Here is a 110721-nt window from a genome sequence, read left to right as displayed (position 1 = left end):
GCCCGCGACGCCGAGGATGCCGATCGCGTTGCCGCAGATGTTGATGGGGACGTTCAGGTCCGCCACGAGCTGATTGCCTCCGAGGATGCTCCCGTTACCCGAGGTGGCGATGTTGTCGTCGGCCATGGCCGGAGCGCCGGTGAACAGGACGCTGGCGGCAGCGGCGGTGATGGCGCTGGCGGCGAGAGCCTTCTTCAGCATGGTTTCTCCCACTTGACTGGCTGGCTGGGGGCGCCAACCGGGCCAAATCATTGACGATGTGTATGACTGTGAACACTCCCCGTGTTCGTAGACCATTTAGCCATACTCAACCGCCTCGCACGACCGAAACGACGAGGCGTGGCGTGACCCTCACCTGGAAATATCACACCGGGTGAGCAGACATGTCGGACATGCAGCCCACAACTCGGACCACATCCACCGTCCCGTGTGACACATCACACACTCACGTCTCGGGAGTGTCACCGGATCGCTCAGACGGGCCCTCCGTCGACCTCGTCGCCCACCGCTCGGTGCCCGCCTCCCGTACCAGCGCGCGGCGGGCGGACTCCACCAGGGCGTCCAGGAGGGCGCGGCCCTCGGCCGCCGCCCTGCCGGCGGCCCGACCGTCCGCGGGACCCGGCGGCGTGTCCACGTCCAGCGCCACCCGGCCCGTGAGGCGCGCCAGGGGCCCCGCCGTCAGCCTCAGGGTCTGCATCCGCTCCACGGGCACGATGTCCGTCACCCGGCCGAACAGGCCGCGCACGGTGACGAACAGGTGCTCGTTCGCGCCCATCAGCCCCGGCGCCCACCGTCCGCTCTGGACCAGCGGCACGAAGGCCGGATCCGAACCGACGAACACCTCGTTCACCAGTGAGAACGCCAGGCGTCGCGGCGCCACCGGCAGCAGCGTCGCCGAGTCCCCCTGGCGGGCGCCCGCGTACCCGGCCACGTTGGCCTCGACCCGCGCCACACCGAGGACCCGCCACAGCAGCGGCTCCACGACGCGCACGGCCTGAACCCGCCCGGGGGGCACCGTCTGCATCCGGCGCTGGAACATGCCGTACCGCAGCCGCAGGCCGTCCGAGGACAGCGACGCGTAGTAGTCCGTGTAGCGCGCCAGCGGTCCCCAGAAGTAGCGGATCAGGCCGAGGACCAGCGGGATGAGCGCGCCCGCGACCCCGGCCTCGGCGAACAGCAGTCCGATCATCGTCAGCAGGAGCACCGCGACGAACGAGAGCAGGATCGGGACCCGGAAGGTCAGCGCCCCGAGCAGCAGCGGGAACGGCAGCCGGTAGAACGGCCACTCGGGCGCCTCGGGCGACCTGCCCGGCAGCCCGGCCGCGTGCGCGAGCACGGCCACCCTGAGGCGTTCGGCCAGCGGCTTGGCCAGACACCGCAGACGGATCGCGGTGCGGTCCCCGCCCGCCAACTCGATGCGCAGCTCCGCCAGTCCGAACACCTGCATCAGCAGCGGTTGGACCACGTCCACCGCCTGGAGGCGGCTCAGCGGGATCTCCCGCGATCCGCGCAGCACCAGGCCGCTGTGCACCACCAGGTGGTCCTCACGCAGGCCGAAGGTGCCGTACCACCACGCGGGGAGCGCGTAGGCGAGCGATCCGAAGACGACCGCGAGCGCGAGCAGGAACACCCAGGCGACGCCGAAGGTGAACAGGATCGGCCCCACGAGCGCCACGAACACCAGCGTGACGGCCATGACCCGCATCGGGATGATCGACCAGTGCGACCGGAACACCCCGCTGGTGACGTCGTCCTCCGGCCGGGGACGCCACAGCGGCGGAGGCCGGTACCCCACGGTGGGCGGCATCAGGGCGACCCCCGGCGGCACGGGGCCGGGATGCGGAACCGGACCCCACCAGGGCCGTCCCGACGGCCCTGGAGGCACGTGCGGCCCAGGGGGTCCGGGGGGCGCCGGTGGCAGCGGTCTTCCGGGGGACCCCTGGGGGTGTCCGAGTGGCGGCTGTCCGGGCCGCGGGTACTGGGTCGATCCGTCCACTACAGCCCCGTCGAGAAGCTCTCGCTGCGCGCCGCGAGCCGGTCGCGCATCCCCACCGCCTCGCCCAGCGGAAGCCCGACCACCCGGGTGTCGGCCGTGCTCGCCGCGGTGCGCAGCCGCACGGTCGCGATGCCCAGGGCCTGTTCCAGGAGGTCCGCGGTCACGTCGACGACCTGCATCCGGCCGTAGGGGACCACAACGAGCTGGCGCAGGAACACGCCGTAGGTCAGGTAGAGCTCCCCGGGGCCCTCCACGTAGCCCCACGACCGCTGGAACCGTCCGGCGAGGAACCACCCGGCGGTGAGGGCGAGGAGGGTCAGGGCCCCCACGGCGGCGGCCCACACGGGTCCGAACCACACGTACGACAGGGTCGCGGCGGCCGTGCCTCCGACCAGGCACAGCGAGCCGACCACCAGCCTGCGGTACAGGGCCAGGGCGGGCGACACGCGCAGCCAGGACGTCCCCTCGGGCGGGGCGAACGCCGCCGCGAGCGGGTCGTCGGACGGAGGCGGGCCGGGCGGAGGCGGCGTCGGTGCCGGGTCACTGGTGTCCACGACGCCAGTCAACCATCAGCGGGCAAACGGCGGCCGTCACGCCTCGGCGTCGAGTAGCCACGTCTCTGAGAGGACACGGTGGTCCCGTGGGAGTGTGCGGTGTTCGCCGGACAGCGTCCCCATACGTCCACCCGTCTCGCGTTCGGGGACGCCGGACTCACCTCAACCGAGATGCGGCGGCCCGTTCCTGAGTGCGTGTTCCACCCGCAGCCGCTGAGTGTGGTGCATGTCCAGCCCGCCCAACTCCTCCGCCGCGAACCAACGCACCTCGTGGGACTCGCGACTCACCTGAAGCCCGCCGCCCACCACCACGGCCCGGAAACAGACATTGAACTGACGGCGCACCTCGCCATCGGTGTAGGCGATGATGTGCCGGGCATCGGTGTACGTGCCCACCAGCCCGGTGACACGGACGTCGTACCCCGTCTCCTCCTTCACCTCCCGCACGGCCGCCTCCGGCAGGCTCTCGGTCATCTCCATGCCGCCACCGGGCATCGCCCACAGCCCGTTGTCAGTCCGCCGCTGCAACAACAGGCGACCGGAGCCGTCGAACACCGCGGCGCTGGCCGCCACCACCAGGCTGTTCGGCTCCGGAGCCTCCGGGTCGTCGTAGAACTCGGTTCGGGCCATCGGCATCACTCCTGGAGGGGACGGGCAGTACGCCACACGGCATCGACGCTCTCGGCGTAGGCGTCGAACAGACCGCTGTCGGTCTTCCTGTACAGGTGGAACAGCGGGTTACCGTAGGCGTTCACACCGTAGATGTGGGTGTTGACGTACATCTCGTCGTCGGCACGGTAAACCGAGTTGTACAGCGTGGTCGTGTGCTGGGCGATGTCCACCCCCTGCATACCGAGAAGCGGCCGGTAGTGCAGGTGCGCGAGCCGACATCGAGACTCGATTCCATGCCCGAAGACTTCCTCCTCGCCACGTGTGCGAACAGCGTCGCAAGCAGGATCCCCGATCAGAATGCGGACGCGCACCCCTGCCCGCGCACGGGACCGAAGCAGGTCGTTCCAGTCCGAAATCTGCTCATGCAGGAACAGTGCGGCATAGACCATGACATCGATGGACTCCGCCGCGTGGGCGAACATGGTCCGCCACTTTTCCGTCGGAACGTCGGAACGCTGCCGGTGGACCGACACGAGATCTGAACCGATGCGTTCCGACGACGTCTTCCGGGTGTTCAGCGTCGGCCACAGGTGGTACACCTCCACACCAAGCGCCCGTGCCGCCGCGTGGGCGTTGCGCAGGCGAGGTGCCCGTCCCTTGTTGACCCACCGTTCAACGGTCTTGGGGTCTGTGCCCAGCTGTTCGGCGAGGGAGGCCGCTGTGTGTCCTGAACGCGTGAGGGCGATACGCAGTCGCTCATTGGACATGAGGACGTTTCTACCGCAGAGGGACGTCCCTCAGGACATTCTTTACGTGGTAGCAGCGTCCTCACTGGTGAGCCAATCTGGGGCTCCCCGAGAGAAACGGAGCCTGAGACGATGGTGAATCACCACTCCACAGCCGACGAAGACAGCATGGACCTCGATGGTGACCTGATCGAGGTCGGTAACGCCGCGGACCTGACCGAGGGAACCAGCACGAGGAGCGGCAGCGAGGACAAGCGGTACAAGTACCAGTAATTCGCCGCGTGGGGTGGTGTGGCACGACCGCACCACCCCGATCTGTCCGGCAGGAGAACACATGCGCTATTTCGGAGGATCGTTCGCGCCCGGCGGTGGTCCGCTTCCTCTACCCTCGAATGCCCGCTGGAAGCTGGGACGCTCCTCGGGAAATGTATGGACGACCAGTGGGACTCTTCAAGTCCAGGTCGCGGAGGTGCCTCCCCAACACCGGTGGGCGGCGGTCATCGGCACACATGATGTGACGAAGCCGGAGTTGGAGCGCTGGCTGGGAACGAGGAGCGGCACCCCCACCGCGCCTCCCGCATGGCCCGGTTCCTACACGGTCGTCGTTGGCGACGAGCTGAGTGTGTCCGTGTTCGCCGACCCGGCGCACGCGGCACCGATCTACTACACCGAGGTGAACGGGGTGATCGTTTGGGCTTCGTCCAGCTACGCGCTGTCGGGGCTGGTGAGAGTCGATATCGACGTGGACTGGATGACCTGTCTCGTCCTCGATCCAGCCGGATTCGACCCAGCGGACCGGTCGGCGTTCAAGGGCATCGCGATGGTGCCGCCCGGACACCGTCTGGATCTGGGTGTGTCGTGTCCCGCGACCGTCCGCCGCTGGTGGAGTACTCCTCGCCCAGTGCATCCGAATCGCGCCGCAGCGGCGTTGCGGCGGGCACTTGAAGATGCCGTGAACCTGCGCCTGCGTGAGAGTCGTACGGTCTCCTTCGACCTCAGTGGCGGACTCGACTCGACGTCGCTCTGCCTCCTGGCGGCAGAGCGGGCCATGCCGGGGCAGCGGCTGATCGCGTGCACGGTCAGGCCGGAGAACGTCGGTCACGGAGGCGACCTCGATCACGCGCGCGCGGCACTGACAGAGCACGGGAACATCCAGCACCTGGTCATTCCGTTGGGGGGCGACTCGGCACCGTACGCCGAGTTCATGGATGCTCTGGCAACGGACGAACCCGCGCCCTCAACCATCACCAAGGCCCGCCACCAGCGCGGCTACGAACTGGTCGTGGCGCACGGAAGCACGGTTCACGTCAGCGGTGACGGAGGCGACGGGCTGTTGATGCAGAGCCCCGAACACACGCTGCGTCTGGCGAGGCGAGGACGGCTCCTGCGGGCGCTGCGCGATCTGCATGGTTGGGCCAAACTCAACCGCGTCAGCCCAGCTCGGCTGGCGGGGGACATGGCCTACTCCCGCCGGAGGCCCTCTCTTCCTCAGCCCTGGCTCACGCCCCGAGCCCTGGAACGCTGTGTGCGGCACCCCCTTCGTAGCCCAGGTTCGGGCACTGAGCTCGCCGGGCTGGTCGGTGTCGGGCGCACGGCTCGCGCCGACGTCCAAGTCGCCGATGAATCGGGGGTTCGGCTGGAAAACCCCTTTCTGGACAGGACAGTGATCGAGGCGGCGTTGAAGTTTCCCATCACCCACAGAGGATCGCCGTGGGAGTACAAGCCACAAATCACAACGGCGATGGCCGACGTGCTGCCACCCGCGGTACTCCACCGCCGCACCAAGGGCGGAACGGACGCCGACCACCACCGAGGGCTGCGCGCCAACCTCGATTCGGTTCTGGATCTCGCGGACGGATGGCTGGCCAGTCATGGAATCATCGACCCGTGCGCGCTGCGGACGGAGCTGAGGAGGGCGGCGTCTGGCCGCGCGACCGCGTGGGGGCTGCTCGAACCGGTCATAGCGTCGGAGGTTTGGGCCCGGTCCGTCGAGTCGGCTTCGTCTCCTGACTGGGGCGAGGACGCGGAGCGAAGTGAGGCACTGACATGAGCCTTCCCCGAACCCTGGCCCCCGCCCCTCGGATGAGGTTCGTGAGTTTTCCGTCCGTGGTCGTCGGGCTGGACGTCAGCGACGGATCCCTCTACCTGTTCACCGGGGCGGTGGCGACGGTCATGGACGAGTTGGCTTCGGCCGAGGGGGTGACGGATGTGGCGCGAAATGACGGTCGCAACGCCAGTGCCGTTCGGTGGTTGATCGATCATGGCTGGCTTTGCGAAGCTCCCGCAGCGTCCGCCTGGAGGAGCATGCGACGAGGCGCACCGCAACCACCGAGCTGGGGCACCCGGGAGTCCGCTGCGGCACTGGCACCCGTCGGGTTGGCTCCGTTGCGGTGGTACCCGCTCAGCGCGGCGGCGCTCGCCACCGTCTTGGCCATACGTGGCCTGGGGTCCGCACGGACACGTTTCGCCCGCATCAGAAAGCTTGTACTCCGGCCACCACAGCGAGGCATGTCCGATGCTTCCGGATCTGGGAACGCCATCCTCGCGGTTCGTGGGCTCGGCCGTCTTCTGCCGCTGAGGGTGGCCTGCCTCGAAGAGTCCGCCGCTTCCGCTCTCGCCCTGCGCTGGGCGGGGTACCGCGTCGCGTGGCGACACGGAGTGGCCACCGACCCTGTCCGACTTCATGCCTGGATCGAAGTCGACGGACAGCCGGTCGGAGAATCCGACGACATCACCGACTACACAGCATTCGAGGAACCGCATGAGTGAAGGCGAAGCCCCCGTTCTGTGGGGCGAGACCGACGCGGTGGCTCTCGGGCCGCTGCGCGCGGATCTGGCCCGCGAGTACTGGCGATGGGAGAGCGACCCGGGCGCGGTACTCGGGTACGGCCGCCAGGTCCCCGAGAGCCCGGAGTCCCGGGCCGAAGGACTGGAGCACCAGCTACGCGGCGCGCCCGACCAGGCCCGGTTCACCGTCTACGACCTGCGCTACGACGAGCCGCGGCCGGTGGGGCTGGCGAGCCTGCTCATCGACCACCAGGTGCGCACCGCCGAGTTCATCCTCGTCATCGCTCCCGAAGCCCGAGGCAAGGGGGTGGGAATGGCCGCCACTCAGCTGACCCTGGACTACGCCTTCCACGTCACCGGGCTGGACATGGTGTGGCTGAAGGTTCTGGAGCCCAATCAGGCTGGGCGGCGAGCTTACGCCAAGGCCGGGTTTCACGAGGTTGGTGTCATGCGCAGCGCGGGGATCTGGAAAGGCCGCCGGTGCGGCGAGGTGGTCATGGACGCCCTTCCGGAGGACTTCACGGGGAGGTCGGTGTTCGAGGTGCAGGGCTGACGCCCTGAGGCGTTGCCTACGTCTGGGCCCCATCTCGCATCCTGTCCCGGCTGCCTCGGCTCAGGGACCTTCTCCTGTTCGCCTTGATCGCGGCGCACACACCGTGAGCGTTGATCATCCGCAAATCGTCTCTGCCGGAGCCGCGGATCGCGGAAGAGCTGGTGCCGGTCGTGGCGTCGCCCGAGTCCGTGACCGCCAACCACTTCGCGGAGTTGTCTGAGATGCTGGCTGGAATGGTCGGCGGTGCGGAGACCGCCACGAGGCTGGTGGGGGACCTCGATGGGTGGACAACACGGGACCCCGGGCAACGACGTTGCCCGGGGTCCCGCTCCGCTCTGGGGGCTCCTACCGCGTGACGGACGCCAGCAGCGCCGCCCACTCGCGGGCGTCGAACGGCAGGTGCCCCAGCTCCCGATGCTGGGTGTCCCGGACGTACGCGCCCTGCTCGTGCTCGTAGACCTCCACGCAGTCATGCCCTTGGGTAGGGCTGTAACTCGACTTGTGCCACTCGTTCACTGCCACATTCCTTCCATGAGGGTTCTCGACCGGATCGCGGGCAGTGCCGCCCCCAGCATCCTCTTGGCCTGAGCCGTGAGGCGTTCGACGTCGCCCGGGTCGTCGTAGGTCTCCATCCCCCGCACGTGTTCGCCAGCGGCGACCGTGCCCCCGTCTCGCTGATGGAACAGGACTACGGGGGCGACGAGGGAAACGGGGGTGTCCTCGGGGATGAGGTGCACCCGCACACGTTCTCTGTTGGTCAGGGAGAGTAGCCGCATCACCTGGTCGTGACGTACCTGGTCGGGCAGGCACGTCAACGCGTACACGGGGAAGATCGCCACGATCCACGGGTTGTGGGTCGCCCGGAGTCGGTCGTACTGCGAGGCTTGACGTTCAGCAACCTGTTGGATCTCCTCATCCGTTCCAGGATGCATCGCCTCTTCCAGCATCATCCGGGCATAGGAGACGGCCTGTAGTAGGTCGGGGACCGCGTTCGGAACGACGGTCTCGATCGTGTGGGACGCCCGGCGGAGCTGGTCCAAGGGGCGTCTCCAGTGGGGGATGATCGACCCCGTGGCCTCGTATTGCCACGACCGGAGGAGTCGGCCGTTGCATCCCAGTTCACGATCAAGGGACTCGGCCATATCCCGCTCGGGGAGGTTCTCGCCGTTCTCCCAACGGCTGACGGTGCCGCCGACCACGCCGACGATCCGGCCCAGGGCATCCTGGGTCACTCCCGAGTTCCTGCGGGCTTGCCTCAATAGCTTGCAGAATTCCTGCGCGCTCATGCGGCGACTCTAGGCCGCACAAGCGGACTGGTCATCCGCTCGCGACACACCGTTACCCAGGTGTGAGCTGGGCCTCATGAAAGACCACACGAAGCCGCTGGCCGCCCTTCGCAGACTCCACCCCGCATGGACGATCTCCCGTGACGCTGGCGGGTACGTCGCAGTCCGCACCAACCCGACCACCGGCCGCGCCGACGACGTCATCCGGGCTGACCGCGCGGAACTCCTGGGCGTGCGCCTGCACGCCACCGAGCACCCCCGCGAGGCCATGTGATGACCGCGAACTGGCGGGACCGCCCCGCCCACCAGCTGCGCCGTAACGACATCGTGTTGATGCACGCCGGACACCTGCGGGTGGTCACCGACACCCGCCCGCCCGACGGCGGACAGGTCCAGGTCCGGCTGGGCACCACCTGGTACACGTTGCCCGCCGGGCAGATGATGGCCGTGGACCGGAAAGGGTCCGGTGGTGGTTTCCGGTAACCCAGCAGCCGCCTATCTGGGGCGGTCGGAGTGGCTGGTCAACGGCAAACGCGGCGGGTGGGCGGAGTCCTACCACCGGCTGATCCGCGAACACGGACTGCGACACTCCGTCGCAGTCCTGACGCTGGCCGAGGCGGTCCGGTTGGACCCGCCCGTGACCGCTTGCGGGCAGGCCACGAGATCGCATCCGCACGCGGGGTAGACACCAAACTCCCCGCCGTCCTGAGAGAGGAACGACCCATGGCCAAGTGCGCGGCATGTAACGGTGAAGGAACGATCGTCGCCGGTGGGGACGGATCGGGCCCCTGGTCCGACAAGGAGATCATCACCTGCGGGGACTGCAACGGAACGGGGGAGAAGTGACGGACCTGGACGACCTGCACGCCCGGCTCGTCGAACGCCTGGACACCACCGACACCATTCGCGCCGCGTTCGCCGACCACCCGCGCCACCACTACATCCCCGATCTCATATGGCCGGACATCCAGGGGCTTCCGCTCCTGCGCAGGCAGAATCCGCGGCGCTGGGCGGAGTGCGTCTACTCGGACGGCTTCGTCGTCACCCAGGCCAACGACGGAGGCAGCGGCCTGGTCAACACCCCCTCCTCCTCGTCCTCGGCCCCCCAGGTGATGGCGGACATGATCGAGGCGGCGAACATCGCCCCCGGGGCGCGGGTGCTGGAGATCGGCACGGGAACCGGATGGAACGCCGCCATCCTGGATTCCCTGGTCGGCCCGACTGGTTCGGTGACGTCGCTGGAGATCGACCCGGACGTGGCCTTTCGTGCCCGCGCACTGCTCGCCGGAACCCGGGTGGACGTCGTCCACGGCACACAGCCGCCACCCGGCACGGTCTTCGACGCGGTCATCGCCACGTGCGCCGTCCGACGCCTCCCCATCACGTGGTTGGACTGCCTCGATAGGGGTTCGACGCTCGTCGTGCCCTGGGCCCCCTACACCGAAGGCGGACCGACCCCGATCGCGGCCCTGCGCAAGACGGGCCATGCCAGTGCCGCGGGTCCCGTGGTGCGTGACGCGGCGTTCATGCGGGACCGCACCCAGCGCCAGGGCGGGCCGTCCTTCCCCGGAGTCGGTCAGGCTCCCGACACCGCAGCTCGGTTCCCACTGGGATCGGACGATCTGATCGGCCGTGACCTGCTGACCCGGCTCGTGCTGGCCTGCCCTGGCATCCACGTCGCCGTGGGCGGACGGCCGTGGAAGGGCGGGCGGGCGAGATTGGTCGCCGTGGGGGACGCCCAGAGCTGGGCGTGGATCTGGCCGGACGCCTCGGTCACCGGCAGCGATAAGACCACGGCGCTGGAGACCTTCACGGCAGCCTATGCGGCGCTGGACGAGGCGGCCTGGCCCCCTCTGGACGCGTTCACGCTGGATGTCGATGCGCAGCGCGGTGTGTGCGTCGTCAGGTCCAAGGTTGGCTCCTGGGAGCACGAGGTCTGACAGACCACACACCTCCTCACCGCCCTGAATCCGGTGCGCTGGGTGCTCACCGGATGTCGGGACGGACCCCGAGCAACGGAACTCTTGGAGGTCTTCCCCTCCAGGCTGATCGCGCCCCGTCTGGCGTCGGCCCGTCAGGAGTTGAGCCGACCCAAAGCCGCCCGCAACCGTGCCAGCGTGCGCTCACGCCCCAACAGCTCCAGCGACTCGAACAGCGGCAACCCGACCGTACGGCCGGTCACCGCCACGCGTACCGGTGCCTGAGCTTTGCCGAGCTTGAGCCCATGGGCGGCCCCGGCCCGCTCAAGGGCTCCCTTCAGAGATTCGGCGTCCCAGACCAGGGCCTGGTCGGAGTAGGCGGCGATCGCAGCGGTGAGCATCTCCTCCCCGATCCCGGGCTTCATGGCCTTGGCCCAGCTCTTCTCGTCGAAGACCGGGACGTCCAGGAACAAAAAGTCCACATTCGGCACGATCTCGCTCAGCACCGCCACCCGGCTCTGCGCCAGCGGCGCGATCCGGGCGAAGACGTCCGCGTCAAAATCATCGCTCCGCCACGGCACCCCCTCACCCTCCAGGTAGGGGGCGCACCGCTTGACGAACTCAGCCGTGTCCAGGGCGCGGATGTAGTCGCCGTTGAAGGCGCGCAGCTTCTTCTCGTCGAAGAACGCGGGCGAGGAGTTGACGTCGACCAGGTGGAAGAGCGGGATCATCTCCTCGATCGGCATGATCTCCCGGTCCTCCCCCGGTGCCCAGCCCAGCAGCATCAGGTAGTTGACCATCGCCTCAGGCAGGTAGCCCTCGGCCTGGTAGGACTCCATCGCGACCTTGTCGCGGCGCTTGGACAGCTTCTGGCGCTTGTCGTTCACCAGCACCGGGGCGTGCGCCCACACCGGCGGGGTGTGCCCCAACGCCTCCCACAACAGCTGCTGCTTGGGGGTGTTGGACAGGTGCTCCTCACCCCGGATGACATGGGTGATGCCCATCTCGACGTCATCGACCACGTTGGCCAGCACGAACAGCGCGGTGCCGTCGCCCCTGGCGATGACGAAGTCCTCCAGGGCCTCGTGCGGGAACTCCACCCGGCCCCGGATCTGGTCCTCCACCACGGTCGGACCGCCCTCGGGAACACGGAAGCGCAGCGCCCGCCCCGGTCCGGCGTCCAGGCCGCGATCGCGGCAGAACCCGTCGTAGCCCAGATTGGGGTTGTCACGCCGGGCCTGGACCTGGTCGCGGGTGCAGTCGCAGTAGTAGGCCAGCCCCTCCTTGCGCAGACGCTGGGCGGCCTCGGTGTGCTTGTCGGCGTACTCGGTCTGGGAGAAGGGGCCCTCGTACTGGGTGGAGTCCACCCCCAACCAGGCCATGGCCGCGAGGATCCCCTCGGTCCATTCGGGGCGGGAACGGGCGGCGTCGGTGTCCTCGATCCGCAGCACCATGGTGCCGCCGGATTGTCGCGCGACCACCCAGTTCAGCAGCAGGGACCGGGCATTACCCACGTGGAACATACCGGTCGGGGACGGTGCGAACCTGGTGCGAATCGAGGTGTCAGTCACCCCACAGAGCCTAGCGGGATCCGCTGCTGCACCGGGGCGGGGTGAAAGATCCGGTGGATGGACCCATGTTGTGGCCGGACATGCCCCCAAAGTGCCCGGCATGCACGAGTCTCCATCACACCCGGGAGATTCCGATGGACCCCTCAAGCTCCACGGCTCACACCCACGCACCCAGGGGCGCTACTCCCCAAGGGGTGCCGTCCCTTCACTGGACCCAAGGGGACATGCAAATGCCTTCAATTCGGACTTAGAGGATAGTTCTGGCGAGGCAGGGAAATGAGTCCAACCCTTTCGACATAAGCCATGAACTGCGACGACACCGAGGGCGTGAAGTTTTTCCCGACGAGTTCGCAGAAAAGTTCGCCTCCACTCCACGCGTGCTCTACTCTTCTTGCCGAACCCACAACTCCATACGACGAAGACCCCGCGACGGTAGCTAACCGCCCGGGGTCGTGGTCAGCAATTACGTACCTTCAAGAACAGGATTGCCGACATGGCTCAGTTTAGCCGTGCGGTCCTCAGGTCTGCCCTGGCGACCCTCCAGAACCTCCTCGCCCCCGCGTGCGGCCGTCACTCGGCCCGACGTCGCCGCTCCACGCGCGTCCGCCGCTACGCCCCGCTTCCTGTTCCTGAGCAGGTCAGCGCCCCGCCCGCGGAGTCGGAACCGCCCGTTCCCGCACCTCGCCCCGCACCCCGGCTCTCCCGGCCCACCGAGCGCGTGCGCGCCGACGAAACCGTGTTCGTTCGCCCCTACTACGTGGCCTTCGAACGGGAACTCGCCTACGCCCAGGCCCACCCCGCCCGCCGTCTGCGCGCCCGCACCACCCGGCCGACCAGCGCCGCCGCACCCACCACCACACGCGCGAACCCCTACACACCCAGGCACGCCGCCCCACGGATCCCCGCTCCGCGCCCGACCCCGGACAGCGACCCGCTCGCGGCCCCGGTGACACGCGTGCCCGGTGAGTTCGACGAACTCGCGAGCCTCGTGCGCACCTGGCACGCCCAGCGCGGCGGCCAGCAGCGGGAGGTGGTCGCATGACCACGAGCGTGGTGCGGGAACCCCGCCCCTCAGGCGCGTCCGGACGGGCCGTCCTCGCCCTCGCCGTCCTCCGGAACCCGGCACGCGGACTCCAACCACAGCGCGGCCCCCAGCAGCAGGCCGCTGGCCCCCGCCGTCCCCAGCGCGGTCACGAACACCTCGCGGTGGCTGGGCAGCACCAGGGTGTCGACCACCGCCAGCGCCATCCCGAGGAAGAAACCCGCCGCCAGCGCCGCGAACAGGGCGCTGGCCTTGGCCAACGCCACCAGCCGCGCGGCGCTGAGCGGCTGGATCGGCTCGGTGCCCGGGGCCCGGCGGATCCTCCGCCGTGTCCTCCTGGCCGTGAACGCCTCGGCGAACGCCAGCAGGAGCAGCGTCGGGATCGCCGACCACGGCAGCGGCGGCAGCACGTCGATCGAACCCGTGATCAGCCAGCCCAGCAGCGCGCCGACCACCATCAGCAGAACGGGGACCCGCCAACCCGTCGGGCGGATCCTCCCCTCGCGTTCCTCGGTCACCGGTTCCCCGACCCCTCGGGCAGCCGCAGCCGCAGGTCGTCACGGCGGCGCAACTCCTGCTCCCCCGCCGTGTCGCCCGCGACCACCGCCGCCAGCGCGTCCGCCACCGGGCCCTGTCCGGGCAGGTCGGCCCCGGGATCGGCGTCGAGCCACGGCCGCAGCACGAACGCCCGCAGGTGCGCGCGCGGGTGCGGCAGGGTCAGCTCGGCGTCGTCATCGCGGACGTCCCCGAAGGCGATGACGTCCACGTCGAGCGTGCGCGGACCCCAGCGGACCTCGCGGACCCGGTCGAAGGCCCGCTCGGCGGCCTGGGCCCGGCGCAACAGGTCGATCGGCTCACCGTCGACCTCCACGACCAGCACCGCGTTCAGGTACGCGCCCTGCTCGGGGCCGCCCACCGGCGCGGTCTCGTACACGGGCGACACGGCCACCGGGCCCGGCGCGCCCGCACCGGTCAGGAGGTGGTCCACCGCGCCCTGGAGGGTCGCCATCCGGTCACCCATGTTCGACCCCAGCGCCAGCACCGCGCGCGTCACGACCCCGTCCCCCTTCCCCGCGTGACGGTGACCGCCACGTCCGCGAACTCGTGCGGAATGGGGGCGGACGGCTTGTGCACCGTCAGCTCCACCCGCTCGACCAGCGACTCGGCCAGGCACTCGGCGGCCAGCCGCTCGGCGAGGGTCTCGATCAGGTTGACCGGCTCCCCCTCGACGATCTCCACCAGCCGCTCCGCGAGCAGCCCGTAGTGCACGGTGTCGTCGACGTCGTCGCTGGCCGCGGCCGGTGCGGCGTCCAGGTGCAGCACGGCGTCGACCACGAAGTCCTGGCCCTCGCGGCGCTCGAAGTCGAACACGCCGTGGTACCCGCGCGCCCGGAGCCCGCGCAGCGCGATGCGGTCCGCCATCAGGCCTCGTCCTCCCCGTCGTCGTCCATCAGCACGGGCGAGGCGTGGTGCGACCACAGCCGCCACCCCAGCTCGGTGTCGACGAAGAGGTTGGTCGTCACCACCTTGCCCCCGGCCACGAACCCGGGGCTGTCGTCCTCGGCGGTCAGCACGTTCTCCTCGCAGGTGACCATCGCGACGTCCCCGCCGACCCCGATGTGCGTCTCGGTCAGCACGTACTGGATGTAGGTGACGTTCGCCATGATCAGCGACCACGCCCGCATGATCTCCTCGCGGCCGCGCAGCAGCGGCCAGCCCGGGTTCACGCAGACGAGGTCGGGGGCCTCGTGCTCCTCGGCCCACACACTGCGCATCAGGTCGATGTCGCCGTTCTCGATGGCGCTGTAGAACTGCGCGTTGGCCTCGGCCACGCGCTCCATGACCTCCTGGCGGGATCTCACAGGCCGCCCCGGTCCAGCGCCGCCGCGCGTCCCTCGTCCAACCGGGCGCCCCCGTCGGACCAGGCCGCGGCCACGCGCACGGCGTCGGCGTTGGGACGCACGTCGTGTACGCGCACGGCCCAGGCCCCCCGGTCGGCCGCCAGCGTGGTGACGGCGGCGGTCGCGGCGTCGCAGTCGACGAACGGGCGGTCCCCGCCCTCGCCGTCGCCGAGCAGCCGACTCAGGAAACGCTTGCGGGATCCCGCCACGAGCACCGGGCGGCCCAGTGCGTGGAACCGATCCAGATGCTGGAGGAGCGCCCAGTTGTGGGCGCGCTCGGGGCGTTTGGAGAATCCCAGCCCCGGGTCCAGGACGATCTGGCCCGGGTCGACACCTGCACTGATCATGGCCTCCATACGGTCGCGGAGCTCATCGAGGACCTCCTGGACGACATCCGTGTACACGGCACGGCTCTGCATGTCATGACTATGCCCACGCCAGTGCATCAACACGTACGCGACTCCGGAAGAGGCCACGAGTCGCGCCATCGCCGGGTCGGCGAGCCCTCCGCTGACGTCGTTGACCAGGACCGCCCCCGCCTCGACGGCGCGTTCGGCGACCTCGGCCCGCATGGTGTCCACGCTGACGGCGACGCCGCGCGCGGCCAGCTCCCGGACGACCGGTTCGACCCGGCGCAGCTCCTCGGCGGCGACGACGCGCTGCGCCCCCGGCCGGGTGGACTCACCGCCGACGTCGACGATGTCCGCGCCGTCCTCGACCAGGCGCAGACCGTGCTCGATCGCCCGTTCGGGGTCGAACCACTCGCCACCGTCGGAGAAGGAGTCGGGCGTGACGTTCACGACCCCCATCACCAGGCACCGCCCGAGGTCGGGCAGGCCCGGAACTGTCTGTTTCGGCCCCATACGGATCAGCCTACGCTCAGGCCACCCTCGCCGGACACAGGCCCTGCCGCGCGACGACGCCCCGGTCCGGGCCTGGCGGCCGGTACCGGGGCGTCGGGGTCGGGCGGTCGCGGGTCAGCGGCGGTCCAGGATGAGGCTCATCGCCTCGGACCGCGTGCGGTCGCTGCTCCGGAAGATCCCGCGCACGGCGGAGGTGACCGTCTTGGCGCCGGGCTTGCGCACCCCGCGCATGGTCATGCACAGGTGCTCGGCCTCGACGACCACGATCACGCCGCGCGGCTGGAGGTGGTCCATGATGGCGTCGGAGACCTGCCCGGTGAGCCGCTCCTGGACCTGCGGGCGGCGCGCGTACACGTCCACCAGGCGGGCGAGCTTGCTCAGGCCGGTGATCCGGCCGTCCGCGCCCGGGATGTAGCCCACGTGCGCGACCCCGTAGAACGGCACCAGGTGGTGCTCGCACGTGGAGTACAGCTCGATGTCCTTGACCAGGACCAGCTCCTCGTGGTCGGCCTCGAACACCGTGGTGAGCACGTCACCGGGCTTCTGCCCCAGGCCGGAGAACTGCTCCTCGTAGGCGCGGGCGACCCGCTCGGGTGTCTTGACCAGGCCGTCGCGGTCGGGGTCCTCGCCGATCGCGATGAGGATCTCGCGCACGGCGCGCTCGATGCGCAGCCGGTCGACGGTTCTGGGCGGACGCTCCTCCTCGAAGATGTCGCTCACGCCTCATCCCCCTCGATCGTGCCGGCGGCGCTGGGCAGCTGGCCGTTGGTCGAGGAGCCGTGCACCTCGGCGCCGTTGAGTTCGGCCAGCTCCTTCTTGGACAGGACCGGCGGCTGCTGGGAGGGCTGGCGCTTGCCGTAACCGGTGTAGGAGCCGCGCGAGGGGCGCTTGCGCACCGGCGCGAAGATCTCCAGCACCTGGTCCTTGGTGAGCGTCTCCTTCTCCAGCAGGGCGACGACGAGGTCGTCCAGGACGTCCCGGTACTCGACGAGGACCTCGTAGGCCTCGTCGTGCGCGGACTCGATGAGGCGGCGCACCTCCTCGTCGATGATGGAGGCGATCTCCTCGGAGTACTCGCGGGCGTGCGCCATCTCGCGGCCCAGGAAGGGCTCGGTGCTGGCGGAGCCGAACTTGCGGGCGCCCAGGCGCTCGCTCATGCCGTACTCGGTGACCATGTTGCGGGCGAGGGTGGTCGCCTTGTCGATGTCGTTCCCGGCGCCGGTCGTGGGCTCGTGGAAGACGAGCTCCTCCGCGGCGCGCCCGCCGAGCATCATGGCGAGCTGGTCCATCATCTGGGAGCGCGACGTGAGGAACTTGTCCTCGGTCGGCACCGACATGGTGTAGCCGAGCGCCCTGCCGCGCGGCAGGATCGTGATCTTGTGCACCGGGTCGGCGTTGGGCAGCGCGTGACCGACCAGGGCGTGACCGCCCTCGTGGTAGGCGATGACCTTCTTCTCCTCGTCGGACATGACCCGGGTCTTGCGCTCGGGACCGGCCATCACCCGCTCGATCGCCTCCTCCAGGGTGGCGTGGGTGATGACGCTGCGGTCCGCGCGGGCGGAGAGCAGGGCGCCCTCGTTGACGACGTTGGCCAGGTCAGCGCCGGTCATCCCGGCGGTCTGGCGGGCGATGACGTTGAAGTCGACGTCGTCCGCCATCGGCTTGCCCTTGGAGTGGACCTTGAGGATGTCGCGGCGGCCCTCCATGTCGGGGCGGTCCACGACGATCTGGCGGTCGAAGCGGCCGGGGCGCAGCAGCGCCGGGTCGAGGATGTCCGGGCGGTTGGTGGCGGCGATGAGGATGACGCCGCCCTTGACGTCGAAGCCGTCCATCTCGACCAGCATCTGGTTGAGGGTCTGCTCGCGCTCGTCGTGGCCGCCTCCCATACCGGCGCCGCGGTGGCGGCCGACGGCGTCGATCTCGTCGATGAAGATGATCGCGGGCGCGTTCGCCTTGGCCTGCTCGAACAGGTCGCGCACGCGGGAGGCGCCGACACCGACGAACATCTCGACGAAGTCCGAACCGGAGATGGAGTAGAACGGCACCCCGGCCTCACCCGCGACGGCGCGGGCCAGCAGGGTCTTACCGGTCCCGGGCGGGCCGAAGAGCAGCACGCCCTTGGGGATCTTGGCGCCCATGGACTGGAACTTGGCCGGGTTCTGGAGGAACTCCTTGATCTCGTGGAGTTCCTCGATGGCCTCGTCCGCGCCGGCGACGTCGGCGAAGGTGTTCTTCGGGGTGTCCTTGGTGATGAGCTTGGCCTTGGACTTGCCGAAGTTCATCACGCGCGACCCGCCGCCCTGCATCTGGCTGAAGATGAACCAGAAGATGGCGATGATGATGACCAGCGGGAGCAGGCTGAAGAGGGCGGTGGTCCAGATCGGGGTCGTGGCGACCGAGACCTGGTACGACTCGAGGTTGCCGTCCTCGGCGTCGGCGTTGGCCTGGAGCATGTCGGCGAGCTGGGAGCCCTGGCCCTCGACCCAGTAGGCCTCGAGGATCTCGTCGTCCGTGGTGGTCAGCAGGATGCGCTGGTCCCGGTCGACGATCTCGGCGCTCTCGACCTCGTCCCGCTCGATGAGCTGGTGGACGCGGGAGATGTCGGCCTGCTCGGGTTGGGGACCGCCCCCGATGTCGAACACGCGGAAGCCGATGACGAGCATGACGGCGACGGCCAGGATCCATATCCACGGGCCGCGGAAAAAACGCTTCAGATTCATGTGAGCGGAACCCTGTCGGGTCCGTCCCTCCTGACCAGGCCGCCCCGCCCCAGTTGACTTCCGAAGCAGGACCAATCGGACATGTGCTCCCTGCGCGAGACGCCGGGATCTTCGACGGTACACCTCGCCCTGTCGAGCGGGCGCACCCTTGCGGGCGCCCGGAGCGGGGCCGTCACCGAAGCAACGACGAAGCCCCGTGCGGTTGTTCCCGTGACCGGCGTCACCGTCGCCCCGGGGGGAAGCGCCCCGGCGGCCCCGGGCGCGCTACTTCTCGTAGACGTGCGGGGCGAGGGTGCCGATGAAGGGCAGGTTGCGGTACTTCTCCGCGTAGTCGAGGCCGTAGCCGACGATGAACTCGTTCGGCAGGTCGAAGCCGATGTAGCGGACGTCCAGGTCCACCTCGAAGGCCAGCGGCTTGCGCACCATCGTGCAGACCTCGACCGAGCGGGGCCCGCGCGACTTGAGGTTGCCGATCAGCCAGGACAGGGTCAGACCGGAGTCGATGACGTCCTCGACGATGAGGACGTCGCGGTCCTTGATGTCGGTCTCCAGGTCCTTGAGGATGCGCACCACCCCGGAGGAGGTGGTCCCGGCCCCGTAGGAGGAGACGGCCATCCAGTCCATGGACACGGGGGTGTGCAGCGCCCGCGCCAGGTCGGCCATGACCATGACGGCGCCCTTGAGGACTCCGACGATCAGGAGGTCCTTGCCCGCGTAGTCGGCGTCGATCCGCTCACCCAGCTCCACAAGGCGCGTCTTGATCTCTTCCTCGGTGACCAGGATCTTCTCAAGGTCCCGGCCCATGTCTTTGGCGTCCACGCTCACTGTCCTCGCTGCTGGGTTCCCCGTTTGCGGCAACCAGGATAAACGTGCTCAACGAGGCGACGGAGCCACCCGCCCCGGAAACGGGCGGCGTGCGGCGGGGCGCGGTCAGCGCTCGAACCGGAGCCGTCCGGCGGCCCGGCGCGCCCGGATCCCGCCCGGCAGGTCGATGTGGGCCTGCCCACGCCACTCCGTGACGAGTCGGTCGATCTCGCGCACGTGGCGGGCGGTCAGCGCGCTGGCCGGGCACCCGGCGGCGAGGGCGGCGCGGCGCAGGACGCGCGTGCGCAGGGACGCCGCCGCGGCGGCCAGCGGTTCGACCAGCAGCTCCGGTCCCGGCGAGGTCCGCACGGCCTCCGGCGCCCGCCCTCCCCGGGCGGCGGTGTACAGCTCCCCGGCCAGGTCGTCGAGCGTGTCGGCGTCGGCGCGCAGCAGCGTCGCCGTGCGCGCCAGCGCTTCCGCGATGCCCGGACCGAGGGCCCTCTCCAGGGCGGGCAGCGCGTCGTGGCGCACCCGGGAGCGGGCGTAGCGCGGGTCGGTGTTGTGCGGGTCCTCCCAGGGGACCAGCCCCATGCGCTCGCAGGCCGACCGCACGGTGGCGCGGTCCAGGTCGAGGAGCGGACGCAGGTAGGGACCGGTACGGAGGGCCATTCCGGACAGGGAACGGGCGCCCGACCCGCGCGCCAGACCCAGCAGGACGGTCTCGGCCTGGTCGTCGAGCGTGTGGGCGAGCAGGACCACGGCGGGCGCGTGCTCGGCGACCGCCGCGTCGAGGGCCGTGTAGCGGGCGCGCCGGGCGGCGGCCTCGGGGCCGCCGCCACCGCCGACCTCCACCGTGCGGACGGTGACCGGGTCCAGACCCAGACCGCGCAGGACTCCGGCGACGGCCTCGGCGCGCGCGGCGGATCCCTCCTGGAGCCCGTGGTCCACGGTGACCGCCCCGGCCCTCCTGCGCATGCGCGGGGCCTCGAAGGCGACGGCCCCCGCCAGGGCGAGGGAGTCGGCGCCGCCGCTGCACGCGACGAGGACGGTGGTGTCGGCGGGCAGGTCGGTCAGGACCCGCCGGACCGCCGACCGGACGGCGGCCACGGCGGGAGGGGGTCCGCTCACTCGGTGATGGCCGCCGTGCGCACGACCCGGTCGATCCACGCCTGGGGGTCGCGGATCTCGGTGAGGGTGGGCAGGGTCTCCCGCGAGGTCCACACCTTGTTGAACTCGGCCATGCCGACCTCGGCGACGACCGCGCCGACGAACGCCGCGCCCTCCTCGTACTGGCGCATCTTCAGGTCCATGCCCAGCAGCTGGCGCATGATCCGGTCGAGCGGGTTGGCCGTCTCCCGGCGCTTCTGGAAGCGGGCGCGGATCCGCTCCACGCTCGGCACGACCTCGGGCCCGACCGCGTCCATGACGTAGTCGCCGTGCCCCTCGGCCAGGCTCATGACCGCGGTGATCCGGTCCATGATCTCGCTCTGCTCGGGGCTCTGGAACGCCGTGATGAGGTTGGCGTCGCCGCCGCGCATGGCGTCCGCGACGGCCTCGCCGGCGGCGCGGAGCCGACCGATGAGGTCGGTGGCGTCCATCTCCGACGACAGCAGGAGTTCGCGCATCAGCTCCTGGACGTGGGAGCGCAGCCACGGCGTGGCCGTGAACTGCATGCGGTGGGTCTCCTCGTGCAGGCACACCCACAGCCGGAAGTCGCGGGAGTCGACGTCCAGTTCGCGTTCGGTGTTGACGATGTTGGGCGCCACCAGGGTGAGGCGGCCGGTCGGCGCGTGGCCGTCCGGGTCCGGCGGCAGGAAGAGTTCGTACTGACCCAGGACCTTCCCGGCCAGGTAGGCCAGGACCGCGCCGAGCTGGACGCCGGTGATCCGGGAACCGACCGCGGAGGTCAGGTTCGCGGCCGTGCCGTTGTTCAGCCGTTCCTCGGCCATCTGCTCCAGGACGGGTTCGAGCACCACCCGGAACCCGTCGACGTTGGCCCTGATCCAGCCGGGACGGTCGACGATGACCGCCGGCCCGGAGGGTTCGAGGGGGTTCATCCCGGTGAAGTCGCGCACGTGCCCGGCGGCCACACCCGAGAGCTCGCGCAACTGCGCCACGGCCCGCCGTGCGTCGGAGAGGTCCACCTGCGGCCCCGGGCGGACGAGGCGGACACCGGTGTTGACGGCTACGTCCCAGTCGATCACAGTCACATCGCCAGCCTACCCACGCGTCGCCGCGCGGCACGGGGATCGGGGGACGAATTCCGGGACGGGCCAGGGTGATCCCCCGGGTGGTCCCCGGGGCGGCGCCCGGACCTGGGCGCCGTCACCCGGCGGCGTCGCGCGAACCGTGCCGGGGCCGGATCCGGTCAGGTGCAGCCGCAGCGGCTCAGGGCGGCGGCGAGCGTGTCGAGCGCGGGGCCGTTCGCGGCCGGGGTGTTGGCCATGAAGGCGAACACGAAGGTGTGCCCGTCCCGGTCGCTGATGGTCCCGGCGAGGGTGCTCACACCGTTGAGCGTGCCGGTCTTGCCCCGGACCAGACCGGCGCCGTCGTGGCTGGACGCGGACGGGGAGTAGCGCCCGTTCCTCCCCAGCGTGCCCGTGGAGTTCGCCGTGGGCAGGCCGGTCAGGGCCGCGTTCAGGTCGGCGTGGTCCGGGTCGGCGGCGATGCGCACCAGCTCGACGAGGGCACGCGGGGAGATGCGGTTCTCGGTGCTCAGCCCGCTGTTGTCGGACAGGTCCACGCCCCCGACGCCCAGGTCCGCCATCACCCGGGCGGTGGCGGCGGCCGCGCCCGCGAAGGACGTCTCCTCGCCCATCTCCTCGGCGGCGATCCGGCCGAGCGCCTCGGCCATGTTGTTGTCGCTCCGCAGCAGTGTGTGCTCGACCAGGGCCGAGACGGGCGCCGACGCCACACTGGCCACGGCGTCGCCGGTGGCCGCGGTCTCGGTCGGCTCGCCCTCGACGGACACGCCCGCGCGCTCCAACTGCCGAGCGAAGGCCTCGGCGGCGTACAGGGGAGGGTCGACGGCCCGATCGCCCTCGTCCTCCTCGATCACGCCGCTGCCGTCCTCGTCGATCTCGCCGCCGTTGAGCATCAGCGCGTGGATGGGGGAGGTGCTGCCCTCGGTGACGTAGTTGGGCTTCCACCCCGGCCCGGTGGCGGGGCCCGTGAAGTGGGAGTCGTCATACCCGACGGAGACGGAGCCGACACCCAGCTCGGCGAGGGCGGACGCGGTGCTCTCTGCGAGCTCCGACAGGGTCGCCACCTGCGGGTAAGCTGCGGAGTCGGCGGTTTCGGACAGCGTCGTGTCGCCCGCGCCCCGCAGCACCACGCGGTTCCGGTCGGGGTCGAGGTAGGCCTCGGTGTGGACGACGTGGTCGGGTCCGACCGCGGCCAGGACCGTGATCGCCGTGACGATCTTCGTGGTCGACGCCGGGGTGACCGGCGTGTCCGGGGCCAGCTCGAAGAGCGTCTCACCGGTGGCGGCGTCGACGACGTATCCGGAGAGGCCGTCCTCCAGCCCGGAAGCGGACATGGGATCATCGAGGATGTCCGCGATCCTGTCCGGGTCGGCCGGAGCCGAGGTCGCGGGTTCAGCCGCCGCCACGCCCTCCGCGTCCGTGACCGGGGTGGGCTCCGCCGGGACGGGCCGCGCCTCGATCACGTCGAGGGCGACCATTCCGGCGGCCAGCACGAATATGTTGAGCAGGGCCAGTGCGAGGAGGGCCTCGCCTCGTACCCGTCGCACCCTGGGCACCTGCCTTCCGTCGGTGTCGCGGCCTGACGTTGTAGTTATATGGCGACATTAGTCGCAATGGGAGCCGAGATCAGCATGGAATTCGACGTTACGATCGAGATCCCCAAGGGGGAGCGCAACAAGTACGAGGTGGACCACGAGACCGGTCGTATCCGTCTCGACCGCATGCTGTTCACCTCCACCACCTACCCCGCCGACTACGGTTTCGTCGAGGGGACACTCGGCGAGGACGGCGACCCCCTGGACGCCCTCGTCCTGCTCAAGGCCCCGACCTTCCCGGGCTGCCTGATCCGCGCCCGCGCGATCGGCATGTTCCGCATGCGCGACGAGGCGGGCGGCGACGACAAGCTGCTCTGCGTCCCGGCGACGGACCCGCGCATGGAGCACCTGCGTGACATTCACCACGTGAACGAGTTCGAGCGCCTGGAGATCCAGCACTTCTTCGAGGTCTACAAGGACCTGGAGCCGGGCAAGTCCGTCGAGGGCGCCACCTGGGTCGGCCGCCACGAGGCCGAGCTGGAGATCATCGCCTCGGTCAAGCGCGCCGAGGAGGCCGGTGTGCACGGCGACCGCTCGCACATCTCCACCGACGAGGACGGCGAGTAGCCGCCGGCACCTCTCGGCATCACGACCACGGCCCGGTCGGGGAACCCCCGCCGGGCCGTCGTCATGTCCTGGGCCGGTGCCGCACCGCCGGGCGCGGGCCTCACGCCTGCGCGCCCACCCGGCGCTCCTCCGGTTCCTCCGCGTCCTCGGACCGGCCCTCCGTCGGTGCGGCCCCGGTCGGCGGCACCCGGCGGAGCAGGGTCACCGCGAGCACCGCGGCGGCGGCCGAGAGGACGGCGGCGACCACGGCCGCCGTGTTGAGTCCGCTGGTGAAGGCGGCCCGCGCGGACTCGGTCACCGCCGTGCCGAGCTCGGCGGGCAACCCCTCGGCGGCGGTCAGGGCGCCGGGCAGGGTGTCCGCCGCCGAGGCGGCCTCCCCCGCGGGAACGCCCTCGGGGACGGCGTCGGCCATCCGGAGGCGGTAGACAGCGGTGCCGATGCTGCCCAGCAGGGCCACGCCCAGCGCCACGCCCAGGTCGCTGGCGGTGCTCTCGACCGCGGAGGCGGCGCCGGCCTTCTCCGGGGGAGCGGAGCCGATCACCATCCCCGGGACGAGCGCCATCGCCGGCGCGATCCCCGGATAGAGCACGTAGAACCCGATGATGAGCGTCGGGAGCCCGGCCACCGCGTCCACCTGGGTGAGGATGACGTAGCCAACGACGGACAGCAGCAGCCCGGCGGCGATGACGCTGGCGGGGCGCACGCGCCGGGCGATGATCGGTGTGACGACCGAGACGACGACCAGGACGACCGCCGCCGGGAGGATCCACAGCCCGGCCCGCAGCGGCGTCTGCTCCGCCACCAGCTGGAGGTACTGGGTGAAGAGCAGGTAGACGCCCCCGAGCGCGATCGTGGCGAGCATGTAGACGGCCAGCGATCCGCTGAACTCGCGGTTGGCGAACAGCCGCATGTCGAGCAGCGGCTCGGCCAGTCGGAGCTGTCTGCGGACGAACAAGGCCGCGAGGACCACACCCGCCACGACGGCGGCCACGGACAGGACGGACGGTCCGGTCTCGGCGACCTTCTTCACGCCGTAGACGAAGGGCAGCAGCGCGCCCAGGGACAGCAGCACGCTCAGCGGGTCGAGGCGCCCCGCGTCCGGGTCCCGGTACTCCGGGACGAGCAGCGGCACGGCGACCAGGACCAGCGCCATGACCGGCACGCCGACGAGGAGCGCCGCACCCCACCAGAACGACTCCAGGAGCAGCCCGCCGACCAGCGGACCGACCGCCACGCCGACCGACACCGACGCGGCCCACAGGCCGATGGCCACACCGCGCTGGCGTTCGTCGCGGAACATGACGGCGGTGAGGGACAGGGTCGCGGGCATCAGCGCGGCGGCGCCGAGCCCCATGGCCGCGCGGGCGACGATGAGCACCTCGGGGTTGGGGGCGTAGGCCGCCACGACCGAGGCGGCGCCGAACACCGCCGCTCCTGCCAACAGGAGTCGGCGGCGGCCGATCCGGTCGCCGAGCGACCCCATGGTGACCAGGAACCCGGCCATCATGAAGCCGTAGATGTCGTTGATCCACAGGACCTGTGCGCCGCTCGGGCCGAGGTCGGCGGCGATGTAGGGCGTCGCCATGAAGAGCACGGTCATGGCGAGGAAGAGCAGCACGGTCGGTAGGAGGAGGACCGTGAGGCCGAGCCACTGGCGCGCGCCCGCCCGGGGCGGGGACGCGGTGGTCACGTGCGAGGCGTGTGACACGGGAGGATTCCCTTCTCTTCCGGCCCTCTGGTTAGGGCGTCGGGATGGGCACCACAGTGTCCGCCGCGCCTTCGGATTCCCTACGGGTTCCCTACGGGCGCGCTCAGGACCGACTCAGGGACGGGTGCCGCGCCGAGGCGGACGCGGCCCTAGTCTGAACCCATGCGATTCGGGGTTCTCGGCCCACTGGCCGTCTGGACGTCCCAGGGGCGGCTGGTCCGCGTTCCCGAGGTCAAGGTGCGCACCCTCCTCGCGGAACTGCTGGTCGACCCCGGTCGGGTGGTGTCCGCCGACCGGCTCGTCGACGACCTGTGGGACGGCCCCCTGCCCGCCGACCCGACCGCGTCGCTCCAGACCCGCGTCTCCCAGCTCCGCAGGGCCCTGGGCGACGCCGAGCCCGGCGGGCGGGAACTGGTGGTCTCCCGGCGTCCGGGGTACCTGCTCGCGGTCGGCGGTGACGCGGTCGACGCGGGCACCTTCCAGGACCTGCTGTCCCGGGCGCGCGCCGTCGAGGATCCGGAGCGGCGGGCGTCCCTGCTCTCCGACGCCCTCGCGCTGTGGCGGGGACCCGCCTTCGCCGACGTCGCCGACCACGCCTTCGCCCGACCCGCGATCGCGCGCCTGGAGGAACAGCGGCTGACCGCTCTGGAGGAACACGCCGAGGCCCGCCTCGCGCTGGGCGAGCACGACCTGCTCGCCGACGAGCTCGGCGGCCTGGTGGAACGGCACCCGGCTCGGGAGCGGCTCCGCGCCGCCCACATGCGGGCCCTGTACCGTTCGGGCCGCCAGAGCCAGGCGCTCGCGTCCTTCCACGAGCTGCGCGCCCACCTCGCGGACGAGCTGGGCCTGGACCCCGGGCCGGAGCTGGTCGCGCTGTACGGCGCCATCCTGGAGCGGGCCCCCGACCTGTCTCCCCCGCCCGCGCGGACCGCACCCCCGGTGCGGTCGACGCCGTCCGCGCTGCCCGTCCCGCCGACGGAGCTCGTCGGCCGTGACGAGGAGGTCCGGAGCGTGCGAGCCCTCTTGGACACCGCCCGCCTGGTCACCCTCACCGGCCCGGGAGGGGTCGGCAAGACACGGCTCGCGCTCGCCGTGGCCGAAGAGGCCCGGGAGGCCTTCCCCGACGGGGTCGTGCTCGTGGAACTGTCCTCCGTCCCGCACCGGGATCCGGCCGGGGTCGCCGAGGCGCTGGCCGCCGCGCTCGGGCTGCGTGACGACTCCGCGGCCACGGTTTCCCTCCGCCCGCCAGGCGAGGACGGTGCGACCAGGCGGCTCGCCGACGCGCTGCGCGGTCGGAGAACGCTGCTGGTCCTGGACAACTGCGAGCACGTGGCGGCACCCGTCGGCCTGCTCGTCACCGACCTCCTGCGCGCGGCGCCCGGTCTGCGGAGCCTGGCGACCAGCCAGGCGGCGCTGTCCGTGAACGGGGAGACCCTCTGGCCGGTCCCGCCGCTGCCCGTGCCCGAGGCCGGGACACCGGCCGCGGACCTGCCGCGGGCGGCGGCGGTCCGGCTCTTCGCGGCGCGGGCGGCGGCGGCCTCCCCCGGGTTCGCGGTGGACGAGCGCAACGCGGACGCGGTCGCGACGGTCTGCCGCAGGCTCGACGGCGTCCCCCTGGCGCTCGAACTCGCGGCCACGAGGGTGCGCGCGCTCGGCGTGCACGAACTCGCGGCCCGACTCGACGACCGCTTCGCGCTGCTCACCTCGGGCTACCGGGGCGCGCCCGACCGCCAGCGCACGCTGCGCGCGGTGCTCGACTGGAGCTGGGAACCGCTCAGCGCGTCGGAACGGGCGGTGCTGCGGCGCCTGTCCGTCTTCGCCGACGGGTGCTCGTTGGCGGCGGCGCGGGAGGTCTGCTCGGGCCTGGACGTCCCCGCCGACGAGGTCCCGGACGTGCTGTCGGATCTGATCGACCGCTCCATGGTGGCCGTGCCCGCGCACGAACCGCGGCCGCGCTACCGGCTGCTGGAGTCCGTGGCCGCCTACGGGGCCGAACGGCTCCGGGAGGCCGGTGAGGAGGACACCACGCGCGACCGCCATCTGCGCCACCACGTCGACCTGGCGGAGCGGGCCGACCCCCACCTGCGGACGCCGGGACAGCGGGAGTGGCTCCAGCGCCTGGACGCCGAGACCGCCAACCTGCGCACCGCGCTGGACCACGCGGTGCGCACCGGGGCCGCTTCGGACGCGTTGCGGCTGGTCAACGCGCTCGCCTGGTACTGGACGTTGCGCGGTCGGCTCGGTGAGGGGACGCGGTCGCTGTCCGCCGCCCTGGACCTTCCCGAGCGCCCCGGCGGACGCGGCGCCCGGTACACGGCGGCGACCTGGCGCGACGCCCTCGCCCACGGTCTGGGAACGGACCCGGGGCCCCGGCCCGAGACGCCCGCCTGGGACGACCCCGCCGACGCGGACGCGGCGGCGCGCGCGGAGTGGTTCCTCGTCCACTCGCTCCTCGGGTTCGGCGGCGGTGAGGGCGGCGAGGACGCCGCGCGACGGCTGCTGGCGGCCTTCCGCGCCCGCGGGGACCGGTGGGGTGAGGCGGCGGTGTCGGCCACACTCGCGCGCGCCGCACGGGGCAGAAGCGGCCTGGCCGCGACGCGCGCGGCGGCGGAGCGGAGCATGGACATGTTCAGGGAGGTGGGCGACGGCTGGGGGCAGGTGCTCGCCGGGCAGCTCCTCGGCGAGCATGCCGAGGTCCGCGGCGACCACGAGGCGGCGGCCCGCCACCACCGCGAGGCGTTGCGCACGGCCGAGGGGCTGGGCCTGTGGACCGAGGCCGGTGAGCGGCTCACGCTGCTGGGCCGGATCGCCCTCCTCCAGGGCGACCACGACCGCAGCGACGCGCTGCACGGACGCGCCCGGCGTCTGGCCGTCGAACAGGGGCACGTGGTCGGACAGGAGTCCGCCGAACTGGGGCTGGCACTGACCGCGCGCAGGCGCGGCGACCTGGACACCGCGGAGCGGTACCTGCGGGACTGGCTGGACTGGCATCTGCGGATGCGCTCGCACTTCGGCGCCGCGCTGACCTACGCGGAACTCGGGTTCGTCGCGGAGCTGCGCGGCGACGCCGGGGAGGCGGCGCGGCTGCACACCCTCGGGCTGGAGACCGCGCGGACGACGGGGGACCCCCGGGCCGTGGCACTGGCCCTGGAGGGCCTCTCCGGAGCACGGGCGCTCGCCGGAGAGCACCGACGGGCCGCCCGCCTGCTCGGGGCCGCCGCCGCGCTCCGGGAGTCGGTGGGCGCGCCTCTGCCCGAGGCCGAGCGCGGCGACGTCGACCGCGTGCTGGGGCGTGTCCGCGCGGCTCTGGGGGACGCCGCCGCCGACGCGGAGTTCGAGGAGGGCCGCCGTCACGGTGCCGACCCGTCGCCGGAACGTCCTGAGCCGATCCTGAGGAGGTCCTGAGCCCGGTCCCGCAGGCTGTCCCCATGGATGACATGGAGAGCCGGGCCCGTCGGACGGAGGGGGCCGGGGCGATGAGCCGGAACCGCGTCGGCGACTTCGGCCGGATCAGGGGCGACTTCGACCGCATCGTCGGATCGGTCGTGTACGCGACGATGACCACCGTCGACGGCAGGGGACGCCCCCGTGCGCGCGTGCTCGTGCCCGTCTGGGAGACGGACGGCGACCGCCCCGTGGGGTGGCTCGCCACCCATCCCACGCCGGTGAAGACCGCCCACCTCGCGGGCAACCCGCACACGACCCTGTCGTACTGGAGTCCCGCCCAGAACACCGTCGCCGTGGACGCGGTGGCTACCTGGGCCGACGCGGCGGGCGTGCGGCGGCGGGTGTGGGAGCTGTACCGGGTGGGAAGCCCGCCGGGGGCCGGGTACGACCCGGGCGCCTACTGGAGCACCCCGGACGACCCGGAGTTCCGGGTCCTGCGGCTCGACCCGTGGCGGATCCAGGTCCTGCGCGGCGCCGACCTCGTGCGGGGCGCGCCCTCCAGGATCTGGCGGGCGCCGGACGTCAAGCCCGCCCCAGTCCCCGGGCGATGACGCATCCGGCGAACACGATGATCAACAGTGCGGCCAGGAGGACCACCAGGAGCGGCAGAAGGGGGAGCAGGCCGCGTGCCAGGAACCGGGTCGACGGGGGCAGCGGGAACCCGTCGCGGCCGAAGTGGTCGGCGCGCGCGGCCACGTGCGCGCGGTAGCCGTCGAGCTCGGGCCCGGTCATGCCGTTGAGCACGCGTGCCCGTACCAGCGCGGTGTGCTCGGGCATCCGCCACCCGACCGCGGGCTCCGACCGGGCGCCGCGGCGCGTGTGCCGCGCGCACTCGACCTCCGCCAGGGCGTGCAGCCACTCCCCCAGCCGGTCCGCGTCGGGCACCTGGCCGATGTGCGCACGCGCCACGATGAGGGTGTCCCGCAGCACCACGTGCGCGGTGTCGCGGTCGCGCAGGACCAGGATGCAGCGCCGGTACAGCTGCTCCCCGTAGGCGTCGATCAGGTACGCGTAGGCGTCCGCCGACGAGGTGCGGCTGGAGCGCAGGGCGCGGAGAAGATCCCGGTCCGTCATAGACCTAGAATCTACGCCGCGCGCGGCACACCCTTCTCCCCTTTGCGCGAAGACCCGCCGCCCCCGGCCGCGCCTCAGTCGCCGCCTTCGGCGTTCCCGCCGCGCGTGGCGCGCGCCGGCGCGCGCCCGCGCAGCCACAACAGCACGTACGTCAGCACGGTGAGCCCGGCGACCAGCACGGCCTCCCCCGGCCCGAGGAAGCCGAGCGCCATCACACCGGCCGCCACGACGACGAGCGCGCGCACGAGGACACGCGCCCACAGTCCCGGGGCGTCCGGACTCACCTGGGCCCTCTGGGGCGGGATGCCATCACGGCCACTCCTGTCACTGCGGCTGGGGGATGGGGAGGGCTCCGTGTCGGCGCCGCTCCCGCACCGCCCACGGGTTCCACATGTCACCACCGCGCACCGCCCCCCGCAACACGCCCGGGGCGGTGACCGGGTGAGATGATCGACACGCGCGATTCCCCACGATCGCTTGACTCCTCCCGGACTTTGCTGGTCTCCTTGGAACCATGCATCCGCACACGCCCGCCGACGCCATGGCTCGCACGGCCCTCGGGGCCCTCTGCCACCTGGCCGTCGAGGCGTGTCCGTGTTGTCGTCGCTGAGTCGCCGCGAGGGCGTGTTCCCGCGTCCGCGTCCGACCGACCCGGTGTCCGCCGTCCACGTTCCCGTGTGATCCGACCACGGCCCGCACCGGCCCGGGGTGCCTCCGTCTCCGCGTCCACGCGTCGAGCGGTCACCCCCGCCGCCCCGGTCTCCCGGGGCCCACCGACGACATCCGCGCGCTCCCCGCCGTGGGGCGCGCACACGTGAAGGATCTTCCCACGATGCCGCGACAGGCTTCCACCGCCCTCCGTTCCGCCACCGCTTCCGTCGGCGCGGCGCCGACCGCGCCGCGCCCCACCGGGGTCTCCCTGGAGGGGATCGGCGACGTGGTCGACGCCGGGCGCCGCTCCGGCTACGCCCACCTGGGCGAACGCCGTCTGCCGACGGTCGGGCGCCTGGTCTCGGCCGCACGCGGCGCCGCCGAGGCGATGCGCCGGCCCACGCTCTGGCCGGCCCGCCGGGGCCGCTGGCAGCTCGCGCCCCGTGCGGCCCGCCGCCACGCGAGCGGACGGCTCCGCGTGACCACGGTGGCGCTCGAACCGAACACCTTCGTCCCCGAACCGGCCGCGCACCCCGGCCGGGGGCACTCGCTGGAGGTCCTGTTCCTGGTCGGCGGCAGGGCGCACCTGATCGCGTCGGGCCCGGGCGGGGAGATGCTGTCGGCGGCCGAGCTGACCCCCGGACGCGCCCGCGTGGTGGGCGTGGCCCACCAGGGGTCGGGGAACCGTCGGGCGAGCCAGCACCTGGTGAACACCGGCGACGAGGTCGCCGTCGTGGTCCGGGTGACCGCCTGAGGCGAACGGGGCGCGGGGGTCACGCATCGGCGCTCCGCCCCGAGGCGGCCGCGCGCAGTTCGGCGTCCACCGCCTCGATCGAGCGGAGGACGGACGCGGTGCGCTCCCCCTCCTCCAGGTAGGCCTTCATCACCTGGTCCAGCGCGTGGGGCGGCAGATGCTCGCGCAGGTCCAGTCGGGCGGTGCGGTACCCCTCGCGGGCGGCCTCCAGGGCGGCGGACACGTACTGGCGGGCCAGCCGGGACAGCGCGAGCGGGTGTCGGCGGAGCACGCCGTGTTGCCGGTAGTCGGCGGGCACGTGGTCGAACAGCCACGCCAGGGCCGTCTGCTCGAAGAAGTCCGACCAGGGTGGGTGCACACCCGTGGGCCAGTCCGGCGGCAGCGACTGATCGGGCATACCACCAGCATACCCGTCGTTCGAAAACCCGTTCGATCGACCCCGCCGCCTCCGCCTCAGTCGGCGGAGCCGCCCTCCTCCGCGGCCCGTCTCTCCATCTCCACCCGGATGGCCTGCTCGGCCGCGTCCACCGCCGCTCGGGCGGTGATCGCGTTGGTGTGCGCCCGGTCCAACTCCTCCAGGAGGATGCAGTCGAAGGACACGCGCGCGTCGTGGATCGCGGCTTCCAACTGGCGTGACGCCTCTTCCAGACTCATGCCCCCTTCCTTCCCCACAACCGGGCCCGCGCACACCCCGCCCCACCCTCCCCATCAGCGCTCGGCCTCGGCCTGTCCTCGGGCCGTTCTACGATGTTGCTGAATCGCCGCTGTTCACGGCGGCGCCGATCGCCCGGCCGGAGAGGGACCCCCATGCGCAACCGCTATCCCGGGACCTGCACGACCTGTGCGGTCCCCGTCGCCACAGGTGACGGCGTCGTGGTCAAGGAAGGGGGACGCTGGCGCACCTACTGCGCGGAGCACGAGCCCCGCCCCACCCCGCCCGCGCGCGGCGACCACCTCGGGTGGCACACGACCGCGCTGCTCGGTTTCGACTCCGAGACCTCCTCGCGCGACCCCGAGGACGCGTTCGTGGTGTCGGCGGCGCTGGTGGACCGGGACGGCAAGTCGACCACGTGGCTGGTGGACCCCGGGCCCCGGGAGATCCCCGAGGACGCGGTCGCGATCCACGGGATCAGCACCGAGCGGGCGCGCGCGGAGGGGCGGCCCGCCGTCGACTGCCTGACGGAGATCGCCGACGCGCTCACGGCGCACCTGGCGGCGGGGCAGGGGGTCGTGGTGTTCAACGCGCCCTACGACCTGAGGGTGCTCGCCCGGGAGCTGGAGCGGCACGGGCTGCCGCCGCTGTCGGCGCGGCTCCGGGGCGCCGTCGCTCCGATCGTGGACCCGCTGGTGATCGACCGGGGCGTGGACCCGTACCGGCGCGGGAAACGCAACCTGAGCGCGATGAGCGAGTACTACGGGGTGGATCTGACCGAGGCGCACACCGCCGCGGCGGACGCCCTGGCGGCGGTGGCGGTGGCGGAGGAGATCGGCGCCCGGCACCCGGACGTGGCGGGGTTGAGCCTCACGGAGCTCCACGAGCGGCAGGTGGAGTGGGCGCTCGGGTACGCCCGCAGCCGTCAGGAGTGGCTGGACCGCACCAAGCCAGGGCACGGGACCGTGGTGGACGGCGCCTGGCCCTGAGCCGGGGTCACGGTTCGAGGGCGGTTCCCGGTCCGGCGCCGTCGCCGAGTTCGGCGACGATCCCCCGGGCGCGGTCCTCGTCGACCTCGGCCCGTTCGCCCACCACGCGCACGGCCTCCTCCGTCCGCCCCAGGGACACGAGGTCGCGCACCCGGGCACGCAGCTCGGCCGACAGGTCCTCGGGGCGCCGGGGACCCGGGACGTAACCGCCGACCTGGGGTTCGGGGGCGGCGGGCGGGCCGGTGTCCGGCGCCCGCGCGGCGGCGAGGCGCTCCTCCAGAGCGGCGATGACCCGCCGCACCGCGTAGGAGCCCCCGCCGAGCACGAGGACGGCTCCCACGAGCAGAAGCACCATGAACACCAGACTCATGGTGCGCATCTACCCCCATTTCGGTCATAACAGACACCTACCGACACAACGTACGGTAAGCATCCATTGACCGGAGGCGACTGGCCACCCCATTGGCCCCCCACGCGAAACGCCACCCCGGTCCGGGGTGGCGTTTTGCCTGAGCCGCCTGTCGGAATCGAACCGACGACCTATTCATTACGAGTGAATCGCTCTGCCGACTGAGCTAAGGCGGCGCCGCGCCGCGTGTTCGACGCGGCGAAGCGGTCACCAGTCTAGCGCCTCCACCGGGGTGATTCGTCCACGGTCACCGTGTCGGTTCCCTCACGCGCAGGCCATGCCGTCGGCGGGGACCGTCAGATCGATGAGGTACTCGTCCACCATCGTGTCCACGCACGCGTCACCCCTCCGGTAACCCGTGTGGCCGTCGCCGTCCCGGGTCACCAGGAACCCGGAGTCCAGCTGCTCGGCCAGGGCCACCGCCCACGCGTACGGCGTGGCCGAGTCCCGCGTGGTGCCCACCACCATGATCGGATCGGCGCCCGCCGCGTCGAGCGCGCCGCCCGGCGCCACCGCCTCCTGCGGCCAGTAGGCGCACGGCAGCGCGCCCCAGGCCAGCCCGGGACCGAAGTTCGGCGACTCCTCCGCGGCCTCGACCGCGGCGTCGGCGTAGGCCTCGACGTCCCGGGGGCTGGGCGAGTCCGAGCAGTTCACCGCGATCAGCGCCGCCGTGGAGTTCTCGTACGCCTCGGCGTCGGCCCGGCCGTACAGGTCGTCCCCGAGCAGGATCAGGCCCGTCCCGTCACCGTTCTCCATGGCGTCGGTGAGCGCCTCGCGCACCCGCGGCCACCAGGCGTCGGTGTACAGCGCCGCGAGCACCCCCAGCCCCGCGCGCGCCCGGTTGGCCTCGCGGTCGTCGGCGGAGTTGGTCAGCGGGTCCTCCCCGGCGTCCTCCAGGAAGGCGTTCAGCGTCGCGATCCCGTCGTCCACGCCGTCGCCGGGGCCGCCCAGCGGGCAGTCGGCCAGGGTCAGGCAGTCCTCCACGAAGGCCGTCAGCGCCGTCTCGAAGCCCGTCGCCTGGTCCACGCTCAGTTCGAGCTGGTCCATGCTCGGGTCGACCGCCCCGTCGAGGACGAGCGCCCGCACCCGTTCGGGGAACTGGTCGGCGTACTGGGCGCCGATGTGCGTGCCGTAGGAGGCCCCGAGGTAGGTCAGCCGTTCGTCGCCCAACAGCGCGCGCAGGACGTCCATGTCCTTGGCCACGTCGACGGTGCCCATGTGCAGCATCAGCTCGGGCGCGTTGGCCTCGCAGGCCTCGACGAACTCGCGCCCGCTCGCCGCCATCTCCGCCACGCCCTCGTCGGTGATCTCGGTCAGGTCCGCGTCCCCGTCCTCGGAGTCCACGTCCATCCCGAGGAACTCGTCGAGCTCGGCGGCGTCCATGCACGTGAGCGGCGTGCTGCGGCCCACGCCGCGCGGATCGAAGCCGACCACGTCGAACCGCTCGCGCACGTCGTCGCTGACCACGTAGGCGGCCTGGTCCACGTAGTCGAAGCCCGAACCGCCGGGGCCCCCGGGGTTGAGCACCAGGGAACCGATGACGTCGTCACCCTCGGCGGGCAGCCGCTTGACCGCGATCTCGATCCGCTCGCCGTCGGGCTCCTCGTAGTCGAGCGGCACCTCGAAGACCGCGCACTCGGCGCCCTCCAGCCCGGTCTCGCAGGCGTCCCAGTCGAGTTCCTGCGCGGTGAAGTCCGCCAGGGGGCCGGTCGCCCCGGCCTCGTCGGCGTCCCCCGCCGTCCCGTCGGACCCGCCGAGGGTGCAGCCGGTCGCCAGCAGGACCGCCCCCGCGAGCGAGGCCGCCAGCGGCCCCCGCTTGATCGTGCCCACCCGATGTCCGCCTCTCCGTGTCGGCCGACCGTGGCCGGCGCGCCGTCAACGCCGCACCATTGTGCCGGACCCGTCGGGATCCGGGACCCGCCGCCCGCTATCCGACGAGCAGGGCCGAGGTCATGGCCTCCATCGCGATCTGCGGGTGCACGTTGGCGGCGATCCGCTCGCGGCAGCCCATGATCGCGCCGATCCGCCGGAGCGTGGCCTCGGGGGTGCTGGACCGCGCCAGCCGCTCCAGGTCGCCGGTGCGGTCGTCCGTGGACCGCTCCACTCCGGCGCCCAGTTGGAGCGTGAGCACGTCCCGGTAGAACGCCGCCAGGTCCAGCAGCGCGCGGTCGTAGGAGTCGCGCTTGATCCGGGTGGCGCGGCGCTTCTGCCGCTCCTCCAGGTCCTTGAGCGCGCCCGCCGCGCCGCGCATCGCCTTGGCCACCCCCCTGCCGGTGGAGCCCTCGCCGAAGGCCGCCCTCATCTCGTCCTTCTCCCGCTCGTCGAGCGCGGTGGTGAGGGCCTTGGACTCCTCCTCCGCGATCTCGTAGAGCCGGGCGGCGGCGGTCACGCACGCGCCGAGGCCGTCGAGCCGTGCGGGGATGGACAGCACCTCCTCGCGGCGCCTGCGCGCCTCCGGGTCGGTGGCCAGCTGCCGCGCCCGGTCGATCCGTCCCGCGGCGGCCCGCGCGGCGGCCTCGGCGGTCGGGGGGTCGACGCCGTCGCGCCGCACGAGCGCGTCGACCACCTCCCGTGTGCCCGGGGTGGTCAGGGTGACCAGGCGGCAGCGGGAGCGGATGGTGACGAGCAGGTCGTCGGGGGTGGGCGTGCACAGCAGCCACACCGTCCTGGGCGACGGCTCCTCGACGGCCTTGAGCAGGGCGTTGGAGGCGGCCTCGGTGGCGCGGTCGGCGTCCTCGAAGAGCACGACGCGGAACCGCCCGCCGGAGGGCTTGCTCCCCGCCCGCAGAACCAGGTCACGGGTGTCGGCGACGCCGTAGCTGAGTCCGCTCGGCCGCACGTACAGCACGTCGGGGTGGGTCCCGGCGAGCACCTGGTGGCAGGAGCCGCAGTGACCGCAGCCGCCGTCCGGGCACTGGAGGGCCGCCGCGAACGCGCGCGCCGCCTCCGAGCGCCCCGAGCCGGGGGGGCCGGTGAACAGCCAGGCGTGGGTCATCCCCCCGCCGGAACCGCCCGCGACCAGGTCACCGGCGGCGGCGACCGCGCGTCGCAGCTGGCCGACCGCGGCGCTCTGGCCGACGAGGTCGTCGAAGACCGTCACTCTGTTCCCCCCGGGCCCGCGCTGATGTCCGGCTCCCAGGATAGGAGCCGCGACCGACGGGCGGCGCGGCTTCGTGTGAACCGTCGTTCCCGTCGCCTATTGTGCCGCCATCCGACGAGTGAGGAGCTTCCATGGGCATCACGCGCACCCACCTGTCCGTCTCTCTGGACGGCTTCGCGGCGGGACCGCGCCAGAGCGTCGAGCATCCGCTGGGTGTGGGCGGCGACCGCCTGCACACCTGGGTGTTCGGGCTGCAGGCGTGGCGGGCCGAGCACGGCATGACGGGCGGCGAGGTCAACGCCTCCAGCGCCGTGGTCGAGGAGGTCCAGGGGAACGTCGGCGCGGTGGTCATGGGCCGCGGGATGTTCGGCGGCGGTCCCGGACCGTGGAACGAGGAGGACCCCTGGACGGGGTGGTGGGGCGAGGACCCGCCGTTCCACGCGCCGGTGTTCGTGGTGACCCACCACCCGAGGGAGCCCCTGCCGATGGCGGGCGGCACCACCTTCCACTTCGTGACGGAGGGCCCCGAGGCGGCCGTGGAGCAGGCCCGGCGGGTGGCGGGCGACCGCGACGTGCTGGTCGCCGGGGGCGCCGCCACCGTCCGGGACTGCCTGAACGCCGGGCTCCTCGACCAGCTCGACCTGCACCTCGTCCCCGTGCTCCTGAGGGCGGGCGAGAGGCTGCTCGACGGCGTCGACGACGTCCGTCTGGAGCAGGTGCGCGCGGTGGAGGCCCCCGGCGTCACCCATCTCAGGTACCGGGTCCTGCGCTGATCCCGGACTACTCGTCCTTGATCACCGGGATCATGCCGGTCACGGCCTCCGAACCGCTCGGCACCGGGTCGGGCAGCAGCGCGCGGACACGGCGGCGGATCTCCCGGCCGATCTTCTCCTGCGACTCCTTGGCGTCCAGCACGAGGTAGCGGTCCGGGTCGGCCCTGGCCAGCTCCAGGAAGCCCTGCCGGACCCGCTGGTGGAACTCGGCCGACTCCGACTCGATGCGGTCGGCGGGACCGCCGAGGCGCGCCAGCCCGTCCTCGGGGGCGACGTCGAGCAGCACGGTCAGGTCGGGAACCAGGCCCTGGGTGGCCCAGTCGCTGATGTCGCGGATCTCCTCGGCCGACAGGTCGCGACCGGCCCCCTGGTAGGCGAGCATCGAGTCGACGTAGCGGTCGCTGATGACGATCGCGCCGCGCTCCAGGGCGGGCAGGATCTCCCGTTCGACGTGGTCGGCCTTGTCGGCCGCGTAGAGCAGCACCTCGGCCCGGTGGGTGATGTGGGAGTTCTCCTTGTCCAGGAGCAGTCCGCGCAGGCGCATGCCGAGCTTGGTCGCCCCCGGCTGCCGCGTCCCCACGACCTCGAAGCCCTGGTCGCGCAGCCACACGGTCAGCTCCCGGACCTGGGTGGACTTGCCCGCGCCCTCACCGCCCTCGACGACGATGAACGCACCGCCGTGCTTGGCCTGTCCCTCCTCCTCGCCACCGCTCGGGTCGACTCCGCGCAGGGCGGCGACGAGCTCGGGGACCAGGCCGGGACCGGCGTCGGGCGCGTTCCGGTTCATCTGGCGGTAGCACACGAACGCCACGATCACGGCGAACAGACCGGAGACCATGAGGACCACGCCGCTGCCGCGCAGGTCGTAGGTGAGCGGGCCGATCGGGAGGACGTAGTCGCCGATCAGACCGGCGGCCAGCGGGGCCAGCGCGGTGGAGCCGACCAGGACGATGCGCGCCGCCCCGTGCAGGAAGGCGAACGTGCGTCCCCGGTACTCGTCCTCGACCTCGTGGCCGAGCATGGTCAGGCCGATCACCCAGGCGAAGCCCGCGCCCATGCCGAGGACCGCGGTGAGCACGGCGGTGAGCACCATGTCCGCGACGGCGCCGGCGAGGACCAGGGCCACGCCCGCCATGACGATGCTCAGTCCGAAGAGGCGGCGACGGCTGAAGCTCTTGAGCACCCGTGGTCCGGCGAGCATGCCCAACGCCATCCCGGTGAACACCGCGGCGAAGACCATGCCGAATCCGGCGTTGCCCGCGCCCAGCGACTCGACGTGGATGCGGCCGACGCCGATGACGGCGCCCCCGGCGGCGAAGGCGCCGAGCATGCCCAGCACCAGTCCGCGCACGAGCGGCGTCCCGCCGAGGTACCGCCAGCCCGTCCACACGGCGCGCAGGATGCCGCTGTCCGAGGTGTCGCCCTCGCCGTCCCGCGCCGCCTTGTGCTTGGGGATCGGCAGGCCGACGACCACGATCGCGGCGACGAAGAAGGTCACGCCGTTGAGGTAGAGCGCGATGTCCGCCTCGGGGCTCGCCATCGAGGGCAGCAGCGCGCCGAGCACGTTGCTGACCGAGGCGAGCGCGGCGAACAGCAGCGCCGCCACGGGCGCGGTGCCGTAGGCGGTGAGCAGGCTGAGCTGGTTGGCCTGCTCCAGGAACTTCCTGGGCACCAGGTTGGGGACGGTGGCGTCCTTGGCCGGGGTCCAGAACAGGGCGACGATCTCGGCCAGGAGGTTGGCGATGAGCAGCCACTCCAGCGCGAAGCCGGGGGCGAAGAGGCCGACGAGGGGGATGGAGACGTACAGCAGGCCGCGCAGCACGTCGCCGACGACCATCGTCCAACGCCGGTCGAGGCGGTCGGCGACCACCCCCGCCAGCGGGCTGAACAGGATCGACGGGGCCAGCTTGATCACCACGACGCCGCTGACGGCGAGGTACTGGACGAGCTGGGAGCTGTCCGCGGTGAAGATCGCCGCGAGGGACATCAGGGCCAGCAGGCTGAGCCAGTCGCCCAGGCTGGAGAGGGAAAGCGAGATCCACAGCCTTCTGAAGGGTGAGATCGCGAGAACGTGGCGCGCCTCGGCCGGCGCTCCCAGGGGTGCAGATCTGCTCATAGCGCTCAAGATTATCGGTGAGGGGGATAGGGACCGACGGGTCGACGACCCGCCGCGTGGTGATTCGAGAGGTGGAGTCGGAGGTCACACACGTTTCACGCGTTCCCCTCCGTCACACACAGACTAGTACGGAACCCCCGTCCCCGACAGGGGTCGCGCGGAGCGGGTGGCCGACCCTGACCGGAGGACCGCTCACCTGGGCGCCTCCCACGGGGGAGGCCCAGGTGAGCGGCGCGGTTCAGGACTCGCCGTCGGCGGACTCGCGCGCGGTCGTCCTCGGTGTGCCGGTCTTCTTCGGCGTTCCGGTCTTCTTCGTCGCGGCGGACTTCGCGGCCGCGGTCGAGCGCGTGGTCGACGCCTTCTTCGTCGTCGAGGCCCCCGACCCGCTCGCCGTCTTCCTGGCCGTCGTCGTCTTCTTCGCGGTGGTCTTCTTCGCCGCGGGCTTCTTCTTGGCCGGGGCCTTGGCGCGGCGCTCGGCGAGCAGCTCGGCGGCGCGCTCGTCGGTGATCGACTCGACCTCGTCGCCCTTGCGCAGGGAGGCGTTCACCTCTCCGTCCGTGACGTAGGGGCCGAACCGACCGTCCTTGACCACCATCTTCGCGCCGGAGACCGGGTCCTGCCCCAGCTCGCGCAGGGGCGGCGCGGCGGCCCGGCGCCCGCGCTGCTTGGGCTGGGCGAAGAGCGCCTTGGCCTCCTCCAGGGTGACCGTGAACATCTGCTCCTCGGTCTCCAGGGAGCGACTGTCGGTCCCGCGCTTGAGGTACGGGCCGTACCGGCCGTTCTGCGCCGTGACCTCCTCGCCGTCGAGCTCGCCGACGACGCGGGGCAGCGACAGCAGCCGCAGCGCGTCCTCCAGCGTGACCGAGTCCAGGTCCATCGACTTGAGCAGGGAGCTGGTGCGCGGCTTGACCTTGGCCTTCGCCTTCGCGGCGCCCTTCCCGGCCTCCTCGGCGGGCTCCTCGACGACCTCGGTGACGTAGGGGCCGAACCGCCCGGACTTGGCCACGATCACGCGGCCGGTCTCGGGGTCGGCGCCGAGCTCGCGGTCGCCGCTGGGCTGGGCGAGCAGCTCCTCGGCCTTCTCCTTGGTCAGCTCGTCCGGGGCCAGGTCCTCGGGCACGTTGGCCCGCTCCCCGTCCCGGTCGAGGTAGGGGCCGAAGCGCCCCACCCGCAGGACGATGTCCGTGCCGGGCACCGGGACGGACGAGATCTCCTTGGGGTCGATCTCGGACAGGTGGTCGCCCACCAGCTCCTTGAGCCCGGTCTCCTGCTGCCCCTGCGTGTCCTGGCCGCCGAAGTAGAAGCGGCGCAGCCACGGCAGGCTCTCGGTCTCGCCCCGGGCGATGTCGTCGAGCACGTCCTCCATGCGGGCGGTGAACTCGTAGTCCACCAGGTTCCCGAAGTGCCGCTCCAGCAGCTGGACCACCGCGAAGGCCAGGAAGGACGGCACGAGCGCCGTGCCCTTCTTGAACACGTAGCCGCGGTCCAGGATGGTGCCGATGATCGAGGCGTAGGTGGACGGGCGCCCGATCTCCCGCTCCTCCAACTCCTTGACCAGGGTGGCCTCGGTGTAGCGGGCGGGCGGGCGGGTGCTGTGCCCCTCGGCCTCCAGGGTCTGGGCCTTGAGCGGGTCGCCCTCGGCCATCGCGGGCAGGCGCCGCTCGCGGTCGTCCAGGTCGGCGGCCGGGTCGTCGGAGCCCTCGACGTAGGCCTTGAGGAAGCCGTGGAAGGTGATGATCTTGCCGGTGGCGCTGAACTCGGCGACCTCACCGTTCGCGGAGGTCCCCTCGATCCGCACGGTGACGGACTCGCCGACCGCGTCCTTCATCTGGGAGGCGACGGTGCGCTTCCAGATCAGCTCGTAGAGGCGGAACTCGGGGCCGGCCAGACCGGTCTGCGAGGGGATGCGGAACTCGTCACCCGCCGGGCGGATGGCCTCGTGCGCCTCCTGCGCGTTCTTGACCTTGCTGGCGTACACGCGCGGCTTGTCGGGCACGTGGTCGGCGCCGTACAGGCGCTGGGCCTGGGAGCGCGCGGCGTTCACGGCGCTCTCCGACAGCGTCGTGCTGTCGGTACGCATGTAGGTGATGTACCCGTTCTCGTACAGCCGCTGGGCGACCTGCATGGTCTGCTTCGCGGACAGGCCGAGCTTGCGGGACGCCTCCTGCTGGAGGGTGGTCGTGCGGAACGGCGCGTACGGGGAGCGGCGGTAGGGCTTGCGCTCCACCGACCGGACCGCGAAACCGGCGCCGGTCAACCGCTCGGCGAGCCCGCGCGCGGCCGCCTCGTCCAGGTGGCGGACGCCGCGGTCCGAGCGCAGGACGCCCTGGGAGGTGAAGTCGCGGCCGACGGCGACGCGGGTGCCGTCCACGCTGACCAGGGCCGCGGGGAAGGTGGCGGGTCCCTCGGGGACGCCCGCCTCGGTGGCGTCGAAGACCGCCTTGATGCCCCAGTACTCGGCGGAGGTGAAGGCCATCCGCTCGCGTTCGCGTTCGACCACCAGACGCGTGGCGACCGACTGCACCCGCCCGGCCGACAGCTTGGGCATGACCTTCTTCCACAGCACGGGGGAGACCTCGTAGCCGTAGAGGCGGTCCAGGATGCGGCGCGTCTCCTGGGCGCTGACCAGGCGCGTGTTCAGGTCGCGCGTGTTGCTGGCGGCGCGCTGGATGGCGTCCTTGGTGATCTCGTTGAAGACCATGCGGCGGACGGGGATCTTGGGCTTGAGCTCCTCGCGCAGGTGCCAGGCGATCGCCTCGCCCTCGCGGTCCTCATCCGTCGCGAGGAGGAGTTCGTCGGCCTCCGCCATGAGCTCCTTGAGCTTCTTGACGTGCGACTTCTTGTCGGCGTTGACGACGTAGAGCGGCTCGAAGTCGCCGTCGACGTCCACGCCGAGCCGCGCCCACGGCTGTCCCTTGTACTTGGCGGGGATCTCGGCGGCCTTCGTGGGCAGGTCACGGATGTGGCCGATGCTGGACTCCACGACGTAGCCGCGGCCCAGATAGCCGGCGATGGTCTTCGCCTTGGCGGGCGACTCGACGATGACCAGAGCGGTGCCCGCTCCCCGCCGTCCGTTGTCCTTGGAGCCGTTCTTGCCGGCGCTGCCCTTCGTGGGTGGCACGTGTTCCCCTACGTCTAGCCCTACGTGATCTGTCCGACCGTGGTCCTGCGGTTCCCTGGGAACCGACAGTAACCGAATGCCAGGCCCTCCCCCGTCGATGGGTGAGCGGGCCCTCGGGTCCGGGACCCGTCCCGGTGCCGGGCGCCGAGCTCACAACCACCGGCACCCGCAGAATAAGCGTTACCCGAACCGATGCCGCCCCGTGGCGTCCTCGCTCGGGCGTGGCGACCGTCTCCCACGATCGCCCACCGGCTTCGGGGAGCACCTGGAACTTACCCCCATAGTGACATCGGTCACAGTTGAGATGCGGCGTTCCACGACCACGAGAAAGCGACGAGTCCCCCCGGATATTCCCGGGAGGACTCGGCTCACGTCCTGAGCTGGTGGTCGTCACCCCCACGCTCCCGCAGTCCACCGCGATCCATTACGGAACGGGAGTGCGGAGGCGACTCACCCTTGCCCAGTCGACGTCCACGGCGCGCGTGCGCCGGTCGCGGAACCTTCCCCCGGGCGTGTGCCGCCGTCCGTTGGTGTTCGACGTCTCGCAGTCCACCGCGATCCATTACGGAACGAGACGTCGTCCTCCTCCGGGCGTCGGGCCCAGCGCCCCGGGTCGGAACCCGCTGGGTCGCTACAGGCCCACGCCCGCCACCCCGAGGAGCTGGCCGACCGGGTCGACGGCCGGCATGGCCGACGCCTCGGGCAGCTCGTCGGCGCGCTCGGGAGCGTGCGTCTCGACGGTCTGCGCGGTGGTCTCGCTCAGGTCGTAACCCACGGGCACCATCTGGGAGACGGGCACCTCGGGCAGCTCGTGCAGCACGGGGGCGGCGTCCAGCACACCCGACTGGTGCTCGACCGGGGCGCTCATGTGGCGCACCTCGGAGTTGGTGTCGGTGGCGCTCGCGCCGGCGGTGCCGAGAACGGCCCCGACCGCGTTGCCGGTGATGTTCAGCGGAACGTCGCCGTCGGCCACCAGCTGGTTCCCGCCGAGCAGGGAGCCGTTGCCGGAGGTGGCCACGTCGTTGTCGTCCTCGACGATCGCGTTGGTGTCGGTGGCCGCCGCGCCCGCGACGCCGCCCACGGCGCCGATCGCGTTGCCGGAGAAGTCCACCGGGACCGCCAGGTCGAGGACGGCCTGGTTGCCGCCGAGGACGGAGCCGTTGCCCGAGCTCGCGATGTCCGGCTGCGACATGTGCTCGCGCTCGACGGGCGCGGACTGCCGGAGCACGCCCGCGTCCACGCCGGAGGTGTCGGGCAGCACGTGGACGTTGCGGGCGGCCTCGCCGACCAGGTCCATCGTGCTGACGTCGGCCGGGGCGGCCTGGTAGTAGTAGTAGCCGTCGGCCTCGGAGGCCTGGTGGTAGCCGTCGGCCGGGGCGGCCTGGTAGTAGCGGTCGTCGTGGCCGCCGCCGCGGTGGCCGTCGTGCCGGCCCGCGGTCTCGTGCACGATCGCGTTGGTGTCGGTGGCCGCCGCGCCCGCGACGCCGCCCAGGGCGCCGATCGCGTTGCCGGAGACGTTCACCGGCACGTCCAGGTCGCCCACGAGCTGGTTGCCGCCGAGGATCGAGCCGTTGCCCGAGCTCGCGATGCCCGAACCGCCGTGCCGGCCGTCGCCCTCACGCGCGACGATCGCGTTGGTGTCGGTCGCCTGCGCCCCGGCCATGCCACCCAGCGCGCCGATGGCGTTGCCGGACAGGTTGACCGGGATGTCGCCGTCGACCACGGCCTGGTTACCGCCGAGGATCGAGCCGTTGCCCGAGGTGGCGATGTCGCGGTCGCCCCCGATGACGGCGGCGGTGGAACCGGTGCAGGAGGCGCCGGACACGCCCAGCACCGCCCCGATCGAGTTGCCGCACACGTTCACGGGCACGTCGCCGTCGACGACCAGCTGGTTGCCGCCGGCGATCGAACCGTTGCCGGAGGTGGCGATGTCACCGTCGGCGAACGCCACGCCCGTCCCCAGGGCGACGAAGCCAGCTGCCAGGAGCATGGCCTTCGCTGATGTGCCAGCCCACTTGCTCATGTGGGAAGTCCTTTCGGAAAACGAGTTGAGAAGGTGTCGTGCTTGGGCCACGGGCCGTTCCGCGCCTCTGGGTGGGGCACGGAACCTCGGCCAAGGCCGGGGATCATCCGGTCGGGCGCGCACCTGGGCGGTGCGTGTCTGCCGGGCTTGGAGAGCGCGCCGCGGTCCGTCTCCGCTGGATGCGGACGAACGCGCGCGCTCCGTCGATCAGCTCCGCTCTGGTTGAGCGGCGGCTGACGTGAACCCCGCGACCTCGGCTGCGGCCGGTGCTGCGGGACTCGCGTCAACCCCCGGGCCGGTGTCGGCCCGGGAGGCCGATCAGGCGCGGGCGCGCCGACGGAGGCCGAGGAGGATCAGTCCGGCCCCGGCGGCGGCGGTGGCGAGGGCGGCGGCGACCATCCAGAGCACTCCGGTGCCGTCGCCGCCGGTGACGGCGAGCTGAGGGTTGCCGGAGGTCGGAACGGACGCCTCGTGGCTGGGCGCCCCGACCCGCTCCTGCGGGGGCGCGCTCGCCTCCTCGGACACCTCGCTCCGGTTCTCCTCGGTGGTCGCCGGGGACTCCTCGTCCTCCGGCGTCGGGGAGGGGCTCTCCTCCGGGGTCCCGCCGTCGTCCGGGGTGCCCTCCCTGGGCTCCTCGTCCTCGTCCGGGGTCTCCTCCCTGGGGTTCCCGTCCGGGCTCTCCTCGGGGCGGTCCTCGTCGTCGTAGTAACCGTCGTAGCCGTCGTGCCCCGTGCCGCGGTCGGCCGGCGTCCGCTCGGAGCCGCCGTCCCTCGCGGGCGCACCGCCGACCCCGGCCCCGCCGTCGACGCACTGGGCTCCGGCCGCCCCGAGCACGGCGACCGAGTTGCCGCAGACGTTGACGGGGGCGTCGACGTCGGCCCCGATCTGGTTGCCGCCGCCGATGGATCCGTTGCCGCTGGTCGCGGTGTCGGCGTGGGCGGCCCCGGTGGCGGTGAGGAGTCCGGCGGCCATGAGGGCGAGTATCCGGCTGGATGCTGCGTGGGTCATCGTGTGTCCTTGGGTCAACGAGGAAGTCTTCTGCGGCTCGTGTGACCACGGACGGTGACTCCTGGCTGGATCAGCCAAGGGAGAAGGCGCCCACCGAGACGATGGGGCATCGCGCGCTGGGCGCGCGGACCGGCCGCGGTCGCGAGACGCGGCTAGTCAGGGGAGTAGGAGGGGTCGTCCGCGGCGTCGCGGACGACCAGGGTGGGGTCCCCGGGAAGGGCGACCCGCTGGGCCTGGGGCGCGGTGTGCACGGCCCTGGCCATGAGGAACCCGGCGGCGCCGGGCGTCGGGAAGGACGGCGCGGACGCACCGGTCGCGTCCGTCCCGGCCGAGTGCGGCGCGCCGCCCGCGATGAGGTGGACACGCTCGGCGGACACGTCGTCGCCGCCGGTCTCCGCGTCGGCGCTCGCCGTCGCGGCCGCGGTCCACACGGTCTCGGGCGAGACGACGGGTGCCGCGGTGCCGGGGTCGGCGGCCGGGTCCTCGTCCCGGTCGCGCGCGGCGTCCGGGGCGATGCGCCCGACGCCCTCGGGACCCGTGGCGGGTTCGCCGTCGGCGCCGAGGACCGGCAGGTCGACGGAGACGGTGCGGCGCACGGTGTCGCCGACCCCGCCGCCGGTGGTGTCGGTGAGCCCCTCGGCGACGGTGTCGACCAGTCCGCCCTCGCGCAGGGAGCCGTCGGTGGACTCCACCACGCCACGGCTCGCGCGGGCGACGCCGGAGACGAGGTCCCCGGCGCCGCGCGCGGTGCCGTCGACGGCGCGGGCGGTGTCGCCGACCACACGGTGGGTGGCGGCGCCGGCGGCGGTGTCGTCGAGCGCCTCGGTGACCCCGGTGTCGTCCAGGGCGTGCGCGGGAAGCGCGGCGGCCTGGGGGACGACGGCGTCGGTCAGCGTCGAGGTGGTCGACGCGGCCCGGGCGGCGGCGTTGGTGAGGACGGGCTCACGCGGGCCCGCCGCCCGGCCGGTGTACTCGGCCGTGTCCCCGGCTCCCATGACACGGCTGACCAGCCCGCCGGTCTCGGGAGAGGTGTCCGCGTGGGCGACACCGAACCCCCCGGCCAGCCACGCGACGGCGGCGATGCCGGACAGGAGCAACAGTCGAGCGTAGGCGCCCCGGGTGTCACGGGCAGCGCGGCTGGTCGACACCAGCCACCCTCGTCCCGCGAGCACCATGGATGCCCCCTTGTCTCACTGTCACTGGACGGTCCCGTGCGGCGGATCTACCGCGGTCGCACGGCGGTGTCGGGTTCGCGGCGCACGCTGACGCGTGCGAGGAACCACGACACCGTCGAACTGAAAGCAACCGTAGCATCACGTTGGGTGAACATGGGCGTGATCGGGGGCGACAGCGAGAACTTCTCGGCCGATCTGGGCGGGGAGCACGCCGCATATCCGGACAGGCTCAGCTCAGCCCGACGAACCTGTCGAGTACACGCACACCGAACCGAAGGCCGTCGATCGGGACGCGCTCGTCGACCCCGTGGAACATGCCGGCGAAGTCCAGCTCCGGGGGCAGCCGCAGCGGGGAGAAGCCGTAGTTGCGCACGCCCAGGCGGGAGAAGCTCTTGGCGTCGGTGCCGCCCGACAGGCAGTACGGCACCGCCTTCGCCCCGGGGTCCTCGGCCAGGAGGGACTCCGACATCGCGCTGACCAGGCCGCCGTCGAAGGAGGTCTCGACCGCGGGGAGGTGGTGGATGAACTCGCGGCTGACCTTGGGACCGAGGAGGCGGTCGATCGTCGCGAAGTACTCGTCCTCCGTCCCCGGCAGGAAGCGGCCGTCCACCTGCGCGGTCGCCTCACCGGGGATGACGTTGGCCTTGTAGCCGCCGCCGAGCACCGTGGGGTTGAGGGTGTTGCGCAGGGTGGCGCCGATCATGCGGGCGATCGGACCGAGGCGGGCCACCGTGGCGTCCACGTCGCGTTCGTCGAACGGGATCCCGAACTCCTCGCAGATCTCCTCCAGGAAGGTCCGGACGGTGGGGGTGAGCTGGACGGGGAACTCGTGCTCGCCCAGACGGGCGACGGCCGCGGCCAGTTCGGTGACCGCGTTGTCGGTGTTGACCATCGAACCGTGCCCGGCGGTACCGCGCGCGGTCAGCTTCATCCAGGCGATGCCCTTCTCCGCGGTCTCCACCAGGTAGAGGCGCCGGTCGTCACGCACGGTGAAGGAGAAGCCGCCGACCTCGCTGATCGCGGAGTCGCAGTCGGCGAACAGATCGGGGTGCTCGTTGACGAGGTACTGGGCGCCCCACGTGCCCCCGGCCTCCTCGTCGGCGAGGAAGGCCAGCACGATGTCGCGCGGCGGGCGGCGGCCCTCGCGCAGGCGCTGGCGCAGCATGGCGAGGACCATCGCGTTCATGTTCTTCATGTCGACGGCCCCGCGTCCCCAGACGCAGTCGTCGGCGACCTCCCCGGCGAAGGGGTGGTGGGTCCAGTCGTCGGGCGCCGCGGGGACGACGTCCAGGTGGCCGTGGATGAGCAGCGGGGGCCGACTGGAGTCCTCGCCCGCGATCCGCGCCACGACGTTGCTGCGGCCCGGGTGCTTCTCGTAGATCCGGGACTCGACGCCGACCTCGTCGAGCCTGCCCGCGACGTACTCGGCGGCCTTGCGCTCACCGGGCCCCGAGTGGTCGCCGTAATTGGAGGTGTCGATCTCGATGAGCTCCCTGCACAGGTCGACGACCTCGACCTCCGCCGCGCTCAACGCGTTGTCCGGCTCTGCCATCTCGCAACTCCCGTCCAGCCGCATGGGCTCCTGCGTGTCCCACCGACGATGTCACGCCGACCCCCCGCCCGAAAACTGGTTCGCGGCACTTCAGACCTTTGCTATGGTTGACCTGTCCGGCGCGGGGAGCGCCGAGCACAGCCCAGTCCGGGTGGCGGAATAGGTAGACGCGCTAGCTTGAGGTGCTAGTGTCCGTTAAGGACATGGGGGTTCAAGTCCCCCCTCGGACACTCTTAAAGGTCCTGGTCACAGGGCCTTTTTTCATGCCCGGGTCGCAACCGAGGGTGCCCGGACCCCGATCAGGGGCGGCGGCTCGCCAGGACGCAGAACTCGTTGCCCTCCGGGTCGACGAGGACGACCCAGCTCTCATCGCCCTGGCCGACGTCGACGTGTCGAGCGCCCAGGTCGAGCAGGCGACGGACCTCCGCGTCCTGCTCCCTGTCGGTCGGGTTGACGTCGATGTGGAGCCTGTTCTTGACGGTCTTGCCCTCGGGCACATGCGCGAAGGTCAACGCCGGCGGCACCGGGCCGGAGTCGCCTTCAGGCGCCGTCGGGGGGCCGATCGTGACGATTCCGTCGTCCTCGTCGTGCACCTCGTAGTCGAGGACCGAGCACCAGAACCGGGCGAGACGCCGGGGGTCGGCGCAGTCGATCGCGAGCTCGGTGAACCTACTGGCCATGTGCGGGACCTCCCGGTCGCGTAGCGGTGGTGTCGCGGGGCCGTTCCTCCGTGGACGTCACGGGCACGGTAACAGGAGGGCCGACGGCGCCGCCGCGTTCTCCGCGGCCTGATCCGTGTCCGGTTCCTCGCGGGTTCGTGGCGGGCTCACCGCGTGCCGAAACCGGGGGGACCGAAGCCGTGTCGGCCGCCCCGGTTTCGTTCAGCGGACCCGTCGTGCCCGGTCGAGGAGGATGAGGGGCACAGCGGCCGAGGCGAGAGCGGCCCCGATCAGGGACACCGAGGTGAGAGCGGCCCCCTGTGTGAGCGATGCCGCCGCCAGGACGGGGGTGATGCTGATCCCCAGTTGGAACGCCGACACGGTGGTCGCTCCCGCGAGGGTCGGGGCACTGGCCGCGATCGCGAAGACCCTTCCGTAGACGGCGGGGTTCAGCACGAACGCGGCCGTCCCGATCAGGAACACCGTGGGTACCACCGCCCACACGTGTGGGATCGCGACGACCATGGCGACTGACAGGAAGGCGATCCCCGATGCGCCCGTGAGCAGCGCGAGGTGGGGGCGCCGGTCGGAGACCCGGCCGCCGATGGACAGGCCGATGAAGGCGCCGACTCCGAAGAGCGCGAGGATCGCGGGGATCCAGACCTCGGGGACGGCGGTGATGTCGGCGAGCATGGCCGCCAGGTAGTTGAACGTGATCATGTACGCCGCGGTGGTCAGGATCGTGATCGCGTAGACGCCCCAGAGCATCGGCTCGCGCAGCACGGCGATCTCCCGCGACACGCTCGGCACGGTGGTCGGGTGGGCCCTCGGATCGGCGGCGGGGAGTCCGAGGCGGCAGCCGATCATCCCGGCGACCGTGAGCGCCACCACGGCCCAGAAACCGCCGCGCCAGTCGGTGAAGTGACTGAGCAGCGTGCCCGCGGGACCGCCGGCGACCATCGCCACGCTGAGCCCGCTGACCACGACTCCGGAGGCCCGGGCGTTGCGGTCCGGAGTCACCAGGCTGATCGCCGTCACCGTCGCGACGGCGAAGAAGCCCGCGTACGCGATCCCCGAAACCACCCTGGAGAGCAGCAGGACCTGGTAGTCGCCGAGCAGGCCGACGACGACGCTGGCGGCGAAGACGGCCTGGGTCGTCACCAGCGCGGTGCGGCGGGGCCAGCGCAGACTGAGCACGGCGAACGGCGGCGCGCCAAGCACGACTCCCAGCGCGAACGCGGTGATCAGGAACCCGGCCGAGGAGAGCGTGACGCCCAGGTCGGCGGCGACCGCGGGGAGCACACCGGCCAGCAGGAACTCCGCGTTCCCCATCGCGAACAGGCTGAAGGCCAGCAGGTACACGCCGAGGGGCAGTCGTGCGGAGCGACGGGTCCGGGGCCTGTGCGTGTCGGTGGCGGCCATCAGCCCGCGCCCCCGGCGTCGAGCGAGTCGGCGGCGGACAGATCCCGGTCGAGCAGCCAGCCGGTCATGCCGATCGCGGCGGTCGAGCCCGCGCCCGCGGCGGTGATGACCTGGGCCCGGGGGTTGACCACGTTCCCGGCCGCCCAGACTCCGGGGACGTCCGTGGCGCCCGCGGCGTCGACGGCGACGAGCCCGCTCACCGGGTCCCTGGCCGCGCCCAACGCGGTCAGGATCGCGTCATGGGGCACGGGGCGGGGCGCCACGAAGACGGCCGCGCACGCGACCGCCTCGCCGTCGCCGAGTTCGACCGTGACCGCGTCCGCGCTCTCGGTGTCGGTGTTCGTCACGACCCGCGTCACGTCCGCGTCGACCAGGCGCACGCCGTACGCGGTGAGGCGCCGCCGCTCGGCGGGGTCCACCTCGACGCCGTTGACGCAGAACACGACCGACGGACTGTAGCGGCGCATCAGCGCGGCGAGATGTCTCGACACCGCGCCCATCGCGCTGCCGATCACGGCGATGCTCCGGCCCCGCACCTCGTAGCCGTGGCAGTGGGGGCAGTGGTGCACTGTTGACGCCCACCGCTCGGCCAGGCCGGGGATGTCCGGCAGTTCGTCGGTCATCCCGGCGGCGACCAGCACCGACCGCGCGCGCAGGGCACGGCCGTCGCCGAGCCGCAGCCCGAACGTTCCGTCCGACGCGCGCCACGCGTCGACCACCGACGCCCGCACGTGTCTCCCGCCGTAGCGGATCAGTTCGTCGCGCCCGGTCGCGAGGAACTCCCCCGGCGCCATGCCGTCGCGGGTCAGGTACCCGTGCATGTGGCCGGCGGGCCCGTTCCGGGGTGCACCGCCGTCGACCACCAGGGTCGCGAACCGTGCCCTCGCGAGCACGACCCCGGCTGACAGTCCGGCGGCCCCACCGCCGACGATGACCGTGTCCCACAGCGTTCCTGACACCGACTGGTCAGTTGGACTCGTCGTCGCGTCCATACCGATCACCTCCGCCCTCAGGGTCGGGGGATCCACTGGTATCAGCAAGAATCCTTGCCGGAACCGGGACACATGGGCAGACTGCACCCCATGGAAGAGCAACCGACAGTCAGTGCGGTGATCGAGCAGATCGCTCCTCGCCTGCGGCGGGCGCGCGAGAAGAAGGGTGTCAGTCTGGCCGCTCTCGCGCGGGCGACCGGCATCTCGACCAGCACGCTCTCCCGACTGGAGTCAGCGCAGCGCAAGCCGAGCCTCGAACTCCTTCTGCCGATCACCGCGGCGCTCGGCATCGCCCTGGACGAGATCGTCTCCGCGCCCCGGGTTCTCGATCCGCGCGTGCCGCAGCAGCCCACCAGTCGGGGCGGCCGGGTCCTGATCCCGCTGTCCCGGCAGCAGGGAGAACCGCGCGCCTACAAGATGACCATCCCCGCACACGACGAGGAGCCCCATCTACGGACCCACACCGGCTACGAATGGCTCTACGTGCTCCGCGGGAGGCTCCGGGTGAAGCTGGGCGACCAGGACTTCATCATGGGAGCGGGCGAAGCGGCCGAGTTCGACTGCCAGGTCCCGCACTGGTTCGGCGCCGCCGGACGCGGCAGCGTCGAGGTGCTCAGCCTCTTCGGCAAGCAGGGCGAGCGCATCCACCTCCGCACCCCGCGACGCTGACGGGGACCACCCGCGCCGAGCCGCGGGGCCCGGTCTGGCGGCGGGCTCGGCTGGCCGGGGGCGGGTGGCGGTCCCCCACCCCCGGAGGAGATCGGCGACGCGCAAAAACACATCCCTTCCCCGCGGTTCTCACGGACAATCCATTCGGCGACGAGAAATGTCCTCGACGGCACTCGTCCGCAACGAAGGAGAAGTCTTCCCACCCGTGCCTCCGACACCGCCACGGAGGCACGGAAGGATCGCCTCGCTTGACGAAGCGAACGATTCATGTCGCATTCGGCGCGGAAAATCGAACAGACGCTCGCCCGACAAGCACGGCCAGCTCCGAGGAAGGGGATCCCTTCACCCGGGGATCCACCGATCACGGATTTCCCGACCGGGCCCGGAGCCCCTGGAGTGCCCCACGGCTCCCAGCGCTCCCGGAGGGTCACGACGTTTACCGCGAACAGCCCGCGGAGCCCCCGCCGCGGCCTCCGCGGATACTCGCATCACCCAGATTTCCCTGGTCACAGCTGTACACAGACTTCGCGAAGCTCTCTAAATACGCAGTCACCGACAAAATTCGGGTATCAGAAAAACCACCACATCAAGGACTTCATACCGCCGCCAGCCTGCCATTATTCGTTGTCACGATGAACGCCGACACCACCGATCCGGTGGGCGCCGGCGAGGCCGCGGACGCGCCGCCCGGGGGACACGTCGCCCCTGAATCCACTGGCCGAAGGGCGAATGCGCTGGGAGGACACGGGAAGGGCCCGACCCCGGACCCGCCATAAGTTAATCGCCGGTATTCAATTGGCCGAAAAAAGTGGATGTAAAGGTATGGACTCTGGGTTGTCCCCTATGTCAGCATCTGGAATGTCGCTGACCGAGACGACCGCGAGGGAGTGCGTGTGATCAAGGGGTACGGTTTGTACTGCGACATCGACCGCTACTTCTACGACGCTCCCCACCGTCTCTGGTCGGGCTCCGACACCTCCGAGGCGGGCGGCGAACGCGGCCGGACCTTCGAGGCGGCCGGGCGGCAGGTGCCCGAGGGGTGGCGGAGCCGCCGCGTCGGTGACTGGTTGGCGCTGCACCCCGTGGAGCACCGCCTGCCCGACCAGGGGTGGAAGATCCATGTCTCCGCCTGTCTGGACAACGCGGAGTCGATCCTGGCCCGGGTCTGGGACTTCTGCGTGGCACGGGGCGTCTCCTTCAAGTTCGTCCCCACCCGGCATCTGCTGCTCAACCGCAACGCCAAGTACGCCGACCGCGGCGGGAGCGGGAAGTTCATCACCGTCTACCCCGCCGACGACGGTGAGTGCGCCTCGCTCGCCGCCGGCCTGGACGCGCTGGTGGGCGGTGAACCCGGCCCGTACATCCTCAGTGACGTGCGCTGGAACGAGGGCCCGGTGTACCTGCGCTACGGAAGCTTCGCCAGGCGGCACTGCTACGACGAACACGGCGAGCTGGTTCCGGCCCTGGAGGACGCCGACGGCGTACTCGTTCCCGACCGGCGCGGCCCCGTCTTCCAGACGCCGGAGTGGGTGACCGCCCCCGACTTCCTCCGCCCGCACCTGGAGGCGCGCGCCGCCGTCGACGTCACCGGGCTGCCGTACGAGATCGAGCGAGCCCTGCACTTCTCCAACGGCGGCGGCGTCTACGCCGGACGGGACCGGCGCACCGGTGAGCCCGTGGTGCTCAAGGAGGCCCGGCCACACGCCGGACTGGCCGCCGACGGCGCCGACGCGGTCCGGCGCCTGGAACGGGAGCGCACCGCCCTGGAACGGCTCTCCGGGCTGGCCTGCACCCCCGAGGTCAAGGACTCCCTCACCCTCGGCGACCACCACTTCCTGGTGATGGAGTACATCGACGGCAAGCCGCTGAACTCCTTCTTCGCCCGCCGTCACCCACTCATCGAGGCCGAACCCGCTCCGGAGAAGCTGCGAGCGTACAGCCAGTGGGCGATGCGGCTGCACGGCCTGGTGGAGAAGGCGGTGGAGTCCGTGCACGCGCGCGGCGTCGTCTTCAACGACCTGCACCTGTTCAACATCATGGTCTCCGAGGACGAGTCCTCGGTGGTGCTGCTGGACTTCGAGTCCGCGCACGGCGTCGACGAGGACGGTCGCCAGACGGTCGCCAACCCGGGGTTCGTCGCCCCGCGCGAGCGCCGGGGCTTCGACGTGGACCTGTACGCGCTGGCGTGCCTGCGCCTCGCCTTCTTCCTCCCCCTGACCAATCTGCTCGCGATCGACCGGAACAAGGCCCGGCACCTGGCCGACGAGGCGGCGCGCGTGTTCCCCGAGGCTCGGGAGTTCCTGGAGCTCGGCGTGGCGGAGATCCTGCGCGACCCGGACGGCGGACGACGCGGAACCGCGTCCTCGGCGGGGGCGGGCGCGGCGGTCACCGGTGTCCGCGACACCTACCCTCCCGCCGAGCCGGCGGACTGGCCGCGCAGCCGGGACTCGATGGTCCGCGCCATCCTCGCCTCGGCCACCCCCGACCGGGACGACCGCTACTTTCCCGGCGACATCGCCCAGTTCACGACGGCGGTCGGCGGTCTCTCCTTCGGATACGGCGCGGCCGGAGTGCTCTACGCCCTCGCCGAGAGCGGCGCCGCACGGTGCCCCGACGCCGAGGAATGGCTGCTGCGGCACAGCAAGGAGCCCGTGTCAGGAACGCCGCTGGGCTTCTTCGACGGACTCGCGGGCCTGTCCTGGACCCTGAACCACCTCGGTCACGAGGCCCCCTCCCTGGCACTGGCCGAGCTGGTCCTGGCGCAGCCGTGGGAGGGGCTCGGCCCCGGACTGCACGGTGGGACGGCCGGAATCGGCCTGGCCCTGGACTCCCTGGCCGCCGACACCGGTGAGACGGAACTGCGCTCGGGCGCGCTGCGCTGCGCGGAGTTGGCCGTACACGGATTCCTGGACGCCCCGCCCGAACGGCGCCGCGCCGGACTGCTCCACGGGGGCTCGGGTGTGGCCCTGCTCTGCCTGCGCCTGCACGAGCGGACCGGCGACACGGCGCTGCTCGACCTGGCCAGGCGGGCACTCCAGGCCGACCTGGACCGCTGCGTCACCGGCGCCTTCGGCACACTCCAGGTGGACGAGGGGTGGCGGACCATGCCCTATCTCGGCGCGGGCAGCGTCGGGGTCGGGGTCGTACTCGACGACTACCTGGAACATCGCCCCGACGAGGTGTTCGAGCGGGCCCGACCGCAGATCGTCCGAGCCGCGCAGGCGAGTTTCTTCGCCCAGCCCGGCCTCTTCCGAGGGCTGGCCGGCATGGTCCTCCATCTGAGCCGGACGACGACCCCCGCGCCCGCCACCGGGCCCGAGGCCGTGCTCCGCCAGATCGACGCCCTGTCCCGGTACGCCGTGCGCTACCAGGACCACCTGGCCTTCCCCGGAGAGCAGATGATGCGGCTCTCCATGGACCTTTCCACGGGCACCGCGGGCTGTCTCCTCGCGCTCGCCGCGGCGCAGCGCGAACAGCCCGCCCAGCTGCCCTTCCTCCCTCCGCCGCGGCGGACCCAGAACCGGCCACTGCCATGGTCCGGAACAAAGGAATGAAACCGAGTCACCAAGAGAAAGGGTAACAGTCATGAACCTGTTCGACCTGCAGTCCCTCGAGACCGCCAAGGACGAAGCCCACGGCGAGGCCGCGGGCAGCGTCGCCAGCCTCACGCTGTGCGGCGACAGCAGCCTGAGCCTCACCACTTGCTAGGGCGCGTGTGGTGGATGCTGCCCGTCGCGAGCGGCGCATCCAGTGCGGCTATCGCAAGGCCGAAGAAGGAGTCAGCCCGGGTTGGCTGTCGACTGATGAGAACGCAGCGAGAGTTGTGCTGGGGCGACGTGTAGCAGGGCAAGTGTCCGCCATACACGCCCTGGGCGCGCGCCGCGGTTGAGCGCGGCGCGACCCCGCCGTGGGGCCGGGATCCCGGTCCCACGGCGTCGGGTCCGGTGCACGGGCCCTCCCCTTCGGTCCGGCGGCGCCCATGGGCGTCGCCGGACTCCGCCACGAGCCATGCAGGAAGGCGACCGGATGGCGTCCACCCGCCCGCGTGACGGTACGACCGACCACGGCGCCGCACGGTCCGCGGACGCCCTGCTCGCCCGCGTCACCCGGGCGAGCGCCGGACGCACCGTGGGGATCCTGATCTGCGCGGCCGCCGCGGCGGCCGCCTCGCTCGCCCTGCCGGCCGTACTCGGGCGCGCCCTCGACCTACTCCTGAACGGCCACCCCGACGCCGGACGCGTCATGGCCGCGGCCGTGGCCCTGACCGCCGCCGAGGTCGCGCTGGACGCGGCCGTCGCCCTGCTGACGGGAACGGTCGGCGCCCGGTCCACCGCGTGGCTGCGCCTGCGGACGGTCCGGCGGCTGTTGGCCGCCGCGCCCCACAGCGTGAGCCGGTTCTCCCCCGGGGACGTGGCGACCCGGCTCTCGGCGCAGGCCACGGAGGCCGGCGCCGCCCCGGCCGGGGCGGCCCAGATCATCGCGGCGGTCCTGGCCCCCACCGGGGCCCTGGTCGCGCTGTTCCTGATCGACCCGTGGACGGGCCTGGCCTTCGTCCTGGGCCTTCCCCTCCTGGTCCTGCTGCTGCGATCCTTCGCGCGCCACTCCTCCGACAGCGTGTCCCGGTACCAGCGGACGCAGTCCGTGATCGCGACGCGGCTGACCGACGCCCTGGGCGGCGCGCGCGCCATCGCCGCCGCCGGGACGGTGGACGAGGAACGCGCCCGCGTGCTGCGCCCGCTGGACGAACTCGGCGTCGCGGGACGGAGGATGTGGTCGGTGCACGGCTCCGCGATGGCGCGCAGTGCGGTACTCATGCCCCTGCTCATCACCGCCGTGCTCGCGGTGGGGGGGCTCGGTCTGGCGGACGGGCGGATCAGCGTCGGCGATCTGCTGGCGGTGTCCCGGTACGCCGCGCTGGCGGCTGGGTTGGGGGCGGTCGCCGGTCCGCTCGGGGCACTGGTCCGCGGTCGGACGGCGGCGCGACGGGTGAACGAACTCCTGGCGGTCCCCCCGCTGACCCACGGGCGGGAGGACCTCCCTCCGGACGGCCCCGGAGCACTGGAGCTGAGCGGGGTCGGGGTGAAACGGGACGGCGTGTGGGTGCTGCGCGACGTCGACCTGCGCGTGCCCGGTGGTCGGACGGTGGCCGTCGTGGGACGCTCGGGTTCCGGCAAGTCGACGCTGGGAGCCGTCGCCGGACGGCTCACCGCCCCCGACGAGGGCGAGGTCCGCCTGGACGGCGTACCGCTCGACGCCGTGGCGGCCGACGTGCTCCGCCGCGAGGTGGGATACGCGTTCGAGCGCCCGTCGCTCCAGGGCGTCACCGTCGAGGACGCGATCGCGGCCGGGGTCGAGACCGTTCCGGGCGAGCGGGTACGGTCGGCCGCCCGGGCGGCCGGGGCGGACGGTTTCGTCCGGGCACTGCCCCGGGGGTACGGAACACCTCTGGACGAGGCGCCGCTCTCCGGTGGAGAACTGCAACGTGTGGGGCTGGCGCGGGCGTTCGCCCACGCGGGCCGCCTGATGATCCTGGACGACGCCACCTCCAGTCTCGACACCGCGACCGAACGCCAGGTGGACCGGGCGCTGGCCCGTGAGGTCCGCCCCGGCACCCGCGTCGTCATCGCGCACCGGCTCTCCACGGCGACGCGCGCGGACCTGGTGGTGTGGTTGGACGGCGGCCGTGTCCGGGCGGTCCGCACGCACGACGAACTGTGGCGCGACCCCGACTACCGCGCGGTCTTCGGGCATACCGACCCCGCCGACGGCCGGGGGGACCGGTGAGGCCGGGGGCGGCGGTGGAGGCGGCCGGAGAGGTCGCGGCTGCGGGCGCACGCCCGCCGCTTCCTGGACACGGCCGCCCTCCGACGCGCGATCCGGTCCCGCGACGACGGTCCGGACACCGTCGGGGCGCGCTGCGCCGACTGAGGCCGCACGCCCTCGGCTTCCTGTGGCGGCACAGGGGGGCACTGCTGCGGCTCTCCGCCTGGTCGCTGCTGGAGTCCGCGCAGACCTTCCTCCTCGGGATCTGTCTGGCGCGCTCCCTCGACCAGGGGTTCCTGGCGGACCGACCCACCGTGGGACTGGTCTGGCTGGCCGTGGCCGCCGGTTCGATCCTCCTCGCCGGACCGGCCCTGCGCGGTGTGTTCGGCCAGCTCTCCGAACTGGTGGAACCGCTGCGCGACGGGCTGGTGCGACGCACCGTCGGGCAGGCCCTGCGCCGCGCCGTGGCCGATCCGGCGCGTGCGGCGCGGGTCGAGCGCACCGGGGTCTCGCGGCTCACCCAGCAGACGGAGATCGCCCGGGACAGCTTCGCCGGGCTGGTCCTGACCGTGCGGTCCTTCCTGTTCACCGCGGTGGGGGCGCTCGCGGGGATGCTCACCCTCGCCCCCGAGCTGCTGCTGGTCGTGGTGCCGCCGATGCTGCTCGGACTGGTGCTCTTCCTTCTCACGCTCGCCCCCATGGCGGCGGCGCAACGCCGGTTCCTCGACGCCGACGAGGCGTTCACCGGCCGCGCGGGAGCGCTGAGGGACGGACTGCGCGACCTGTCGGCCTGCGGGACGACCGGCGCGGCGGTCGACGACGCCCGGGGGCTGATCGACGAGGCCGCCGCGTCGACGCGGTCGCTGGCCCGATGGACCGCCGCGAGAACGGTGGCGCTCGGCGTGGCCGGGCAGCTGCCCGTCGTCCTGCTGCTCGTCGCCACTCCGTGGCTGCGCGACCAGGGCGTCACCACGGGGGCGCTGATGGGCGCCCTGGCCTATCTCGTGCAGTCCCTGCTGCCGGCGCTCCAGACGATGATGACCGCGGTGGGGGCGGCGGGCAGCCGCCTCGTGGTGGTCCTCGACCGGTTCGTGTCCTCGGAGGCGGACGGCCCCGACGAGGGCGGGCCTCGGACCGCGGAGGTCGGCGCCCGTGGATCGCGCACCCCGCCCGACCCGGGTCCGGGTCCCGCACCGGCGGTGTGGTGCGGCGGCGTGCGGGTGTCCCACGGAGTCGGGACGCGACCCCTGGTGGAGGGGTTCGACCTCACGGTCGAGGCCGGGGAGCACATCGCGGTCGTCGGCCCGAGCGGGATCGGCAAGTCGACGCTGGCCCACGTGCTGTCCGGGCTGCACACTCCCGACGAGGGCGGCGTCCGGCTGGCCGGCGAGCCGGTCGCCGGACGTTCTCCTCAGGAACTGGCCCGGATGCGGGTGCTCCTCCCCCAACAGGGCTACGTCTTCGCGGGATCGCTCCGGGAGAACCTCGCCCAGTTGGAGCCCGGCGCCGACGACGACCGCATCGCCCGGGCCGTCGCGGCTCTGCGCCTGGAGCCGTTGGTGGACCGCCTCGGCGGTCTGGACGCCGCCGTGGATCCCGGAACGCTCTCCGCCGGGGAGCGGCAGGCGCTCTGCCTGGTCCGGGCCCATGTGTCCCCGGCGCCGCTGCTCATCCTGGACGAGTCGACCTGCCACCTGGACCCGGCCGCCGAGGCGCACGCGGAGGAGGTGCTGGCGCACCGGCCGGGCACGACGTTGATCGTCATCGCGCACCGGCTGTCGTCAGCGCTGCGCGCCGACCGGATCCTCGTGCTGGACGGCGCCGGCACCGCGTTCGGCACGCACACCTCACTCCTGCGCGATTCGCCGCTCTACCGGGACCTGGCGGGACACTGGCGGGGGTGAGGCACGGGGCCCCGAGGCGCACCCCTCACGCGACCGGCGCGCGGTGGTTTCCGGGCGCCCTGGACAGCACCGCCTTCTGCAACGCCTCCAGGGGCCCGGCGCGGAACCGCCGCAGCCACAGCGTCGACCACACCAGCAGCAGGCCGGACACCGCGGCCCACAGACCCATGACCCACCAGGGGCCGTGGGCCTCGAAGCGCGCGGCCAGCCCCAGCCCGAACCCGTAGCACACGAGCACGCAGATCAGGTTCTGCGTCACGTAGCCGGACATCGCCATCCGCCCCAGGGAGGCGAACGCCCCGACGACCGGCCCGGTGACGCTCACCCGGTCCAGCAGCCACCCGACGACGCCGACGTACCCCAGCGCCACGACCGGGGCCGCCACGTACCGGTCCACCAGGAACAGGTCCGGCCCGGCGAGCGACGTGGCGACGTTCAGCGGCACGCCCACACCGATCCCCCACACGAGCATGCGGGAGCGGATGCGGCGGCCCGTGGCGTCGGCGCCGAAGGCTCCCGCGCGGAACAGCCGCACGCCCAACAGGAACATGAACACCATCAGGGCGAAGGTGACGATCGGCTCCAGCCGCAGCAGGAACGCGTGGTCGAGCCGGAAGGCCACCTGGTCGAGCCAGCCGCCCTCGGCGTACAGCGCCGCCACGTCGTCGGGGACGCCGGTGTCCTCCGGCGGCGTGTCGGCCAGCATGGCGGCGGTCACCAGGGCGACGAACGCCAGGTGGAGCGAGAGGGCCGTCCACATCACGGCGCCGCGGACCCGCTCGGACCGGGCGAGCAGCCAGGCGACCACCAGAGACACGACGGCGTACCCCATGAGCACGTCCGCCGCGAAGACGAGGGTGAAGTGGATCAGGCCCTCGGTGAACAGGAACAGCGCGCGCCAGGTGTAGGGGCCCGGCCACCGGCCGCCGCGCCTGGCCGCCGACCGGAACTGGATGGCCAGGCCGACCCCGAACAGCAGGGTGAGCATGGACAGGAACTTGCCGTTGGTGACCAGCAGGAACACGCCCTGGGCCAGCCCGGCGGCCGACGGTTCGGCCAGGAAGGCGCCCAGGGGGCTGAGCATGTCGGTCTCGTAGAGCATGACGCCCTCGCCGCCGCGCGCGGTGAAGAGCCACACGTTGGTGCCGAGGGTGCCCAGGATCGCGATGCCGCGCAGGACGTCGAGCAAGGGGAGCCGCGCGCCCGGCCGCTGGCCCCCTCCGGTCGGTTCGGTCGTTCGGGTCGGTTGGTCGGAGCGGGTCATGGGGACCGCCTTCGTGGTGCTCGAACGGATGGCTACGGACTCCCAGGGGCAGTGCGGAGCCGGTCGAGGTAGGTGCGGAGGGACCCTCGGATCTCCTCCTCCGGGAACTCCCGGGCGGTGACGAGGTGGTGCAGGGTCAGGCCGTCCACGAAGGCGACGAGCCGGGTGGCCTCGCCGCGCGGGTCGGTCCCCTCCGGGAGGTCCCCGTCGCGCACGGCGTCCTCGAACCCGTGCGTGATCGCGTCGACGAGGGCCCGGGTGGTGTCCTGGTGCAGGCGCGCCATCTCGGGGTCGGTCAGGGTCGTGGGCAGGAACTCCAGCCAGACGGTCAGCTCCAGGCGGCGCTCGTCGTCCAGCGGCAGGAGGGTCTCGGTGAAGCGGTACAGCCGGTCGTGGAAGGTGCCGCCGGTGTCGATCGCGTGGAAGCGTTCCTCCGCGCGCCGGTACATGTGCTCCACGCCGAACCGCAGGAGGTCGGACTTGGCACGGAAGTAGCGCTGCACCAGCCCCACCGAGACGCCCGCCTCGTCGGCGACGTCGGCGAGCGTCGTCCTGGCCAGTCCGCGCTCGGCCACCGTGCGCATGAGCGCCTCGGCGACCTGCCGCCGTCGTGCCTCGTGATCCGCCGTCCGTGCCATGAGAAAAATATTAGCGACATATTTTTACTTGTGCCACCTCGACCCGCCCCCGGGAGAACCCCGGGATTCCCCGCCCTTGACCTCAACAATTGTTGAGGTAGGAAGCTGGGTCCCACGCACCGCGGGAAGCGGTGACGAGGATTCGATCGTGAGGAGCGATGGCCATGCGCGCGGTTCGCGTCAAGGATTTCGGCGGTCCCGAGGTACTGGTGGCCGAGGAGGTTCCCGACCCCGTCGCGGGTCCCGGCGAGGTCGTGGTCGACGTGGCCGCCGCCGACGTCCTCTTCCTCGACACCCTGATCCGCTCGGGCTGGGGTCAGGACTTCTTCCCGGTCCCCCGCCCCTACACCCCGGGCACGGGGGTGGGCGGGACCGTGTCCTCCGTCGGGGAGGGCGTCGATCCCGCGTGGATCGGGACCCGGGTCATCGCGGAGACGGGCCGCGCCGACGCCGAGGGCGGGCGCACCAGCCCGACGGACGGGTACGCCGAGCGGGCGGCGGTGCCCGAGGAACGCCTCATCCGGATTCCCGAGGGCCTCGACACCATCCACGCCCTGGCCCTGCTGCACGACGGCGCGACGGCCAAGCTGCTGGAGCGGGCCGCGCGGTTCGAGGCCGGCACCTGGGTCCTCGTCGCGGCGGCCGCCGGTGGCGCGGGCAGCCTGGCCGTCCAGCTGGCCCGTGCCGCGGGGGCGCACGTGATCGGCGCGGCCCGGGGCGAGGCCAAGCTCGACCTCGTGCGCTCCCTGGGCGTGGAGGCGGCCGTCGACTACGCCAAGCCCGGCTGGGTCGAGGAGGTGCGCGCCCTCACCGGCGGCGCGGGGGCGCGCGTGGTCCTGGACGGAGCTGGCGGACCCCTGGGCGAGGAGGCCTTCGGCGCCGTCGCCGACGGGGGCCACTTCATCAGCTACGGGACCGCGGCGGGCGCGTTCGCCGAGGTCGACGAGGAGGAGGCCGAGCGCCGCGGGGTGCGGGTCACCGGGCTGCTCGACCTGGAGGCCGGTTCGCCGTCGGCCAAGCGCGACCTGACCCGCCGTGTCATGGAGCTGGCCGTCGAGGGGCGCGTCGCCCCGCGGATCGGGGCCACCCTCCCCCTGGAGCGGGCGGCCGAGGCGCACACCGGGCTGGAGGAGCGCACCACCGTCGGGAAGTCGGTCCTGGTGCCCTGACGCGCGCACGGAGGCGCGCGGTCGCGGCGTGATCCTCGGCCGCGACGCGACCACGCGCCTCCCCTACGGTGGGTTGGTCCCCAGCGACCCCAGGGAGCCCGCCATGCCCGTTCCCCCGATCACGCGCCGCGCCTGCCTCCTCCTCGGCGGCGGGGCCCTGCTCGCGGCCTCCAGCGGCGCGGCGGCGCCCGGCGACGCGTGGGACGTCGCGGTGGTCGGCGCGGGCGTGGCCGGGCTCGCGGCCGCACGCAACCTCGCCGACCACGGGCTGCGCGTGGTCGTGGTGGAGGCGCGCGACCGGATCGGCGGCCAGCTGTACACCGACCGCGCGTTCGGTCCCGGCCCGGTGGAGCTGGGCGCCGGGCTCATCCACGGGGCGTCCGTCTCCACCTGGGAACTCGTCGAGGCCGCGGACGCCCGGACGGAGCGCGTGCGGTCGGCCGCGGGCACGAGCCCCGAGATCGACCTGCCCTCGCCGCCGCTCCCGGACGAGAACGCCGCCGACTACCTGCGGCGGATGGGAGTGCCCGAGCGCGACTGGCCGACGGTGGCGGTCGACAGCGAGCCCCTGCGGCGGTGGAGCGCGACGTGGATGTACGACCGGGGCCACTTCGACTGGTGGTCGGCCTCCCGGGAGCACTTCCGGGTGGTCGAGGGGTACGACCGCCTCCTCCTCCCGCTCGCCGACGGTCTGCCCTTCGCGCTCGGTTCCCCGGTCCGCCGTGTCCGCTGGTCGCGCTCGGGCGTGGAGCTCGCCGTCGACTTCCCGGACGGCCCCGGGACCCTGCGCGCCCGCCAGTGCGTGCTCGCCCTGCCGATCGGGGTGCTGCGGTCGGGGAAGGTCGTCTTCGAACCCCGGCTCCCGACCGGCCACCGCGACGCGGTCGACGCGCTCGACGGCGCCGCCGTCAGCAAGCTCCTCTACGCGTTCGACCACCGCGTCCTGCCCGAGGACGCCGACGCCCTGCCCTGGGACCCCGACTCCGGGTTCGTCTTCTCACGGGTGGGCGGCGCGGGGCCGGAGATCGTCATGGTGTGGGCCGCCGGTGACCGCGCCCGTGAACTGCACGCCATGGATCGGGAGCGGCGGTTCACCGCCGGGCTGCGCGGCCTGCGCGCCGCCGTCGGGGACCGGGGCCTGCGGCCGCTGCGCCGGACCGAGCACGACTGGCTCGCCGACCCGTTCAGCCGGGGCGCCTACCTCCACGTGCCGCCCGGCGCCCACGACGCCCCGGCCGCGCTGGCCGCCCCGGTGGAGGGGGTGCTGTACTTCGTCGGGGAGGCGACCACGGGCGAGAACACCGTCGACGGCGCCTACGACCACGGCTACGACGCCACCGACGCCCTCCTGGCGGACCTGTGGGCCGGCCGACGCCGCTGAGCGGACGCCCGACTCGTGTGGCTGTGATGCAATGTGCCCAGTTCGGCGAGCCTCCCGCTCCCGACACAGCCAACGGCACACGAAGACAGGAGGGCGCGCGCAGATGACTGACCGCGCGTACGTGATCGCAGGGTCGGAGGCCACCGGCGGCGCCGGAATCCAGGCCGACCTCAAGGCCTTCCAGGAGCTGGGCGTCTACGGGATGGGAGCGATCACCTGCATCGTCTCCTTCGACCCGGGCAACGGGTGGGGGCACCGCTTCGTGCCCGTCGACCCGGGCGTCATCGCCGACCAGATCGAGGCGGCGACCTCCTGCCACGACCTGGACGTGGTGAAGGTCGGCATGCTCGGCACGCCCGCCACCATCGACGTGGTCGCCCGCGCGCTGGCCGCCCGCCCCTGGCGGCACGTGGTGCTCGACCCGGTCCTGATCTGCAAGGGCCAGGAGCCGGGCGCGGCGCTGGACACCGACAGGGCGCTCACCGAGCGGGTGCTGCCGCTGGCCACGGTGATCACGCCGAACCACTTCGAGGCGCGCACCCTGGCGGGCATGGAGCGCATCGACACGGTGGAGGACCTGGTCGAGGCGGCCAAGCGCATCCATGCGCTCGGCCCCCGGCACGTCGTGGCCAAGGGCGGCGTGGAGCTGCCCGGACCGGACGCGGTCGACGTCCACTTCGACGGCGCGGAGGTCACGGTCCTGCGCTCCCCGAAGATCGGCGACGAGCGCGTCAGCGGCGCCGGGTGCACGTTCGCCGCCGCGATCACGGCCGAGCTGGCCAAGGGCGCCGAGGTGGGCGCGGCCGTGGACACCGCCAAGCGCATGGTGCGCGAGGGGATCGCCCGGCGACTGACCACGCACGCCCCCTTCGCCTCGGTGGTCCCGCTGGCCCCGTAGTCGCGGCGGTCACCGCACATCCGCGGGCGGGTGGGGACGGCGGTCCCCTCCGCCCGCGGCGCTAGTCGAGAGTGTCCCCCAGTGACACCAGGAGCTTGCGCAGCAGACCGGCGAGCTGGTCGCGGTCCCGCCCGTCGATCCCGCCCAGGAGGCGCTCCTGGTTGGCGACGTGCAGCCCCACCACCCGGTCGACCAGCTCCAGGCCCTCCGGCGTCAGCGTCACGAGCGTCCGCCGCCGGTTCGTCGGGTCGACCTCGCGCGTCACCAGACCCCGGGCGGCCAGCCGGTCCACGCGGTTGGTCGTCGCCGCCGAGCCCACCATCGTCATGCTCACCAGCTCCTTGGCGGACAGGGAGTAGGGCTCCCCCGACCTGCGGAGCGTGCCCAGCACGTCGAACTCCCAGCGCTGGAGGCCCTCCTCGGCGAGAAGACTCTCGACACCGCGCCAGAGCAACTGCGAGGCCCGCCCGAGCCGCCCGACGATGCCCATGGAGGACGCGTCCAGGTCGGGGCGCTCGCGGGCCCACTGGCTGAGGAAGACATCGACGGCGTCGTTCATCCGGCGATGATAGCGCCGCCTCCCGCTTGACCGTCGGGGTTCCACGACCTAATCTTTCGATATCGAACAATTCGATGATGAAAGGTTCGCCATCGAAATGACCGTGCATCCCTCCGTCGCCGACGCCATCCGCGCCCGCCGCAGCGTGCGCCGGTTCCGGCCCGACCCCCTGCCCGACGACCTCCTCGCCGAACTCCTCGACCTGGCCATGGAGGCCCCCTCCAGCTGGAACTTCCAGGCCCGGTCCGTCGTCGCCGTCACCGCCCCCGAGGACCGCGAGGCCCTCGCCCGCGCGGCCAACGGCCAGGACCAGCCCCGTCAGGCGCCCGCGACCCTCGTCTTCCTCGCCGAGTGCGACGCCTGGCGCGGCGACCTCTCCGACGTCCTGGACACCGCCCGCGCCAACGGGGCCTGGAGCGAGGACTTCGCCGAGTCCGTCGCCACGCACGGGGTCGACTTCCAGCGCGACCTCGCCGCCCGCGGCCTCCTGCGGGAGTACGCGGTCAAGGACGCGATGATCGCCGCGAGCTTCGCCATGCTCGCCGCCACCGGCACGGGCCTGGCCAGCTCGCCCATGAACGGCTGGGACGAAGCCGAGGTCAAGAAGGCGATCGGCGCCGACGCCCGGGAGGACCTGGCCGTCGCGCTGCTGCTCTCCGTCGGCCTCCCGGACGAGGACCGCCGCCACCCGGGCCGCCGCCCGCGTACCCGCCACGTGTTCCACGGGCGGTACGGGCGGCCCCTCCCGTCAACCACCACCCCCGACGGAGAACCCCGATGACCCGCGGACGCGTCGCGCTCGACTCCCTGATCACGCTCATCGCGCCGGTCGTGTGGGGCAGCACCTACATCGTCACCACCGAACTCCTGCCGCCCGACCGCCCGCTGCTGGCCGCCGCCATGCGCTCCCTGCCCGCCGGGCTGGTGCTCCTGGCCGTCACCCGGGTCCTGCCGCACGGCGTGTGGTGGTGGCGCACCCTGCTGCTCGGCACACTCAACATGGGCGTCTTCTTCTACCTGCTCTTCGTCGCCGCCTACCTGCTGCCCGGCGGTGTCGCGGCCCTGGTCATGTCGGTCCAGCCGATGCTGGTCCTGGTCCTCGCCGCGCTCGTGCTCGGCAACCGCGTCCGGCCGGTCCACGTGCTGGCGTGCGTGTTGGGCGTCGTGGGCGTCGGCCTGCTCGTCGTCGGGCCGGAGGCCGCCCTGAACCCGTGGGGCGTCCTGGCCGGGCTCGCGGCCGCCGCCTGCATGGCGACCGGGATCGTGCTCACCAAGCACTGGGGGCGCCCCGAGGGGGTGGGCGTCCTGGCGATGACCGGCTGGCAGCTGACCGCGGCCGGACTCCTGCTGGCCCCGGCCACCCTCGTCTTCGAGGGGCTGCCCGACCGGATCACCGGCGCCAACCTCGCCGGATTCGCCTACCTCGGTCTGATCGGCGCCCTGGTGGCCTACGCCCTGTGGCTGCGCGGCCTCGAACGTCTGCCCGCGCTGGCCGTGTCCTTCCTGTCCTTCGGCAGTCCGCTGGCCGCGACGGTCCTGGGCTGGGCGGTCCTCGGCGAGGCCCTGACCCCGGTCCAGCTGACCGGGGCGCTGATCGCGGTGGCGGCGGTGGCCGTCGCCCAGGTCGTCGCGCCCCGGAGCGCGCCGGTCGACGCCTCACCCGGTCACCGGCGGGCCGAGGACACCAGTCCCCCGGTCCCGGCCAGCCCGTAGCCGTCCGCCACGAGCACGTCCGGCCCCTCCGGGAGCCACACGCCCCTCGACGAGGGACCGGACCGACGCTCAGTCGGCGCCCCTGGGCTTCCGCGCGTAGAAGCCGTCGACGACGTAGACGATGACGGCGGCGACCAACACCTGGACGATCAGCACCCACCACCACATGGACGAGATCAGGGTGGCGAGGAACCCTCCGACGAAGGCCGCCACGATGCCCAGGAGCAGGGTCAGCCAGATCGGCAGGTGCTGCTTGCCGGGGACGACGAGTCGGCCCAGCGCACCGATGATCAGACCGACGACGAGCGCGCTGATGATTCCGGTGATCTCCACGGGTTCCTCCCTGGTCGACGCCCCTACCCTCCTTCCCGTCGGGCAGTGGATAAACACCGGGAACCCTCCTGCCGGGAACAACCCTTGGTACGACTTTGGGGCCCTCGTGGGGTGGACCCTTCTGCCGTCGGCAGAAGCCCGCCCACCCCCTCCCCCGGCCCGGGGCGCGCGGCGTACGCTCGGAGTCGGACCAGCTCCGCACGCCCCGGGAGGCACCGATGACCGACACCGTCCTTCGCTTCCTGGACGAGGCCCGGCGGGGCCCCGCACGCGAGGAGCGCGAGGATCCGCTCATGCGCGACCTCATCGGCGACCTGCTGCGGCGCACCCGGACCGAGCAGGGGCGGACGCTGCGCGAGGTCGCCGAGGACGCCCAGGTCTCCCTGCCCTACCTGTCGGAGATCGAGCGCGGCCGCAAGGAGGCCTCCTCCGAGGTGCTCGCCGCCGTGTACCGCTCCCTGGGCCTGGGGCTCTCGGACGTCCTCGCCGAGCTCTACCGCAGCACCGTGGGCGAGGTCCCGCCGCGCACCGGCACGGGCCTGGGCGACCACCGGCGGGCGGGCACGGCCCCCGTGCCCGCGCCCGCCCACCGCGCCCAGGTCATGTCCCTGGCCGCGTAGCCTCCCGGGTGGTGACGATCCCGTCGACCAGGCCGTAGTCCCGGGCCTGCTCGGCGGTGAGGATCCGGTCCCGGTCGGTGTCGGCCCGCAGACGCTCCACCGACTGACCGGTGTGCCGGGACAGGATCGACTCGACCTGCGACCGGACGCGCAGGATCTCCTCCGCCTGGATCTCCAGGTCGGCGGCGACCCCCTGCCCCTCGGTCGACGGCTGGTGCAGCAGCACCCGGGCGTGCTCCAGCGCCATCCGCTTGCCCGCCGCCCCCGCCGCGAGCAGCACGGCCGCCGCCGAGGCCGCCTGGCCCATGCAGACCGTGGCGACGTCGGCCCGCACGAACCGCATCGTGTCGTAGACGGCGGTCAGCGCGGTGAACGAGCCGCCCGGTGAGTTGATGTAGAGCTGGATGTCGGCCTCGCTCGACTCGTAGTCCAGGTGCAGCATCTGCGCCATGACCACGTTGGCGACGTCGTCGTCGATCGGCGTCCCGAGGAAGATGATCCGTTCCGACAGCAGTCGGCTGAACACGTCGGAGGACCGCTCTCCCCGAGGCGTGCGCTCCACGACCACGGGCACGGTGTAGCGTCCGCTCACTGGTCCCCTCCCCCGATGCGGGTGGCGAACCCGGGCGCCGCGGCGCCGAGCCGGAACCCGGTGCCCTCCAGCTCGCGCACCGACTCCACGACGTGGTCCACGAAGCCGTACTCCTTGGCCTCCTGGGCGGTGAACCACGCGTCGCGGTGCTGGTCCCTGGTGACGGTCTCCTCGCTCTGACCGGTGTGCTCGGCGATGAGCCGCACCATGGTCCGCTTCGTGTGCGCCAGGTTCTCCGCCTGGATGGCGATGTCGGCCGCGGTTCCGCCGAGGCCGCCGGAGGGCTGGTGCATCATGATCCGCGCGTGCGGGAAGCTGTAGCGCTTGCCCGCCGTCCCCGCGCAGGCCAGGAACTGGCCCATGCTCCCCGCGAAGCCCATCACCAGGGTGGACACGTCGTTGGGCACGAAGCGCATCGTGTCGTAGACGGCCATCCCCGCGTGGACGGAGCCGCCGGGGCTGTTGATCGCGAGGGTGATGTCGCGGCGGGGGTCCTCGTCGGCGAGCAGCAGGATCTGGGCGCACAGCCGGTTGGCGCTCGTCTCGTCGACCTGCGTGCCCAGCAGCACGATCCGGCTGCGCAGCAGGCGGGCGGCCAGCTGGTCGTCGAAGGCGCCGCCCGCCGCGTCGTGTTCGGCGACGGGCCGTTGGTGGGTCAGCATGGAACTCTCCTCCACCGGTCGGCGGAGCGTTCGTCCGCCCGGCCGGTGGTTCCACCCTGCGGCGGCGCGCGCGGCGACTTCCAGCGTTTCGGCCCGGGGCAGATCTGCCCACGGCAGACCGGAACCGGGGACACGACGAACACGCCGGTCAGCCCGGTGTGAGCCGCTCCACGTACCGCGCCCGTTCCGGTCCTGGGCCGTCCCCCGCCCGGAGCGGTCACCGTGGCACGGCGGTCTCACGCGTCGTCGATCGCCTCGCGCAGATCGCGCAGGATCATGAGCACCTGGGGCCGCAGCGACGGCCGGATCGCCGCGTACATCTGGCGCTGTCTGCGCTCCAGCGCGCCGCGTCTGACGGCGAGGATCCGCTCACCCTCCTCGGTGAGCCCCACCACGGTGCTGCGCTCGTCGTGGGGGGACCGACGGCGCGCCATCATGCCCTTCCGCTCCAGCTGTTGGATCATGCGAGTGGCGGAGGGGGACGACACGCCGACGACCCGGGCGACCGCGCCGACGCTCGGATCGCGCATGCCGCGCACGGCCTCCATGAGGAGCGCCTGCGTCAGTGTGAGCTCCTCGTGCCCGTGTCCGCCGCGGGAACGGGCGTGGATCGCCGCGTTGATCAGTTCGGTCCAGGCCCGCTGGAACTCCTCGAGTCCGGCGTCGGGCGGCTCGGGGTCGTGCGGTTCGGTGTCGGGCGGCGGGGCCCCGGGGTCGACTGACTCGTCAGGCACGAAACGATCCTCGCTGGCTCGGCGTCCACCGCGCACCCTGGCGCGCGCGGTGGCTCGACCATTGTGTAGTCTAGCTATTAGATAGCAAATGCACGTAATTTCACGATGATCCATGCCCCGCCGAGGCCACCCTGACACCTGGACCGCGGAACCGATCCGCGAAGGCGTCATCCCGGCCCCGGGGTGACGGGTGTCCGCCCCCGGACTCGGGCGGGCCCGGACCCATCCGGGAGGGACGCATTGACCACCGTGCTCGTCGCACACTTCGTCGCCGCGGCGATCGCCCCCCTGCTCGTGCGCTGGTGGGGGCGGAACGCGTTCGTCGCGCTCGCCCTCGTCCCGGGCGCCGCCACCGTCTGGGCGCTCCTCCAGACCCCCGTGATCGCGCGCGGCGACGCCCTGTCCTCGTCGATCGCGTGGGCGCCGCAGTTCTCCCTGCGCCTGGGCCTGTACATGGACGCGCTCGGGCTGGTGATGACGCTCATCGCCGCCGGAGTCGGCGCGCTCATCCTCGTCTACTGCGCCCGCTACTTCGAGGACTCCGAACCCGGGCTCGGCCGCTTCGCGGGGGTGTTCGTCGCCTTCGCCGCCGCGATGCTCGGCCTGGTCCTGGCCGACGACCTCATCCAGCTCTTCGTGCACTGGGAGCTGACCACCGTCTTCTCCTACCTGCTCATCGGGCACAGCACCGAGCAGAAGGAGAGCCGCCGCGCCGCCATGACCGCGCTGACGGTCACCACCGCGGGCGGCCTCACGATGTTCGTCGGCATGATCATGCTGGGCCAGACGGCGGGCACGTACGTCATCTCCGAGATCGTCGCCGACCCCCCGCCCGCCGGGACCGCGCTCAACGTGGCGCTCGCCCTCATCATGATCGGCGCCATGTCCAAGTCGGCGCTGTTCCCGTTCAGCCTGTGGCTGCCCGCCGCCATGCGCGCGCCCACGCCGGTCTCCGGCTACCTGCACGCGGCGGCGATGGTCAAGGCCGGTGTCTACCTGGTCGCGCGCCTGACCCCCGCCTTCCACGACGCCGTCGTCTGGCAGTCCATGGCGCTGGCCTTCGGCGTGCTCACGATGCTGCTCGGCGGGTGGACGGCCCTGCGCCAGTTCGACCTCAAGCTCCTGCTCGCCTACGGCACCGTCAGCCAGCTCGGTTTCCTCGTCGCCCTGTTCGGGGCCGGGACGCGCGCCGCCGCGCTCGCCGGGATCGCGATGCTCATCGCGCACTCGCTGTTCAAGGCGGCCCTGTTCCTCGTGGTCGGGATCATCGACCACGCCACCGGCACCCGTGACCTGCGCGAGCTGTCCGGCCTGCGCACCGCCGCGCCCGGCGTCTTCTGGACGGCGCTCGTCGCCCTCGTCTCCATGGCGGGGCTCCCGCCCACGATCGGGTTCGCCGCCAAGGAGCTGGCGTTCGGCGCGTTCACCGCCGGCGGCGCCGTCGACACCGCCGTCCTCGTCGGTCTCGTCGCCGGATCCGCCCTCACCGTCGCCTACAGCCTCCGGTTCCTGTGGGGCGCGTTCGGCGTCAAGGAGAACGTCCCCGCCACCGCCGTCCACGCCCCCGGACCGCTGTTCCTGGCGCCCGCCGTGGTCCTGTCCGGGCTCGGGCTGGTCGCCGGGCCGTTCTCCGGCGCGCTCGACCCCCTCCTGGCCGTCTACGCCGACACCGTCCCCCCGGCGCCCGGCGCCGAGACCACCCACCTGGTCCTGTGGCACGGCTTCGAGTTCCCGCTGCTGATGTCCGCGCTGTGCCTGGCGCTGGGCTACGTGCTGTTCGTCCTGCGCGGCCAGGTCGTGCGGCTGGGCCTGCGGCTCGCCCTCGTCGACCCCGACCGCGTCTACCGGCGGATGCTCGCCGCGCTGGAGAACGTCGCCCTCCAGCTGACCGGCGGCACCCAGCGCGGTTCGCTGCCGGTCTACCTCGGCACGATCCTGGTGGCCATGGTCGTCGTGTCCGGCTGGCCGATCATCGCCGGACGCCTGTGGGAGCTGCCCGCGCCGCCCGTGCGGGCGTGGGACACCCCCGTGCAGCTGATCCCGACCGTGATCATCATCCTCACCTGCCTGTTCGTCCTCTTCGTGCGGCGCCGTCTGTTCGCGGTCGTCCTCGTCGGGATGACCGGCTACGGGTGCGCGGTGCTGTTCTTCCTCCAGGGCGCGCCCGACCTCGCGCTCACCCAGTTCCTCGTGGAGACGGTGAGCATCGTCGTCTTCGTGCTGGTCCTGCGTCGCCTGCCCGCCCGGTTCTCCACACCCGCGCTGCGCGGGCGACGTATGTGGAACCTGGTGATCGGTGTGGCTACCGGGGCGCTCGTGGCGAGCATGACCTACTTCGCCCTCGCCGGACGCCAGGACGAGTCCGTCTCCCCCGGCTTCGCCGACGCCGCGCGCGAGGTCGGCGGGGACAACATCATCGCCGTCCTCCTCGTCGACGTGCGGGCCTGGGACACCATGGGCGAGATCTCCGTCCTGGGCGCGGCCGCCGCGGGTGTGGCCAGCCTGATGTTCGTGCGCCGCAAGGCCCAGCCGCGCGGCGGCCCGCACGGGCTCCGACCGCGGTCGGTCACCGCGCCGCACGCGCCGCCCGGCGGCGCCGGCCAGATCGACCTCGGCGGGCTGCGCGTGGCGCCGCGCGAGCTGCACGTCAAGCCCGCGCCCAGCCGGGTGTGGCTGGCCGGGGCCGACGCCCTGCCCACGGAGCGGCGGTCGGTGATCTTCGAGGTGGTCTCCCGCTTCCTCTTCCCGGTGGTCATGGTGATCTCGGTGTACCTGCTGCTCACCGGCCACTCTGCGGTCGGCGGCGGGTTCGCCGGGGGCATCGTGGCCGGGCTCGCGCTCATCGTGCGCTACCTGGCCGGGGGCCGCTTCGAGCTGTACGCGACCGCCTGGGTGCAGCCCGGCGCGCTGATCGGCGCGGGTCTGGCCCTGTCGACCGGGGTGGCCCTGGCCGGTCCGCTGATCGGCGGCGACATCCTGTCCGGCGGCTCGCTGGACCTGCACGTCCCCCTCATGGGCGACCTGCACCTGACCACGAGCCTGGTCTTCGACACCGGCGTGTACCTGCTGGTGATCGGCCTGATCCTGGACATCCTCCGCAGCCTCGGCGCCCGGATCGACGAACAGATCGAGCGGGACGCCGTGCACGCGGCGGAGGCCGCCCGACGCGGGGTCGAGGCCCCGACCGAGGAGGTCACCCCGTGAACGACACTCCCACGCTCGTCCTCGTCCTCGTCGTCGGCGTCCTGGTCGCGGTGGGCGTCGTGCTCCTGCTGGAGCGCAGCCTGACCCGCGTCCTCCTCGGGTTCGTCGTGCTCAGCAACGGGGTCAACCTCATGATCCTGGCGTCGGGCGGCGCGGCCGGGGGGCCGCCGATCCTCTGGCTGACCGACGAGGACCGGATGACCGACCCCCTCCCGCAGGCGATGATCCTCACCGCCATCGTCATCACCCTCGGCATCACCGCGTTCCTCCTGGCCATGGCCTACCGGAGCTGGCAGCTGGAGGGCAACGACGAGGTGCAGGACGACGCCGAGGACCTCCGGATCGTCCGGGGCGAGGGCGTGCGCGCCGTGCGCAGGCGGTTCCGCCGCGAACGCCGCCGCCTGCGCGCCGACATCCGCGCCCAACGGGCCGAACTCCAGGCGACCATCGCCGCCGCCGACGCCCAGGAGCTGGCCGAACAGGCCCGGATCAAGGCGGAGATCGCCTCCGCCCAGGCCGAGCTCGCCCGGTTCGAGGTCGACGCCGAGGAGAGCGGCGCGGACGAACACTCCCAGGAGACCGTCCGCCGGCTCACCCACCGCACGCAGACCATGGTCGAGCAGGTCGCCGAGCTGCGCGGCCGCATCCGCCGGGGCCGCCGGAAGCTGCGGGAGCACCGCCGCGCCGACCGGGCCGCCGAGCGCGAGCTGTGGCGGGAGCTGCGGCGCCGCGTGCGCGCCCAGCGGCGCCAGATGCGCCAGACCATGCGGGCCGAGCGCGAACGCCTCGCCCGTGCCGAGGACAGCGAGCTGCAAGGGAACGACTGATGATCGACGGATCCCTCTTCGCCGCGACCGTGCACCACCTCGTCCCGCTGCCGGTGGTCCTGCCGCTCTTCGCCGCCGGGGTCAAACTCGCGCTCGGCACCCGCTGGCCCCAGCTCCAGCAGTGGGTCAGCGTCGCCACGCTCACCGCCGTGCTCCTCATCGGGTTCGCCCTCATGGTGGGCGCCGACCTGTACGGCCCGCTGGCCGTGCAGCTGGGCGGGTGGGAGGCCCCGCTCGGGATCACCATGGTCGCCGACCGGCTCTCGGCCCTGTTCGTGACGGTGTCGTCGGCGATCACGCTGGCCGTGCTCGTGTACTCCATCGGTCAGGGCATGGCGGGCAAGGCCGAGGTGGCACCGCTGTCGGTGTACCAGCCGACCTACCTGATCCTGGTCGCCGGCGTCTCCAACGCCTTCCTGGCCGGTGACCTGTTCAACCTGTACGTCGGCTTCGAGATCCTGCTGACCGCCAGCTACGTGCTGCTGACCCTGGGCGGCACCCAGCCCAGGATGCGCGCGGGCGCCATCTACGTGGTGGTGTCGCTGCTGTCGTCCGTGCTGTTCCTGATCGCGATCGGGCTGGTCTTCGCGGCCACCGGGACCGTGAACATGGCGCTGTTGGCCGAGCGGCTGTGGAACATCCCCGCCGAGCTGCGGCTCGTGCTGGAGGTCATCCTGGTCATCGCGTTCGGCATCAAGGCGGCGGTGTTCCCGTTGTCGGCGTGGCTGCCCGACTCCTACCCGACCGCGCCCGTGCCGGTCACGGCGGTGTTCGCGGGCCTGCTGACCAAGGTGGGCGTGTACGCGATCATCCGCTCGGAGACCCTGATGTTCCCGGGGACGCGGATCGACACGTTCCTGCTCTGGGTCGCCCTGGCCACGATGATCATGGGCGCGCTGGGCGCGGTCGCCCAGAACGACATCAAGCGCCTGCTGTCCTTCACCCTGGTCAGCCATATCGGGTTCATGCTGTTCGGGGTGGCGCTCGGCAGCGAGCTGGGCCTGTCCGGCGCGGTGTTCTACGTCGCCCACCACATCACCGTGCAGACCACGCTGTTCCTCATCACGGGGCTGATCGAACGCCGGGGCGGGTCCACGTCCCTGGACGACCTCGGCGGTCTGGGGCGGATCGCGCCGGTCCTGGCGGTGCTGTTCTTCATCCCGGCGATGAACCTGGGCGGCATCCCGCCGCTGTCGGGCTTCCTCGGCAAGCTCGGGCTGCTCCAGGCGGGCGTGGAGGCCGGGACGCCGATGGCCTTCGCGCTGGTCGTCGCGTCGGTCGTCACCAGTCTGCTCACGCTCTACGTCATGGCGCGGGTGTGGAACTACGCGTTCTGGCGCACACCCGCCGAGGGGATGGTCGCCGAACCGGGCACCGTCCTGGAGGAGAGCGAGGACGGCGAGGAGACGACCACCGCGGCCCTGGGGCCGGAGGAGGCGGTCGGGCCCACGTCCCGGCTGGAGGACACCGCGACCCGCGCCGCGACGCGGGTGGTCACCTCGGTGGTCCTGCCCCGGAGCATGGTCGGCGCCACCATGGCGCTGGTCGCGATGGGGCTGGCCCTGACCGTGCTCGCGGGTCCGCTCATCGCCTACTCGTCGGACGCGGGCGCCGAACTGCTCCAACGCACGCCGTACGTCACTGCGGTCCTGGGAGGCGACCGATGACCGTGAACGACGCCCGTGGCCGACGGGGAACGCGCCTGCGCGCGGTGCGCCGCCGTCTGGGCAAGGTGCAGCTGCCCGTCGCGCTCGGGATGACCCTGGTGTGGATGCTGCTGTTCAACGGCTTCCAGTGGCGGGAGGAGTCACTGGGCCTGGCGGTGCTGGGGTTCGGGGTGTCGGTGCTGATCACGGTGGTGTTCCCGCTGCCGCCGATCGGCCCGGGGCTGCGGCTGCGCCCGCTGGCCACGCTGCGGCTGCTGGGCTTCGTCGCCCGTGAGATGGTCGTGTCGAGCCTCCAGGTGACCCGGCAGGTGTTCGCGCCGGGGCCGCCGGTGCGCAGCTCGGTGATCGCGGTGCCGCTGCGCACCGACTCGGACCTGATGCTCGTGTGCACGGCGATCGCCCTGTCCGCTATCCCCGGGAGCATGGTCGTGGAGGTCGGGCAGCCGGACCGCGTGCTGTACGTGCACGTCCTCGGCGCCGTCGACGAGACGGGGACCGCCCGCGCGCGCTCGGGGGCGCTGCTGCTGGAGGAACGCATCGTGCGCGCCGTCGGCACCCGTCAGGACATCGCCGATCTGGAGGCCGCCGCGGCGGCCGGGAGGGAGGGCGCGTGACCGCGCTGTGGATCGCCATCTCCGTGCTGCTCGGGCTGGCCGCCCTGCTCAGCACGGCCCGCCTCATGCTCGGGCCCAGCATCCTGGACCGGGCGCTGTCCGTCGACGTGCTGGTGGCCTCCGCGCTCACCGGGATCGGCGCCTACGCGGCGTTCAACCGCGACCCGACGGTGCTGCCGATCCTGCTGGTGCTGTCGCTGATCGGGTTCGTGAGCTCGGTCAGCGTGTCCAAGTTCGTGGTCCGCCGCCATCTGGACGAGGCGCGGAGCGCCGAGGAGAAGGGGTGGAACAGGTGAGCGAGCCTCTGGTCACGGTCCTGGACTGGCTGGCGGCGCTGTGCCTGCTGGTGGGCGCCGCGCTGTCCCTCGTCGCGGGGGTGGGGCTGGTCCGGTTCCCCGACCTGCTGTCCCGGATGCACACGGCGGCCAAGCCCCAGGTGCTGGGGCTGCTGCTCGTGCTGGTGGGGATCGGTCTGCGGATCGCCCCGCAGGACACGGGCGTGTTCAACGTGGGGACGCTGATCCTGGTGGGTCTGTTCCAGGTCCTGACGGTGCCGGTGGCCGGGCACATCGCCGCGCGGGTGGCCTACCGGACCGGGCGGATCCGCGAGGACCTGCTGGCCACCGACGAGCTGGCCCACCGGATCGCCGAGCGCCGGGGAGGCGGGGCGGACGGGAGCCGTGGGGCCTGAGGGCAAGGGTGTGGCGGGCCCGTGCGGGAGGCGGCACGGGCCCGCGTCCGGTGTGGTCGCGCGTCCGGCGCGGACCCGTGTCGGGCCGGTCCACGGGTCCGCACGCGGGACGGTCGGGGTCAGGGTCGGGTCTTCCGGGTCAGGGGCCCGAGCCCCGGGACCGGGACGGGGCCCGGTCAGGCCAGCCGTTCGGCCTCGTCGTCGGTCATGAGCCTCGACCGGACGAGGAAGCGCCGCCCCGTCGGCGCCTCCAGGGAGAATCCGGCGCCGCGCCCCGGCACGACGTCGATCGTCAGGTGGGTGTGCCGCCACAGTGCGAACTGGGCGCGGGACATCCACACCGGCACCGGTTCGGGCCCGCCCACGTCCAGGTCGCCCAGGTGGACGTCGGCCGCGCCGGTGCGGAACTCCCCCGCCGGATAGCACATCGGGGAGCTGCCGTCGCAGCATCCGCCGGACTGGTGGAACATGAGCGGCCCGTGCTCGGCGCGCAGGTCGCGGAGGAGGGCGGCGGCCTCGTCGGTGACCGCCACCCGCTCCGCCCCCGCACCGTCCGCGGGGGCGGGCATCAGAACAGCCCCAGCGCCGAGTCGGAGTAGCTCACCAGCAGGTTCTTCGTCTGTTGGTAGTGGTCGAGCATCATGCGGTGGTTCTCCCGGCCGATCCCCGACTGCTTGTAGCCGCCGAACGCCGCGTGGGCGGGGTAGGCGTGGTAGTTGTTCACCCACACGCGCCCGGCCTGGATGTCGCGGCCCGCGCGGTAGGCGGTGTTGCCGTCGCGGGACCACACGCCCGCGCCGAGGCCGTAGAGCGTGTCGTTGGCGATCTTGACGGCGTCGGCGTAGTCGTCGAACCTGGTCACCGACACCACCGGGCCGAAGATCTCCTCCTGGAAGATCCGCATGTCGTTGCGGCCCTCGAAGACCGTCGGGGTGACGTAGTAGCCGCCGGACAGGTCGCCTCCGAGGTCGGCGCGCTCGCCCCCGGCGAGCACCTTCGCGCCCTCCCGGACCCCGATGTCGATGTAGGACAGGATCTTCTCCAGCTGGTCGTTGCTGGCCTGGGCGCCGACCATGGTCGCGGTGTCCAGCGGGTTCCCCTGGACGATGGCGCCGACCCGCTCCAGGGCGTCGCCGAGGAAGCGGTCGTAGACGGACGCCTGGACGAGCGCCCGGGACGGGCAGGTGCAGACCTCGCCCTGGTTCAGCGCGAAGAGGGTGAAGCCCTCCAGCGCCTTGTCGTAGAAGGCGTCCGCGCGGTCGGCGACGTCGGCGAAGAAGAGGTTCGGGCTCTTGCCGCCCAGCTCCAGGGTGACCGGGATGAGGTTCTCCGACGCGTACTGCATGATCAGGCGGCCGGTGGTGGTCTCGCCGGTGAAGGCGACCTTGCGCACGCGGGGGCTGGAGGCGAGCGGTTTGCCCGCCTCCGCGCCGAAGCCGTTGACGACGTTGACGACGCCGGGCGGCAAGAGGTCGGCGATCAGCTCGACCAGGAGGAGGACCGACGCGGGGGTCTGCTCGGCGGGCTTGAGGACGACCGCGTTCCCGGCGGCCAGGGCGGGGGCCAGCTTCCAGGTGGCCATGAGCAGGGGGAAGTTCCAGGGGATGATCTGGCCGACCACGCCCAGCGGTTCCTGGAAGTGGTAGGCGACGGTGTCCTCGTCGATCTGGGAGGTGTGCCCCTCCTGGGCGCGGATGGCGCCCGCGAAGTAGCGGAAGTGGTCCACCGCCAGCGGGAGGTCGGCGGCCAGGCACTCGCGGACGGGCTTGCCGTTCTCCCAGGACTCGGCGACGGCGAGCCGCTCCAGGTTGGCCTCGATCCGGTCCGCGATCCGGTTGAGCACGAGCGCGCGCTCGGCGGCGGGCGTGCGGCCCCAGGCGGGCGCGGCGCCGTGGGCGGCGTCGAGGGCGAGTTCGACGTCCTCGGCGCCGCTGCGGGCGACCTCGGTGAAGGTCTGGCCGGTGACGGGGGTGGGGTTCTCGAAGTAGCGGCCCCTGACGGGCTTGACCCACGCGCCGCCGATCCAGTTGTCGTAGCGCGGGGCGTACTCCACGACGCTGCCGGGCTCGCCGGGACGCGTGTAGATGGTCATGCCTGCCTCCTCGTGTCCGTCGGCGCCGGTTCCGGGTCCGGCGTCGCGGGCGTGAGGCTAGTCACCCCGACGTTGCGAGCACGTTGCGGTGGTGTGGCGGGGGTCGGCGGGGCAGCGGGGCTCAGCCGCCGAGCCAGTGGAGCCGACCGCGCAGGGCGGCGTGTCGGGGCGAGGAGGCGTCGACCGCGCCGAGCGCCGCCGCCACCGCGCGGGGGTCCTCGCGCCACTCGGGGTGCTCCGCCCAGGCGAGCAGCACCTCGGGGGGCGCGTGGTCGGCGAGGACGGCGCAGACCTCGGCCTGGAGGGCGTCGCGGATCTCCACCACGCCCGGGGCGTCGGAGCGCGGGAGGACCGGGCCGGGGTAGGCGTCCAGGGCGCGGCGGTGGTCCCCGGCGGCGAGGTGGCGGCGGACGTCGTCCACGTCGGAGTCCACCGGGCGGCACAGCCGGTAGGGGCGGGAGTCGAGCAGCCCCGGCCCGAGGAGGCGGCGCAGGCGGGCCATCTCGGCGCGGACGGTGACCGGGGCGGCGTCGCGTTCGTGGAGGAGGGCGCCGAGGGCGGCGCCGGTCAGGCCGCGCGGGAAGTGGGAGAGCAGCAGGAGGATCTCGGCGTGGCGCGGGCTCAGCGCCGCGGCCCTTCCGCCGAGGGAGAGTTCGGCGCCGTCGCGGCCGAGGACACGCAGGTGCGGGCGGTCGTCGTCGCCGGGCGGTCGCGGCGGGGGCACGCGGCCGCCGAGCCGCAGGGCGCGCAGCTCCGCCTCGGCGGCGGCCGCGGCGGCGCGGACGAGGGCGAGGGCGTGCGGTGAGGCGACGTGGTCCTCGCCGGTGAGGTCGAGGACGCCGAGCAGCGCCCCGGTGTCGGGGTCGTGCAGGGGCGCCGCCGAGCAGCTCCAGCGGTGCACGCCCCGGGCGAAGTGCTCGCTGGCGAAGACCTGGACCTCGTGGTCGAGGGCGAGCGCGACGCCGGGCGCGTTGGTGCCCGCCGAGCGCTCGTCCCAGTTGGCGCCCTCGACGAAGGCCATGCCCTCGGCGCGGTCGCGCAGCCGGTGGTCGCCCTCCACCCACAGGAGGCGGCCGGAGGCGTCGCCGACCGCGACGAGCTGGGGCCCGGGGGCGGTGTCGACGAGGAGGCGGCGCAGCAGCGGCATGACGGGGGAGAGCGGGTGGGCGGCGCGGTGGTCGCGCAGCACGTGGCCGGTGAGCTCCACGCGCGGGGTGGTGCTGTCGGGGTCGACGCCGTGGCGGGCGCTGCGCCGCCAGGAGTCGCCGACGACGGCGCGGACGCGTTCGCTGAGCTGCCCGGAGTCGGTGAAGCGCGCGTGCGCCACGGCGACGTCGCGCCGCACGGCGTCGGGGTCGGCGCCCCGCGGCCAGGCGATCCACCCGTCGGCCATCCGCTGTCTCCCCTCGCCGGGCCAGCGCCGGGCCACCGTGGCGGCCTGCCCCGTGACCACGAGTGAAACCGCGCACGAGCCGGTTGGCAAGGGGGTGTACGGGGGCGGGTCCCGGCTCGGTCGCACCGGGCGCCGGAGTCACGCGTGCGGGGGCTCGCCGGACACCACGTGGTCCGCGTGGTTGAGCGCCTCCAGGACGAGTCGCCGCAGATGGCCGTCGCGCATGCGGTAGATCGAGTGACGCGACTCGCGCCGCGCCTCCACCAGGCCCGCCAGCCGGAGCTTGGCCAGGTGCTGGGAGACGGCCGTCCGCGAGGCCCCGCACGCCTCGGTGAGCTGACCGACGTCGGCCTCGCCCTGGGCCAGTGTCCACAGCAGGCACAGGCGTGTGGGGTCGGAGAGCAGCCGGAAGACGTCGGCGGCCACGGCGAGCCGCTCGGGGCCCGGGGGTTCCCCGTGGAACAGGCTCGGGGCGGACGGCGGCTCACGTTCGGGCATGCGCGCAGTCTAGGTGTTCCGGCCGGCGAGGCGGGCGGCCCGGGCGCCGGGCGGAACGCGTGGGAGCGCAACCCCGCGCATGACATGTGCACAAGTGCGCACATATAATAATCCGGTCTGCCGTCAACCCCCGGGAGCCCGCCCATGCTCCGCGTCCTCGCCCACCCGGCCTACCGCCGACTGTTCACCGCCCAGGTCCTCGCCCTGCTCGGCACCGGGCTGGCGACCGTCGCCCTCGGCCTGCTCGCCTACGACCTCGCGGGCGCCGACGCCGGAACCGTCCTGGGCACCGCCCTGACCATCAAGATGCTGGCCTACGTCGGCGTGTCGCCGCTGGTCGGCGCGCTGGCCGGCCGACTCCCCCGCCGCGCCTTCCTGGCATCCGCGAGCGCGCTGCGCGCCGTCTGCGCCCTAGGGCTGCCCCTGGTCGGCGAGTTGTGGCAGGTCTACCTGCTGATCCTGCTGCTCCAGACGGGCTCGGCGGCGTTCACCCCCGTCTTCCAGGCCACCATCCCCGACGTCCTCACCGACGAGCGGGACTACACCCGGGCCCTGTCGCTGTCCCGGCTCGCCTACGACCTGGAGAGCCTGGCCAGCCCACTCGTCGCGGCGGCCCTGCTCACCGTGGTCGGCCACGACGCCCTGTTCCTCGGCACCGGAACGGGGTTCCTCGCCGCGTCCGTGCTGGTCCTGCTGACCCGACTGCCCCGATCACGGTCGGACTCCGAGGCCGGTCGGGCGGGCGCCGCGCTGGGGATCGGCCCCTTCCTGACGACGCCGCGGCTGCGCGCCCTCCTGGCGATGAACCTCGCGGTGGCGTCGGCGACCGCCGTCGTGCTCGTCGACACCGTCGTCATCGTCCGGGACCTGCTGGGGCGGGACCCGTCGGCGGTGGCGCTGGCCCTGGGAGCCTTCGGCGCCGGGTCGATGGTCGTGGCCCTGCTGCTGCCCGGGGCCCTGGACAGGGTCGCCGACCGCGCGGTGATGCTGCCCGCGGGGTTCGTGCTCGCCCTCGGCCTGGCGGTCGCCGCGCTCACGCTGTCAGTGACGACCGGCGCCGTGGCGTGGGCGGGCGTCCTCGCGTGCTGGTTCGTCCTGGGCGCGGGCACGTCGCTCGTCCTCACCCCCACCGGCCGACTGCTGCGCGGGTCCGCCGCCCCCGGCGGGCTCCCGGCACTGTTCGCGGCCCAGTTCGCGCTCTCGCACGCCTGCTTCCTGCTCACCTACCCCCTGGCGGGTTGGCTGGGGGCACGGGCCGGGCAGCCGTTCTCACTGGGTGTGTTCGCGCTCCTGGCGCTGGCCGCGGCCGGGGCCGCCACCGCGCTGTGGAGGACCCGCGTACCCGCCCGCGCGGCGTGGCCCGGTCAGCGTCCGGGTTCGGACACCGGGTAGGGCGAGACGGTGCTGGAGTTCTCGTTGACCAGCAGCGACCGGCCCGCCGGAGGGAAGGCGCGCTGGGGGCACGCGGGGCGCTCGCACACCTTGCACCCCAGCCCGATCGGGGTCGCCGCGCGCGGGTCCCCGAGGTCGAAGCCCGCCGAGTAGACGAGGCGGTGCGCGTTCCTCAGCTCGCAGCCCAGCCCGACCGCGAAGGTCTTGCGGGCGGCTCCGTAGCCGCCGTAGCCCCGCCCGACGGTCCGCGCCACCCAGAAGTAGGCGCGACCGTCGGGCATCTGCGCGATCTGGGTCTGGATGACGCCCGGCGCGGAGAAGGCGGCGTAGACGTTCCACAGCGGGCAGGTGCCGCCGGAGCGGGAGAAGTGGAAGCCGGTGGCCGACTGGCGCTTGGACATGTTCCCCGCCCGGTCCACGCGCACGAACGAGAAGGGGACGCCGCGCAGGCCGCGCCGCTGGAGCGTCGACAGGCGGTGGCAGACGGTCTCGAAACCGACCCCGAACCGGTCGGCCAGCAGCTCGATGTCGTACCGCTCCGCCTCGGCGGCGGCGTGGAAGGCCTTGTAGGGCAGGACGAAGGCCCCGGCGTAGTAGTTGGCCAGGCCGATCCGGGCGAGGCGCACGGCCTGGTCGGTGGCCAGCTCCTCCCCCCGGGCCAGCTCCTCCAGCAGGTCGCCGTGTTCGAGGAAGGCCAGCTGGGTGGCGAGCTGGAAGGCCCGCTGGCCCGGGCGCAGGTGGGCGGCGAGGGTGAGGACGCGGCGGTCGGGGTCGAAGGCGCGGTGCCGGGAGCCGGGGTCCGCGCCCGGGGCCTCGGTCTCCACGCGCACGCCGTGGCGTTCGCCCAGGACGCGGGTCAGGACGGTGTGCGCCTGGCCGGGGGCGACGTCCTCGCGCCCGGCGAGCTCCTCGGCGCGTTCGTCGAGTTCACCGACGTAGTTCTGGCGGGCGTAGAAGAAGTCGCGGACCTGTTCGTAGGCCATGGGCGCGGGGGCCGGGCCGTCGCCGCGTCCCTCGGCCAGGGCGGCGGCCTGGGCGGAGGCGTCGCGGTAGCGGCGGTGGAGGTCGACCAGGGCGCGTGCGACCGAGGGGAGCGAGGTGGCGAGTTCGTCGAGTTCGTCGGCGCCGACGCGGTCGCCGGAGGGCGCGTCGACGAGCGCCTCGCGGAGTTCGGCGATGAGGCGGGTGGTGTCGCCGGTGGCGAAGAAGCCGGGGTCGACGCCGAACACCTCGGTGACGCGCAGGAGCACGGGCACGCTGAGCGGTCGCTGGTTGTGCTCCATCTGGTTGAGGTAGCCCGCCGAGATGCCCAGTTCGCGGGCGAGTTCGACCTGCGACAGCGAACGTTCGCGGCGCAGCCCGCGCAGCCGGGGCCCCGCGTAGACCTTGCGCACCGTTGTCCCCCTCCGTTGGTGCTCAGGGTAGTCGGCGGGTTCGGGCGGGGTGGTCGCGGCGGGGCGCGGGCGGGAGGCGGCTCGCGGTCACGTCCACCGCAGCGCGAGTTCGTCGCCCTCGGGCACGACCCGGCAGCCGAGGTCGCGGCTGACGTCGTCGAGGGTCTCCTGGAGCCACCAGGCGTCCCTGCGGGAGGCCGGGTCCAGGCGCATCCTGCGGGAGACCAGCGGGACCATCCGCAGCGAGATCAGTCGGCCGGTGCCCGCGTCGACCGAGGGCAGGAACATCAGCCGCAGGTCGTCGCGGAAGTCCTCGTAGCCCTGGATGCCCTCGTAGTCGTTGACGAAGTCGCCGCAGCCGTAGAGGATCAGCCGGTCGCGGTAGACCTCGATCGGCCGGGGGTGGTGCGAGGAGTGGCCGTGCACCACGTCCACTCCCCCGTCGACCAGGGCGTGGGCCATCGCGCGCTGGTCGGAGACGCCGTAGCCCCAGTTGGAGCCCCAGTGGACCGAGGCGACCACCACGTCGCGGGGGCCGCGCGCCTTCGCGACCCGTTCGGCGACGAGCGCCGCGCCCGCCCGCGCGCTCTCGGGCACCAGGTGGACCCCCGGCCCGTCGTCGCGGGCCGCCCAGCCGGGCGGGATGCCGGTCGAGGTGGTCCCGAACGCGGCGACCACGACCCGACCGCCCCGCTCCAGGTCGACGACGGCCGGCGCGCGGGCCTCCGCGGCGTCGCGGCCCGCGCCCGCCGAACGCAGCCCGGCGGCGGCCAGTGCGTCGAGGGTGTCCTCCAGACCGCGGACGCCGAAGTCCATGACGTGGTTGTTGGCGAGGGAGCACACGTCCGGTCGCGCCGCCGCCAGGCACGGGAGGTTGTCGGGGTGCATCCGGTAGTGGATGCCCTTGCCCGGAAGGAACTCGCCGTCGCCGGTCACGCTGGTCTCCAGGTTCAGCACCCGGATGTCGGGAGAGGCGTCCTCCAGCACGGTGAGCGCCGCACCCCAGGGCCAGGCGAAACCGACGGGGCGCGGGATCGGGCCGTTCATCCGTTCGGCCAGTTCGACGTAGCCGCGCGCGTCCCGGACGTAGTACTCCTCCAGCGCCGGATCGCCGGGGTGCGGCAGAATCTGGTCCACGCCGCGCCCGAGCATCACGTCGCCGCAGAGGAACATCGTCACCGGCTCGGTGCGCATCTTCCCAGCGTACGCCGGACGAACCAGACATCTCGACACACGGACACCGAGAGCACACCGGAGGCGAGAAAGGCGACGCGATCGCGTTCGTGAGCCGATATCGCTTTTTTGTCCCACGACAAGGAATCTTTCTCCCTCGGGCCGCCATTCCGCGCCGCACGTCATTCACCGTTTTCATCAGGCAATATCTGAAAAATCAGGGAAAACCCTGCGGCCCGACCGTTGGCGTCCTATCGTCATGGAATCCGCAGAGGCCGCCTGACCGTTCGCCCGCGGACCCACACGTGTCGCCCGCCCCCCGAAGGAGCCGACGTGCCCACCATCGACCAGCAGATGCGGGAGATGCTCCAGACGCCCGGAGTGCGCAGTGTCTGCCTCGTCGACTGGCGGGCCGGGGGCACCGTGTCCCGTGTCGGCGACGAGGACGGGGCCGAGGATTCGACGTCGATCCTCCAGGCCATCGACAGAGGTCCTCTGTACACCGCGGACGCGGTGGAGGACATGGTCGTCACCGACGTCGACCACCATCTGCTCCTCGCCGTCCTGAAGGGCTCCGACCTCTGTGTGCAGGTGCGGATGGAGCGGGATCGGGGGAACCTCGGCTTCGCTCTCCGACGACTGCGCGGACTCGCGAGCACGGCCCGCATACCGCTGACCCGGCGTGGGGGCGGGCGCCATCCGGTGCCCCGGCCCTCCGTCGCGGTGGACCGCGCGGTGCTCGAACGCGTGCTGGACGGGCTTCGCGCGCTGTCCGTCGATCGGCCGCGGACGGGGCCGGTGGTCGCGTGACGGGCCGTCGGTTCCCACTGCGACGGGTGCCGGCCGTGCGCCGGTGGATCGCCCAGCGACCGCAACTGCGTCGGACCAACCCAAGGAGAGAGAAGGACATGGCGAACATCGAAACCGGGCTCAAGGACATGATGGCGATCGAGGGAGCCGTCGGCGCCGCCGTGGTCGACTACAGCAGCGGAATGGCGCTGGGAACGCTCAGCGCCACGAGCACTCTGGACCTCAACGTCGCCGCGGCGGGGAACACGGAGGTCGTCCGGGCCAAGATGAGGACGATGGACCAGCTGGGACTGAACGAGGCGATCGAGGACATCCTCATCACCCTGTCCAGCCAGTACCACGTCATCCGCCCCCTCAGGAACCGCCAGGGGCAGGGCCTGTTCCTGTACCTGGCGCTGGACCGCTCCCGGGGCAACCTCGCCCTGGCCCGGCACCGTCTCAAGACCATCGAGGACGGTCTGGAGGTCTGATCCGGGATGCGGGTGGGGGAGGGAACGGCGGCCTCCACCCGCGACGGACGGCGCTGGATCCCGCGCGCCCCCGGGCCGGGAGAGCGTCCTGCTACCCGCTCTCCGCGGCGCCCCGGAAGGTACGCCGGTAGGCGCTGGGGGACACGCCCAGCTCGGCCTGCATGTGCTGGCGCAGCGACGCGCCCGTGCCGAACCCCGCGTCGGCCGCGACCCGGTCCACGGACAGGTCGGACCCCTCCAGGAGCTGGCGGGCCCGGTCGAGGCGCTGCTGGGCGACCCACCTGCCCGGCGACTGCCCCACCTCGTCCCGGAAGCGGCGCGTGAAGGTGCGCACGCTCATCGACTCCCGCTCGGCCATCTCCCTCAGGCCCGGCTGGAGGTGGAGGTGCTCCAGGGCCCAGGCGCGGGCGCGTGCGGTGGCCGAACGCTCCGGCTCCGGCACCGGGTGTCGGATGTACTGGGCCTGGCCCCCGTCCCGGTGGGGCGGGACGACCGTGGTGCGGGCCACCTCGTTGGCGACGGCCGCACCGTGGTCGGTGCGGATCATGTGCAGGCTCAGGTCGATGCCGGAGGCGACCCCGGCGGCGGTGAGCACGCGCCCGTTGTCGGTGTAGAGCACGTCGGGGTCCAGGTCGATGTGCGGGTACATGGCGCGGAAGGACCCGGCGGACCTCCAGTGCGTGGTCACCCGGCAGCCGTCGAGCAGCCCCGCGGCGGCGAGCACGAACGCGGCCGAGCAGATGGAGGCCACCCGCGCCGTCGGCGGCACGCGTGCGATGGCGGCGGCCAGGGCGGGGTCGAGGGGGTCGTGGGGGCGTTCCCCGTCGTCCTCCTCGGCGGCGGGGACGATCACCGTGTCGGCCTCGTCGATCGCTTCGGGGCCGTGCTCGACGTTGAGGGTGACGTCGGTGTCGGTCGTGATCTCACCGGGTTCGAGCGCACAGGTGACGACCTCGTAGAGCGGCCGGTCGTCGGCGTCGCGGACCCGGCCGAACAGGCGGTGGACGATGCCGAACTCGATGGGCAGCAGACCGTGGCGGGCGAGGACGGCCACGCGATGGACGGCGGGGCTCGCGGAGTCGCACATGGCCTGATTCTTTCACATGTTGGCTTTCGGGACACTGTCAGCGTTGGTGGGTCCCGAAGGACGCTGGGGGCATGTCGAACGACCTCGCCGCCCAGCACAGACCCGCCCTGTTCCACCGCGCGTGGACGGTCGCCGTCATCGCCTGCCTGACCATCGTGGCCGCGGCGGCGTTCGCCGCGATGCCCGGCGTCCTCGTCGACCCCCTGCACACCGAGTACGGGTGGTCGCGTGCCTCGATCGGCGCCGCCGCCTCGGTGAACATGACCGTCTACGGGCTCATCGCCCCGTTCGCGGCGGCGCTGATGGACCGGTTCGGCCTCCGCCGTATTGCCATGACCGCCCTGGTGACCATCGTCGTCGGCGCCGGGCTGACCACGGTGATGACCGACGTGTGGCAGCTGACCCTCTACTGGGGGCTGCTCATCGGCGCGGGCACCGGTTCGCTGTCGATGACCTTCGCCGCGACCGTCGCCAACCGCTGGTTCGTGCGACGCCGCGGACTGGTCATCGGTGCGCTGACCGGGTCCAGCGCCTTCGGCCAGCTGGTCTTCCTGCCCGCGCTGGCGTGGATCGTCGACCACCAGGGGTGGCGTCCCGCGCTCGTGACGCTGGCCCTGACGGCGGGCACGATGATCGTCCTCATCGCCCTGCTTCTGCGCGACCACCCGGCCGACCTGGGGCAGCGGCCCTACGGCGCGACGGCGTTCGTGGAGAGGCCGAAGGCGGACCAGGGCGCGGCGCGCCGAACCCTCCGGGTGCTGTACGGGTCCGTGCGCGATCGCCGGTTCTGGCTCCTGGCCGGGACGTTCGCGGTGTGCGGCGCGACCACCAACGGCATCATGTGGACGCACTTCGTGCCCGCCGCGCAGGACGCGGGGATGGCCATGACGGCCGCCGCCTCCCTGGTGTCGATGATCGGTGTGTTCGCCCTGGTGGGGACGGTGCTGTCCGGGTGGCTCACCGACCGGTTCGACCCGCGCCCGCTCCTGGTCGGCTACTACGCGGGCCGGGCGCTGCTGCTGGCCGCGCTGCCCGCGTTGCTCGGACCGGACTCCGGAGCGGTGATCGTGTCCTGGGTGGTGCTGTTCGGCCTGCTCGACGTCGCGACCGTGCCCCCGACCATCCTGCTGTGCCGCCGGGTGTTCGGCGCGGACGGCGCGATCGTCTTCGGGTGGGTCAACGCCGTGCACCAGGTCGGGGCCGGGGCGATGGCGGTGTTCGGCGGCTTCACCCGCGACATGACCGGTGGCTACGGGCCGGTGTGGCTGCTGGCCGCCGCCCTGTGCGCCGTGGCGGCGGTGGCGGTGTACGGCCTCACGCCGACCGCCGCGCGCACCGGCGACCCCGCGAAGGCGTGAGCGCCATGAGTGACAACGAACCCCGCACGGCACCGTCGCTCCCGTTCTCCCTCGTCCTGTTGCTTCTGGCGACGGCCGTGGCCTACGTCGGCTTCGCCGGGCTCGACCAGCACCTGCGGGCGGCGCGCGGCGAGGGAGCCCCCGGGACGTTCACCGCCGTCAGCCTCTCCTGCATTCAGCACCCGGGACACGAGTCGTGCACCTGCAACGGCCACTTCACACCTGATGACAGTCGCGAGCCGCGCGGGGTGTACCTGCACGCCGCCGGACGGGAGACGTGCGTCGAGGGGGAGCCGATCGCGGCCGTGGACGTGGGCGCGGACCATCGGGTGTACGGGCCCGACGGCTCCCGGGAGTGGATCCTGTCCGTTCTCCTCCTGCTGGGACCGCTGGCCGTCGCCGTGGGCATCACGGTGTCGTGGGTGCGGTGTCGTCGGCGGTGACGAAGGACAGCCGGGCGGAGCTCCGCCTCGCACCGCCGGAGATCGAGGCGGCCGAGGCCGGGACGGCACCCGCGGACTGCTCGGCGCGGGGCTGGGCACGCTCGCCGAGAAGGACATGGAGCTGTGCTGACGGTGGCTTGAAGGGGATCCCCGCGTGCGCGGGGAGCAGGCACAATATCCGTCACGCGAGACCCTGGCCGTGCTTCTGTCCGCTGAGTCGGGCGACATCCTCGTCCGCCGGAGGAACTACTACGACCGATATCTGGCCTCCAGGCTCGCCAACCCCCTGGAGGACGCGAAGCAGTTGGTCCTGTTCCGCAACATACCGCTATCGGATGCGGAATCCCTGGGCGAGGCCATGCACGCCGTACGAGGCTCGTGTGGGAAGCGGGGCCTCGCCCGCGTGGACTCGGCCGTCAATTGTGGAAAGTGAGCGCCCCATGGGTCTCGTCGAAGTCGAACGCAAGCGCGTACTGACCGGTTCTGGCGAAGAAGTGAGGCGACGCCTGGTCGAGCTCGACTATCGGGAATGCTCCTCGGTGACCGAGGTGGACACGTACTACAGCAGGCCCGACGTCGACTTCCTCGCGACCGTGGAGTGTCTGCGCGTACGACGGAGGGACGGCTTCGCCGAGATCACGTACAAACCTGCCTCCTCCGCCAGTACGCACGGTCCTGACGGTGTGGTCGCGAAGCCGGAGACCGACGTCGTGCTCAGCGATCCCGGCCAGGCCCATCAGGCGGAACAGCTCCTGGAGGCCGTGGGAATGGTGTTCCTGGTGCGAATGGAGAAGTTCAGGACGCTGTTCCGGAACCCCGCGCACCCAGACCTGACCGTCGCGCTGGACGCCGTGACGGGCGTGGGCGTGTTCCTGGAGACGGAGATCGTCTCCGAGGACCGAGAGGGAGCAGTCATACGACTGGGCGAGGTCGAGGACCTGCTCGGCGTGACATCGTGCCCAGTCGTGTCGCTGCCCTACCGCGACCTGGTGCTCCAGTCTCGGCAGGCTGAGACCCGCACCTAAAAGACTCACCAATCCCCGCGTGCGCGGGGAGCAGCGCACCAACCCCCATGGTGCGGGCCTTCTCTGGGGACCATCCCCGCGCGTGCGGGGAGCAGAGGGGGAGACACGATGGTGTCCCACAACGGGCGGGACCATCCCCGCGCGTGCGGGGAGCAGCCTCCGCCACCTCAGGCTCCGGCTCCACCGACGGGACCATCCCCGCGCGTGCGGGGAGCAGGACCGCGGTTACCTCCGCTACACCCCCGGCAAGGGACCATCCCCGCGCGTGCGGGGAGCAGACCTCGGATGCGGATTCTCCCGAGGCGCTCGGGGGACCATCCCCGCGCGTGCGGGGAGCAGACCGGCGTCATCCCCGACCGTTTCCAACCCGCGGGACCATCCCCGCGCGTGCGGGGAGCAGCGGCTACGTGAGGAGTGCGGCCAGGACGCCGCGGGACCATCCCCGCGCGTGCGGGGAGCAGTGTGTGTGTGTGGACCATCCCCGCGCGTGCGGGGAGCAGGGTGGCAGTGGCCACGGACATCCCGCCAGGCAAGGACCATCCCCGCGCGTGCGGGGAGCAGACTTCCTGACCTGCGCTTCTATCCGGCCAGCACCACCAAATCCGCAAGTTCCCGAGAAACAGACATCCGACCCATACTTCTCAACCCTACATGTGGACCCCAGGGGGGCACTCTCACAACTTCAGCACGGCGAGCAGACCGGCCCACTCCGCACTCGGGTACGCCAGGTGCCCCAGCTCCCGGTTCCGAGTATCGCGCACGGCTGCCGCACCTGGCCTGTCCGCGACCTCGACGCACTCGCCACCGTGCCCACCGCTGTAACTGGATTTCCGCCAGTTCTGCCAGCCGTTCGCCACTGTCATCTCTTCCTACTTGTACTGGTCGTCCAGACACTGCTGGATGCGTTCCCGAGTCTCCTGCTGATCCAGTGCGGCCTCTTGCGCCTTGCGATAAAGACCCTGGTAGTAGGCGGTCTCGGGCTCCTTCTCCAGGAACAGGCCACCGATGGCGTACTCGATGTAGACGGCGTCGCCCGAGTTCACTCCCTCGATCAGGTCGGGGAAGCGCAGCACGACGAAGCTTCCCTCCGTGCCCGCGTGCGCCCCGGAGGAGAAGGGCAGGCACCGAAGGTCGACGTTGGGCAGCTCGGACACCTCCAAGAGGTGAGCGAGCTGGTCGCGCATCACGTCGACTCCGCCGACGACGCGATGGAGCGCGGACTCGTTGAAGACGGCTGAGAAGCGGAGCGGCGCGTCGCCCGTGAGTCGCTGCTGACGCCGGACCCGAACGGCGGCATGGCTGTCGATCTTGTCCGGGTCACCGTCCCCGACGACAGCGGTCATGAGCGCACGCGCGTAGTCCACCGTCTGGCACAGGCCCGGAACCAGTCCGTCGTGGTAGTGGTCCACCTCGGCGGCTTCGGACTCGACGCCGATATAGGGCGCGAACCACTCCGGCACCGCGCTGGTCTGCCACCATCCCGGCTCCCGCTGCCGGGCCAGATCCACCAGCTTGTCCCGGTCGTCGGTGTTCAGCTCGTACATGTCGCCGAGTGCGTACACCACGGCGGGCGGCCACGGATGTTCCGACTTCTCGTACTTGCTGAGCGTTCCCGGGGTCACACCCACCTGCACCGCCGCGTCACCTGCTCGGACGCCCGCCGCTCGGCGCGCCTCGCGCATGACCCGAGACAGGGTCCTACGAGCTATCCCTACGGTCTGTGCCACTGGCGTGCTCCCGGGGTGGACGGTTCGGCGCACGCCCCAGTTTGACCCATGCGCGATCAGACAACCAATTCACGAAAGACTGCCTGACGAAAGTTTCTTCATAATTACTTTCCCTGCTGGTAGTTAGCTATCAGACTTGAATCGTAACGAGACCAATCGTTTGGCTGTCGGGGTCCGCGGACCTTTCGTGCCGCTCATCGCGTCATGGATGAGTGCCTGAGAAGGCTCGAATGAGGGACTACGACATCCCGCGACGTAGGCGGGGCCAGTACGACGACCGGCGGGTGGTGGGTGGTGGGTGGGTTGCCGGTATGCGCGTGCGGGGAGCAGAAGACGTCCGCACCGCTCCAGATGTCGACGTTGGGACCATCCCCGCGTGCGCGGGGAGCAGGCGGCCTACCCGACCTGGGACATCCGCAGATCGGGACCATCCCCGCGTGCGCGGGGAGCAGGTGAGACGATATCAACGAGGTGATGGCATGCCGGGACCATCCCCGCGTGCGCGGGGAGCAGTGGAGTTCGGCATCCTGCGTGGTGCCGGTGATGGGACCATCCCCGCGTGCGCGGGGAGCAGCTGTCCACGACCGAGTGCGCCGCCCAGACCCTGGGACCATCCCCGCGTGCGCGGGGAGCAGGAAGAGCAACCCTTGGTTGCTCGCAACCATCCGGGACCATCCCCGCGTGCGCGGGGAGCAGCCCATGAGGTCGAGCATGCGGCCGCCGTGGCCGGGACCATCCCCGCGTGCGCGGGGAGCAGATGATGCCGACGGGGTTGGCGGCCATGGCGGCGGGACCATCCCCGCGTGCGCGGGGAGCAGATGACCAACCCGGGACCGCGGGCGGGGATGCCGGGACCATCCCCGCGTGCGCGGGGAGCAGTCTTCCTGACCTGGGCATCTAGCCCACCATCACCACCAAATCTGCAAGTTCCCAAGAAACAGACATCCACACCATCCATCCCAGATGGGCACACAGGCACCAGCTGGGACGCCTACGGCTTCACAACAGCAAGCAGACCAGCCCACTCCGCGCTCGGGTACGCCAGGTGCCCGAGGTCCCGGTTCTGCGTGTCACGGACCAGCACACTCCGGCCCTCGGCCACCTCCACGCAGTCGCCACCGTTGGTGCTGTAGGTGCTCTTGTGCCAGGTGGGGTTGTGCGGCGCGGTCATCTCCGAGCCTCCGCTTCTCCGAGGGGCCTAACGATCGTTGCTCAGGAGCCCGCGGATGAGAAGGATCGACTCATCGGGTTCGAGCGCTCTGGCCAGCAGGCTCCCGAACATCAGCGTATACCGGCGCACCTCCTCCGGATCTTCCGGAACGAGACCGCTGCCCGCCTGCTCCAGGTACACGACATCGGGATCGGCCTGCTCGGGGAACTCCAGGATGTTGAACTGACCGTCCATGCCCGCGTGCGCGCCGTGCGAGAACGGCACCACCCGAATCGTGACGTTGGGGAGTGCCGCGAGTTCCACGAGGTGCTGGAGTTGACGCCTCATGGTGTCGGGGCCACCGACCTGGCGGCGGAGGACCGCTTCGTCGAGGACGGCGACCACGTGCAGGGGATCGGCGGCCCGCGTGATCAACTCCTGGCGCGACATCCGGACGTGCACCTTCTCGTCCACCAGGTCAGGGGCTGACGTGATGGCGGTCTGCTCCGTCACCGCGCGGGCGTAGTCCTCCGTCTGGAGGATGCCGGGAACGACGATGGTCTGAAAGGTCCGCACGACGGACGCGGCGGCTTCGAGGCCGATGTAGCTGTCAAAACCCGGTTTCAGGGTCTGCCGATACCGGTGCCACCAGCCGCGTTTGCGCGCGTGCTTGGCCATCTCGATCAGTTCTTCGCGTTCCGCCCCATGAACGCGATACACATCCAGCAGAATGGCCACGTCACCGGGCTTCGGCCGCGTCATGCCGGTCTCGTATCTCCACAAGGTGCTGTCGGTGATACCGACGCGCTCGGCGACCTGCGCGCGAGAAAGCCCCGCGTTGTCACGGAGACGCGTCAGCTCCGCCATGAGTCGGCGCTGACGGGCGGTCGGGCTCGGCCGTGTGGCCATGCTGCACCTCCTGGTTCCACGTGAACCGTAACACAATGCATGATTCCATCTCTTAGTCACTCATATTGCACCAGTTCTTTCTGCACTATTGCAGTTTCAGATTTCGCCCTTCATGCTTGTGCGCAAGGCGAGCGCCGGGGCAGGAGACCAGCGCTCGAATGAGGTCATCTGTGTCTCATGGAGGCTCGAATGAGGGACTACGACATCCCGCGACCGAGGCGGGGCCAGTACGACGACCGGCGGGTGGCGGGTGGGTTGCCGGTCCGCGCGCGCGGCGAGCGGTGCGGGGTCAGTACGGCGTACTTCGACGGGACGCCCGATCAGCTCGGGCGTATCCGAACGTGGTGCTGTCAGGCGTCACGACTGGACGACGACCTCGCCGCGCCGATCATCCTCGCCATGAACGAACTGGTGGTCAACGCCATGACCCACACCGCTTCGGGCGGCCGGTGCGGGCGGGTGAAGGTCTCGGTCGAGGCGCTTCCCGGCGAGATCGTCCTCGTCTCGGTCACCGACGACGGCCCCCGCGCGTGCCGCCCGATCTCCCTGCCCCGGCTGGCCGAGCGGGACGACCCGCTCAGCACGGGCGGTCGCGGCCTCCGACTGGTCGCCGACCTGGCGGAGAAGTGGTGGTGGACCGGCCGCCCCGGCGACTCCCTCACCGTGTGGGCGCTCATCGACCCCCACCGCTACCTCGACCTCTGAACCCCCGGCGGGAAGCGCAGCCCTCGGGCCATGGACACCCGCCGGAAGGCCCCAGCCGGTGCCCCAGGACCGGGGCGCGATCAACCACCTGAACCCAGCAGGAGGACGACCATGCACCACCCTCACGGGCGACACCGCAGGCCCGCCGCCTCCCTGACCGCACGCCTCTGGCAGCTCGCGACCACGATCCTGGCGGGAGCGCTGGCGTACGTGCTCCTTCCCGAACCGCCCGGGCGGACGCACGCCGCGATCGCCCCGGCCCCCGAACGCCCCGTGCTGTCCCCGGTTCCTCCGATCGGAGAGGAACCGGACCCCGACGAGGTCGGCGGCGCCCTCGTCCGCCCCTACGTCCTCCTGGCGGAACCGACCCCGGGTGAGTTCGACGAACTCGCCGGGCTCGTCCGCCGCTACCTCGACGGACCGGGCTGACCCACAACGCTTGTGACCCGCAGCCTTAGCAGACTTAGCAAAAACACACCCTGTCCTTAGCTGAACCCAGCTGATTTAGCCCCTTCCACCTGGGGAATCCCTTTGGCAGGCTCGTTCGCACTACGTGCACGACGCCGAGGGGACGAACATGCAGCAGCACCGTGTCCGGGTCCACCGCAGTTCCGAGGGCCCGCCCAAGGAGCAGCAGCTCGCACACCGGATCGCGACCGTCGCGGCCGACCCGGTGGCGGTGGAGGCCGACGTCGTCGAGATGATCGGCAACCGCGTCATCGACAACGCCGCCGTCGCCGCCGCGGCCCTGCGCCGCCGCCCCGTCCGCAGCGCCCGCGCCCAGGCCACCCGCCACCCGTTGGCCCCCGGCGCGACCATCATGGGCACCCCGTCGTCGACCCGCGTCTCCCCCGAGTGGGCCGCCTGGGCCAACGGCGTGGCCGTGCGCGAACTGGACTTCCACGACACCTATCTGGCCGCCGACTACTCCCACCCCGGCGACAACATCCCCCCGATCCTCGCCGTCGCCCAGCACACCGGGCGCGACGGCCGCGACCTGGTCCGGGGCATCGCCACCGGGTACGAGATCCAGGTCGCCCTGGTCCGGGGCATCTGCCTGCACGAGCACAAGATCGACCACATCGCCCACCTGGGCCCGTCGGCGGCGGCGGGCATCGGCACCCTGCTGGACCTCCCGGTCGAGGTCATCTACCAGGCGGTGCAGCAGGCACTGCACGTCACCACCACGACACGCCAGTCACGCAAGGGCGAGATCTCCAGCTGGAAGGCCTACGCCCCGGCCTTCGCCGGGAAGATGGCCGTGGAGTCGGTGGACCGGGCGATGCGCGGCGAGGGCGCGCCGTCCCCCGCGTACGAGGGCGAGGACGGCTTCATCGCCTACCTGCTCAGCGGGCCTGGGGCCGACTACACCGTCTCCCTGCCGGGCGCGGGCGAGGCCAAGCGCGGCATCCTCGACACCTACACGAAGGAGCACTCGGCCGAGTACCAGAGCCAGGCCCTCATCGACCTCGCGCGGCGCTTGGGCCCGCGGATCGGCGGCACCTCACGGGTCCGCGCGATCACCATCCACACCAGCCACCACACGCACTACGTGATCGGCACCGGATCGGGCGACCCGCAGAAGATGGACCCGAACGCCAGCCGGGAGACCCTGGACCACAGCATTCCGTACATCTTCGCCGTGGCCCTCCAGGACGGCGAGTGGCACCACGAGCGCTCCTACGCCCCCGAGCGCGCCCAACGCCCGGACACCGTCGAGCTGTGGCACCGGATCAGCACGGTCGAGGACCCCGCCTGGACCAAGCGCTACCACGCGACGGACCCGGCGGAGAAGGCGTTCGGCGGCCGCGTGGTGGTCGAGCTGGACGACGGCACGGTGATCGAGGACGAGATCGCCATGGCCGACGCCCACCCGCTCGGCGCCCGCCCGTTCACGCGTCCGGACTACGTCGCCAAGTTCCGCACGCTGGCCGAGGGCGTCGTCGCGCCCGAGGAGCAGGACCGCTTCCTGGAGCTGGTCGACCGCCTGCCGACGCTGACCGCCGAGGAGGTCGGTCGACTGACGTTCACCGAGGACCAGGCGACCGCGCCGCGGGACCTGACCGTGTCGAAGGGGATCTTCTGATGCTGCACTCCAGGACGCTCGCCCAGGACAAGCGCCGCCGCCTGCGCGACGACCTCGCCTCCGGCCGCCTGCTGCGCGTCCCCGGGGCGGTCAACCCGCTGACGGCGGTCCTCATCCAGGAGCTCGGCTTCGACGGGGCGTACGTGTCCGGCGCGGTCATCGCGGCGGATCTGGCCCTGCCCGACATCGGCCTGACGACACTGCCGGAGGTGGCCACGCGCGGCGGCCAGATCGCCCGGGTGACGGATCTGCCGACGATCATCGACGCCGACACCGGTTTCGGCGAGCCGATGAACGCCGCCCGCACCGTGCAGGCCCTGGAGGACGCGGGGCTGGCCGGGTGCCACCTGGAGGACCAGGTCAACCCGAAGCGCTGCGGCCACCTCGACGGCAAGGCCGTGGTGGAGACCGAGGAGATGGTCCGCCGGATTCGCGCGGCCGTCTCCGCGCGGCGCGACGACGGCTTCGTCGTCTGCGCGCGCACGGACGCGGCGGCCGTCGAGGGACTGGACGCGGCGATCGAGCGGGCGAAGGCGTACGTGGACGCGGGCGCCGACATGGTCTTCCCCGAGGCGATGCGCGGCCCCGCCGACTTCGAGGCGTTCCGCGAGGCCGTGGACGTGCCCCTGCTGGCCAACATGACCGAGTTCGGCAAGAGCGAGCTGCTCGGCGCCGGACAGCTGGAGTCGCTCGGCATGAACATGGTCATCTACCCCGTCACCACCCTGCGGCTGGCCATGGGCGCCGTGGAGGAGGGCCTGCGCACCCTGCGCGACGAGGGCACCCAGGCGGGGATCGTCGACCGGATGCAGACCCGCGCCCGCCTGTACGAACTGCTCGACTACCCCGCCTACAACGCCTTCGACGGCGATGTCTACAACTTCACGATCTGAACGGATGTGGTGAGCATGACCGACACGGCGATCCACAAGGGCCTGGCCGGGGTGGTGGTCGACACCACCGAGATCTCCATGGTCGACGAGGCCTCCAACTCGCTGACCTACCGCGGTTACCCGGTGCAGGACCTGGCCGCCTCGTGCACCTTCGAGGAGGTCGCCTACCTGCTGTGGAACGGCGAACTGCCCGACGCCGCGGAGCTGCGCGCGTTCCGGGCCAGGGAGAGCGCCCGCCGGTCGCTGGACCGGCACACCCTCGACCTGCTGCGGTACCTCCCCGAGACCGCGCACCCCATGGACGTGCTGCGCACCGCCATCAGCTACCTGGGCGCGGACGACCCCACGGAGGACGACGGCTCGCCGGAGGCCGACCGGATCAAGGCCGAGACCATGATGGCGAAGCTGCCCGCCGTGGTGGCCGCCGACCACCGGCGGCGCCGGGGCCTGGACCCGATCCCGCCGGACCCCGGGCTGGACCTGGCCGAGAACTTCTTCCACATGTGCTTCGGCGAGGTGCCCGCCACCGAGGTGGTCCGCTGCTTCGAGACGTCGATGATCCTGTACGCGGAGCACAGCTTCAACGCGTCGACGTTCACCGCGCGCGTGGTGACGTCCACGTTGTCCGACATCTACAGCTCGGTGACGGCCGCGATCGGCGCGCTCAAGGGCCCCCTGCACGGGGGCGCCAACGAGGCCGTGATGCACACGTTCGAGGAGATCGGCAGCGCGGCGCGGGTCGAGGCGTGGTTGGACCGGGCGCTGGCGGACAAGCGCAAGATCATGGGCTTCGGGCACCGCGTGTACAAGCACGGGGACTCCCGGGTGCCGACGATGCGCGCCGCGCTGGAGGAGATGGCCGCGCTCAAGGGCGCCGACGACCTCATGGAGCTGTACCGGACGCTGGAGCGGGCGATGTTCGAGCGCACGGGCATCCACCCGAACCTCGACTACCCGGCCGGGCCCGCCTACCACCTGATGGGCTTCGACATCCCGACCTTCACGCCGCTGTTCGTCATGGCCCGGGTCACCGGGTGGACGGCGCACATCCTGGAGCAGCGCCAGGCGAACGCGCTGATCCGCCCGCTGAGCGACTACACCGGTCCCGGCCGCCGTCCGGTCCCGCTCCCGGCGCAGCGGCTGGCGGGCTGACCGCCGACGCTCGGCCCTCGGCGCGTGGCGCGCCCGCCCCCGGAGTCCCGGGGCGGGCGCGCCACGCCGTCGGTGTCGGGGCCCGTGGCTAGGCTGGGGGCATGGTGTCCAGTCAGGCGACGACGGTCGACGAGTACCTGTCCGAACTCCCCGAGGACCGGGCCGAGGTCGTGCGCGCGATCCGCCGGGTCATCCTCGACCGGCTCCCGCCCGGCTACGAGGAGGGCATGCTGTACGGGATGATCGGCTACTACGTCCCGTTGGAGCGCTTCCCCGACACCTACAACGGCCAGCCGCTGTCCTACGTGGGCCTCGCGGCGCAGAAGCGGCACTACTCCCTGTACCTGATGAGCGTGTACTGCGAGGAGCGCCAGGACGAGTTCGCCGAGCAGTGGCGGGCGACCGGCAGGAAGCTGGACATGGGCAAGTCGTGCGTCCGGTTCAGGAAGCTGGACGACGTCCCCGTGGACGTGGTGGGCGACTGGGTGGCGCGCTACCCGGTGGACGACTTCGTCGCCGCGTACCACCGCACCTGAGAGCACGGACCGCCTCCGCGCCCGGCGGGCGCGGAGGCGGTCGGTCGGTACGGCTCGGCCGGTCAGGAGTGGTCGTCCGGTGACCCGTCCGATCCCTCGCCGTCCGGATTCCCGGAGCGCTCGCGGATGGCGTTGACGATCGCGGAGAAGTCGCGCTCGGTGTCGAGCTCCTCGGCGAAGGCCGTGTAGATCCGGGCCGCGTGCAGCCCGATCTCGGCCTCCACCCCCGTGTCGCGCAGCGCGTTGGCCGCCAGGCCCAGGTCCTTGGCCATGAGCGACGCGGCGAACCCCGGCTTGTACTCCCGGTTGGCCGGGCTGGTCGGCACCGGTCCCGGAACCGGGCAGTTGGTGGTGAGCGACCAGCACTGCCCCGACGCGGTCGACACGACGTCGTACAGCGCCTGGTGGGTCAGGCCGAGCCGCTCGCCGAGCACGAACGCCTCGCTGACCGCGATCATCGACGCCCCGAGCACCATGTTGTTGCAGATCTTCGCGGCCTGACCGCCGCCGGGCCCGCCGCAGTGCACCACCTTGCGCCCCATCGACGACAGCAGCGGCTCCACGTCGGTGAAGTCGGCGGCCTCGGCGCCCACCATGAAGGTGAGCGTCGCGGCGGTCGCGCCCATGACGCCGCCCGAGACCGGGGCGTCCACGGCGCGGTGACCGGCGGCGACGGCCGCCGCGTTGGCGGTGCGGGCGTCGGCCACGTCCACCGTGGAGCAGTCGATGAAGAGCGTCCCCGGGCGGGCCGCGGCCAGGAGGCCGGTGCCCTTGCGCCCGTTCCCCTCGGCGTCGACGCCGTTGTACGCGGTGAGCAGGTGCCGCCCGCTCGGCAGCATGGTGATGACGACCTCGGCGCAGGCGACGGCCTCGGCCGCGCTCCCGGCCGTGCGCACACCGGCCTCGGCGGCCGTGGCGAGGGCCTCGGGGACGAGGTCGAAACCGGTGACCTCGTGCCCGGCGGTCACGAGGTTGGCGGCCATGGGCGCGCCCATGTTGCCCAGTCCGACGAACGCGACGGCGGTCATGCGCGGCTCCCCTCGTCGACGAGCCCCAGCGGCCCGTCCGGTGCGGGTTGGAAGAAGCGTGCGACGTGCGTGTCCGACACGGCGGACAGGCGGTCCGGCGTCCACTTCGGGTTCCGGTCCTTGTCGATGACCTGGGCCCGGATGCCCTCGACCAGGTCGGGCGAGGACAGCGTGGCGCAGGACACGCGGTACTCCTGCTCCAGGACCGCCTCCAGGGTGGGCAGCTCCCGGGCACGGCGGAGGGCGGCCAGGATGACCTTGACCGAGGTGGGCGACTTGCCCTCGATGACGTCGGCGGCGCGCGCGGCGTCCTGGTCGCCGTGGGAGCGCAGCCGGTCGACGATCTCCTCGGCGGTGTCGGCCGAGTAGCACGCGTCGATCCAGTGGCGGGCGCCCGCGAGGTCGCCGGCCGGGGCGGTCTCGGCGAACCGGCCGACCGCGTCGGAGACGTCGGCGGCGGAGGCGGCCTTCGTGAGCGCGTCGGTCAGGTCCGGGAGCCGTTCGGACGGGACGTAGTGGTCGGCGAGGCCGGTGTACACCGCGTCCCCGGGGCCGACGGGTGCGGCGGTCAGGGCCAGGTGCGTCCCCGTCTCGCCCGGGGCCCGGGAGAGGAGATAGGTGCCGCCCACGTCCGGGACGAAGCCGATCGTGGCCTCCGGCATGCCGACGGTCGAGCGTTCGGTGACGACGCGGACGTCCCCGTGCGCGGAGACGCCCACGCCCCCGCCCATGACCACGCCGTCCATCAGGGCGACGTAGGGCTTGGCGAAGCGGGCGATGCGGGCGTTGAGGAGGTACTCGTCGCGCCAGAAGGCGGCGGCCTCGCGCCCGGCCTCCCTGGCGCTGGCGTGGATGGAGCGGATGTCGCCGCCCGCGCACAGGCCGCGCTCGCCGGCGCCGTCGATGAGCACGGCGCGGACGGCGTCGTCCTTCTCCCACGCGGTGAGGGCGGCGTCCATCTCCCGCACCATGGCGTGGTTGAGGGCGTTGATCGCGCGTGGTCGGTTGAGCGTGACGCGGCCGAGGGTCCCCTCGACGCGGAGCAGGACCTCAGCGTCGGGCTCGGCGGAGGCGGTCACGGGCCCGTTCGTCGACGGCGTCGCCGGTGTCTCGGACATCAGGCGGCCCCGGTGAGTCCGCGAGCGATGATCAGGCTCATGATCTCGTTGGTCCCTTCCAGGATTCGATGCACCCGCAGGTCGCGGACGATCTTCTCAATGCCGTACTCGGTGAGGTACCCGTACCCCCCGTGCAGCTGGAGGGCGCTGTCGGCGACGTCGTACCCGGCGTCGGTGGCGTACCGCTTGGCCATGGCGCACAGGTGCTGGGCCTCGGGGGACCCGGCGTCGAGCGCCGCGGCCGCCCGCCAGAGCAGGGACCGGGCGGCCTCCAGTGCGGTGGCCATCTCGGCGAGGCGGAAGCGGAGCGCCTGGGCGTTGATCAGCGGGCCGCCGAACGCCTCGCGGTCGGTGAGGTAGGCGGTGCTGGCCTCCAGGGCGGCCTGGGCGCCGCCGAGCGAGCACGCGGCGATCCCGAGGCGCCCGCCGTTGAGCCCGTTCATCGCGATGCGGAAGCCGTCCCCCTCGTCGCCGAGGAGGCGGTCGGCGGGGACGCGGACCCCGTCGAGGAGGACCTGGCGGGTGGGCTGGGCGTTCCAGCCCATCTTGGTCTCGTTGGCCCCGAAGGAGAGGCCGGGGTCGTCGCGGTGGACGATGAACGCGGAGACGCCGGAGGCCCCGTCGTCCGCGGTCCGGGCCATGACGAGGTAGACCGACGAGGTGCCCGCACCGGAGATGAACTGTTTGGTGCCGGTGAGGACGTAGTGGTCGCCGTCGCGGACGGCGCGCGTGCCGAGCGCGGCGGCGTCGGAGCCCGCACCGGGTTCGGTGAGGCAGTAGCTGCCGAGGGTCTCGGCGGAGCAGAGGTCGGGCAGCCAGCGGGCGCGCTGGTCGTCGTCGCCGTAGCGGTCGATCATCCACGCGACCATGTTGTGGATGGACAGGTACCCGGCGATGGACGGGCAGCCGGTGGCGAGCGCCTCGAAGACGACGACGCCGTCCAGACGGGTCAGCCCGGAGCCGCCGGAGTCCTCGGCGACGTAGACGCCGCCCAGGCCGAGGTCGGCCGCCTTGCGCAGGACGTCGACCGGGAAGTGCTTGGTCTGGTCCCACTCTACGGCGTGCGGCGCGAGGTGTTCGCGGGCGAAGTCGCGGGCGGTCTCGGCCAGGATGAGCTGGTCGGAGGTGAGTGCTGTCATGGTGGCGGCTCCGCTCACTTCATGACCGGGATCGTGAAGCTCGCGCCCTCCTTGGCCCCGGACGGCCAGCGGGAGGTGACGGTCTTGGTGCGGGTGTGGAAGCGGATCGAGTCGGGCCCGTGCTGGTTGAGGTCGCCGAAGCCCGACCGCTTCCAGCCGCCGAAGGTGTGGTAGGCGACGGGCACCGGGATGGGCACGTTGACGCCGACCATGCCGGTGTTCACGCGCTGGGAGAAGTCGCGGGCGGTGTCGCCGTCACGGGTGAAGATCGCGACGCCGTTGCCGTACTCGTGCTCGCTGGGCAGGCGGAGGGCGTCCTCGTAGGTGTCCGCGCGCACGACGGAGAGCACCGGGCCGAAGATCTCCTCGCGGTAGATCCGCATGTCGGGCGTGACGCGGTCGAAGAGGCTGGGGCCGGTGAAGAACCCGTTCTCGTGGCCCGGGACGGTGTGGCCGCGGCCGTCGACGACCAGGTCGGCGCCCTCGGTGACGCCGAGGTCGACGTAGCCCTCCACGCGCTCCAGGGCCTCGCGGGTGACGAGCGGCCCGAAGTCGGCGTCGGGGTCGTGGGACGCGCCGACGCGGAGGCCGGTGATGCGCTCCTTCAGGCGGGCGACCAGGGCGTCGGCGGTCTCCTCACCGACCGGGACCGCGACGGAGACGGCCATGCAGCGCTCGCCCGCGGAGCCGTAGCCCGCGCCGATCAGGGCGTCGACGACCTGGTCGAGGTCGGCGTCCGGCATGACGATCATGTGGTTCTTCGCCCCGCCGAAGCACTGGGCGCGCTTACCGTGCGCGGTGGCGGTCGTGTAGACGTACTCGGCGATGGGCGTGGAGCCGACGAACCCGACGGCTGCCACGCGGGGGTCGGTGAGGAGCGTGTCGACGCTCTCCTTGCCGCCGTTGACGACGTTGAGCACGCCCGGGGGCAGCCCCGCCTCCAGGAAGAGTTCGGCCAGGCGCAGGGGGACGGAGGGGTCGCGCTCGGACGGCTTGAGGATGAAGGCGTTTCCACAGGCGAGGGAGGGCGCGGCCTTCCAGAGCGGGATCATCGCCGGGAAGTTGAAGGGCGTGATGCCCGCGACGACGCCCAGGGGCTGGCGGAGGGAGTGGACGTCGATGCCGGTGCCGGCGTTGTCGGTGAACTCGCCCTTGAGCAGGTGCGGGATCCCGGCGGCGAACTCGACCACCTCCAGGCCGCGCTGGATGTCGCCGTGGGCGTCGGGAACGGTCTTGCCGTGCTCGGAGGAGAGCAGGCGGGCGAGGCTCTCGCGCTCGTCGTCGACGAGTTGGAGGAAGCGGAGGAGGACGCGGGCCCGGCGCTGCGGGTTCCAGGCGGCCCACTCGGGCTGGGCGCGCTCGGCGTCGGCGATGGCGGCCTCGGTCTCCGCGCGGCCCGCGAGCGGCACGCGGGCCTGGACGGCGCCGGTGCTGGGGTCGTAGACGTCGCCGAAGGAGTCGGATCGGCCGGGAACGTGCTTTCCGTGGATGAAGTGCGTCAACTCGCGGGGCTCGTCGGCCGGGTCGGGGTCGCGGGGCGCGCTGTGGTCGGTCACCATGGCAAACCAGCTCTCGTCTGGAGGCGGAGCGATGCGCGGAGCATGGGGGAACAGGGCCGCGGTGGTGTGCGGCCGGCCGGTGTCCCGGGGTGTCGGGAGGCCGGGTTCACGGTGCGCGGTCCCAGACGGCTCACCCAGACGGCGGCGCGTGCCTGGGGCGGACCGCGCGTGCCGGTGCCATGCGTGCTCGCTCCATCCTCGTGGATCACACGGACATCGAACCGCGGCCGGCGTCCTGGCTTCCGGGGCGCTCCCCGGTCACCGTGGCGGGACCGCGCTGGATCCGCACCGGCTTGCCCGCGCCGCGGCTCTGTGACGCCCACCATATAGTTGGACGTCCAAGTAAATCCAGAACCGGGTGAGCGTGAGCTGAATCACACGAAAAGTGAGACGGGGGCCACCCCGGCGGCGACTGGGGCGGCGGCCAGGGAGGCCGGGGACACGAACCTCCCTGCGTCGGCCGCTCCGAGCGCTAGCGGTCGGCGAGGAGTTTGTGGGCCTCGTCCAGGTGGGCGGGCAGTCCCTCGGGGGCGCCCGACAGCCGCGCCGCGGTGAGCTCGCAGGCCATCGCGAGCTGGGCGGCGAGGACCGCCACGGTCTCCGAGGTGCCGGTCTCCACCAGGGCGTTGGCCAGTTTGTCGGCCCGACACTGCTGCATCAGGAGGTGGCGCGACCGGAGGTCGTCGCTCTCGCGCAGGAGGCGGGACAGCACGCGCGCGCGTTCGGGGGGCTGGGTGGTGTGCGGGCCCGCCTCGCGGAGGAGCTGGACGGCGGCGCGCAGGTCGTCCCCCACGGGCGCCTTCTCGCGGACGTAGGCGCACATGCGGTCGGCCTCGGCCGCGTCATCGGCGAACAGCACCTGTTGTTTGTCACCGAAGTACCGAAAGAAGGTGGTTCGTCCCACTTCAGCATGTTCGGCGATCGCCGCGACCGTGACGTTGTCGAATCCGTGCTCGGCGAAGAGCTGGAAGGCGGCCGACACGATCAACGCACGGGCCTTACGCCGTTTACGAGCGTGGAGCGTGTCCGGGGGGTGGTGCATGAGTCGACCCTATCGAGTGGAAAGCCGGTTCTCCGTGAGACGCGGGACCATTAGGACTGTGGTCCCGAAACGCTCAGTGAGCACGCGGGTAGCGGGAAGTCGTCTGGCCGAAGCGGTTGTGGACACGGACGTCGGGCACGGCCAGGAGCCCTACGCACATGTTCCGGTTGGCCTGGAATTTTATGGCAGAACCGGTGCCGATCGACAACCTCTTGGTGCGGACGAAGCTGACCGGCATGGAATGTGGTTCCCCTCTCACGGAGGTTATGCCGCCGACTTTTCCGGCGGGACCAGAATTCTGCCGCAAGTGAATAGTCAGGCTTCTTAACTGTAGTGCCGCGTGTTGCCCGCCGCCCAATGTCGGACCCGTGTGACACAGTAGGAGACCTGAATCACACCCCTGGAGTTGGTTATGACGTATCTCCTGGTCATCGGCACGCGCAAGGGGCTCTTCACGGCGCGAAGCGAGGATCGGCGCGCGTGGGAGGTGGCCGGTCCGCACCGGCTGGACGCGGCGGACTACGCGAGCATGGACTCGGTGTACGCGGTGGGGATCGACCCGCACACCGGTCGGATCCTGGCGGGAGCCGAGAGCTCGCACTACGGCCCCAGCGTCTGGTACAGCGACGACGGCTCGACCTGGCGTGAGCCCGACGCGGCGCCGATCGTCTTCCCGGAGGACACCGACGGCTCGTTGACCCGCGTCTGGCAGATCGCCTTCGGTGAGGAGCCGGGGGTGGTGTACGCGGGCGTCGAACCGCACGCGCTGTTCCGATCGACGGACGGCGGGCTGAGCTTCCGGCTGGTGCGCGCCCTGTGGGACCACCCGCACCGCGCGGAGTGGTTCCCCGGCGCGGGCGGCGGCGCGATCCACACGGTCCTCCCCGGCCTGTTGGCCTCGGGCGACCGGTCACCGGACGGCATGACCGTGGCCATGTCCACGGGCGGCGTGTACCAGACGCGGGACGCCGGAGCCAGCTGGGCGCCCGCCAACCGGGGCGTCTCGGCCGTCTTCCTGCCCGACGAGGAACCCGAGTTCGGGCAGTGCGTCCACAAGGTCGCGGCGGCCCCGGACGGCGTCATGTACCTCCAGAACCACCACGGGGTCTACCGCAGCGGCGATCCGGCGGGCGAGGGCTGGACCGCGATCGAGAAGGGGCTGCCCTCCAACTTCGGGTTCGCGGTGGTCGCCCATCCGCGGCGGCCGGAGACCGCGCTGAACTTCCCCGTGCTCAGCCAGGAGGTGCACCTGCCGCCCGGGAACAGGCTGGGCGTGTACCGGACGGACGACGGCGGGGACAGCTGGCGGGCGATGACGGAGGGGCTGCCCCAGGGACCCTACTTCGGCATCGTGCTGCGCGACGGGGCGTGCACGGACGGGGCGGACGTCCCCGGGTTCTACTTCGGGACGCGCACGGGCGACGTCTACGCCGCCACGGACGACGGGGAGCGCTGGCACCAGGTGGCCGCGCACCTTCCCGACGTCCTGTGCGTGCGCGCGGTGGAGGTCTGAGATGCGGGTGACCGTCCACCTGCCCGGGTTGCTGCGGGCGGACGCCGACGGCGCCGCCCACGTCCCGGTCGAGGTCGACGACGGCGCCAGGCTGAGGGGTGTCCTCGACGCCCTGACGCGGCGGTACCCGGGCCTGGACCGCCGGATCCGCGACGACCAGGGCTCCCTGCGCCGCTACGTGAACGTGTTCGTCGGCGAGGACGAGTGCCGGGGCATCGGTGGACTCGACGCCCCGGTCCAGGACGGCGCGGACGTGCGGCTGCTGCCCTCGGTGGCCGGGGGCTGAGCCCCTCAGCGGCGCATCGGCATCGGCCGCAGGTAGGTGAGGCTCCGCCACACCCACTCCAGCGGGCCGAGGCGGAACCGCCCCATCCACAGGCGCGCGCCGACCGCCATCAGCACGAAGTACGCCGTGGCGACGCCGTACTGGGCGAGGACGGTGATCTCGCCCTGGAAGGGGCTCATGGTCAGGAGGAACACGGCGGTGCTGCCCAGGTAGACGGTCAGGGTCATGCGGCCGAGCGGGGCGAGCACGCCCAGGACGCGGGAGGCCGCACGCCCGCGGCCGACCAGCCACCAGACCAGGCCGAGGTAGAACAGGGCGCCGCCCAGCCCCGAGAGCGAACCGCCGAGCGAGACGAGCGCGTCGGAGGCCGGGTGGGTCACCGGCGTGCCGTCGGCGCCGAGGTGGACGGGCACGCCGGCGGCGTCCAGCTCGATCGGGAAGAGCAGGTCGGACGCGAACATGAGGGCCATGCCGACGGCCTGGCCGACCAGACCCGTCCAGACGAGGCGGACGGGCAGACGGGAGGGCGCTCCCCCGAACGCGGGCGTGCGCGCCAGCCACACGCCCACGCAGAAGAACGCGAGCGTCTGCGGGACGAGCGACACCAGGATCCACGCACCGCCCGTCGGCATCAGGAGCTCGAAGCCCGGGGCGAGGGCGAAGAGGGCCGCGGCGGCGATGACCGGGCGGTGGCGGGAGCCGGACACCAGCACCGGCATGAGCGGTGCCAGGACGACCGCGGTGATCGCGTAGTGGGTGAGGATGTCGCCGTCGAAGACCAGCAGGTGCGGAACGCCGAACAGCAGGCCGAGCGCCACGTAGCGCCGGACCATGACCGCCATGGGGCGCTGGCCGCGCCCGACCGCTCCCCGCCAGGCGAGGACGGCGCCGACGCCGAGCAGCACCATGAGCATGGCCCGGGCCTTGCCGGACATCAGCAGCGAGGCGCCGGTGTCGACGACGGAGGTCAGCGTGCTCGGGGCGAGTTCCCCCGCGCGTTCGGCGGCGAACACGACGACGGTCACGTTCATCATGACGACGCCGATCATCGCGAGCGCCCGCGCGACGTCGAGGAAGGCCACGCGGGGCGCGGGCTCGGACGGTGCTCGGGCCGCTCGGGCCGCTTCGGTCACGGGGTCCTCCTCCTTCGTTGGCACCCGTACACGGTCCCTCGCGGCCCCCGGGCGGCACATCGGCCGAAGCGCCGACCCCGCGCCTCGTCCTTTCGGTCGAGGCCGCCGTGGGGATCCCCTCCTAGCCTGAGGACATGGCGTTGAACAGGGCTCTCGCCCGAGTCTCCGGACACCTCACGGCCACGGACGAGGGCCTGCCGAGGCTGGTCGCGTGGGCGGCGGGTGTGCTGCTCGCCCTCCTCTGGTGCGTCGACCTGGGCAACACGGTGCGCGTCCTCGGCGAGGAGGACTGGGCCGGGCCGCCGGAGCGGTCCCTGTACTTCCTGCCCCTGGTCTCCGGGGCCGTGCTCGTCGTCCTGGGGTGGATCGCGCTCTGGCCGAGGACCCGGGCGGCGGCGACCGCGGTCCTCGGGGTGTGCGGCGCGCTCGTGACGGCGGCGGCCTCGGCGGTGCTGTGGCCCGCGCCCAAGGGGGTGTTCGGCTACTCGCTCGCGTCGTCCGAGGCGTTGGGGCTGCTGCTCCTGCTGACGCTCGTGGCGCTGCGGTGCCGGGTGTGGCAGATCGGCCTGGTGTCGGCGCTGGCCTTCGGGGCGTTCCTCACGGACTACCTGCGCGAACCGTACTGGTCGGGTCAGCTCTCGGGGACCCTGGTGGCCGTCGGGGTGGGGCTGGCGCCCGGCCTGTTCCTGCGCTGGCGGGCCGCCCAGCACCGCGAGCACATGGCGACCGTGCGGGCGCAGGAGCGGCTGTCGCTCGCCAGGGACCTGCACGACGTGGTCGCGCACGAGGTCACGGGGATCGTGGTGCAGGTGCAGGCGCTGCGGTACATCGCGGAGAGGGATCCGGAGGCGGTCCGCGCGGCCCTGCCCGGGATCGAGGCGGCGGGCGGCAGGGCCCTGGAGTCGATGCGCGGCATGGTCTCCCGGCTGAGGGAGCCGGACGACGCGCCGCTGGCGGCCAACGTCGCGCAGGGACTGGAGCAGTTGGCCGCGCCCGCGCGGGGCGGTCGGCCGGAGGTCTGCGTGCACGCGAGCCAGGCGGTCGGCGACCTCCCCACGGACGTGGGCACGGCGGTGCTGCGGATCGCCCAGGAGTCCGTCACGAACGCCCTGCGGTACGCGCGCGGCGCGGAGCGGGTGAGCGTCGTGGTGGAGGTCCTCGACGACGGCGTGCGTCTGCGCGTCTACGATGACGGGCGCGGCGGCGCGGTCCCGGTCGGCGGCGGATACGGGCTGCTCGGCATGGCCGAGCGGGCCAGGCTGGTCGGCGGTGAACTGACCGCCGGTCCGCTGGGGGCGACCCAGGGGTGGGTCGTGCGGGCCTGGCTCCCGCTCGACCGGAACGGAGACGAGGACGCGTGACGATTCGGGTACTGCTCGCCGACGACCAGGAGATGGTCCGGACCGGCTTCCGCTACATGCTGGACGCCGAGGACGACATCGAGGTCGTGGGCGAGGCCGGTGACGGGGTGACGGCGGTCCGGCTGGCCCGTGAGCTGCGGCCCGACGTGACGCTCATGGACATCCGGATGCCCGGGGTGGACGGCCTGGAGGCGACGCGGCGGCTGGCCGGTCCGGGCGTGGCCGACCCGCTGAGGGTGGTCGTGGTGACCACGTTCGACCTGGACGAGTACGTGCACGCCGCGTTGTCGGGCGGCGCGGTCGGCTTCCTGCTCAAGGACGCGGGTCCGGCGCTGTTGATCGAGGCGGTCCGGGCGGCGGCGCGGGGCGACGCGATGGTCTCCCCGAGGATCACCGTCCGGCTGCTCAGGCACTTCGCCGAGACCGCGCCGCGCCCGAAGGCGGACACGGCGGGGCTGACGGAGCGCGAGCTGGAGATCGCGCGGGCGGTGGCGCGGGGCCTGACCAACACGGAGGTGGCGGCGGAGCTGTACGTCACCGTGAGCACCGTCAAGACCCACCTGGCGAGCATCCAGAACAAGCTGGGCGCGCGCAACCGGGTGGAGATCGCCGCCTGGGCCCACCGGGGCGGCCACGTGAGCTGAGCGCCTACCAGGCGGCGGGCGCGTAGTCCTTGAGGAAGCAGCCGTACACGTCCTCGCCGCGCTCGCCCCGGACGATGGGGTCGTACACGCGGGCGGCCCCGTCCTCCAGGTCCAGCGGCGCGTGGAACCCGGCGGCGGCGATGCGCTCCTTGTCCGGATACGGCCGCTCGTCGGTGATCCAGCCCGTGTCCACGCTGGTCATGAGAATGCCGTCGGTCTCCAGCAGCTCCTGGGCGCTGGTGCGGGTGAGCATGTTGAGGGCGGCCTTGGCGACTCTAGGGGTTTGTAACGTGTCGGACCCATCGCCTACTCTCACGTACCCCCAACCGAGGAGCACCATGCACAACCCCACCCCCAC

At 72.2% G+C, this 110721-nt stretch carries 109 protein-coding genes, 2 tRNA genes, 1 pseudogene, 2 CRISPR repeat arrays and 1 riboswitch (1 of these 115 only partly in view); of the genes and pseudogenes, 50 read left to right on the top strand and 62 right to left on the bottom strand.

Going from position 1 to position 110721, the window contains the following annotated elements; all coding sequences use genetic code 11:
- From AB0I72_RS09440 to AB0I72_RS09420, 5 genes are all read right to left on the bottom strand, one after another.
- Positions 1-201, bottom strand: partial view of a DUF320 domain-containing protein gene (locus AB0I72_RS09440; protein ID WP_358564825.1) — the 5' portion only. 39 nt of this gene lie to the left of the window's left edge; 201 of the gene's 240 nt are visible here — the first part of the coding sequence; its start codon is at positions 199-201; its stop codon lies off the left edge, out of view.
- 244 nt (positions 202-445) lie between these two features.
- A complete protein-coding gene (locus AB0I72_RS09435; protein ID WP_358564823.1) occupies positions 446-1807 on the bottom strand; it encodes a PH domain-containing protein in 1362 nt (453 codons plus the stop codon).
- 188 nt (positions 1808-1995) lie between these two features.
- Positions 1996-2442, bottom strand: a complete 447-nt coding sequence (locus AB0I72_RS09430) for a PH domain-containing protein (RefSeq protein ID WP_358565604.1) — start codon at positions 2440-2442, stop codon at positions 1996-1998.
- A 270-nt stretch (positions 2443-2712) separates the two neighbouring features.
- Positions 2713-3180, bottom strand: a complete 468-nt coding sequence (locus AB0I72_RS09425; protein ID WP_358564821.1) for an NUDIX domain-containing protein — start codon at positions 3178-3180, stop codon at positions 2713-2715.
- A gap of 5 nt (positions 3181-3185) precedes the next feature.
- The gene (locus AB0I72_RS09420) at positions 3186-3929 is read right to left on the bottom strand and encodes a helix-turn-helix transcriptional regulator (RefSeq protein ID WP_358564819.1); all 744 of its coding nucleotides are present in this window, start codon (positions 3927-3929) and stop codon (positions 3186-3188) included.
- Positions 3930-4242: 313 nt separating this feature from the next.
- Here AB0I72_RS09420 and AB0I72_RS09415 point away from each other — a divergent pair, with 313 nt between their 5' ends.
- From AB0I72_RS09415 to AB0I72_RS09405, 3 genes are read left to right on the top strand one after another with little or no spacing between them, the layout of a single operon-like run.
- Positions 4243-5958, top strand: coding sequence for an albusnodin/ikarugamycin family macrolactam cyclase (locus tag AB0I72_RS09415; RefSeq protein WP_358564817.1), 1716 nt, complete (start codon positions 4243-4245; stop codon positions 5956-5958).
- Positions 5959-5999: 41 nt separating this feature from the next.
- Complete coding sequence (locus AB0I72_RS09410) at positions 6000-6677, top strand: lasso peptide biosynthesis B2 protein (RefSeq protein ID WP_358564815.1); 678 nt, start codon at positions 6000-6002, stop codon at positions 6675-6677.
- Complete coding sequence (locus AB0I72_RS09405) at positions 6670-7248, top strand: GNAT family protein (protein WP_358564813.1); 579 nt, start codon at positions 6670-6672, stop codon at positions 7246-7248. Before AB0I72_RS09410 ends, AB0I72_RS09405 begins: the two co-directional genes overlap by 8 nt.
- A gap of 345 nt (positions 7249-7593) precedes the next feature.
- Here AB0I72_RS09405 and AB0I72_RS09400 read toward each other — a convergent pair whose 3' ends face one another.
- Positions 7594-7764, bottom strand: coding sequence for a DUF397 domain-containing protein (locus tag AB0I72_RS09400; protein ID WP_358564811.1), 171 nt, complete (start codon positions 7762-7764; stop codon positions 7594-7596).
- A complete protein-coding gene (locus tag AB0I72_RS09395; RefSeq protein WP_358564810.1) occupies positions 7761-8534 on the bottom strand; it encodes a helix-turn-helix transcriptional regulator in 774 nt (257 codons plus the stop codon). Before AB0I72_RS09395 ends, AB0I72_RS09400 begins: the two co-directional genes overlap by 4 nt.
- Before the next feature lie 76 nt (positions 8535-8610).
- Here AB0I72_RS09395 and AB0I72_RS09390 point away from each other — a divergent pair, with 76 nt between their 5' ends.
- The 5 genes from AB0I72_RS09390 to AB0I72_RS09370 are packed head-to-tail and all read left to right on the top strand — an operon-like array spanning position 8611 to position 10474.
- Positions 8611-8808: a hypothetical protein gene (locus tag AB0I72_RS09390; RefSeq protein WP_358564808.1), complete on the top strand. Its 198-nt coding sequence runs from the start codon at positions 8611-8613 to the stop codon at positions 8806-8808.
- A complete protein-coding gene (locus AB0I72_RS09385; protein WP_358564807.1) occupies positions 8808-9017 on the top strand; it encodes a hypothetical protein in 210 nt (69 codons plus the stop codon). The genes AB0I72_RS09390 and AB0I72_RS09385 overlap by 1 nt, the downstream gene beginning before the upstream one ends.
- The gene (locus AB0I72_RS09380) at positions 9004-9219 is read left to right on the top strand and encodes a hypothetical protein (protein ID WP_358564805.1); all 216 of its coding nucleotides are present in this window, start codon (positions 9004-9006) and stop codon (positions 9217-9219) included. Before AB0I72_RS09385 ends, AB0I72_RS09380 begins: the two co-directional genes overlap by 14 nt.
- Before the next feature lie 38 nt (positions 9220-9257).
- Positions 9258-9380 carry a hypothetical protein gene (locus AB0I72_RS09375; protein ID WP_358564803.1) on the top strand — a complete coding sequence of 41 codons (123 nt, stop codon included), beginning with the start codon at positions 9258-9260 and terminating at the stop codon, positions 9378-9380.
- Positions 9377-10474, top strand: coding sequence for an rRNA adenine N-6-methyltransferase family protein (locus AB0I72_RS09370; RefSeq protein WP_358564801.1), 1098 nt, complete (start codon positions 9377-9379; stop codon positions 10472-10474). The genes AB0I72_RS09375 and AB0I72_RS09370 overlap by 4 nt, the downstream gene beginning before the upstream one ends.
- 134 nt (positions 10475-10608) lie before the next feature.
- On the opposite strand, the gene gltX is transcribed toward AB0I72_RS09370, so the two are convergent.
- Complete coding sequence (gene gltX / locus AB0I72_RS09365) at positions 10609-12024, bottom strand: glutamate--tRNA ligase (protein ID WP_358564799.1); 1416 nt, start codon at positions 12022-12024, stop codon at positions 10609-10611.
- 493 nt (positions 12025-12517) lie between these two features.
- Between gltX and AB0I72_RS09360 the strand changes: the two genes are divergently transcribed.
- The gene (locus AB0I72_RS09360; protein ID WP_358564798.1) at positions 12518-13066 is read left to right on the top strand and encodes a hypothetical protein; all 549 of its coding nucleotides are present in this window, start codon (positions 12518-12520) and stop codon (positions 13064-13066) included.
- Positions 13067-13095: 29 nt separating this feature from the next.
- On the opposite strand, the gene AB0I72_RS09355 is transcribed toward AB0I72_RS09360, so the two are convergent.
- From AB0I72_RS09355 to dacB, 11 genes are all read right to left on the bottom strand, one after another.
- Entirely contained in the window at positions 13096-13584 is a 489-nt protein-coding gene (locus AB0I72_RS09355; protein ID WP_358564796.1) for a DUF3180 domain-containing protein, read from the bottom strand.
- A complete protein-coding gene (folK, locus tag AB0I72_RS09350; protein WP_358564795.1) occupies positions 13581-14120 on the bottom strand; it encodes a 2-amino-4-hydroxy-6-hydroxymethyldihydropteridine diphosphokinase in 540 nt (179 codons plus the stop codon). The genes AB0I72_RS09355 and folK overlap by 4 nt, the downstream gene beginning before the upstream one ends.
- Positions 14117-14488 (bottom strand): dihydroneopterin aldolase, encoded by a 372-nt coding sequence (gene folB / locus AB0I72_RS09345; protein WP_358564793.1) that lies wholly within the window; start codon positions 14486-14488, stop codon positions 14117-14119. The genes folK and folB overlap by 4 nt, the downstream gene beginning before the upstream one ends.
- Positions 14488-14928: a nuclear transport factor 2 family protein gene (locus AB0I72_RS09340; RefSeq protein WP_358564791.1), complete on the bottom strand. Its 441-nt coding sequence runs from the start codon at positions 14926-14928 to the stop codon at positions 14488-14490. The genes folB and AB0I72_RS09340 overlap by 1 nt, the downstream gene beginning before the upstream one ends.
- Positions 14925-15830 (bottom strand): dihydropteroate synthase, encoded by a 906-nt coding sequence (folP, locus tag AB0I72_RS09335; RefSeq protein ID WP_358564789.1) that lies wholly within the window; start codon positions 15828-15830, stop codon positions 14925-14927. Before folP ends, AB0I72_RS09340 begins: the two co-directional genes overlap by 4 nt.
- A 114-nt stretch (positions 15831-15944) precedes the next feature.
- A complete protein-coding gene (gene folE / locus AB0I72_RS09330; RefSeq protein ID WP_358564787.1) occupies positions 15945-16550 on the bottom strand; it encodes a GTP cyclohydrolase I FolE in 606 nt (201 codons plus the stop codon).
- Positions 16547-18550 (bottom strand): ATP-dependent zinc metalloprotease FtsH, encoded by a 2004-nt coding sequence (gene ftsH, locus AB0I72_RS09325; protein WP_358564785.1) that lies wholly within the window; start codon positions 18548-18550, stop codon positions 16547-16549. The genes folE and ftsH overlap by 4 nt, the downstream gene beginning before the upstream one ends.
- A gap of 264 nt (positions 18551-18814) precedes the next feature.
- Positions 18815-19369 carry a hypoxanthine phosphoribosyltransferase gene (gene hpt / locus AB0I72_RS09320; RefSeq protein ID WP_358564783.1) on the bottom strand — a complete coding sequence of 185 codons (555 nt, stop codon included), beginning with the start codon at positions 19367-19369 and terminating at the stop codon, positions 18815-18817.
- A 111-nt stretch (positions 19370-19480) separates the two neighbouring features.
- Positions 19481-20482, bottom strand: a complete 1002-nt coding sequence (gene tilS / locus AB0I72_RS09315) for a tRNA lysidine(34) synthetase TilS (protein ID WP_358564781.1) — start codon at positions 20480-20482, stop codon at positions 19481-19483.
- Positions 20479-21558: a zinc-dependent metalloprotease gene (locus AB0I72_RS09310; protein ID WP_358565601.1), complete on the bottom strand. Its 1080-nt coding sequence runs from the start codon at positions 21556-21558 to the stop codon at positions 20479-20481. Before AB0I72_RS09310 ends, tilS begins: the two co-directional genes overlap by 4 nt.
- A gap of 164 nt (positions 21559-21722) precedes the next feature.
- Positions 21723-23114, bottom strand: a complete 1392-nt coding sequence (gene dacB, locus AB0I72_RS09305) for a D-alanyl-D-alanine carboxypeptidase/D-alanyl-D-alanine-endopeptidase (protein WP_358564779.1) — start codon at positions 23112-23114, stop codon at positions 21723-21725.
- 75 nt (positions 23115-23189) lie between these two features.
- Here dacB and AB0I72_RS09300 point away from each other — a divergent pair, with 75 nt between their 5' ends.
- Positions 23190-23720, top strand: coding sequence for an inorganic diphosphatase (locus AB0I72_RS09300; RefSeq protein WP_358564777.1), 531 nt, complete (start codon positions 23190-23192; stop codon positions 23718-23720).
- A 100-nt stretch (positions 23721-23820) separates the two neighbouring features.
- On the opposite strand, the gene AB0I72_RS09295 is transcribed toward AB0I72_RS09300, so the two are convergent.
- On the bottom strand, positions 23821-25410 hold the full coding sequence (locus AB0I72_RS09295; protein ID WP_358564775.1) for an MFS transporter: 1590 nt from the start codon (positions 25408-25410) through the stop codon (positions 23821-23823).
- 180 nt (positions 25411-25590) lie between these two features.
- On the opposite strand from AB0I72_RS09295, the gene AB0I72_RS09290 reads away from it, so the two are divergent.
- Both AB0I72_RS09290 and AB0I72_RS09285 read left to right on the top strand, forming a co-directional pair.
- Positions 25591-28833, top strand: a complete 3243-nt coding sequence (locus AB0I72_RS09290; RefSeq protein WP_358564773.1) for a BTAD domain-containing putative transcriptional regulator — start codon at positions 25591-25593, stop codon at positions 28831-28833.
- Between the two features lie 23 nt (positions 28834-28856).
- Positions 28857-29426, top strand: a complete 570-nt coding sequence (locus AB0I72_RS09285) for a pyridoxamine 5'-phosphate oxidase family protein (RefSeq protein WP_358564771.1) — start codon at positions 28857-28859, stop codon at positions 29424-29426.
- Here AB0I72_RS09285 and AB0I72_RS09280 read toward each other — a convergent pair.
- Together AB0I72_RS09280 and AB0I72_RS09275 are read right to left on the bottom strand one after the other, a co-directional pair.
- The gene (locus AB0I72_RS09280) at positions 29398-29949 is read right to left on the bottom strand and encodes a sigma-70 family RNA polymerase sigma factor (RefSeq protein WP_358564769.1); all 552 of its coding nucleotides are present in this window, start codon (positions 29947-29949) and stop codon (positions 29398-29400) included. The genes AB0I72_RS09285 and AB0I72_RS09280 overlap by 29 nt on opposite strands.
- A 74-nt stretch (positions 29950-30023) precedes the next feature.
- Complete coding sequence (locus AB0I72_RS09275) at positions 30024-30233, bottom strand: hypothetical protein (RefSeq protein ID WP_358564767.1); 210 nt, start codon at positions 30231-30233, stop codon at positions 30024-30026.
- A gap of 548 nt (positions 30234-30781) precedes the next feature.
- Here AB0I72_RS09275 and AB0I72_RS09270 point away from each other — a divergent pair.
- Positions 30782-31354 (top strand): hypothetical protein, encoded by a 573-nt coding sequence (locus AB0I72_RS09270; RefSeq protein ID WP_358564765.1) that lies wholly within the window; start codon positions 30782-30784, stop codon positions 31352-31354.
- A 19-nt stretch (positions 31355-31373) separates the two neighbouring features.
- Here the strand turns inward: AB0I72_RS09270 and AB0I72_RS09265 are convergent, their stop codons facing one another.
- Both AB0I72_RS09265 and AB0I72_RS09260 read right to left on the bottom strand, forming a co-directional pair.
- Positions 31374-31751 (bottom strand): hypothetical protein, encoded by a 378-nt coding sequence (locus tag AB0I72_RS09265; protein WP_358564763.1) that lies wholly within the window; start codon positions 31749-31751, stop codon positions 31374-31376.
- A gap of 56 nt (positions 31752-31807) precedes the next feature.
- Positions 31808-32008, bottom strand: coding sequence for a hypothetical protein (locus tag AB0I72_RS09260; RefSeq protein ID WP_358564761.1), 201 nt, complete (start codon positions 32006-32008; stop codon positions 31808-31810).
- Between the two features lie 153 nt (positions 32009-32161).
- On the opposite strand from AB0I72_RS09260, the gene AB0I72_RS09255 reads away from it, so the two are divergent.
- Complete coding sequence (locus AB0I72_RS09255) at positions 32162-32995, top strand: exonuclease domain-containing protein (protein ID WP_358564759.1); 834 nt, start codon at positions 32162-32164, stop codon at positions 32993-32995.
- A 7-nt stretch (positions 32996-33002) separates the two neighbouring features.
- On the opposite strand, the gene AB0I72_RS09250 is transcribed toward AB0I72_RS09255, so the two are convergent.
- From AB0I72_RS09250 to AB0I72_RS09235, 4 genes are all read right to left on the bottom strand, one after another.
- Positions 33003-33374, bottom strand: a complete 372-nt coding sequence (locus tag AB0I72_RS09250) for a hypothetical protein (protein ID WP_358564757.1) — start codon at positions 33372-33374, stop codon at positions 33003-33005.
- A gap of 133 nt (positions 33375-33507) precedes the next feature.
- Positions 33508-33580: transfer RNA gene (locus AB0I72_RS09245), tRNA-Thr, on the bottom strand.
- Between the two features lie 88 nt (positions 33581-33668).
- Positions 33669-35234, bottom strand: coding sequence for an alpha/beta hydrolase (locus AB0I72_RS09240; protein ID WP_358564756.1), 1566 nt, complete (start codon positions 35232-35234; stop codon positions 33669-33671).
- Positions 35235-35331: 97 nt separating this feature from the next.
- A complete protein-coding gene (locus AB0I72_RS09235) occupies positions 35332-36504 on the bottom strand; it encodes a DNA polymerase III subunit delta' (RefSeq protein ID WP_358564754.1) in 1173 nt (390 codons plus the stop codon).
- A 131-nt stretch (positions 36505-36635) separates the two neighbouring features.
- Here AB0I72_RS09235 and AB0I72_RS09230 point away from each other — a divergent pair, with 131 nt between their 5' ends.
- Positions 36636-37277 carry a dihydrofolate reductase family protein gene (locus AB0I72_RS09230; protein ID WP_358564752.1) on the top strand — a complete coding sequence of 214 codons (642 nt, stop codon included), beginning with the start codon at positions 36636-36638 and terminating at the stop codon, positions 37275-37277.
- 7 nt (positions 37278-37284) lie between these two features.
- Here the strand turns inward: AB0I72_RS09230 and tmk are convergent, their stop codons facing one another.
- From tmk to AB0I72_RS09200, 6 genes are all read right to left on the bottom strand, one after another.
- Positions 37285-39393: a dTMP kinase gene (gene tmk, locus AB0I72_RS09225; protein WP_358564750.1), complete on the bottom strand. Its 2109-nt coding sequence runs from the start codon at positions 39391-39393 to the stop codon at positions 37285-37287.
- A 238-nt stretch (positions 39394-39631) separates the two neighbouring features.
- Positions 39632-42514: a type I DNA topoisomerase gene (gene topA, locus AB0I72_RS09220; protein WP_358564748.1), complete on the bottom strand. Its 2883-nt coding sequence runs from the start codon at positions 42512-42514 to the stop codon at positions 39632-39634.
- Positions 42515-43145: 631 nt separating this feature from the next.
- Positions 43146-44537, bottom strand: coding sequence for a hypothetical protein (locus AB0I72_RS09215; RefSeq protein ID WP_358564746.1), 1392 nt, complete (start codon positions 44535-44537; stop codon positions 43146-43148).
- Between the two features lie 318 nt (positions 44538-44855).
- Entirely contained in the window at positions 44856-45545 is a 690-nt protein-coding gene (locus tag AB0I72_RS09210) for a chaplin (protein WP_358564744.1), read from the bottom strand.
- A gap of 152 nt (positions 45546-45697) precedes the next feature.
- The gene (locus tag AB0I72_RS09205) at positions 45698-46720 is read right to left on the bottom strand and encodes a hypothetical protein (RefSeq protein WP_358564742.1); all 1023 of its coding nucleotides are present in this window, start codon (positions 46718-46720) and stop codon (positions 45698-45700) included.
- 229 nt (positions 46721-46949) lie between these two features.
- Positions 46950-48272, bottom strand: a complete 1323-nt coding sequence (locus AB0I72_RS09200) for a M20/M25/M40 family metallo-hydrolase (RefSeq protein ID WP_358564740.1) — start codon at positions 48270-48272, stop codon at positions 46950-46952.
- A 145-nt stretch (positions 48273-48417) separates the two neighbouring features.
- On the opposite strand from AB0I72_RS09200, the gene AB0I72_RS09195 reads away from it, so the two are divergent.
- Positions 48418-48502, top strand: a tRNA-Leu gene (locus AB0I72_RS09195).
- A gap of 69 nt (positions 48503-48571) precedes the next feature.
- Here AB0I72_RS09195 and AB0I72_RS09190 read toward each other — a convergent pair.
- The 3 genes from AB0I72_RS09190 to AB0I72_RS09180 form a co-directional block, all read right to left on the bottom strand.
- Entirely contained in the window at positions 48572-48952 is a 381-nt protein-coding gene (locus AB0I72_RS09190; protein ID WP_358564738.1) for a VOC family protein, read from the bottom strand.
- 201 nt (positions 48953-49153) lie between these two features.
- Positions 49154-50353 (bottom strand): MFS transporter, encoded by a 1200-nt coding sequence (locus tag AB0I72_RS09185; protein WP_358564736.1) that lies wholly within the window; start codon positions 50351-50353, stop codon positions 49154-49156.
- Positions 50353-51345 (bottom strand): NAD(P)/FAD-dependent oxidoreductase, encoded by a 993-nt coding sequence (locus tag AB0I72_RS09180; protein ID WP_358564734.1) that lies wholly within the window; start codon positions 51343-51345, stop codon positions 50353-50355. Before AB0I72_RS09180 ends, AB0I72_RS09185 begins: the two co-directional genes overlap by 1 nt.
- Before the next feature lie 90 nt (positions 51346-51435).
- Between AB0I72_RS09180 and AB0I72_RS09175 the strand changes: the two genes are divergently transcribed.
- From AB0I72_RS09175 to AB0I72_RS09155, 5 genes are all read left to right on the top strand, one after another.
- Positions 51436-52014, top strand: a complete 579-nt coding sequence (locus AB0I72_RS09175; protein ID WP_358564732.1) for an XRE family transcriptional regulator — start codon at positions 51436-51438, stop codon at positions 52012-52014.
- A gap of 893 nt (positions 52015-52907) precedes the next feature.
- On the top strand, positions 52908-55568 hold the full coding sequence (lanKC, locus tag AB0I72_RS09170; RefSeq protein WP_358564730.1) for a class III lanthionine synthetase LanKC: 2661 nt from the start codon (positions 52908-52910) through the stop codon (positions 55566-55568).
- A 31-nt stretch (positions 55569-55599) separates the two neighbouring features.
- Positions 55600-55722 (top strand): SapB/AmfS family lanthipeptide, encoded by a 123-nt coding sequence (locus AB0I72_RS09165; RefSeq protein WP_358564728.1) that lies wholly within the window; start codon positions 55600-55602, stop codon positions 55720-55722.
- Positions 55723-56040: 318 nt separating this feature from the next.
- On the top strand, positions 56041-57798 hold the full coding sequence (locus AB0I72_RS09160; RefSeq protein ID WP_358564726.1) for an ABC transporter ATP-binding protein: 1758 nt from the start codon (positions 56041-56043) through the stop codon (positions 57796-57798).
- Positions 57795-59681: an ABC transporter ATP-binding protein gene (locus AB0I72_RS09155; RefSeq protein WP_358564724.1), complete on the top strand. Its 1887-nt coding sequence runs from the start codon at positions 57795-57797 to the stop codon at positions 59679-59681. Before AB0I72_RS09160 ends, AB0I72_RS09155 begins: the two co-directional genes overlap by 4 nt.
- Positions 59682-59706: 25 nt before the next feature.
- Here AB0I72_RS09155 and AB0I72_RS09150 read toward each other — a convergent pair whose 3' ends face one another.
- Together AB0I72_RS09150 and AB0I72_RS09145 are read right to left on the bottom strand one after the other, a co-directional pair.
- Positions 59707-60945, bottom strand: coding sequence for a DUF418 domain-containing protein (locus AB0I72_RS09150; RefSeq protein WP_358564722.1), 1239 nt, complete (start codon positions 60943-60945; stop codon positions 59707-59709).
- Between the two features lie 32 nt (positions 60946-60977).
- Positions 60978-61583: a TetR family transcriptional regulator C-terminal domain-containing protein gene (locus tag AB0I72_RS09145; protein WP_358564720.1), complete on the bottom strand. Its 606-nt coding sequence runs from the start codon at positions 61581-61583 to the stop codon at positions 60978-60980.
- 164 nt (positions 61584-61747) lie between these two features.
- Between AB0I72_RS09145 and AB0I72_RS09140 the strand changes: the two genes are divergently transcribed.
- From AB0I72_RS09140 to thiD, 3 genes are all read left to right on the top strand, one after another.
- Positions 61748-62752 carry a zinc-binding dehydrogenase gene (locus AB0I72_RS09140; protein WP_358564718.1) on the top strand — a complete coding sequence of 335 codons (1005 nt, stop codon included), beginning with the start codon at positions 61748-61750 and terminating at the stop codon, positions 62750-62752.
- 103 nt (positions 62753-62855) lie between these two features.
- Complete coding sequence (locus tag AB0I72_RS09135; protein ID WP_358564716.1) at positions 62856-64133, top strand: NAD(P)/FAD-dependent oxidoreductase; 1278 nt, start codon at positions 62856-62858, stop codon at positions 64131-64133.
- Positions 64134-64236: 103 nt separating this feature from the next.
- Positions 64237-65031: a bifunctional hydroxymethylpyrimidine kinase/phosphomethylpyrimidine kinase gene (gene thiD, locus AB0I72_RS09130; protein WP_358564714.1), complete on the top strand. Its 795-nt coding sequence runs from the start codon at positions 64237-64239 to the stop codon at positions 65029-65031.
- A gap of 61 nt (positions 65032-65092) precedes the next feature.
- On the opposite strand, the gene AB0I72_RS09125 is transcribed toward thiD, so the two are convergent.
- Complete coding sequence (locus tag AB0I72_RS09125) at positions 65093-65590, bottom strand: MarR family transcriptional regulator (protein WP_358564712.1); 498 nt, start codon at positions 65588-65590, stop codon at positions 65093-65095.
- A 97-nt stretch (positions 65591-65687) separates the two neighbouring features.
- Here AB0I72_RS09125 and AB0I72_RS09120 point away from each other — a divergent pair, with 97 nt between their 5' ends.
- Entirely contained in the window at positions 65688-66371 is a 684-nt protein-coding gene (locus AB0I72_RS09120; RefSeq protein ID WP_358564710.1) for a nitroreductase family protein, read from the top strand.
- Positions 66368-67303, top strand: coding sequence for an EamA family transporter (locus AB0I72_RS09115; RefSeq protein ID WP_358564708.1), 936 nt, complete (start codon positions 66368-66370; stop codon positions 67301-67303). Before AB0I72_RS09120 ends, AB0I72_RS09115 begins: the two co-directional genes overlap by 4 nt.
- Positions 67304-67372: 69 nt before the next feature.
- Here the strand turns inward: AB0I72_RS09115 and AB0I72_RS09110 are convergent, their stop codons facing one another.
- The gene (locus AB0I72_RS09110; RefSeq protein WP_358564707.1) at positions 67373-67636 is read right to left on the bottom strand and encodes a GlsB/YeaQ/YmgE family stress response membrane protein; all 264 of its coding nucleotides are present in this window, start codon (positions 67634-67636) and stop codon (positions 67373-67375) included.
- A 218-nt stretch (positions 67637-67854) separates the two neighbouring features.
- Between AB0I72_RS09110 and AB0I72_RS09105 the strand changes: the two genes are divergently transcribed.
- A complete protein-coding gene (locus AB0I72_RS09105; protein ID WP_358564705.1) occupies positions 67855-68256 on the top strand; it encodes a helix-turn-helix transcriptional regulator in 402 nt (133 codons plus the stop codon).
- Here AB0I72_RS09105 and AB0I72_RS09100 read toward each other — a convergent pair.
- The 3 genes from AB0I72_RS09100 to AB0I72_RS09090 all read right to left on the bottom strand — a co-directional run bounded on the left by AB0I72_RS09100 (position 68237) and on the right by AB0I72_RS09090 (position 70244).
- Positions 68237-68848 carry an ATP-dependent Clp protease proteolytic subunit gene (locus AB0I72_RS09100; RefSeq protein WP_358564704.1) on the bottom strand — a complete coding sequence of 204 codons (612 nt, stop codon included), beginning with the start codon at positions 68846-68848 and terminating at the stop codon, positions 68237-68239. The two genes, AB0I72_RS09105 and AB0I72_RS09100, sit on opposite strands and share 20 nt — an antisense overlap.
- The gene (locus tag AB0I72_RS09095; protein WP_358564703.1) at positions 68845-69510 is read right to left on the bottom strand and encodes an ATP-dependent Clp protease proteolytic subunit; all 666 of its coding nucleotides are present in this window, start codon (positions 69508-69510) and stop codon (positions 68845-68847) included. The genes AB0I72_RS09100 and AB0I72_RS09095 overlap by 4 nt, the downstream gene beginning before the upstream one ends.
- Positions 69511-69746: 236 nt before the next feature.
- On the bottom strand, positions 69747-70244 hold the full coding sequence (locus AB0I72_RS09090; protein ID WP_358564702.1) for a MarR family transcriptional regulator: 498 nt from the start codon (positions 70242-70244) through the stop codon (positions 69747-69749).
- Between the two features lie 249 nt (positions 70245-70493).
- On the opposite strand from AB0I72_RS09090, the gene AB0I72_RS09085 reads away from it, so the two are divergent.
- Genes AB0I72_RS09085 through mnhG form a run of 6 tightly spaced genes read left to right on the top strand, consistent with a single transcriptional unit; the run spans position 70494 to position 77247 of the window.
- The gene (locus AB0I72_RS09085) at positions 70494-73448 is read left to right on the top strand and encodes a Na+/H+ antiporter subunit A (RefSeq protein WP_358564700.1); all 2955 of its coding nucleotides are present in this window, start codon (positions 70494-70496) and stop codon (positions 73446-73448) included.
- Complete coding sequence (locus tag AB0I72_RS09080; RefSeq protein WP_358564699.1) at positions 73445-74275, top strand: Na(+)/H(+) antiporter subunit C; 831 nt, start codon at positions 73445-73447, stop codon at positions 74273-74275. The genes AB0I72_RS09085 and AB0I72_RS09080 overlap by 4 nt, the downstream gene beginning before the upstream one ends.
- Complete coding sequence (locus AB0I72_RS09075) at positions 74275-75942, top strand: Na+/H+ antiporter subunit D (RefSeq protein WP_358564697.1); 1668 nt, start codon at positions 74275-74277, stop codon at positions 75940-75942. The genes AB0I72_RS09080 and AB0I72_RS09075 overlap by 1 nt, the downstream gene beginning before the upstream one ends.
- Positions 75939-76556, top strand: coding sequence for a Na+/H+ antiporter subunit E (locus AB0I72_RS09070; protein ID WP_358564695.1), 618 nt, complete (start codon positions 75939-75941; stop codon positions 76554-76556). The genes AB0I72_RS09075 and AB0I72_RS09070 overlap by 4 nt, the downstream gene beginning before the upstream one ends.
- Complete coding sequence (locus tag AB0I72_RS09065; protein ID WP_358564693.1) at positions 76553-76852, top strand: monovalent cation/H+ antiporter complex subunit F; 300 nt, start codon at positions 76553-76555, stop codon at positions 76850-76852. Before AB0I72_RS09070 ends, AB0I72_RS09065 begins: the two co-directional genes overlap by 4 nt.
- The gene (gene mnhG / locus AB0I72_RS09060; protein WP_358564691.1) at positions 76849-77247 is read left to right on the top strand and encodes a monovalent cation/H(+) antiporter subunit G; all 399 of its coding nucleotides are present in this window, start codon (positions 76849-76851) and stop codon (positions 77245-77247) included. Before AB0I72_RS09065 ends, mnhG begins: the two co-directional genes overlap by 4 nt.
- Positions 77248-77423: 176 nt before the next feature.
- Here mnhG and AB0I72_RS09055 read toward each other — a convergent pair whose 3' ends face one another.
- The 4 genes from AB0I72_RS09055 to AB0I72_RS09040 form a co-directional block, all read right to left on the bottom strand.
- A complete protein-coding gene (locus AB0I72_RS09055) occupies positions 77424-77816 on the bottom strand; it encodes a DUF779 domain-containing protein (RefSeq protein WP_358564690.1) in 393 nt (130 codons plus the stop codon).
- Positions 77816-79339: an aldehyde dehydrogenase family protein gene (locus AB0I72_RS09050; RefSeq protein WP_358564688.1), complete on the bottom strand. Its 1524-nt coding sequence runs from the start codon at positions 79337-79339 to the stop codon at positions 77816-77818. Before AB0I72_RS09050 ends, AB0I72_RS09055 begins: the two co-directional genes overlap by 1 nt.
- A 121-nt stretch (positions 79340-79460) precedes the next feature.
- The gene (locus tag AB0I72_RS09045) at positions 79461-80732 is read right to left on the bottom strand and encodes a GAF domain-containing protein (RefSeq protein WP_358564686.1); all 1272 of its coding nucleotides are present in this window, start codon (positions 80730-80732) and stop codon (positions 79461-79463) included.
- Between the two features lie 138 nt (positions 80733-80870).
- Complete coding sequence (locus AB0I72_RS09040) at positions 80871-81230, bottom strand: metalloregulator ArsR/SmtB family transcription factor (RefSeq protein ID WP_358564684.1); 360 nt, start codon at positions 81228-81230, stop codon at positions 80871-80873.
- Between the two features lie 144 nt (positions 81231-81374).
- On the opposite strand from AB0I72_RS09040, the gene AB0I72_RS09035 reads away from it, so the two are divergent.
- Positions 81375-82622 carry an MFS transporter gene (locus AB0I72_RS09035; RefSeq protein WP_358564682.1) on the top strand — a complete coding sequence of 416 codons (1248 nt, stop codon included), beginning with the start codon at positions 81375-81377 and terminating at the stop codon, positions 82620-82622.
- On the opposite strand, the gene AB0I72_RS09030 is transcribed toward AB0I72_RS09035, so the two are convergent.
- Both AB0I72_RS09030 and AB0I72_RS09025 read right to left on the bottom strand, forming a co-directional pair.
- Positions 82595-84016, bottom strand: coding sequence for a short-chain fatty acyl-CoA regulator family protein (locus AB0I72_RS09030; protein WP_358564680.1), 1422 nt, complete (start codon positions 84014-84016; stop codon positions 82595-82597). The two genes, AB0I72_RS09035 and AB0I72_RS09030, sit on opposite strands and share 28 nt — an antisense overlap.
- 87 nt (positions 84017-84103) lie before the next feature.
- A complete protein-coding gene (locus AB0I72_RS09025) occupies positions 84104-85210 on the bottom strand; it encodes a CapA family protein (protein ID WP_358564678.1) in 1107 nt (368 codons plus the stop codon).
- A gap of 312 nt (positions 85211-85522) precedes the next feature.
- Here AB0I72_RS09025 and AB0I72_RS09020 point away from each other — a divergent pair, with 312 nt between their 5' ends.
- Both AB0I72_RS09020 and AB0I72_RS09015 read left to right on the top strand, forming a co-directional pair.
- Complete coding sequence (locus tag AB0I72_RS09020; protein WP_358564676.1) at positions 85523-85999, top strand: hypothetical protein; 477 nt, start codon at positions 85523-85525, stop codon at positions 85997-85999.
- A gap of 98 nt (positions 86000-86097) precedes the next feature.
- Positions 86098-86469, top strand: coding sequence for a hypothetical protein (locus AB0I72_RS09015; RefSeq protein ID WP_358564674.1), 372 nt, complete (start codon positions 86098-86100; stop codon positions 86467-86469).
- Positions 86470-86560: 91 nt separating this feature from the next.
- On the opposite strand, the gene AB0I72_RS09010 is transcribed toward AB0I72_RS09015, so the two are convergent.
- A complete protein-coding gene (locus AB0I72_RS09010; protein WP_358564672.1) occupies positions 86561-87556 on the bottom strand; it encodes a helix-turn-helix domain-containing protein in 996 nt (331 codons plus the stop codon).
- Between the two features lie 71 nt (positions 87557-87627).
- On the opposite strand from AB0I72_RS09010, the gene AB0I72_RS09005 reads away from it, so the two are divergent.
- From AB0I72_RS09005 to AB0I72_RS08990, 4 genes are all read left to right on the top strand, one after another.
- The gene (locus tag AB0I72_RS09005; RefSeq protein WP_358564670.1) at positions 87628-88914 is read left to right on the top strand and encodes an MFS transporter; all 1287 of its coding nucleotides are present in this window, start codon (positions 87628-87630) and stop codon (positions 88912-88914) included.
- A 5-nt stretch (positions 88915-88919) separates the two neighbouring features.
- The gene (locus AB0I72_RS09000; protein WP_358564668.1) at positions 88920-89357 is read left to right on the top strand and encodes a hypothetical protein; all 438 of its coding nucleotides are present in this window, start codon (positions 88920-88922) and stop codon (positions 89355-89357) included.
- 199 nt (positions 89358-89556) lie between these two features.
- Entirely contained in the window at positions 89557-89790 is a 234-nt protein-coding gene (locus tag AB0I72_RS08995; protein WP_358564666.1) for a hypothetical protein, read from the top strand.
- Between the two features lie 7 nt (positions 89791-89797).
- Positions 89798-90382: a class IV adenylate cyclase gene (locus tag AB0I72_RS08990; RefSeq protein ID WP_358564664.1), complete on the top strand. Its 585-nt coding sequence runs from the start codon at positions 89798-89800 to the stop codon at positions 90380-90382.
- A 5-nt stretch (positions 90383-90387) separates the two neighbouring features.
- A CRISPR array of direct repeats spans positions 90388-90843; the repeat unit is 29 nt; unit sequence GGGACCATCCCCGCGCGTGCGGGGAGCAG.
- 213 nt (positions 90844-91056) lie between these two features.
- Here AB0I72_RS08990 and AB0I72_RS08985 read toward each other — a convergent pair.
- The 4 genes from AB0I72_RS08985 to AB0I72_RS08970 all read right to left on the bottom strand — a co-directional run bounded on the left by AB0I72_RS08985 (position 91057) and on the right by AB0I72_RS08970 (position 94126).
- The gene (locus tag AB0I72_RS08985; RefSeq protein WP_358564662.1) at positions 91057-91245 is read right to left on the bottom strand and encodes a DUF397 domain-containing protein; all 189 of its coding nucleotides are present in this window, start codon (positions 91243-91245) and stop codon (positions 91057-91059) included.
- Between the two features lie 6 nt (positions 91246-91251).
- Positions 91252-92064, bottom strand: a complete 813-nt coding sequence (locus AB0I72_RS08980) for a helix-turn-helix transcriptional regulator (RefSeq protein ID WP_358564660.1) — start codon at positions 92062-92064, stop codon at positions 91252-91254.
- A 346-nt stretch (positions 92065-92410) separates the two neighbouring features.
- Positions 92411-92988: direct repeats of the CRISPR family, unit length 29 nt; unit sequence GGGACCATCCCCGCGTGCGCGGGGAGCAG.
- A gap of 112 nt (positions 92989-93100) precedes the next feature.
- Positions 93101-93280, bottom strand: a complete 180-nt coding sequence (locus AB0I72_RS08975) for a DUF397 domain-containing protein (protein ID WP_358564658.1) — start codon at positions 93278-93280, stop codon at positions 93101-93103.
- A 27-nt stretch (positions 93281-93307) separates the two neighbouring features.
- Positions 93308-94126, bottom strand: a complete 819-nt coding sequence (locus tag AB0I72_RS08970; RefSeq protein ID WP_358564656.1) for a helix-turn-helix transcriptional regulator — start codon at positions 94124-94126, stop codon at positions 93308-93310.
- 231 nt (positions 94127-94357) lie between these two features.
- On the opposite strand from AB0I72_RS08970, the gene AB0I72_RS08965 reads away from it, so the two are divergent.
- From AB0I72_RS08965 to AB0I72_RS08940, 6 genes are all read left to right on the top strand, one after another.
- Positions 94358-94873 carry an ATP-binding protein gene (locus AB0I72_RS08965; protein WP_358564654.1) on the top strand — a complete coding sequence of 172 codons (516 nt, stop codon included), beginning with the start codon at positions 94358-94360 and terminating at the stop codon, positions 94871-94873.
- A gap of 111 nt (positions 94874-94984) precedes the next feature.
- Complete coding sequence (locus AB0I72_RS08960; RefSeq protein ID WP_358564652.1) at positions 94985-95302, top strand: hypothetical protein; 318 nt, start codon at positions 94985-94987, stop codon at positions 95300-95302.
- A gap of 148 nt (positions 95303-95450) precedes the next feature.
- A complete protein-coding gene (locus AB0I72_RS08955; protein ID WP_358564650.1) occupies positions 95451-96959 on the top strand; it encodes an MmgE/PrpD family protein in 1509 nt (502 codons plus the stop codon).
- Positions 96959-97852 carry a methylisocitrate lyase gene (gene prpB, locus AB0I72_RS08950; RefSeq protein ID WP_358564648.1) on the top strand — a complete coding sequence of 298 codons (894 nt, stop codon included), beginning with the start codon at positions 96959-96961 and terminating at the stop codon, positions 97850-97852. Before AB0I72_RS08955 ends, prpB begins: the two co-directional genes overlap by 1 nt.
- 15 nt (positions 97853-97867) lie before the next feature.
- Positions 97868-99004, top strand: a complete 1137-nt coding sequence (locus tag AB0I72_RS08945) for a bifunctional 2-methylcitrate synthase/citrate synthase (protein WP_358564646.1) — start codon at positions 97868-97870, stop codon at positions 99002-99004.
- A gap of 101 nt (positions 99005-99105) precedes the next feature.
- Positions 99106-99540 (top strand): DUF1801 domain-containing protein, encoded by a 435-nt coding sequence (locus AB0I72_RS08940; RefSeq protein WP_358564644.1) that lies wholly within the window; start codon positions 99106-99108, stop codon positions 99538-99540.
- A 62-nt stretch (positions 99541-99602) separates the two neighbouring features.
- On the opposite strand, the gene mmsB is transcribed toward AB0I72_RS08940, so the two are convergent.
- From mmsB to AB0I72_RS08915, 5 genes are all read right to left on the bottom strand, one after another.
- The gene (gene mmsB, locus AB0I72_RS08935) at positions 99603-100568 is read right to left on the bottom strand and encodes a 3-hydroxyisobutyrate dehydrogenase (protein WP_358564642.1); all 966 of its coding nucleotides are present in this window, start codon (positions 100566-100568) and stop codon (positions 99603-99605) included.
- The gene (locus tag AB0I72_RS08930) at positions 100565-101647 is read right to left on the bottom strand and encodes an enoyl-CoA hydratase/isomerase family protein (RefSeq protein ID WP_358564640.1); all 1083 of its coding nucleotides are present in this window, start codon (positions 101645-101647) and stop codon (positions 100565-100567) included. The genes mmsB and AB0I72_RS08930 overlap by 4 nt, the downstream gene beginning before the upstream one ends.
- Before the next feature lie 38 nt (positions 101648-101685).
- Positions 101686-102825 (bottom strand): acyl-CoA dehydrogenase family protein, encoded by a 1140-nt coding sequence (locus AB0I72_RS08925; protein ID WP_358564638.1) that lies wholly within the window; start codon positions 102823-102825, stop codon positions 101686-101688.
- A 14-nt stretch (positions 102826-102839) separates the two neighbouring features.
- On the bottom strand, positions 102840-104384 hold the full coding sequence (locus AB0I72_RS08920) for a CoA-acylating methylmalonate-semialdehyde dehydrogenase (protein WP_358564637.1): 1545 nt from the start codon (positions 104382-104384) through the stop codon (positions 102840-102842).
- Between the two features lie 207 nt (positions 104385-104591).
- Positions 104592-104726: riboswitch (cobalamin riboswitch) on the bottom strand.
- Positions 104727-104856: 130 nt separating this feature from the next.
- A complete protein-coding gene (locus AB0I72_RS08915) occupies positions 104857-105426 on the bottom strand; it encodes a TetR family transcriptional regulator (RefSeq protein WP_358564635.1) in 570 nt (189 codons plus the stop codon).
- Positions 105427-105838: 412 nt separating this feature from the next.
- On the opposite strand from AB0I72_RS08915, the gene AB0I72_RS08910 reads away from it, so the two are divergent.
- Positions 105839-106939 (top strand): sialidase family protein, encoded by a 1101-nt coding sequence (locus AB0I72_RS08910; protein WP_358564633.1) that lies wholly within the window; start codon positions 105839-105841, stop codon positions 106937-106939.
- A gap of 1 nt (position 106940) precedes the next feature.
- The gene (locus AB0I72_RS08905) at positions 106941-107225 is read left to right on the top strand and encodes a MoaD/ThiS family protein (RefSeq protein WP_358564631.1); all 285 of its coding nucleotides are present in this window, start codon (positions 106941-106943) and stop codon (positions 107223-107225) included.
- Positions 107226-107230: 5 nt separating this feature from the next.
- Here AB0I72_RS08905 and AB0I72_RS08900 read toward each other — a convergent pair whose 3' ends face one another.
- Positions 107231-108358, bottom strand: a complete 1128-nt coding sequence (locus tag AB0I72_RS08900; RefSeq protein WP_358564630.1) for a DUF418 domain-containing protein — start codon at positions 108356-108358, stop codon at positions 107231-107233.
- 134 nt (positions 108359-108492) lie between these two features.
- Between AB0I72_RS08900 and AB0I72_RS08895 the strand changes: the two genes are divergently transcribed.
- Positions 108493-109719 carry a histidine kinase gene (locus AB0I72_RS08895; protein WP_358564628.1) on the top strand — a complete coding sequence of 409 codons (1227 nt, stop codon included), beginning with the start codon at positions 108493-108495 and terminating at the stop codon, positions 109717-109719.
- The gene (locus AB0I72_RS08890) at positions 109716-110363 is read left to right on the top strand and encodes a response regulator transcription factor (RefSeq protein ID WP_358564626.1); all 648 of its coding nucleotides are present in this window, start codon (positions 109716-109718) and stop codon (positions 110361-110363) included. Before AB0I72_RS08895 ends, AB0I72_RS08890 begins: the two co-directional genes overlap by 4 nt.
- Positions 110364-110367: 4 nt before the next feature.
- On the opposite strand, the pseudogene AB0I72_RS08885 reads toward AB0I72_RS08890, so the two are convergent.
- Positions 110368-110721 (bottom strand): annotated as a pseudogene (locus tag AB0I72_RS08885) (hypothetical protein); the annotation flags it as partial.

This window comes from Nocardiopsis sp. NPDC049922 (assembly GCF_040660275.1).
Taxonomy (GTDB): Bacteria; Actinomycetota; Actinomycetes; order Streptosporangiales; family Streptosporangiaceae; genus Nocardiopsis.
The sequence above is the reverse complement of the archived record's forward strand: the minus strand, read 5'-3'. Positions and strand labels throughout refer to the sequence as shown.

Bases quoted from the DNA above. Each gene is read 5' to 3' on its own strand.
- AB0I72_RS09270 (WP_358564765.1), top strand. From the start codon at position 30,782: ATGCCGCGACAGGCTTCCACCGCCCTCCGTTCCGCCACCGCTTCCGTC.
- AB0I72_RS09025 (WP_358564678.1), bottom strand. From the start codon at position 85,210: ATGCGCACCGAGCCGGTGACGATGTTCCTCTGCGGCGACGTGATGCTC.
- AB0I72_RS09115 (WP_358564708.1), top strand. From the start codon at position 66,368: ATGACCCGCGGACGCGTCGCGCTCGACTCCCTGATCACGCTCATCGCG.
- AB0I72_RS09210 (WP_358564744.1), bottom strand. From the start codon at position 45,545: ATGACCCACGCAGCATCCAGCCGGATACTCGCCCTCATGGCCGCCGGA.
- AB0I72_RS09070 (WP_358564695.1), top strand. From the start codon at position 75,939: ATGACCGTGAACGACGCCCGTGGCCGACGGGGAACGCGCCTGCGCGCG.
- AB0I72_RS09120 (WP_358564710.1), top strand. From the start codon at position 65,688: ATGACCGTGCATCCCTCCGTCGCCGACGCCATCCGCGCCCGCCGCAGC.
- AB0I72_RS09385 (WP_358564807.1), top strand. From the start codon at position 8,808: ATGACCGCGAACTGGCGGGACCGCCCCGCCCACCAGCTGCGCCGTAAC.
- AB0I72_RS09125 (WP_358564712.1), bottom strand. From the start codon at position 65,590: ATGAACGACGCCGTCGATGTCTTCCTCAGCCAGTGGGCCCGCGAGCGC.
- AB0I72_RS08980 (WP_358564660.1), bottom strand. From the start codon at position 92,064: ATGCGCGAGGCGCGCCGAGCGGCGGGCGTCCGAGCAGGTGACGCGGCG.
- AB0I72_RS09175 (WP_358564732.1), top strand. From the start codon at position 51,436: ATGGAAGAGCAACCGACAGTCAGTGCGGTGATCGAGCAGATCGCTCCT.
- AB0I72_RS09285 (WP_358564771.1), top strand. From the start codon at position 28,857: ATGGATGACATGGAGAGCCGGGCCCGTCGGACGGAGGGGGCCGGGGCG.
- AB0I72_RS08985 (WP_358564662.1), bottom strand. From the start codon at position 91,245: ATGACAGTGGCGAACGGCTGGCAGAACTGGCGGAAATCCAGTTACAGC.
- AB0I72_RS09145 (WP_358564720.1), bottom strand. From the start codon at position 61,583: ATGGCACGGACGGCGGATCACGAGGCACGACGGCGGCAGGTCGCCGAG.
- AB0I72_RS09075 (WP_358564697.1), top strand. From the start codon at position 74,275: ATGATCGACGGATCCCTCTTCGCCGCGACCGTGCACCACCTCGTCCCG.
- AB0I72_RS09300 (WP_358564777.1), top strand. From the start codon at position 23,190: ATGGAATTCGACGTTACGATCGAGATCCCCAAGGGGGAGCGCAACAAG.
- AB0I72_RS09230 (WP_358564752.1), top strand. From the start codon at position 36,636: ATGGGCATCACGCGCACCCACCTGTCCGTCTCTCTGGACGGCTTCGCG.
- AB0I72_RS09005 (WP_358564670.1), top strand. From the start codon at position 87,628: ATGTCGAACGACCTCGCCGCCCAGCACAGACCCGCCCTGTTCCACCGC.
- tmk (WP_358564750.1), bottom strand. From the start codon at position 39,393: ATGAGCAGATCTGCACCCCTGGGAGCGCCGGCCGAGGCGCGCCACGTT.
- AB0I72_RS09095 (WP_358564703.1), bottom strand. From the start codon at position 69,510: ATGCTGACCCACCAACGGCCCGTCGCCGAACACGACGCGGCGGGCGGC.
- AB0I72_RS09165 (WP_358564728.1), top strand. From the start codon at position 55,600: ATGAACCTGTTCGACCTGCAGTCCCTCGAGACCGCCAAGGACGAAGCC.
- AB0I72_RS09105 (WP_358564705.1), top strand. From the start codon at position 67,855: ATGACCGACACCGTCCTTCGCTTCCTGGACGAGGCCCGGCGGGGCCCC.
- AB0I72_RS09150 (WP_358564722.1), bottom strand. From the start codon at position 60,945: ATGACCCGCTCCGACCAACCGACCCGAACGACCGAACCGACCGGAGGG.
- AB0I72_RS08895 (WP_358564628.1), top strand. From the start codon at position 108,493: ATGGCGTTGAACAGGGCTCTCGCCCGAGTCTCCGGACACCTCACGGCC.
- AB0I72_RS08955 (WP_358564650.1), top strand. From the start codon at position 95,451: ATGCAGCAGCACCGTGTCCGGGTCCACCGCAGTTCCGAGGGCCCGCCC.
- ftsH (WP_358564785.1), bottom strand. From the start codon at position 18,550: ATGAATCTGAAGCGTTTTTTCCGCGGCCCGTGGATATGGATCCTGGCC.
- AB0I72_RS09255 (WP_358564759.1), top strand. From the start codon at position 32,162: ATGCGCAACCGCTATCCCGGGACCTGCACGACCTGTGCGGTCCCCGTC.
- AB0I72_RS09415 (WP_358564817.1), top strand. From the start codon at position 4,243: ATGCGCTATTTCGGAGGATCGTTCGCGCCCGGCGGTGGTCCGCTTCCT.
- AB0I72_RS09045 (WP_358564686.1), bottom strand. From the start codon at position 80,732: ATGGCCGACGGGTGGATCGCCTGGCCGCGGGGCGCCGACCCCGACGCC.
- AB0I72_RS08905 (WP_358564631.1), top strand. From the start codon at position 106,941: ATGCGGGTGACCGTCCACCTGCCCGGGTTGCTGCGGGCGGACGCCGAC.
- AB0I72_RS09055 (WP_358564690.1), bottom strand. From the start codon at position 77,816: ATGCCCGCCCCCGCGGACGGTGCGGGGGCGGAGCGGGTGGCGGTCACC.
- mmsB (WP_358564642.1), bottom strand. From the start codon at position 100,568: ATGACCGCCGTCGCGTTCGTCGGACTGGGCAACATGGGCGCGCCCATG.
- AB0I72_RS09405 (WP_358564813.1), top strand. From the start codon at position 6,670: ATGAGTGAAGGCGAAGCCCCCGTTCTGTGGGGCGAGACCGACGCGGTG.
- AB0I72_RS09425 (WP_358564821.1), bottom strand. From the start codon at position 3,180: ATGGCCCGAACCGAGTTCTACGACGACCCGGAGGCTCCGGAGCCGAAC.
- AB0I72_RS09390 (WP_358564808.1), top strand. From the start codon at position 8,611: ATGAAAGACCACACGAAGCCGCTGGCCGCCCTTCGCAGACTCCACCCC.
- AB0I72_RS09035 (WP_358564682.1), top strand. From the start codon at position 81,375: ATGCTCCGCGTCCTCGCCCACCCGGCCTACCGCCGACTGTTCACCGCC.
- AB0I72_RS09050 (WP_358564688.1), bottom strand. From the start codon at position 79,339: ATGACCATCTACACGCGTCCCGGCGAGCCCGGCAGCGTCGTGGAGTAC.
- AB0I72_RS09010 (WP_358564672.1), bottom strand. From the start codon at position 87,556: ATGTGCGACTCCGCGAGCCCCGCCGTCCATCGCGTGGCCGTCCTCGCC.
- AB0I72_RS08920 (WP_358564637.1), bottom strand. From the start codon at position 104,384: ATGGTGACCGACCACAGCGCGCCCCGCGACCCCGACCCGGCCGACGAG.
- folP (WP_358564789.1), bottom strand. From the start codon at position 15,830: ATGGGGCCGAAACAGACAGTTCCGGGCCTGCCCGACCTCGGGCGGTGC.
- AB0I72_RS09185 (WP_358564736.1), bottom strand. From the start codon at position 50,353: ATGGCCGCCACCGACACGCACAGGCCCCGGACCCGTCGCTCCGCACGA.
- thiD (WP_358564714.1), top strand. From the start codon at position 64,237: ATGACTGACCGCGCGTACGTGATCGCAGGGTCGGAGGCCACCGGCGGC.
- AB0I72_RS08990 (WP_358564664.1), top strand. From the start codon at position 89,798: ATGGGTCTCGTCGAAGTCGAACGCAAGCGCGTACTGACCGGTTCTGGC.
- AB0I72_RS09135 (WP_358564716.1), top strand. From the start codon at position 62,856: ATGCCCGTTCCCCCGATCACGCGCCGCGCCTGCCTCCTCCTCGGCGGC.
- AB0I72_RS09180 (WP_358564734.1), bottom strand. From the start codon at position 51,345: ATGGACGCGACGACGAGTCCAACTGACCAGTCGGTGTCAGGAACGCTG.
- AB0I72_RS09160 (WP_358564726.1), top strand. From the start codon at position 56,041: ATGGCGTCCACCCGCCCGCGTGACGGTACGACCGACCACGGCGCCGCA.
- AB0I72_RS09200 (WP_358564740.1), bottom strand. From the start codon at position 48,272: ATGGCAGAGCCGGACAACGCGTTGAGCGCGGCGGAGGTCGAGGTCGTC.
- AB0I72_RS08925 (WP_358564638.1), bottom strand. From the start codon at position 102,825: ATGACAGCACTCACCTCCGACCAGCTCATCCTGGCCGAGACCGCCCGC.
- AB0I72_RS09395 (WP_358564810.1), bottom strand. From the start codon at position 8,534: ATGAGCGCGCAGGAATTCTGCAAGCTATTGAGGCAAGCCCGCAGGAAC.
- AB0I72_RS08910 (WP_358564633.1), top strand. From the start codon at position 105,839: ATGACGTATCTCCTGGTCATCGGCACGCGCAAGGGGCTCTTCACGGCG.
- AB0I72_RS09420 (WP_358564819.1), bottom strand. From the start codon at position 3,929: ATGTCCAATGAGCGACTGCGTATCGCCCTCACGCGTTCAGGACACACA.
- AB0I72_RS08915 (WP_358564635.1), bottom strand. From the start codon at position 105,426: ATGCACCACCCCCCGGACACGCTCCACGCTCGTAAACGGCGTAAGGCC.
- AB0I72_RS09205 (WP_358564742.1), bottom strand. From the start codon at position 46,720: ATGGTGCTCGCGGGACGAGGGTGGCTGGTGTCGACCAGCCGCGCTGCC.
- AB0I72_RS09215 (WP_358564746.1), bottom strand. From the start codon at position 44,537: ATGAGCAAGTGGGCTGGCACATCAGCGAAGGCCATGCTCCTGGCAGCT.
- AB0I72_RS08975 (WP_358564658.1), bottom strand. From the start codon at position 93,280: ATGACCGCGCCGCACAACCCCACCTGGCACAAGAGCACCTACAGCACC.
- AB0I72_RS09040 (WP_358564684.1), bottom strand. From the start codon at position 81,230: ATGCCCGAACGTGAGCCGCCGTCCGCCCCGAGCCTGTTCCACGGGGAA.
- AB0I72_RS09290 (WP_358564773.1), top strand. From the start codon at position 25,591: ATGCGATTCGGGGTTCTCGGCCCACTGGCCGTCTGGACGTCCCAGGGG.
- AB0I72_RS08965 (WP_358564654.1), top strand. From the start codon at position 94,358: ATGAGGGACTACGACATCCCGCGACCGAGGCGGGGCCAGTACGACGAC.
- AB0I72_RS09360 (WP_358564798.1), top strand. From the start codon at position 12,518: ATGGCTCAGTTTAGCCGTGCGGTCCTCAGGTCTGCCCTGGCGACCCTC.
- AB0I72_RS09190 (WP_358564738.1), bottom strand. From the start codon at position 48,952: ATGGCCAGTAGGTTCACCGAGCTCGCGATCGACTGCGCCGACCCCCGG.
- prpB (WP_358564648.1), top strand. From the start codon at position 96,959: ATGCTGCACTCCAGGACGCTCGCCCAGGACAAGCGCCGCCGCCTGCGC.
- AB0I72_RS08940 (WP_358564644.1), top strand. From the start codon at position 99,106: ATGGTGTCCAGTCAGGCGACGACGGTCGACGAGTACCTGTCCGAACTC.
- folB (WP_358564793.1), bottom strand. From the start codon at position 14,488: ATGGCGGACCGCATCGCGCTGCGCGGGCTCCGGGCGCGCGGGTACCAC.
- AB0I72_RS09260 (WP_358564761.1), bottom strand. From the start codon at position 32,008: ATGAGTCTGGAAGAGGCGTCACGCCAGTTGGAAGCCGCGATCCACGAC.
- AB0I72_RS09250 (WP_358564757.1), bottom strand. From the start codon at position 33,374: ATGCGCACCATGAGTCTGGTGTTCATGGTGCTTCTGCTCGTGGGAGCC.
- AB0I72_RS08945 (WP_358564646.1), top strand. From the start codon at position 97,868: ATGACCGACACGGCGATCCACAAGGGCCTGGCCGGGGTGGTGGTCGAC.
- AB0I72_RS09375 (WP_358564803.1), top strand. From the start codon at position 9,258: ATGGCCAAGTGCGCGGCATGTAACGGTGAAGGAACGATCGTCGCCGGT.
- AB0I72_RS09015 (WP_358564674.1), top strand. From the start codon at position 86,098: ATGGCGAACATCGAAACCGGGCTCAAGGACATGATGGCGATCGAGGGA.
- AB0I72_RS08960 (WP_358564652.1), top strand. From the start codon at position 94,985: ATGCACCACCCTCACGGGCGACACCGCAGGCCCGCCGCCTCCCTGACC.
- AB0I72_RS09000 (WP_358564668.1), top strand. From the start codon at position 88,920: ATGAGTGACAACGAACCCCGCACGGCACCGTCGCTCCCGTTCTCCCTC.
- AB0I72_RS09140 (WP_358564718.1), top strand. From the start codon at position 61,748: ATGCGCGCGGTTCGCGTCAAGGATTTCGGCGGTCCCGAGGTACTGGTG.
- AB0I72_RS09435 (WP_358564823.1), bottom strand. From the start codon at position 1,807: ATGCCGCCCACCGTGGGGTACCGGCCTCCGCCGCTGTGGCGTCCCCGG.
- AB0I72_RS09280 (WP_358564769.1), bottom strand. From the start codon at position 29,949: ATGACGGACCGGGATCTTCTCCGCGCCCTGCGCTCCAGCCGCACCTCG.
- AB0I72_RS09265 (WP_358564763.1), bottom strand. From the start codon at position 31,751: ATGCCCGATCAGTCGCTGCCGCCGGACTGGCCCACGGGTGTGCACCCA.
- AB0I72_RS08970 (WP_358564656.1), bottom strand. From the start codon at position 94,126: ATGGCGGAGCTGACGCGTCTCCGTGACAACGCGGGGCTTTCTCGCGCG.